102 protein-coding genes and 2 pseudogenes (2 of these 104 cut by a window edge) are annotated in these 114,915 nt (G+C 72.7%); 47 read left to right on the top strand and 57 right to left on the bottom strand.

Translation table 11 applies throughout. From position 1 onward, the window contains the following. Both J3R08_RS15870 and J3R08_RS15865 read right to left on the bottom strand, forming a co-directional pair. Positions 1-185, bottom strand: partial view of a hypothetical protein gene (locus J3R08_RS15870; RefSeq protein WP_123111931.1) — the 5' portion only. The gene continues 67 nt to the left of window position 1, outside the view; only the first 185 of its 252 coding nucleotides appear in the window; its start codon is at positions 183-185; its stop codon lies off the left edge, out of view. Continuing rightward, positions 182-469 carry a DivIVA domain-containing protein gene (locus J3R08_RS15865; protein ID WP_209961790.1) on the bottom strand — a complete coding sequence of 96 codons (288 nt, stop codon included), beginning with the start codon at positions 467-469 and terminating at the stop codon, positions 182-184. The genes J3R08_RS15870 and J3R08_RS15865 overlap by 4 nt, the downstream gene beginning before the upstream one ends. A 472-nt stretch (positions 470-941) precedes the next feature. Here J3R08_RS15865 and J3R08_RS15860 point away from each other — a divergent pair, with 472 nt between their 5' ends. Then, positions 942-1,823 carry a helix-turn-helix transcriptional regulator gene (locus tag J3R08_RS15860; RefSeq protein WP_209961788.1) on the top strand — a complete coding sequence of 294 codons (882 nt, stop codon included), beginning with the start codon at positions 942-944 and terminating at the stop codon, positions 1,821-1,823. Continuing rightward, complete coding sequence (locus J3R08_RS15855; protein ID WP_209961786.1) at positions 1,816-2,010, top strand: DUF397 domain-containing protein; 195 nt, start codon at positions 1,816-1,818, stop codon at positions 2,008-2,010. The genes J3R08_RS15860 and J3R08_RS15855 overlap by 8 nt, the downstream gene beginning before the upstream one ends. 77 nt (positions 2,011-2,087) lie before the next feature. Here J3R08_RS15855 and J3R08_RS32860 read toward each other — a convergent pair. From J3R08_RS32860 to J3R08_RS15825, 7 genes and pseudogenes are all read right to left on the bottom strand, one after another. Continuing rightward, a pseudogene (locus J3R08_RS32860) lies at positions 2,088-3,350 on the bottom strand (IS256 family transposase). Between the two features lie 68 nt (positions 3,351-3,418). Then, positions 3,419-3,862, bottom strand: a pseudogene (locus J3R08_RS32080) (transposase); the annotation flags it as partial. 15 nt (positions 3,863-3,877) lie between these two features. Then, positions 3,878-4,483 (bottom strand): helix-turn-helix domain-containing protein, encoded by a 606-nt coding sequence (locus J3R08_RS32075; RefSeq protein WP_280841776.1) that lies wholly within the window; start codon positions 4,481-4,483, stop codon positions 3,878-3,880. Positions 4,484-4,698: 215 nt separating this feature from the next. Beyond that, on the bottom strand, positions 4,699-9,654 hold the full coding sequence (locus tag J3R08_RS15840; RefSeq protein ID WP_209961784.1) for a class I SAM-dependent DNA methyltransferase: 4,956 nt from the start codon (positions 9,652-9,654) through the stop codon (positions 4,699-4,701). Next, on the bottom strand, positions 9,651-12,452 hold the full coding sequence (locus J3R08_RS15835) for a helicase-related protein (RefSeq protein WP_209961781.1): 2,802 nt from the start codon (positions 12,450-12,452) through the stop codon (positions 9,651-9,653). The genes J3R08_RS15840 and J3R08_RS15835 overlap by 4 nt, the downstream gene beginning before the upstream one ends. A gap of 13 nt (positions 12,453-12,465) precedes the next feature. Then, positions 12,466-13,533 (bottom strand): serine/threonine-protein kinase, encoded by a 1,068-nt coding sequence (locus tag J3R08_RS15830; protein WP_209961779.1) that lies wholly within the window; start codon positions 13,531-13,533, stop codon positions 12,466-12,468. 93 nt (positions 13,534-13,626) lie between these two features. After that, positions 13,627-15,558 carry an N-6 DNA methylase gene (locus J3R08_RS15825; protein WP_209961777.1) on the bottom strand — a complete coding sequence of 644 codons (1,932 nt, stop codon included), beginning with the start codon at positions 15,556-15,558 and terminating at the stop codon, positions 13,627-13,629. A 99-nt stretch (positions 15,559-15,657) separates the two neighbouring features. Here J3R08_RS15825 and J3R08_RS15820 point away from each other — a divergent pair, with 99 nt between their 5' ends. The 3 genes from J3R08_RS15820 to J3R08_RS15810 all read left to right on the top strand — a co-directional run bounded on the left by J3R08_RS15820 (position 15,658) and on the right by J3R08_RS15810 (position 18,543). After that, the gene (locus J3R08_RS15820) at positions 15,658-16,230 is read left to right on the top strand and encodes a DUF4352 domain-containing protein (RefSeq protein ID WP_209961775.1); all 573 of its coding nucleotides are present in this window, start codon (positions 15,658-15,660) and stop codon (positions 16,228-16,230) included. 97 nt (positions 16,231-16,327) lie between these two features. After that, complete coding sequence (locus tag J3R08_RS15815) at positions 16,328-18,013, top strand: DUF6119 family protein (protein WP_209961773.1); 1,686 nt, start codon at positions 16,328-16,330, stop codon at positions 18,011-18,013. A 98-nt stretch (positions 18,014-18,111) separates the two neighbouring features. Then, entirely contained in the window at positions 18,112-18,543 is a 432-nt protein-coding gene (locus J3R08_RS15810) for a hypothetical protein (protein ID WP_209961771.1), read from the top strand. On the opposite strand, the gene J3R08_RS15805 is transcribed toward J3R08_RS15810, so the two are convergent. Beyond that, entirely contained in the window at positions 18,485-18,952 is a 468-nt protein-coding gene (locus J3R08_RS15805; protein ID WP_280841775.1) for a hypothetical protein, read from the bottom strand. The two genes, J3R08_RS15810 and J3R08_RS15805, sit on opposite strands and share 59 nt — an antisense overlap. A gap of 79 nt (positions 18,953-19,031) precedes the next feature. On the opposite strand from J3R08_RS15805, the gene J3R08_RS15800 reads away from it, so the two are divergent. Both J3R08_RS15800 and J3R08_RS15795 read left to right on the top strand, forming a co-directional pair. Beyond that, positions 19,032-19,763 carry a class I SAM-dependent methyltransferase gene (locus J3R08_RS15800; protein ID WP_209961770.1) on the top strand — a complete coding sequence of 244 codons (732 nt, stop codon included), beginning with the start codon at positions 19,032-19,034 and terminating at the stop codon, positions 19,761-19,763. Positions 19,764-19,785: 22 nt separating this feature from the next. Next, a complete protein-coding gene (locus J3R08_RS15795; RefSeq protein WP_209961768.1) occupies positions 19,786-20,682 on the top strand; it encodes an arginase family protein in 897 nt (298 codons plus the stop codon). On the opposite strand, the gene J3R08_RS15790 is transcribed toward J3R08_RS15795, so the two are convergent. Next, the gene (locus J3R08_RS15790) at positions 20,679-21,092 is read right to left on the bottom strand and encodes an NUDIX domain-containing protein (protein ID WP_209961767.1); all 414 of its coding nucleotides are present in this window, start codon (positions 21,090-21,092) and stop codon (positions 20,679-20,681) included. The genes J3R08_RS15795 and J3R08_RS15790 overlap by 4 nt on opposite strands. A 148-nt stretch (positions 21,093-21,240) precedes the next feature. Here J3R08_RS15790 and J3R08_RS15785 point away from each other — a divergent pair, with 148 nt between their 5' ends. Both J3R08_RS15785 and J3R08_RS15780 read left to right on the top strand, forming a co-directional pair. Beyond that, positions 21,241-22,182 (top strand): sugar phosphate isomerase/epimerase, encoded by a 942-nt coding sequence (locus J3R08_RS15785; protein WP_209961765.1) that lies wholly within the window; start codon positions 21,241-21,243, stop codon positions 22,180-22,182. Between the two features lie 73 nt (positions 22,183-22,255). After that, positions 22,256-22,876, top strand: coding sequence for a class I SAM-dependent methyltransferase (locus tag J3R08_RS15780; RefSeq protein ID WP_209961763.1), 621 nt, complete (start codon positions 22,256-22,258; stop codon positions 22,874-22,876). A gap of 23 nt (positions 22,877-22,899) precedes the next feature. Here J3R08_RS15780 and J3R08_RS15775 read toward each other — a convergent pair whose 3' ends face one another. Then, positions 22,900-23,409, bottom strand: a complete 510-nt coding sequence (locus tag J3R08_RS15775) for a pyridoxamine 5'-phosphate oxidase family protein (protein WP_209961761.1) — start codon at positions 23,407-23,409, stop codon at positions 22,900-22,902. Positions 23,410-23,448: 39 nt separating this feature from the next. Beyond that, on the bottom strand, positions 23,449-24,471 hold the full coding sequence (locus J3R08_RS15770) for a LacI family DNA-binding transcriptional regulator (RefSeq protein WP_064446046.1): 1,023 nt from the start codon (positions 24,469-24,471) through the stop codon (positions 23,449-23,451). Positions 24,472-24,575: 104 nt separating this feature from the next. Here J3R08_RS15770 and J3R08_RS15765 point away from each other — a divergent pair, with 104 nt between their 5' ends. From J3R08_RS15765 to J3R08_RS15725, 9 genes are all read left to right on the top strand, one after another. Next, positions 24,576-25,727, top strand: coding sequence for a Gfo/Idh/MocA family protein (locus J3R08_RS15765; RefSeq protein WP_043324235.1), 1,152 nt, complete (start codon positions 24,576-24,578; stop codon positions 25,725-25,727). After that, positions 25,724-26,887, top strand: a complete 1,164-nt coding sequence (locus tag J3R08_RS15760; protein WP_209961759.1) for a dihydrodipicolinate synthase family protein — start codon at positions 25,724-25,726, stop codon at positions 26,885-26,887. The genes J3R08_RS15765 and J3R08_RS15760 overlap by 4 nt, the downstream gene beginning before the upstream one ends. Continuing rightward, positions 26,884-27,723, top strand: a complete 840-nt coding sequence (locus J3R08_RS15755) for a sugar phosphate isomerase/epimerase (protein ID WP_209961757.1) — start codon at positions 26,884-26,886, stop codon at positions 27,721-27,723. Before J3R08_RS15760 ends, J3R08_RS15755 begins: the two co-directional genes overlap by 4 nt. Positions 27,724-27,797: 74 nt before the next feature. Then, positions 27,798-28,964, top strand: a complete 1,167-nt coding sequence (locus J3R08_RS15750) for an SGNH/GDSL hydrolase family protein (RefSeq protein WP_209961755.1) — start codon at positions 27,798-27,800, stop codon at positions 28,962-28,964. Between the two features lie 64 nt (positions 28,965-29,028). Beyond that, positions 29,029-29,613: an RNA polymerase sigma factor gene (locus J3R08_RS15745; protein WP_209961753.1), complete on the top strand. Its 585-nt coding sequence runs from the start codon at positions 29,029-29,031 to the stop codon at positions 29,611-29,613. Continuing rightward, on the top strand, positions 29,610-30,422 hold the full coding sequence (locus J3R08_RS15740) for a zf-HC2 domain-containing protein (RefSeq protein ID WP_209961750.1): 813 nt from the start codon (positions 29,610-29,612) through the stop codon (positions 30,420-30,422). Before J3R08_RS15745 ends, J3R08_RS15740 begins: the two co-directional genes overlap by 4 nt. A 74-nt stretch (positions 30,423-30,496) precedes the next feature. Beyond that, positions 30,497-31,291 (top strand): ABC transporter ATP-binding protein, encoded by a 795-nt coding sequence (locus J3R08_RS15735; RefSeq protein ID WP_209961748.1) that lies wholly within the window; start codon positions 30,497-30,499, stop codon positions 31,289-31,291. Next, a complete protein-coding gene (locus J3R08_RS15730) occupies positions 31,291-32,646 on the top strand; it encodes a hypothetical protein (protein WP_209961746.1) in 1,356 nt (451 codons plus the stop codon). Before J3R08_RS15735 ends, J3R08_RS15730 begins: the two co-directional genes overlap by 1 nt. Further along, positions 32,643-33,257: a hypothetical protein gene (locus J3R08_RS15725; RefSeq protein WP_209961743.1), complete on the top strand. Its 615-nt coding sequence runs from the start codon at positions 32,643-32,645 to the stop codon at positions 33,255-33,257. The genes J3R08_RS15730 and J3R08_RS15725 overlap by 4 nt, the downstream gene beginning before the upstream one ends. A gap of 49 nt (positions 33,258-33,306) precedes the next feature. Here the strand turns inward: J3R08_RS15725 and J3R08_RS15720 are convergent, their stop codons facing one another. Genes J3R08_RS15720 through J3R08_RS15710 form a run of 3 tightly spaced genes read right to left on the bottom strand, consistent with a single transcriptional unit; the run spans position 33,307 to position 36,713 of the window. Then, positions 33,307-35,256 carry a beta-propeller domain-containing protein gene (locus tag J3R08_RS15720; RefSeq protein WP_245254743.1) on the bottom strand — a complete coding sequence of 650 codons (1,950 nt, stop codon included), beginning with the start codon at positions 35,254-35,256 and terminating at the stop codon, positions 33,307-33,309. A gap of 48 nt (positions 35,257-35,304) precedes the next feature. Continuing rightward, on the bottom strand, positions 35,305-35,601 hold the full coding sequence (locus J3R08_RS15715) for a MoaD/ThiS family protein (RefSeq protein ID WP_064446057.1): 297 nt from the start codon (positions 35,599-35,601) through the stop codon (positions 35,305-35,307). After that, positions 35,598-36,713, bottom strand: coding sequence for a sialidase family protein (locus J3R08_RS15710; protein ID WP_043324247.1), 1,116 nt, complete (start codon positions 36,711-36,713; stop codon positions 35,598-35,600). The genes J3R08_RS15715 and J3R08_RS15710 overlap by 4 nt, the downstream gene beginning before the upstream one ends. A gap of 162 nt (positions 36,714-36,875) precedes the next feature. Between J3R08_RS15710 and J3R08_RS15705 the strand changes: the two genes are divergently transcribed. After that, positions 36,876-37,286 carry an MmcQ/YjbR family DNA-binding protein gene (locus tag J3R08_RS15705; RefSeq protein ID WP_064446058.1) on the top strand — a complete coding sequence of 137 codons (411 nt, stop codon included), beginning with the start codon at positions 36,876-36,878 and terminating at the stop codon, positions 37,284-37,286. A gap of 1 nt (position 37,287) precedes the next feature. Here J3R08_RS15705 and J3R08_RS15700 read toward each other — a convergent pair whose 3' ends face one another. After that, a complete protein-coding gene (locus tag J3R08_RS15700; protein WP_064446059.1) occupies positions 37,288-37,824 on the bottom strand; it encodes a GNAT family N-acetyltransferase in 537 nt (178 codons plus the stop codon). A 108-nt stretch (positions 37,825-37,932) separates the two neighbouring features. On the opposite strand from J3R08_RS15700, the gene J3R08_RS15695 reads away from it, so the two are divergent. Then, positions 37,933-38,811: a S9 family peptidase gene (locus tag J3R08_RS15695; RefSeq protein WP_209961741.1), complete on the top strand. Its 879-nt coding sequence runs from the start codon at positions 37,933-37,935 to the stop codon at positions 38,809-38,811. Between the two features lie 67 nt (positions 38,812-38,878). Then, on the top strand, positions 38,879-39,295 hold the full coding sequence (locus J3R08_RS15690; protein WP_069089757.1) for an ASCH domain-containing protein: 417 nt from the start codon (positions 38,879-38,881) through the stop codon (positions 39,293-39,295). Positions 39,296-39,308: 13 nt separating this feature from the next. Here J3R08_RS15690 and J3R08_RS15685 read toward each other — a convergent pair whose 3' ends face one another. Next, the gene (locus J3R08_RS15685) at positions 39,309-40,436 is read right to left on the bottom strand and encodes a CaiB/BaiF CoA-transferase family protein (RefSeq protein WP_209961739.1); all 1,128 of its coding nucleotides are present in this window, start codon (positions 40,434-40,436) and stop codon (positions 39,309-39,311) included. A 111-nt stretch (positions 40,437-40,547) separates the two neighbouring features. Between J3R08_RS15685 and J3R08_RS15680 the strand changes: the two genes are divergently transcribed. Continuing rightward, positions 40,548-41,948: an acyl-CoA synthetase gene (locus J3R08_RS15680; protein ID WP_069089759.1), complete on the top strand. Its 1,401-nt coding sequence runs from the start codon at positions 40,548-40,550 to the stop codon at positions 41,946-41,948. A 9-nt stretch (positions 41,949-41,957) separates the two neighbouring features. Here the strand turns inward: J3R08_RS15680 and J3R08_RS15675 are convergent, their stop codons facing one another. The 3 genes from J3R08_RS15675 to J3R08_RS32730 are packed head-to-tail and all read right to left on the bottom strand — an operon-like array spanning position 41,958 to position 44,668. Beyond that, entirely contained in the window at positions 41,958-43,058 is a 1,101-nt protein-coding gene (locus J3R08_RS15675) for an aromatic acid exporter family protein (protein ID WP_209961737.1), read from the bottom strand. Positions 43,059-43,091: 33 nt separating this feature from the next. Continuing rightward, entirely contained in the window at positions 43,092-43,469 is a 378-nt protein-coding gene (locus J3R08_RS15670) for a sensory rhodopsin transducer (protein ID WP_030502308.1), read from the bottom strand. Further along, complete coding sequence (locus J3R08_RS32730; RefSeq protein WP_030502307.1) at positions 43,466-44,668, bottom strand: D-arabinono-1,4-lactone oxidase; 1,203 nt, start codon at positions 44,666-44,668, stop codon at positions 43,466-43,468. The genes J3R08_RS15670 and J3R08_RS32730 overlap by 4 nt, the downstream gene beginning before the upstream one ends. Positions 44,669-44,720: 52 nt before the next feature. Between J3R08_RS32730 and J3R08_RS15660 the strand changes: the two genes are divergently transcribed. Both J3R08_RS15660 and J3R08_RS15655 read left to right on the top strand, forming a co-directional pair. Beyond that, complete coding sequence (locus J3R08_RS15660) at positions 44,721-46,547, top strand: glycoside hydrolase family 15 protein (RefSeq protein ID WP_197494852.1); 1,827 nt, start codon at positions 44,721-44,723, stop codon at positions 46,545-46,547. A 49-nt stretch (positions 46,548-46,596) separates the two neighbouring features. Further along, positions 46,597-47,334 (top strand): zf-HC2 domain-containing protein, encoded by a 738-nt coding sequence (locus J3R08_RS15655; protein WP_043324265.1) that lies wholly within the window; start codon positions 46,597-46,599, stop codon positions 47,332-47,334. A 28-nt stretch (positions 47,335-47,362) separates the two neighbouring features. On the opposite strand, the gene J3R08_RS15650 is transcribed toward J3R08_RS15655, so the two are convergent. Together J3R08_RS15650 and J3R08_RS15645 are read right to left on the bottom strand one after the other, a co-directional pair. Beyond that, the gene (locus J3R08_RS15650; RefSeq protein WP_043324268.1) at positions 47,363-47,929 is read right to left on the bottom strand and encodes a sigma-70 family RNA polymerase sigma factor; all 567 of its coding nucleotides are present in this window, start codon (positions 47,927-47,929) and stop codon (positions 47,363-47,365) included. 153 nt (positions 47,930-48,082) lie between these two features. Continuing rightward, the gene (locus J3R08_RS15645; RefSeq protein ID WP_209961735.1) at positions 48,083-48,559 is read right to left on the bottom strand and encodes a molybdenum cofactor biosysynthesis protein; all 477 of its coding nucleotides are present in this window, start codon (positions 48,557-48,559) and stop codon (positions 48,083-48,085) included. Positions 48,560-48,650: 91 nt separating this feature from the next. Between J3R08_RS15645 and J3R08_RS15640 the strand changes: the two genes are divergently transcribed. Further along, positions 48,651-49,892 (top strand): hypothetical protein, encoded by a 1,242-nt coding sequence (locus tag J3R08_RS15640; RefSeq protein WP_280841774.1) that lies wholly within the window; start codon positions 48,651-48,653, stop codon positions 49,890-49,892. 181 nt (positions 49,893-50,073) lie between these two features. Here J3R08_RS15640 and J3R08_RS15635 read toward each other — a convergent pair whose 3' ends face one another. The 5 genes from J3R08_RS15635 to J3R08_RS15615 form a co-directional block, all read right to left on the bottom strand. Beyond that, positions 50,074-51,159 (bottom strand): PIN domain-containing protein, encoded by a 1,086-nt coding sequence (locus tag J3R08_RS15635; protein ID WP_043324272.1) that lies wholly within the window; start codon positions 51,157-51,159, stop codon positions 50,074-50,076. 35 nt (positions 51,160-51,194) lie between these two features. After that, a complete protein-coding gene (locus J3R08_RS15630) occupies positions 51,195-51,419 on the bottom strand; it encodes a DUF3040 domain-containing protein (RefSeq protein WP_064446063.1) in 225 nt (74 codons plus the stop codon). 241 nt (positions 51,420-51,660) lie between these two features. Further along, entirely contained in the window at positions 51,661-53,250 is a 1,590-nt protein-coding gene (locus J3R08_RS15625; RefSeq protein ID WP_043324274.1) for a DHA2 family efflux MFS transporter permease subunit, read from the bottom strand. Between the two features lie 312 nt (positions 53,251-53,562). Further along, a complete protein-coding gene (locus J3R08_RS15620) occupies positions 53,563-54,183 on the bottom strand; it encodes a DUF305 domain-containing protein (protein ID WP_043324276.1) in 621 nt (206 codons plus the stop codon). Continuing rightward, entirely contained in the window at positions 54,168-54,917 is a 750-nt protein-coding gene (locus J3R08_RS15615) for a lytic polysaccharide monooxygenase (RefSeq protein WP_043324278.1), read from the bottom strand. The genes J3R08_RS15620 and J3R08_RS15615 overlap by 16 nt, the downstream gene beginning before the upstream one ends. Before the next feature lie 244 nt (positions 54,918-55,161). Between J3R08_RS15615 and J3R08_RS15610 the strand changes: the two genes are divergently transcribed. Beyond that, complete coding sequence (locus tag J3R08_RS15610) at positions 55,162-57,219, top strand: cellulose binding domain-containing protein (RefSeq protein WP_209961733.1); 2,058 nt, start codon at positions 55,162-55,164, stop codon at positions 57,217-57,219. Positions 57,220-57,226: 7 nt separating this feature from the next. Here J3R08_RS15610 and J3R08_RS15605 read toward each other — a convergent pair whose 3' ends face one another. Next, on the bottom strand, positions 57,227-58,075 hold the full coding sequence (locus tag J3R08_RS15605; protein WP_064446065.1) for a phosphatase PAP2 family protein: 849 nt from the start codon (positions 58,073-58,075) through the stop codon (positions 57,227-57,229). Between the two features lie 74 nt (positions 58,076-58,149). Continuing rightward, positions 58,150-59,790 carry an MDR family MFS transporter gene (locus J3R08_RS15600; protein ID WP_064446066.1) on the bottom strand — a complete coding sequence of 547 codons (1,641 nt, stop codon included), beginning with the start codon at positions 59,788-59,790 and terminating at the stop codon, positions 58,150-58,152. 121 nt (positions 59,791-59,911) lie between these two features. Between J3R08_RS15600 and J3R08_RS15595 the strand changes: the two genes are divergently transcribed. From J3R08_RS15595 to J3R08_RS15575, 5 genes are all read left to right on the top strand, one after another. Further along, the gene (locus tag J3R08_RS15595; protein ID WP_064446067.1) at positions 59,912-60,502 is read left to right on the top strand and encodes a TetR/AcrR family transcriptional regulator; all 591 of its coding nucleotides are present in this window, start codon (positions 59,912-59,914) and stop codon (positions 60,500-60,502) included. A 79-nt stretch (positions 60,503-60,581) separates the two neighbouring features. Next, entirely contained in the window at positions 60,582-61,913 is a 1,332-nt protein-coding gene (locus J3R08_RS15590) for a low temperature requirement protein A (protein ID WP_209961731.1), read from the top strand. Between the two features lie 21 nt (positions 61,914-61,934). Next, positions 61,935-62,999, top strand: a complete 1,065-nt coding sequence (locus J3R08_RS15585; protein ID WP_064446069.1) for an SRPBCC domain-containing protein — start codon at positions 61,935-61,937, stop codon at positions 62,997-62,999. Positions 63,000-63,261: 262 nt separating this feature from the next. Continuing rightward, positions 63,262-64,689 carry a non-reducing end alpha-L-arabinofuranosidase family hydrolase gene (locus J3R08_RS15580; protein ID WP_209961729.1) on the top strand — a complete coding sequence of 476 codons (1,428 nt, stop codon included), beginning with the start codon at positions 63,262-63,264 and terminating at the stop codon, positions 64,687-64,689. A 27-nt stretch (positions 64,690-64,716) separates the two neighbouring features. Then, positions 64,717-66,435 carry a cellulose binding domain-containing protein gene (locus J3R08_RS15575; RefSeq protein ID WP_209961727.1) on the top strand — a complete coding sequence of 573 codons (1,719 nt, stop codon included), beginning with the start codon at positions 64,717-64,719 and terminating at the stop codon, positions 66,433-66,435. Positions 66,436-66,496: 61 nt separating this feature from the next. Here J3R08_RS15575 and J3R08_RS15570 read toward each other — a convergent pair whose 3' ends face one another. Further along, positions 66,497-68,062 (bottom strand): polysaccharide lyase family 1 protein, encoded by a 1,566-nt coding sequence (locus J3R08_RS15570; protein WP_043324294.1) that lies wholly within the window; start codon positions 68,060-68,062, stop codon positions 66,497-66,499. Between the two features lie 330 nt (positions 68,063-68,392). On the opposite strand from J3R08_RS15570, the gene J3R08_RS15565 reads away from it, so the two are divergent. Next, complete coding sequence (locus tag J3R08_RS15565; protein ID WP_209961725.1) at positions 68,393-69,604, top strand: hypothetical protein; 1,212 nt, start codon at positions 68,393-68,395, stop codon at positions 69,602-69,604. Here J3R08_RS15565 and J3R08_RS15560 read toward each other — a convergent pair. Further along, positions 69,542-70,504 (bottom strand): DMT family transporter, encoded by a 963-nt coding sequence (locus J3R08_RS15560; RefSeq protein ID WP_209961723.1) that lies wholly within the window; start codon positions 70,502-70,504, stop codon positions 69,542-69,544. The two genes, J3R08_RS15565 and J3R08_RS15560, sit on opposite strands and share 63 nt — an antisense overlap. Before the next feature lie 40 nt (positions 70,505-70,544). On the opposite strand from J3R08_RS15560, the gene J3R08_RS15555 reads away from it, so the two are divergent. Continuing rightward, positions 70,545-71,936 (top strand): PLP-dependent aminotransferase family protein, encoded by a 1,392-nt coding sequence (locus tag J3R08_RS15555; RefSeq protein WP_209961721.1) that lies wholly within the window; start codon positions 70,545-70,547, stop codon positions 71,934-71,936. 125 nt (positions 71,937-72,061) lie between these two features. Here J3R08_RS15555 and J3R08_RS15550 read toward each other — a convergent pair whose 3' ends face one another. From J3R08_RS15550 to J3R08_RS15520, 7 genes are all read right to left on the bottom strand, one after another. Then, positions 72,062-76,348: a discoidin domain-containing protein gene (locus J3R08_RS15550; protein WP_209961719.1), complete on the bottom strand. Its 4,287-nt coding sequence runs from the start codon at positions 76,346-76,348 to the stop codon at positions 72,062-72,064. Positions 76,349-76,440: 92 nt separating this feature from the next. Next, positions 76,441-79,311, bottom strand: a complete 2,871-nt coding sequence (locus J3R08_RS15545) for a discoidin domain-containing protein (RefSeq protein WP_209961716.1) — start codon at positions 79,309-79,311, stop codon at positions 76,441-76,443. A gap of 154 nt (positions 79,312-79,465) precedes the next feature. Next, on the bottom strand, positions 79,466-81,091 hold the full coding sequence (locus J3R08_RS15540; protein ID WP_209964235.1) for a glycoside hydrolase family 13 protein: 1,626 nt from the start codon (positions 81,089-81,091) through the stop codon (positions 79,466-79,468). A gap of 84 nt (positions 81,092-81,175) precedes the next feature. Further along, complete coding sequence (locus J3R08_RS15535) at positions 81,176-82,063, bottom strand: carbohydrate ABC transporter permease (RefSeq protein ID WP_187694398.1); 888 nt, start codon at positions 82,061-82,063, stop codon at positions 81,176-81,178. 3 nt (positions 82,064-82,066) lie between these two features. After that, positions 82,067-83,026, bottom strand: coding sequence for a carbohydrate ABC transporter permease (locus tag J3R08_RS15530; protein WP_209961714.1), 960 nt, complete (start codon positions 83,024-83,026; stop codon positions 82,067-82,069). A 60-nt stretch (positions 83,027-83,086) separates the two neighbouring features. Beyond that, on the bottom strand, positions 83,087-84,463 hold the full coding sequence (locus J3R08_RS15525; protein ID WP_043324313.1) for an ABC transporter substrate-binding protein: 1,377 nt from the start codon (positions 84,461-84,463) through the stop codon (positions 83,087-83,089). A gap of 377 nt (positions 84,464-84,840) precedes the next feature. Continuing rightward, the gene (locus tag J3R08_RS15520; RefSeq protein WP_166456037.1) at positions 84,841-85,842 is read right to left on the bottom strand and encodes a LacI family DNA-binding transcriptional regulator; all 1,002 of its coding nucleotides are present in this window, start codon (positions 85,840-85,842) and stop codon (positions 84,841-84,843) included. Positions 85,843-86,041: 199 nt separating this feature from the next. Here J3R08_RS15520 and J3R08_RS15515 point away from each other — a divergent pair, with 199 nt between their 5' ends. Then, positions 86,042-88,036: a glycosyl hydrolase family 28-related protein gene (locus J3R08_RS15515; protein ID WP_209961712.1), complete on the top strand. Its 1,995-nt coding sequence runs from the start codon at positions 86,042-86,044 to the stop codon at positions 88,034-88,036. A gap of 56 nt (positions 88,037-88,092) precedes the next feature. On the opposite strand, the gene J3R08_RS15510 is transcribed toward J3R08_RS15515, so the two are convergent. The 4 genes from J3R08_RS15510 to J3R08_RS15495 all read right to left on the bottom strand — a co-directional run bounded on the left by J3R08_RS15510 (position 88,093) and on the right by J3R08_RS15495 (position 91,625). Next, positions 88,093-88,902, bottom strand: a complete 810-nt coding sequence (locus J3R08_RS15510) for a SigB/SigF/SigG family RNA polymerase sigma factor (RefSeq protein ID WP_113973657.1) — start codon at positions 88,900-88,902, stop codon at positions 88,093-88,095. Between the two features lie 142 nt (positions 88,903-89,044). Further along, positions 89,045-89,608 (bottom strand): GerMN domain-containing protein, encoded by a 564-nt coding sequence (locus tag J3R08_RS15505; RefSeq protein WP_064446082.1) that lies wholly within the window; start codon positions 89,606-89,608, stop codon positions 89,045-89,047. Next, positions 89,605-90,954 (bottom strand): HAMP domain-containing sensor histidine kinase, encoded by a 1,350-nt coding sequence (locus tag J3R08_RS15500; RefSeq protein ID WP_043324322.1) that lies wholly within the window; start codon positions 90,952-90,954, stop codon positions 89,605-89,607. Before J3R08_RS15500 ends, J3R08_RS15505 begins: the two co-directional genes overlap by 4 nt. Further along, positions 90,951-91,625 (bottom strand): response regulator transcription factor, encoded by a 675-nt coding sequence (locus tag J3R08_RS15495; RefSeq protein ID WP_043324324.1) that lies wholly within the window; start codon positions 91,623-91,625, stop codon positions 90,951-90,953. Before J3R08_RS15495 ends, J3R08_RS15500 begins: the two co-directional genes overlap by 4 nt. A gap of 150 nt (positions 91,626-91,775) precedes the next feature. Between J3R08_RS15495 and J3R08_RS15490 the strand changes: the two genes are divergently transcribed. From J3R08_RS15490 to J3R08_RS15470, 5 genes are all read left to right on the top strand, one after another. Continuing rightward, the gene (locus J3R08_RS15490) at positions 91,776-92,141 is read left to right on the top strand and encodes an STAS domain-containing protein (protein ID WP_043324327.1); all 366 of its coding nucleotides are present in this window, start codon (positions 91,776-91,778) and stop codon (positions 92,139-92,141) included. 9 nt (positions 92,142-92,150) lie between these two features. Continuing rightward, the gene (locus J3R08_RS15485; protein ID WP_030504078.1) at positions 92,151-92,462 is read left to right on the top strand and encodes a hypothetical protein; all 312 of its coding nucleotides are present in this window, start codon (positions 92,151-92,153) and stop codon (positions 92,460-92,462) included. Beyond that, positions 92,459-93,025: an STAS domain-containing protein gene (locus tag J3R08_RS15480; protein ID WP_064446083.1), complete on the top strand. Its 567-nt coding sequence runs from the start codon at positions 92,459-92,461 to the stop codon at positions 93,023-93,025. Before J3R08_RS15485 ends, J3R08_RS15480 begins: the two co-directional genes overlap by 4 nt. Then, positions 93,019-93,309: a BON domain-containing protein gene (locus tag J3R08_RS15475; RefSeq protein WP_043324334.1), complete on the top strand. Its 291-nt coding sequence runs from the start codon at positions 93,019-93,021 to the stop codon at positions 93,307-93,309. The genes J3R08_RS15480 and J3R08_RS15475 overlap by 7 nt, the downstream gene beginning before the upstream one ends. A gap of 138 nt (positions 93,310-93,447) precedes the next feature. Then, positions 93,448-94,899 carry a cellulase family glycosylhydrolase gene (locus tag J3R08_RS15470; RefSeq protein WP_209964233.1) on the top strand — a complete coding sequence of 484 codons (1,452 nt, stop codon included), beginning with the start codon at positions 93,448-93,450 and terminating at the stop codon, positions 94,897-94,899. A 43-nt stretch (positions 94,900-94,942) separates the two neighbouring features. Here the strand turns inward: J3R08_RS15470 and J3R08_RS15465 are convergent, their stop codons facing one another. Continuing rightward, a complete protein-coding gene (locus tag J3R08_RS15465; RefSeq protein WP_043324341.1) occupies positions 94,943-95,833 on the bottom strand; it encodes a diiron oxygenase in 891 nt (296 codons plus the stop codon). Positions 95,834-95,881: 48 nt separating this feature from the next. On the opposite strand from J3R08_RS15465, the gene J3R08_RS15460 reads away from it, so the two are divergent. From J3R08_RS15460 to J3R08_RS15445, 4 genes are all read left to right on the top strand, one after another. Continuing rightward, positions 95,882-96,598 carry a TetR family transcriptional regulator gene (locus tag J3R08_RS15460; RefSeq protein WP_030504073.1) on the top strand — a complete coding sequence of 239 codons (717 nt, stop codon included), beginning with the start codon at positions 95,882-95,884 and terminating at the stop codon, positions 96,596-96,598. Beyond that, positions 96,595-96,864 (top strand): DUF4873 domain-containing protein, encoded by a 270-nt coding sequence (locus tag J3R08_RS15455; protein ID WP_043324346.1) that lies wholly within the window; start codon positions 96,595-96,597, stop codon positions 96,862-96,864. The genes J3R08_RS15460 and J3R08_RS15455 overlap by 4 nt, the downstream gene beginning before the upstream one ends. Positions 96,865-96,880: 16 nt before the next feature. Further along, positions 96,881-97,519, top strand: coding sequence for a YdcF family protein (locus tag J3R08_RS15450; RefSeq protein WP_209961711.1), 639 nt, complete (start codon positions 96,881-96,883; stop codon positions 97,517-97,519). 90 nt (positions 97,520-97,609) lie between these two features. Continuing rightward, entirely contained in the window at positions 97,610-98,365 is a 756-nt protein-coding gene (locus tag J3R08_RS15445) for a glycosyltransferase family 2 protein (protein WP_280841752.1), read from the top strand. Here J3R08_RS15445 and J3R08_RS15440 read toward each other — a convergent pair. The 4 genes from J3R08_RS15440 to J3R08_RS15425 form a co-directional block, all read right to left on the bottom strand. Next, positions 98,325-99,101, bottom strand: a complete 777-nt coding sequence (locus J3R08_RS15440; protein WP_043324351.1) for an SDR family oxidoreductase — start codon at positions 99,099-99,101, stop codon at positions 98,325-98,327. The genes J3R08_RS15445 and J3R08_RS15440 overlap by 41 nt on opposite strands. Before the next feature lie 4 nt (positions 99,102-99,105). After that, a complete protein-coding gene (locus J3R08_RS15435; protein WP_043324353.1) occupies positions 99,106-99,228 on the bottom strand; it encodes a ribosomal protein bL36 in 123 nt (40 codons plus the stop codon). Positions 99,229-99,380: 152 nt separating this feature from the next. Further along, positions 99,381-100,745: a PHB depolymerase family esterase gene (locus J3R08_RS15430; RefSeq protein ID WP_043324356.1), complete on the bottom strand. Its 1,365-nt coding sequence runs from the start codon at positions 100,743-100,745 to the stop codon at positions 99,381-99,383. A gap of 128 nt (positions 100,746-100,873) precedes the next feature. Beyond that, positions 100,874-101,959, bottom strand: coding sequence for a DUF4037 domain-containing protein (locus J3R08_RS15425; RefSeq protein WP_209961709.1), 1,086 nt, complete (start codon positions 101,957-101,959; stop codon positions 100,874-100,876). A 99-nt stretch (positions 101,960-102,058) separates the two neighbouring features. On the opposite strand from J3R08_RS15425, the gene J3R08_RS15420 reads away from it, so the two are divergent. Further along, positions 102,059-102,982 (top strand): 5'-3' exonuclease, encoded by a 924-nt coding sequence (locus tag J3R08_RS15420; RefSeq protein WP_064446090.1) that lies wholly within the window; start codon positions 102,059-102,061, stop codon positions 102,980-102,982. 8 nt (positions 102,983-102,990) lie between these two features. Here the strand turns inward: J3R08_RS15420 and J3R08_RS15415 are convergent, their stop codons facing one another. Next, positions 102,991-103,878 (bottom strand): MHYT domain-containing protein, encoded by an 888-nt coding sequence (locus J3R08_RS15415; protein WP_043324362.1) that lies wholly within the window; start codon positions 103,876-103,878, stop codon positions 102,991-102,993. 166 nt (positions 103,879-104,044) lie between these two features. Beyond that, complete coding sequence (locus tag J3R08_RS15410) at positions 104,045-106,825, bottom strand: RNA helicase (RefSeq protein ID WP_043324364.1); 2,781 nt, start codon at positions 106,823-106,825, stop codon at positions 104,045-104,047. 86 nt (positions 106,826-106,911) lie between these two features. Here J3R08_RS15410 and J3R08_RS15405 point away from each other — a divergent pair, with 86 nt between their 5' ends. Further along, positions 106,912-107,676: an HAD family hydrolase gene (locus J3R08_RS15405; protein WP_043330167.1), complete on the top strand. Its 765-nt coding sequence runs from the start codon at positions 106,912-106,914 to the stop codon at positions 107,674-107,676. 57 nt (positions 107,677-107,733) lie between these two features. Continuing rightward, entirely contained in the window at positions 107,734-108,690 is a 957-nt protein-coding gene (locus J3R08_RS15400) for a DMT family transporter (protein ID WP_064446093.1), read from the top strand. On the opposite strand, the gene J3R08_RS15395 is transcribed toward J3R08_RS15400, so the two are convergent. The 3 genes from J3R08_RS15395 to J3R08_RS15385 form a co-directional block, all read right to left on the bottom strand. Beyond that, positions 108,653-109,579 carry a diacylglycerol kinase gene (locus tag J3R08_RS15395; RefSeq protein ID WP_069089787.1) on the bottom strand — a complete coding sequence of 309 codons (927 nt, stop codon included), beginning with the start codon at positions 109,577-109,579 and terminating at the stop codon, positions 108,653-108,655. The two genes, J3R08_RS15400 and J3R08_RS15395, sit on opposite strands and share 38 nt — an antisense overlap. A 106-nt stretch (positions 109,580-109,685) precedes the next feature. After that, complete coding sequence (locus tag J3R08_RS15390; RefSeq protein WP_176722893.1) at positions 109,686-110,336, bottom strand: fasciclin domain-containing protein; 651 nt, start codon at positions 110,334-110,336, stop codon at positions 109,686-109,688. Positions 110,337-110,447: 111 nt separating this feature from the next. Next, entirely contained in the window at positions 110,448-111,146 is a 699-nt protein-coding gene (locus tag J3R08_RS15385; protein ID WP_064446096.1) for a hypothetical protein, read from the bottom strand. A 183-nt stretch (positions 111,147-111,329) separates the two neighbouring features. On the opposite strand from J3R08_RS15385, the gene J3R08_RS15380 reads away from it, so the two are divergent. Next, positions 111,330-112,214, top strand: coding sequence for an ABC transporter substrate-binding protein (locus tag J3R08_RS15380; protein WP_069089789.1), 885 nt, complete (start codon positions 111,330-111,332; stop codon positions 112,212-112,214). A 242-nt stretch (positions 112,215-112,456) separates the two neighbouring features. Here J3R08_RS15380 and tatC read toward each other — a convergent pair whose 3' ends face one another. From tatC to J3R08_RS15360, 4 genes are all read right to left on the bottom strand, one after another. Further along, positions 112,457-113,410: a twin-arginine translocase subunit TatC gene (gene tatC / locus J3R08_RS15375; RefSeq protein WP_043324366.1), complete on the bottom strand. Its 954-nt coding sequence runs from the start codon at positions 113,408-113,410 to the stop codon at positions 112,457-112,459. 21 nt (positions 113,411-113,431) lie between these two features. Continuing rightward, entirely contained in the window at positions 113,432-113,746 is a 315-nt protein-coding gene (gene tatA / locus J3R08_RS15370; RefSeq protein WP_043324368.1) for a Sec-independent protein translocase subunit TatA, read from the bottom strand. Between the two features lie 216 nt (positions 113,747-113,962). Then, positions 113,963-114,211 carry a hypothetical protein gene (locus J3R08_RS15365; protein ID WP_043324371.1) on the bottom strand — a complete coding sequence of 83 codons (249 nt, stop codon included), beginning with the start codon at positions 114,209-114,211 and terminating at the stop codon, positions 113,963-113,965. A gap of 10 nt (positions 114,212-114,221) precedes the next feature. Then, positions 114,222-114,915 carry the 3' portion of a YafY family protein gene (locus J3R08_RS15360; protein ID WP_043324373.1) on the bottom strand. It continues 314 nt past the right edge of the window, so only the last 694 of its 1,008 coding nucleotides appear in the window; its start codon lies off the right edge, out of view; the stop codon is at positions 114,222-114,224.

Raw genomic sequence — 114,915 nt, 5'->3', positions numbered from 1 at the left:
GGCATCCGCAGATCACAGAAGACCCGGTGCCGCAGGAACTGCTCGTCCTCCTCGGAGACGGTCATCTCCCCCGGGTCCATCATCGGCAGCACGGTGATCCACCGGCCGACGACCCGGGCCAGGCGCTGCGCGGCCGGCAGGTCGGCGGCGACAACGGGCAGGTGGATCACGTACCGTCCGCTCACCGCCGACCACCCTCGGCCTGCTCGGACTGCCACCGACGCAGCGCCACCTTGATCCGCAGCGTCTCCCGCCGGCTCTGCGCCAGCGCGTCGTAGACGGCAGCCATGTCGACGGCGACCCGGTCGAGGAAGGCGTACACCTCATCGGGGTTGAGGCCGCGGCGCCCGAGCCGGGCGGGCGGGAAGCGGCGCTCACGCACCTGCCACGGCAGCAGACTGGGGTACGCGCGGGAGCGGTACGTCGTTCCGGCGACCTCGGGGAACGGCCTCTGCTTGCGGACGCTCATCGGTGCCTGCCTTCCTGGTCGTGGATGGGTGGGTCCACCCGCCCTCCCCGCACGGGCGGACCACCCCGCCGCAGCTTCGCTCAGCGGTACGGCATTCGGGCTGGCCGGTGTTGGGTGGTCTGGGGAGCACGGCGGCCGATTCGGGGGTACCTCGGCCGCCGCACTGGCCATCCTGGGACAGTTCCCAGTGAATGAGCAACATTTGCGGCAACGATTTCCCCGGTCTGCGCCGATTTTCTTTTCCGGAGCCACGAGACGTTCCACGGGAAGGCCCGGCAGTGTTGCGCAATGGAAGAGGCAGCCGCCGTGGGAATTGCGCGATGATGGCTGTTGTCGGGGGTGTCTTGTATGGTCAGACGCGTGAGTCGCTTCGTCAGCACGAAGCGCAAGGCAAGCACTTCTCAGGTAACCGTTCCACGTTTCACCGATGGCGTCCGGATGTAACAAAACGCAACACGGAAAGGGGTGGCCGATGGCCGACGACATGGGCTCGACAGTCCCCAGGCGACAGCTCGGGCGAGCGCTACGCGACCTGCGCACCGAAGCCCGCATGACCCTCGACGGCGCGGCCGAGGCCATGCAGTGCAGCCGGCAGAAGATGTGGCGCATCGAAACCGGCCTCGGCCCCACCCGCGCCGTCGACGCCAAGGCCATGTGCGAGCTGTACTCCGCCACCCCCGAGCTGACCACCGCCCTCGTCGCCCTGGCCAACGAAACCAAAGCCAAGGGCTGGTGGCACTCCTACGACCTGGCGATCCCGGACTGGTTCGAGATGTACGTCGGGCTGGAATCGGCAGCTTCGAGGTTGCGCGGCTACGACGAGTCCCTGGTGCCTGGCCTGTTACAGGTGCCCGCCTACACGCAGGGCGTTTACCAGAACCGCCGAAACATGAGCGAGGCGGAGTTCGATCAGGTGCTTGCAGTCCGACGGCAGCGTAAGGCGCTCCTGACCCGCAAGCTGCCGGCGGCACCGACGCTGCACTCCGTCCTCTACGAGGCGGTGCTGCTTCGCAACGTCGGCGGGCGATCGGCGATGGCCGAGCAACTCACTCATCTTCTGGAGCTCGCGGAGTTCCCCAACGTCTCGATCCGGGTGCTGCCGCTGGCCGCTGGCGCCCCGTATGGCGCGATGGCAGGCACGTTCATGATGTTGGACTTTCCCCTGCGCAACCGGGTCGTACCGGATCCCTCAGTCGTGTACTGCGAGTCGTTGACGGGAGCCCTCTACCTTGACCGGCCCGCCGAGATTGCAGCCTACGAAAGAGTCTGGTCTAGCCTCGATGTGATGGCCCTCGACGAGGGACAATCCAAGCAACTGATCAACAAGATCGTTGGGGAGATCCAAAATGGCTAACCTGAACGGCGCCCGGTGGCGCAAGAGCACCCGCAGCGGCGACAACAACGGCGCCTGCATCGAGGTCGCCGACAACCTCCCCGGCGTCGTCGCCGTCCGCGACAGCAAGAACCCCGCCGGGTCCGCTCTCACCTTCTCCCCCACCCCCTGGACCGCCTTCGTCCGGTCCATTAAGTCCACGCACTGATGGAGTCCGACGAACAGTCCGTCGTGCCGGGGAGTGTGTCGATTTCCGTGTTTGGGCCTGTGGTGTGATCGAGATCGTTAGATGGCGATCCGGTCGCCGTAGGCGAGGATCAGGGCGTTGAGGGCCTTGGCCCAACCGTAGACCCGGCCGGTGATGCTCCCGCCTCCCTTGCGTTTCTGTTGGACGACGAGGTAGAGGACCTTCATCGCGGCCTGCTCGGTCGGGAAGTGCCCGCGCCGGCGGGCGGCTTGGCGGAACCGGGCGTTGAGGGACTCGATGATGTTGGTGGTGTAGAGGACCTTGCGGACCTCGTGGTCGTAGTCCAGGAAAGGCACGAACTGGGGCCACGACTGGCGCCAGAGCCGGATCACGGCGGGGTACTGGTCGCCGAACTGCGTGGCGAACTCCTCGAACCGGGCCTCGGCGGCGGCGACGGTAGGGGCGGTGTAGATGTCGCGCAGGGCGGGGGTGATCTTCTGCCAGTCTTTCCGGTTCGTGTAGCGCAGACTGGCGCGGACGAGGTGGACGACGCACTGCTGGTGCACGGCTTGGGGCCAGACCTGCTCGATGGCGTCGGTCATGCCCTTGAGGCCGTCGGAGCAGACCATGAACACGTCGGCGACGCCGCGGTTGCGCAGTTCGGTGAGGTAGCCGGCCCACTGCTTGGCGCCCTCCCCGCCGATCCCGGCCCACATACCGAGCACGTCGCGTTCTCCGTCGAGGCTGATCCCGACCACGACGTAGACGGGCCGGTTCGCGACCTGCCCCTGGCGGATCTTCATACCAGGGCGTCGATGAACACCACCGGATACACCCTGTCGAGCGGCCGCTGCCGCCAGGCTTCCATCTCCTCCAGCACGCTGTCGGTGACCCGGCTGATCAATTCCCGGGACACGTCCGCGTCATACACGTCCGCGAGATGCGCGGAGATCTCCCCGGTCGTCAGGCCCTTGGCATACAGCGACGCCGATCGCCTCGTTGAACCCGTCCAACCTGCGGACGTGCTTCGGCACGATCCGCGGCGTGAACGACCCGGCCCGGTCCCGAGGAACCTGGATCCGCACCGGCCCGACCTCGGTTTGCACCGTCTTCGCTCCGTGCCTGTTGCGAATGTTGCTCCGCCGACCCGATTCCTCGTCGACACCTGCGTCGTCAAGATGGGCATCCAGTTCGGCGTCGAGCGCTGATTCCAGGACCGTGCGGGTGATCCCCGCGAGGAGCCCACCCGGGCCGACCAACGAGACTCCGTCGGCCTTGGCCCGCTCGACCAGCTGCTGCGCGAACTCCACCTCAGCCGCCGTCGGTTCAGGAAGCTGAACCGCCTTCTTCTTGTCTGCCATGACGTGGTCCTTCCCGGACAGGAGCAACGTCCTGTCCAACGGACCACACCCAGGTCAAACACGGAAATCTACGCAGTCCCGGACTTGGTCGCGTATCCCGTTTTCGGGCGGGTCCGCTGTTTGTGCCAGCGGATGTAGTCACCGATCGCAGTGTCCTGCTCGGCGTGGGTGTGGTGGTCGGTGCCGTTGAGGGCGAAGTAGCGCAAAGCGGCGAAATCGACTTCGATCCAGTTCAGCCAGGAGCTGTAGGTCGGCTGGAAGACCAGCTCAACGTCGTTGGCCTGGCACCAGGCCCGGACGGTGGGGTGCTTGTGCGGGGAGAAGTTGTCCAGGATCAGGTGCAGCGTCTGTCCTGGCCAGCGGCGCCGCAGGCTCTTGAGGAAGTCGAGGAACTCGCTCGATCGTTTCCGGTTCCGGATCCGGTAGTGGATTCTTCCGGTGGCCAGGTCGAGGCTGGCGATCATATGCCGGACACCGTGGTCACGGTGGTAAGTCGCCCGGAGTCGGACCGGTTTGCCCTGCGGTGTTCAGGCTTTGCCCGGCCGGGGCTGCAGGTTCAGCGGCCCGAACTCGTCGACGCAGATGACCCGGCCGCCGGCCGGTGGATGGTCGTAGAGGTCGAGGACCCGACGCATCTTGGCGGTGAAGTCCGGGTCGTTGCTGGCCTTCCACGTCTTCGACGTCTGCCAGGTGACGCCGCGTTCGTGCAGGATCCGCCGGACGGTCTCGATGCTGACCGTGTCCACCTGGCCGGTGGCGATCAGGTAGGCACGCAGCTTGGACAGCGACCAGGTCGAGAACGGCTGGCCGAGGAAGCGGGGGTCACACCGGGCGATCACGCAGATCCAGTCGCGGGTCTGCTCATTGATCTTGTTCGGTGTGCCCCCTCTCCATTTTGGGTCCAGCGCGTCGAACCCCCGCTCGTTGAACGCGTGGATCACGTCGCGGACGTAGTCCTCGGTGGCCTTGATCAGGTACGCGATGTCGGGCGCCGGCTGGCCCTGGCCAGACATCAGAACGACGATCGCCCGACGCAGCTTGACCGGGTTCTTCGCGGTCCGCGTCATCTTCTGCAGCCGCTGGCCTTCGGCCATCGACAGCGCCCGCACGAACACTTCCGGGCGTCGTCCCACCCGGCATCACCTCCCACACCACCAACAGCAAGAGGGACAGCCTGCCCGAAACGGCCTCCGAACCGACGGATTACACGGCCAACGTTCAAAGACGAGGCACTAGAACGTAGCCGCCACCCATTTCCAGCACGACCTCTAGAACGGCCCTATTCGCCACAGAGGGTTTGCTCAATGGACTGCCCCACTCCTTCGGTCAAGGCTCCGGTTAGCCGAGATCAGCTCATTTGCGCACCCCGTGAGGGAGGCCAGGAGGGCTGCCGGCCCGTGTCCATAGCGTCCTGAAGCCGCTTGGTGAACACAGCATGTGCCTGCCGATACTCACTAACTCTATCCGCCTTGTAAAATGGCGCATTGTAGCCGTCTGGAGCTGGGCTTCGCTTGGAATCATCCAAATGCGCTACCAATTGTTGGTGATGCCCCTTCTCCTGGCCATGGCCAAAGGCATACGGGTCAGCCGCGATCTTCCGCCCGGCGGCGTCAAACCACATTTGCTCTTCGCGCTCGGTCAGGATTGGGTACCGTGAACGCAGGATCGCGATCAACTCGTCAATCCCAATGCCCAGCCAAACCGCGACTAACGCATCGATTTCGACCAGGGCAGCACGACGCTCTCGTTCCGTTCGAAGCGGCGTCCCCGGCTCCCACACCTCTCTTACATCCCCCAGAGACTTCAACCCTTCCCAATTGACGGCCCACCCTTCACGTCGGAAGTCCGTATGGAATAGCTCTCTCCACAGGCCGTCATACGCGCTCGTTAGACAGTTGAGCCGGAGCGTTCGCAACAACAAACTCTTAGCGAGCGGATTGTCGGCCGGCGGCGGGGCAGGCATCGTACGCACCTCGCTCGGTTGCAAATCGGCTCGGCCGGTGATTCGGAGCAGATAGTCGAACGGCAACGACGCGAATGCGCCGGCAGCTAATGCCGTTTCCATGTTGGTGCGCAGGGCCATACTATGTACAGCGTGAACGTGCGAAGGCCCTGGTGGTATCAGGCTGGCAAACAGCGAGCGCTCGATGTCGAATGCAATCATCCGGCGCCAAGCGAGACGATAGTACGCGGTGTAGCTACGGCCATTCCATGCATCCTGACCACCTCCCGCGTGAGCTCCTGCACCGGAGATGACATAGTTAGTTCGGGGTATAAAGTCGGACCTCAGTTCGGTCAAGTCGGCCGGGTCCCAGTCGCTCCTTGCCCGGCAAGGAACTCGTGGCACCTTTGCGAACGGCGTAGCAACACCGAAATGCGGTCCCTGCAAGACGAGATCATCAAGTCGGACGGGAACCGTCTGTCGCCACCGGATCAACCCGTCCTTCTTTGCGTTTGCCTCGTCGAATCCTCGGCTGATGTGGGGAGCAGACTCCGATATCCGGCGACCGGACGACGATAGCGCACTGATGGCCCGCTCTTCTTCGACTGTAACCGGCTGAAGTAGTGCGGTTTGCGTTACGGGATCCGTACCCTGGCTGCCGCGCAGCCGCTGCCATACTGCGAGGGTCGTCTCGTCCACTTCAATCACACGTGACCGGTGCGGTCGGTTATCCCACGCCCCCTGGTGCCGTTGTCCGGGCACCGGTCCGTCTCCAGAATGATCGAGCGACATTGGCAGCACTGACGCGGCGTAGAGTCGGCTTAGATGGCGGAATTTGATTGGCCCTGGCTCCCCATAAATGTGCAAGCCGAATTCGGTGCTGCGGGTAGCATCTGCGAAGGCCCAGTTAGCGGCGTTGACGAAGCCCGCATGCACCCTCAAGTGACGGTAGGCAGCCTGCCGAAGCGATCCTTCTTTGGTACCGCCAAAGTGCGTGTCGGGGTGAACCAAACCCGCCGTTCCGCCTTCGGCCAGGTGGGACCAGACGCGGCAAATCATCGCTCGATACAGGTTTGGCTGAGTGCCGGCGAGCAAGGGGTAGACGGCAACGTGACCAAGGGCGGTGACGACGCCGAGGTTCTCTGTCAACTCGGCAACGAAGTCCTGCCGGGCCGATGAGTATCGCTCGAAGAGGGCCGCCTTGCGGTCGCGCCAGACCTCGACTGGCGCCCGCTCAACCAGTCGAAACCACGGATCGTGCTCGGCTAGGACAGCGTCTTCTGACCAACGCGGCCGTACCCATGGGGGGTTGCCGACCTGGAGGTCGAAGCCGCCCCTGGCGAACGCCTGGGCAAACGTCAACTCCCAGTGGAAGAAGCCCTGCTGTTCCGCGATCCGCTCGGCAGTCAGCAGCCAAGGGAAGCGGTCAGCCAGCAGCCACGGCGAGTCGACCCCGATCACGCCGTCGAGCTTCTGCTCGAAGTCGCTCATCTCGGCCAGGCTGTCGAGCTTGCGGCCGTAGAAGCGTTCGGTGTTCTCGTCCACGTCGCTGCGCCCGACCAGCGCCTCCGCGAACGTCAGCCAGTCGTCCAGGTTGGTCAGCGGCACCTGCTTGCGGAGCTGTTCGGCAACGGTCATCCGGCGGCTACCGGTCGCCTTGGTCGGCAGGGTCATCTGCCGTGGCTCCACGTTGCCGAAGATGTCCGGCGTCTCGTAGACCACCTGCTCCTCGTACGCCGGAACGTCCTTGACGTGCGACACCTGGACGGGCGCGGCCGGGTACGCCGCCGGGTCCGAGCCGTCGAGCAGGCCGACCTTGTCGAGCGGCCAGAACCACAGCGCGCACCACACGTCCATCAGCGCCTTGAGCCGCCAGTACGGCGTGCCGGGCGCGGTCAGGTCGGCGAGGATCTTCTCCCGGGGCACCGCCCCGGTCACCGGCGGCAGGTCGTCGGCGCCCCAAACGGTGATGTCACGGCGGATCTCCCGCTCGGAGATGGCGAGCCGCTGCTGCACCAGCCCCCACAGGAACTCGACCCTCCGGGCCAGCGCCTGCAACCGTTTGACCTGCGAGTTCTTTCCCTTGGCGGACGGCACGCGCTTCATCGCCGTACGCCAGGCTTTGAGCTTGGCGGTCTCGGCCGGCGCCAGCTCGCGGGCCTCCTTCTCCCCCGCGACCGCACCCCAGCCGTCGGCGGGGAGCAGGAAGTGGTGGATGGCGCCCTCGTCGATCGGTCCGTCCCGGAACGGCTTCTCCGCCGGGGCGGTGGTGAGCCAGGACTTGTCGGCGAGCTGCTTCGGTTCGTAGGCCTTGCGTCCGCAGCCGATGAGCGAGTTGCCGCGTTGCAGGTGCAGACCGAACCAGGGCGCCTGGAGGCCGGCGTGCATGACGTTCAGCCAGAGTGAGACTTCGGCCAGCTCGACGGCGGTGCGGTTGAGGTCGACGCCGTAGCTGTTGTGCAGCGCGATGTACGCCTTCACCCGCTGGAGTTCGAGGTGGTACTGCTCCGGGTCCAGGTCGACCTTCAGCTCGCGGGCGCGGCGGCGCAGGTATTCGGCGGCGACCTGGTTGATCGCCTCGTTGAGGAACGCGCCGGAGCCGAGCGCCGGCTCGCAGATCGTCCAGTCCAGCAGCTCCCGCGCCGGCGTGACCGTGCCGTCCTGGTCGAGGCGGTACTTCAGGGCGAGCTGGACGGTGACCTCGGTCAGCGACTGCGGGGTGTAGTAGGAGGCGCTGGTCTGCCGGTCCCGGCCGGCGAGACGGTAGACGAATGCGCCGGGGGCGTAGCTGACCCGGCTCCGTACGCCCGTGTACGGGTCCTCCTTGTAGACGAAGACGTTGTCGTCGTACTCGTCGGCCTTGGAGGCGGGGATCATCCACGAGCCGTCCTTCGGGTCGCCGTTCTTGGCGACCTCGTAGAGCTGCTCGGTGGCGACGAAACCGGTGTAGGACATCAGGCCCTCGTACACGGCACCGAGCTGGTTGATGCCGAGCTGGGCGTACGAGATGAAGCCACCCCGGCGCCTCTTCGCGCCCTTGGTGAGCATCAGCCGACGCAGCACCTGGTAGAGGACCTTGTTACGTAGCCGCGTGTCGATGGTCGCCGCGTCCGGGTCGTCCTCGTCGTCGCTGTCCGGCGCAAGGAGTCGGCCGATGAGCTTGGTCTTCTCCGGCAGGAACAGGTCCGACTTCATCGGCTCGAAGCGCAGGCCCTCGCCCTCGCTGGCCTTGTCGTCGACCTCTGCACCGGCACGCGGCCGGTGGCCGTCGTTGACCATACGGAACAGCAGGTCGAGCGACTCGTACAGGTGGAAGCCGCCCTCGGCCGAGGGGGCGAGCTTGCGGGAGACGAGGTCGCCAATGCGGGCCAGGCTGTAGCCCTCGACGTACTCGCGGTCGTTGACCGGCAGGACGCCCAGTTCGGGCCGGGCTTCGGCGTAGAGCAGGAACAGGATCCGGTAGAGGTAGCGCAACGCCTCCCGCCCGAGTGCCCTGGCCAGTTCGTCGAGCTCCATCACGTCCTGCGGCTGGTAGCCGGCCTGCCGGATGCGGTCGAGCACCTCGTTGGCGATGAGTTCGACGGAGACCTTGAGACCTTCGCGGAGTTCACCGGAGACGCCGACAGCGTGCTGGCGGGAGCCGGCGACCAGGTCGGCGAGGGGTTCGGTGCCGCCCTCGGCGGGCGGGCGCAGCGAGTCGGCGCCGAACAGCGCGGCGACGACGTCGTACTCCCGGTCATCGTTGCGGGCGTAGGCGGTGTCCAGGCTGACGGCCAGGTAGCGGCCCTCACCCCAGGCGGTGCGGTCGGCGAGGGTCACCACGCCGCCGCTGAGGATCAGGACGTACCGGGGTTTCGGGTCGTCGGCGGCGAAGAGCCACGACGCGAGCTTCGCACCGGTGTCAATCGTCTCGGTGCCGCTCAGGGTGACCGGGGCGAGCAGGCGGCCGGCGTCGTCCGGGTCCTGCGCGGCCTCGGCGTCGACGGCCCAGCCGCAGTCGAGCGCGACGATGCCGTGCGCGGAGGTGAGTTCCGCGTGCGCGACAGTGATCTGATGCTCCTGGCCGGCGCGCTCGACGGTGATGGTCTGCGGCTGCGGCTCGAAGCCGAGCGCTTTCAGCAGCTCCTGATGCAGCTTGCGCAGCCGCTCGGGGTCGAAGAAGTCGTCGTCGGCCAGCTCCGTCTTCGCGTCGAAGTAGGGGCGGCGCAGGCCCCGCAGCCCGGTGCGCGGCGTCTGGTCGCCCGCCTTCTCCCGCTCGGCCCACTGCTTGAGCAGGCCACCCTTCAGGGTGGTGGGCAGGATCTCGGCGAGGTAGTGGGCGGAAAGGTACTCGCCGCGGTTGGTCAGCGCTTCGAAGCTCATGCGGCACTCTCCGGGGACGGGACGAGGACGGCGAGGACCCGCAGCAACGGATCACCAGCGGTTTCCAGACGGTCGAGCAGATCGTGCTGCTCGGCGACGGTGTTCCGCGCCCGCTCACGGCGCTTCGCACGGTGCGAGGCGGGCAGTTCGTCGAAGATGCTGGCCTGCTCGAAGGTCTGCAGCCGCCGCCGGTAGTGCTCCAACGGTTCGGCGTTCGCCGCGTCCCACTCGGCGCGTTCGGCCTCAAGGTGCCGGCGGGCTGCCGCGACGGCCTGCGGTAGGAGCTGGCGGAACGGGTCGAGCGCCAGTGCCTCTGCGCGGTTGACCATGGACGGGCCGACGTTGGCCTCGCGCAGCACCTCGTCCATCGGCCGGATCTCCGGCGCAGCGGGCAGGCCGGAGACGGCCATCCACTGCACCACTGTGGGCTGGCCGAGGCGGTTGGCGTAGACGCCCTGGATCAGGTAGGTCGGCGCGGTCACGTCGGCGGTGAGCACCGGGGCCTGCTGGCGGCCGAGCCGGATGAGCACCTTGTCGACGAGCCAGTCGACCATCGGGTGGACGTCGCTGAGGAAGGCGATCTCCGGCCACATCGGGGTCTTGCTCTGCCGGGCCTGGTCGAGCTTGCGCTGGGCGAGTGTGCGGTCGAAGGTGACCTTCAGCCGCAGGTCCTCGCCCTCACGGTGGGCGCGCAGGTAGGAGCGGGGCAGGTCGGTGAGCCGGTGCACCAGGTCGTCGGGGGCGAGGAACGTGAGCAACTCGTCCTCCCGGCGCAGGTCGATGTGGTCCTCGGGCCGGTCCTCGTAGATCTCCCGCAGCGCCGCGTCGACGAAGTCCTCGGTGGAGTCGAAGAGCTTCGGTACCCGGGCCACGGCAACGTCCGTCATGACGGGGGCGGTGCCGACGTCGCCGAAGAGGTCGGCCATCACGTCGATCTCGGCGTGGGCGGCCTCGTAGGACTCGTCGACGCTCTTGCCGGCCAGCAGGTCGCGGACCAGCCGGTCCTCCTCGGCCTTGGCGTCGTAGAGACCAGTTGCGGCTTCGACGCTGCCCAGGCTGCGATGGGCCACCGCTTCCCGGTCGAGCAGCTTCTCGGAGACCGTCCGGTCGTCCTTGGCGTCGTCCCGCTCCGAGGTGAGGATGAGCGCCCGGAACTGCGGCTGGTGCTTCTGCCCGTACCTGTCGATGCGGCCGTTGCGCTGCTCGATCCGGATCAGGCTCCACGGGATGTCGTAGTGGATCAGGTGGTGGCACTGCTGGTGCAGGTTGACGCCCTCGGAGGCGACATCGCCGGTGAACAGCAGCCGCACGTCGCTGCCGGCCAGTTCGAACTCCTGGAGGATGCGCTGTTCGTCCTGGTCGGCGACGCCGCCGTGCAGCACCCGCACCGCGTTCGGCTTGAGGCCGAGCATGCCCGGGACCGTCTCGGCCAGCCACTTGATGGTGGGAACGCGCTCGGAGAACACCACCGCCCTGGTGTCGCTGCCCCTGCCCACGCCGATCTTCTTCAACTCCTCCACGAGTTTTGCGAGTTTGCTGGAGTCTTGGTCAGTCATCGCCGAGGTCAGCTCCGCGAGCCGGTCCAGCGCCGCGCGCTCGGCGCCGGTGGCCTTCTTGCGCCGGTTGGTCACCGTCTCGTGCAGCGCCCGGTGCGAGGAGAGGAAAGACTTCAACAACGTGTACGGGAAGAGCCGGTGCTGCCCGGTGACCGCCTCGTCGCTCCACTTGCCGGCCAGCCACACGTCGGTCAGCTCGTCGAAGATCTGCTCCTCGATCGGGCCTGCCGTGCAGTACACCGCCCGGGACGGGCCCCGGTCGGCCCAGCGGTCGCCGATCTGGTCCCGCACCTCCGGGCTGATCTTGGTACGACGGAGGTAGAGGTGGGCGATGTCCTTCGCCTCGTACTGCTTCTCGTTCGCGATCGCGGCCGGGTCGAGCAGCGAGATGAGCTGCGCGAACGACTCCTTGTCACCGTTGTGCGGAGTGGCGCTGGCGAGCAGCAGGGCATCTGTCTTCGCGGCGAGCCGCCGGGCCAGCTCGTTGCGCTTGGTGCCCTTGTTGATGAGGTTGTGCGACTCGTCGATGACTACGACGTCCCAGGTGGTGGCGTCGAGGTGGTGGCCGAACTGGCCGGCGTCCTTGAGGGTGTCGACGGAGATGATGGCGCGCTTGAAGTAGGTGAACGGATTCCGCCCGGCCGGGATCTCCTGCTGGATGCGCTGGATTCCGGTCGAGTCGAGCCGCACCAGGGGAATCGCGAAGCGGGTCCACAACTCGCGCTGGAACTGTTCCAGCACCTGCTGCGGTGACACCACCAGGATCCGGTCACCTCGGCCCCGGCGGATCAACTCGGCGAGGATCAGCCCGATCTCCAGGGTCTTGCCGAGGCCGACCACGTCGGCGAGCAGGATGCGCGGTCGCAGGCCCGAAAGCGCCAGCTCGACCGGGCGCTGCTGGTAGGTGAGCGGATCGAGCAGGAACCGGTCGGCGAGGGCGAGGCCGCGTTCGGTGCGCGGCAGTGGCGTACGTCGCAGCACGGCCTCCAGGAACAGCCGGCTCTGCCGGAACCGCGACGAGGTGTCCACGACGAGTTCCGTCTGCTCGGGATCCAGCGGTGTGATGTCCTCGAGGCCGGTGAAGAATGTCGCCTCGACGTCCTGGACGAATTCCGACACTCCGACCGCCTTGATCATGGTGCCGTCGGCGGTGCCGGTCTTGACGCCTCGGACGAGCCACTCCTCGTCCCGGACGACGATGCGGGAGCCCGGGGCGAAGGTGGCGTCCTGGGAGGTGGTCATCGGTGGAGCCTTCCTACAGGGTCGAGCGTCGGGCGTACTGGCGGCGGATCTTCTCGACCAGCCATGTGACGTCGGGGCCGGAATCCTTCTGGCGCTCCGGGTCGACCACGGTGGGCTTCGGGTCCGGCACCGGCACTGTGTCGTCCTCGGGCTCGGCCGAGGTGTCCTCCGGGTCCCGCTGGGGATCCTGCAGATCCACTGGGACGAGCAGTTCGGTGTCCCCGTCATAGGTCAGGCCGGCGACCTCCTGGCGCAGGCCGGACGCCGTCTTGCCGCTGCTCGCTGTGGCGACGGCGAGCAAGCGGGCGCCAGCGTCGTCCAACCCGGGCCGGGCGTCCGGGTCGTGGGCCAGCATCGCGCCGAGCAACGGCGTCAGCTCCGCGGGCACGCCCGACAGGTCGGGCAGGTCGCTGGGTTCGGTGATGCGCAGCAGCAGGTTCCACGAGTTGGTCGGCGGGTAGAGGCCGTGGCCGGTCAGGGCGAACACCAGCGTCGCCGCCAGCCCGTAGACGTCCACCGCCGCGGTCAGCTCCCGCTCACCGCGTACCTGCTCCGGCGACATGTAGGCGGGCGTGCCGACCAGGGCGCCCGGCTCGGTCAGATAGTCGCTGCGATCGATCAGGATCGCCAGCCCGAAGTCGATGAGCTTCGGACCGTCGGGACCGAGGATGATGTTCTGCGGCTTGAGATCGCGGTGGAGCAGGCCGGCCTGATGCACCTTGCCCAACCCGTCGGCGAGCATCGCCCCCACCATGGCGGCAAGCGGCAACGGAAGAGGTCCGCGGGCGTCGACGTGCTGCCGCAGCGTCGCGCCGGGCACGTACTCCACCGCCAGCCACGCCGGGTCGCCGTAGGGGTCGGCGTTCTCCAGGCGGGCGATCCGCGTGCCGAACACCAGCTTGAGACTGTCGACCTCGGCGGCGAATCGGTCCCGGATCGTCGGCTCCTCGATCAGGTGCTTCCGGATCACCTTGAGCGCGACACGGTCGGCGGTCGGGGACACGGCGAAGAACACCTCACCCATCCCGCCCGAGCCCAGCGGCTTGACCAACTCGAAGCCGCCGATGGTGCCCAGCGTCATCCCGCCCCCTCACGATGACACCCAACCGAACTGCCACCCGTCGGGTCGGAGCCCGGCGGACGCACGACCGTACAACGTTGTTCGATCAAGGAGCTAGTGCCCCTTCGGCGATTTCCGCTGGTACGGACGTCGTGCCGCCGGTACGAGCCCGCCCTGAGCCAGTCCGTCCGCAGTCAACTGGGCCAGTTCCGCGCCCAGTGAGGCGGCCTGTCGGATTGCCGACTCGAACGCGTGCAGCCGCCGGAACGCCTCCCCGTAAGCCTCTTGTTCCTCCCGCGACACCCGCCGCACCTGCGCCCGCCGCACGTCGAAGCGCAGCGACCCCGACAAGCTCGACGCCTGCCGCTCGTTCGTCGACGTACGAAGTTGGCCCGCAAGGAACCATGAATCCAACGCGGCGGGATTGGGCCGCAACAGATACAGGTTGCGCCCCAACAGCGCGCCCTCCGTTGACACCACCAGCGCGGTGAGCTGCCGCGCGATCATCGGCACCACCACGTCCCCGGCGGCCAGGGCGATCTCCTGCCCGAGCCGCCCGTCGTCGCGGCCCGAGGGTTCGCCGCCGCCGAGCACGTCCGGCACGGTCAGCACTGGCCTCCCGTCACCGGCCGGCCCACCGTCTTCGCCGGAGGCAGCGCCTCGGATTGGCCCCAGAAGCTGCAACGCGCTGGCCCGGACCAGCTCGCCGACCGTGAGAAACTCCCCCTGCCCCTCGTCGACTGCGGGCGTGACCTCCGGCATCAGCGTGGGCAGGTCGGCGACGACGGCGGCGAGGCGCTCCCGTGTGCGTACCAGATGTTCGCCTGTCGCCTCGCCCGCGACGGCGGGCTGGCGACGCGCGGGGGTGAGGTCGATCTCCTCGTCGAGCAGTTCGATGACCGGGACGGCCCGGGCGTAGCCGGGCTCGTCGATCTCGCCGTCGTTGGCGAAGAACCGCCAGGTGTCGAGGATCCGAGTGTGGTCGCCGGTGGCGGCGTCGATGAGCAGCGTCCGCGCCGGTGGGGGCGCGTCGGCCGGTGGGCGGCGCAGCACCCACAGGTGCAGGGGTACGCCGTGCGGCGCGGCTGCCCCCGGTGGCAGCGCGATGACAGCGCGCAGCGCGCCGCGGCGCAGCAGTTCGGCGCGGATGCGGCGGCCGGGGCGACGGCCGGCCACGGCGGGCGGCATGAGGAGTACGGCGTGGCCGCCGGGCCGCAGGTGGGCCAGCGCGTGCTGGACCCAGGCCAGCTCCGGTTCGGTACGTGGGGTCGTGCCGACGATCCAGCGGGGGTCGTGGCCGAGTTCCTCGTCGCCCCAGTTGCTGGCGCCGAAGGGTGGGTGGCAGACGACCGCGTCGAACGTGCGTCCGGAGTAGTCGTCGGCGCGCAGCGAGTCGCCGGTGCTCACCTCGCCCGATACGTCGCGCAGCGCCAGCCACAGCCCGGCCAGCCGGGCGAGGTCGGGATCGAGTTCCTGTCCGTACGCGGAGGTGCAGCCGGCGCGGACGGCGGCCCGCAGGGTGGCGCCGGTGCCGGCAGCGGGGTCGAGGACGGAGCCGCCGGCTACGGCGGCGAGCCCGGCCATCAGGTCGGCGATGTCGTCGGGGGTGGCGTGCGGGCGGGCCGGGCCGGGGGCGGAGAAGCACTGCCAGAGCGCGTCGAAAGCGCCTTGTGGGCCGAGTTCGTCGGCGAGCGCATCGATGTCCGGTGCCAGCGCCTTCAGCTGCGGGTCTGCGGGACGGGCAGGGCGTTGGCCGCGTTGCCGGGTGAGAAGCCGGGCGCCGACGGCGGCGAGCCCGGCGGCCGGTGAGGTGCCGGCTGCGGCGAGGTGTCGCCAGAGCCGGTCGGCGGTGGTGAGTGCCGGGAGTTTGCCCTGGGCGTGCAGCCAGCGCTCGACCTGGGCGAGGTCGAACTCGGGACTGGTGGCGCTGCCGCCGACTGGCTCGGGGAAGTCCCCGTGTCGTTTGCGCCAGTTGCTGACGGCGGCCCGGCCGACACCGGCGAGCCGGGCGATCTCCGCTGCGGTGATTGTCGGTGTCTCCTGCACGTTCGGAGTGTGTCACACCTGTCAAGCATCGTGCTTGTTGACAGCGTTCACAGATGATGCTCTTATTGACGCCGCCACGTTCACAGCAGGAGGAAAACGATGCGCAAGACCACCACGCTCGCCCTGATCGCCGGCGCCCTCGTCGCCCTGGGCTGCGGTGCCGGCACCACCGACGACACCACCGGCAGCAAGGCGGAGACCGGCACCGAGGCGACCGCCGGCGACACCGACGGCGGCAAGGCCGACACGGGCAAGAGCGACGACAAGCCGAAGAACGCGAAGATCGGCCAGCCGGCCCGTGACGGCAAGTTCGAGTTCACCGTCAAGTCCGCCAAGTGCGGCGTCAGCAAGGTCGGCTCGTCGGCGTTCGGTGCCAAGGCGCAGGGCCAGTTCTGCCTGGTCACGCTCTACGTGAAGAACATCGGCAAGGAATCGCAGATGTTCGACGGCAGCAGCCAGAAGGCGTACGCCGCCAACGGCACCGAGTACTCCGCCGACGGCTCGGCCGCCATCTACGCCAACAAGAACGCCGAGACGTTCCTCAACGACATCAACCCCGGCAACCAGGTCACCGGCGTGGTCGTCTTCGACATCCCGAAGAACGTCAAGCTCGCCAAGCTCGAGCTGCACGACTCGCCGTTCTCCGGCGGCGTCACCGTCTCCCTGAGCTGAGCTGGCCTGCGCCGGCCGGGGCGGGATCCGCGAACCCCGCCCCGGCGCTATCCCACCGCACCACCGCCAGCCCGATTCTCTACGCGAGGAGATCGACATGCGCAGTGCGAACAACCCGGACGACGGCCGCGACCGCCAGTCGCCGCCCGGCACCTACCCGACGACTGTCTACCGGCTCACCGTTCCGGCCACCGACGACGGCCTATGCGCCGCGCTCAACCTGGGCTACCTGCGGCGGCACGGCTTCGAGCCCACCCCGCACCGGGTCCTCGACGCACCGGCGCTGCTGGTGCACGGCAGCGCGCCCCGCGACCGGGCCGAGTGGTGCGGCGTCCTGTCCGGCCTGGTCGGGGCGGACGTGACCATCGGCTACAGCAGCGGCGGCGGCGCCCTGCTGCTGGCGGTGGACGACCGGGCATACGCCCTGACCTTCGGCACCCTGGGCCGGTTCATGATCGAGCCGGAGAAGGTGGACCCGACGTTCGGCGTCTCCTTCGCCGTGCGGACGCTTCAGCCCGCTGACATCCGCCAGGTTCGCCGCCGGGTGGTGGGTGCCAGCGGCCGGGTGGACCGCAGCATGGTTCCGGGTGGCCAGCCCATCTGGAGGTACGGCATCGACAAGTGGGGAGAGATCGTCGGCCAGGTGTGCGGCCGCGTCAACAACCCGAACCTGACCGCGTGCCAGGGTGCGCGCGCTGCGGTGAGGGTCGAAGGCAGCGACGCGCTGCGCATCCCTCTCGGCGTCTCCCCCGAGCGGCTGCTCGCCGATCTGCGGGAGATCGACCGGGTGTGCCGGCAGGAGTCGCCGCTCGCCGACCTGGAGTTCATCGAGCAGATCCGGCCTCTGCGCTCCAACGACCCCCGGCAAGCGGCGCTGACCGAGGTTCTCGACCGGCGGCTGGGCCTGCCCGACCCTCCGGATCTCGGCGTGGCGGTGCCGGGCAGCCTGGTGGCCGACGTCGAGCACGTCGGTTCGTACCGGGTTCGCGTGCCCCGGTCCGGGCGACGCCCGATCCTGACCACGGACCTGGACCTGTCGACCGTCCTGTCGCACACCGTCCACGCCCTCGACGGTGACCGGTGGACCGGGCTGCGCAATGGCACGCTGACGCTCTACGCCGACGCCGCCGGTACCGAGGAGATGGCATCGACGCCGGTGTCCCGGTGGATCACCGCCGAGGTCGCCGTCGGCGGCAGCCACATGCTGCTGCACGAGGGGCAGTGGTACGAGATCGGCGACCGCCACCGCGAGTTCCTGCGCCAGGAGGTGACCCGCATCCTGAACCGGCCGGCCAGCGTCGTGTTGCCGCCGTGGACAGAGGAGCTGGCGAACGAGGACTGCTACAACCGCGAGGCCGCCGAGAAGCACCCGGGCCTGGTGCTGCTGGACAAGAAGCTCCTCCGCACCCGGCAGCATCCCCGGGGGATCGAGGCGTGCGACCTGCTCGGGCCGAACGGTGAGCTGATCCACGTCAAGCGGGCATCGGGCAGCTCGCCGCTCAGTCACCTCTTCGCGCAGGGCGTCACGTCGTTCGACGCGTTGCGCTACGACAACCAGGCGCGTAACCGGTTCCGCGACCTGGTGCGCGCGCAGCCGGGCGGGCCGGACCTGCCCGAGGACTTCCGCCCGCGCACGATGGTCTATGCCATCGCCCTGAGTGCCGGCCGCACCGTCACCGTGGACTCGCTGTTCACGTTCGCGCAGGTAGCGCTCTACCAGGCGGTGAAGACGCTGCGCACGGAGGGCGTCGACGTCGAGGTCGTTGCCATCCCACCCGCCTGACCGGCACCGCTTCCGGATCCGACCGCCCGGCGCTCCGCGCACCCGCCGGGCCGGTCACCCCTGCCTGCCGCCGCGCCATCGACCACCCAGGAGGAACGATGCGACCCGACGAGTTCCGCCACGCCCTGAGCCTGCTCCCCGCTGCCCTGCACGAGCGCGCGCTTCCGCTTCGCCGGTGCGTCGTCCACATCGCCTGCCCGCCGTGCCGGCGCGTCGGCGACGCGGTCACGCTCGCGCTCGCCGCGGCTCACTACGGCCGGCTCGCCTCGGCCGGGCAACTCCTCGACAACGCCGTCCGGCTCGCCGAGGAACATGGCACCATCCGTCCCCCGCAACCCGATCCGTCACCCGGCCACGGCCTGCCCGTCCGGTGGACGGCGAGGCCCACGCCAGTCGTCGCCGCGACCGGCACCAGGCGGGGGCGCCGCACGGGTGGCAGCGGGTACGCGACCGGACGGTGGACCCGCCAGGTCACCAGTCGCGGGCCCAGTCCGGCGGCGGTACGACGGCGAGCTGCGGCTCCCCGCTGATCGGTTCGAGCGCGTGCACCATCCGCAGGTCCCCGTCGGCGGCGGCGTCGGAGTCGGTCAGCACCCGGCCGCTGCTGCCGTCGGTGCTGACCAGCAGCCACCGGTCGGGGTGGATGCCGCCGTCGTCGACGAGCGCCCGTACGCCGAACTCGCGGGCGAGGGTGACCGCGAGTTCACGCTCGCCGTGGTCGGTGGCGGCGGCCAGTTCGGTATCGCCGGTGAGGATCCAGCCGAATCCCTCGTCCGCGTCGGGCGGCGTCAGCATCGCCACCGGGCGCGGATCGTCCACGGCGCGGTCCTCGACCCGACCGACGTACACGCTCTCCGGCGCGACGCCGTACTCCGTCAGCAGGAACCGGCGGAGGGCGTCCGCCGGCAGCTCGGCCTCGAAGTGGATCCGATATCGCACCCCTGCCCCTCTCCGAAGCCGAGCCCGATCCGTCACAGTGTCTTGCCTCGGCGGCCCGCCGGGGAGTTGGCTGTCGAGTATGGCCCGCATTGCGTACCACGACGCTGACGCCGAGGCGTTCGCCGAGACCCGGCACCTCACCGACGACGGTCTCACGGCCTGGCGGGCCGCCGTCGCCCGGCATCTCACCCCGCGCTCCGGGATGCGACTGCTCGACCTGGGTGCCGGGACGGGTAGCTGGGCACGCGCGTTCATCGACTGGTTTCCCGGCGTCGAGGTGGTCGCCGTCGAGCCGTCGGCGGCGATGCGCGCCCGCTGTGTGTTCGCGCCGCTCGTCGCAGGCGACGCCGGGCACCTCCCTCTGGCCGGCGGCAGTGTCGACGGCGCCTGGCTGTCCACGGTCATCCACCACGTGCCCGACCTGGCCGCGACGGCACGCGAGCTGCGCCGGGTGCTGCGTCCCGGCGCCCCGGTGCTCATCCGGTCCGCGTTCGCCGGTAGGCACGAGGCGATCACGCTGTTCGACTACTTCCCGGAGGCGGTCCGCGTGCTGGACACGTACCCGAGCATCGCCGACGTCGGGGCCGCCTTCGCCGCCGCCGGCTTCGCCACCGCGGCGGTCGAGGCGGTCCCGCAGGTCACCGCACCCTCGCTGCGGGAGGCGGCGGCCGGCCTGCGCCGGGAGGCGCACACGCCGCTTCAGCTCATCACCGATGCGGAGTACGCCGCCGGCATCCAGCGGCTACGCGAGGCAGCAAGGACGGTCGACGGTCCGGTCGTCGACGCCCTCGATCTGCTCGTGCTGCGCTGAAACACGCGGTTAGGGTGGAGCGATGGATCATCGTCAGTGGACGGTCGTCGGCGCGCCGTCGAGCGCCGGCGCGCACACCCCGGGTGTCGAGCGCGCCCCGGCCGCCCTGCGCGCCGCCGGCCTGCTCGACCTGCTGCGCGACGGGGCGGACGCCGAGGACTGCGGTGACGTGCCGGGCTTCCGGTGGCGGCCCGATCCGGCGTACCCGAGGGGGCAGAACGCGGGCGCGGTGGCCGCCGTCGCGTCGGCGGTGGCCGACCGGGTCGCGGGCGCGCTGGGCCGGGGCCGCGTGCCGCTGGTGCTCGGCGGCGACTGCACCGTGACTGTCGGCCTGGTCGCCGGGTGCGCGCGGGCCGGGCTGTCGCCCGCGCTGGTGTACGTGGACGGCGGCCCGGATCTCTACACGCCGGAGACCCGCGCGAACGGCAACCTGGATGCGATGGGGCTGGCCCACATGCTGGGCCTGCCGGGGACACTGCCCGAGGTGGCGGGCGTCGGGCCGGTGGCACCGCTGCTGTCCCCGCAGCGGGTGGTGGTGTACGGGGACTCGCTGCCCCGGGGTGACCACGAGCGGGATCTGGTGGCGGAACTGGGGCTGGCGTACGTGCCCGCCGACGAGGTGCACGCCGACGCGCGGGCGGCGGCGCGCCGGGCCCGGGCGGTGGCCGAGGGCGCGGCCGAGACGTTCGTGGTGCACTTCGACGTGGACGTGCTGCGTTTCGTGGACGCGCCGCTGGCGGACGTGCCGGAGCCGTCCGGGCTGAGCCTGGGCGAGGCGGCGGCGACGCTGGCGGAGCTGGTGGCGAGCCCGAAGTTCGCCGGGTTGTCGGTCACCGAGATCAACCCGCACCATCTGCCGGACGACGAGCTGCTCCCCCGGTTCGCCGGCGTGCTGGCCGGGGCGCTGACCGGGCGTTAGGCGGTCTCCGCGAGGTGCAGCGGCAGCACCTTCGCCGCGCTCACCGCCAGGTCGCGGTCGAGCACCTCGTCGCGGGGCACGAAGACCATCGCCTGTCCCTCGCCGAGCACCACGTCCTCCTGGCGCGCGTCGGTGGTGCCACGGAAGACGTACACGGTGACCGTGTGGGCAAAGCCGTCCTCGTGCGGGCGGGGACCGCTCCACAGCAGGTGCAGCTCCCCGGCGGTCAGCCCGGTCTCCTCCAGTAGCTCGCGCCGGGCGGCCTGCTCCGGTGTCTCGCCGGGTTCGATGCCGCCACCGGGCAGGCTCCACTGGTACGGAGACACCGGCGCGTTGCCGTCGCGGTGCTGCATGAGGATCGCGCCGGTCCGGTCGACGAGCAGGACGAGGGCGACGTCGTATGCGGCCACTCCCCGAGCCTGCCACGCGGCACCGGCGACACGCAGCCCCCCACTTTCTGCAGCATCGACCGAAAGTTCGATTCAGAGCACCAAAAGCCATAGACATATCGACATAGCTTTTGTAGCGTCAGCGCACAGGCGACGAAGGAGTGCGACCATGTGCTACGGACATGACGGACACGCCGCGCTGCAACAGTCACTTGACCGGCGTGGCCTGCTGCGCGGCTCCCTGGCGGCGCTCGCCGGGATCGGGCTCGCCACCGGGCTCGGCGCGACGGCCGCCCAGGCCGGCGGACACCACCACGGCCGGCGCCCGGTGCCGAAGGAGTTGATCAGCCTCCAGCTCTGGACGGTCCGCGACGCGCTCAACGGCTCCCCCGGCTACGACGCGACGCTGGCGCACCTGGCCCGCATCGGCTACCCCCGGGTCGAGCTGGCGCTCGGCTACTTCGGCCGTACCGCCCGGGAGTTGCGCCGCTTCCTGGACGGCATCGGCATCAAGGCCAGCTCCAGCCACGACGGCATCGCCGCCGACGCCGCCGCGCTGGACCAGAAGATCGCGAACGCCCGTACGCTGGGCCAGCGGTTCATGGTGGTGCCGTACCTGAACTCCGACCGCGAGGACGACTGGAAGCGCTGGGCGGAGCAGATGAACGTCGAGGCCGCCGCGGCGCGCAAGGCGGGCCTGCGGTACGGCTACCACAACCACGCGCACGAGTTCACCATCGACTTCGGCAACGGCCGGCGGCCGTGGGACGTGCTGACCGAGGAACTCGACCCGCGACTGGTGCACCTGGAGATCGACATCTACTGGGCGGTCACCGGCGGCATCACCTCCGGCGAGGGCGTCGCCGACCCGGAGGGCTTCACGCTCGACGTGATCCGCTCGGCGCCGCAGCGGGTCCTGCAGTACCACGTCAAGGACCGCGACCCGGCCACCGGCGACATGGCCGACCTGGGCACCGGGATGATCGACTTCGCCCGGATCTTCCGTGGGCACCAGGTGCTGGAGTACATCGTGGAGAACGACACGCCGGACGTGACGCCGCAACGGACCGCTGAGGTCGGCTACCGCTACCTGCGCCGCCTGCGGTTCTGACCCCCGGCGGGGCACGGACGGCCGCCGGGCGTGACACGCTCGGGGGTGGCCGCGCCGACCGAGGGGGTACGCGATGACCGACGAGCCGGACGACGTCCACTACGACCGCCTCTACCGGGACACCGAACGGCCGCCGTGGGAGATCGGCGGTCCGCAGCCGGCGCTCGCCGCGGTCCTCGACACCGGGGTACGCGGGCCGCGCGTGCTCGACGTCGGCTGCGGCACCGGGGAGTTGGCGCTCGCGCTGGCCCGCCGCGGCCTCGACGTGACAGGCGTCGACATCTCGCCGGTGGCGATCGGCCAGGCCCGGTCCAAGGCCGCCGCGGCGGGACTGCCGGCGCGTTTCGAGGTGTGCGACGCCACGGCGATCCCGGTGCCGCCGGTGCCGTACGACTCGGTGTTCGACTCCGGGCTGCTGCACTCGCTGGACCGGCGGGGCGCCGCCGTACGCGACTACCTGGCGCTGCTGCCGCGCCTGACCGCGCCCGGCGGGGCGGTGTTCGTGCTGGCGGTGTCGCCGGAGGCGGGCCAGGGCTGGGGTCTGGACGCCGACGCCCTGCGCGCGGCGTTCCCGGAGCCACTGTGGTCACCTGTCACGGTGGAGCGGATCGACGTGCTGGCCCGGGTCGAGGGCGCGGACCTGCGGCTGGCCGGCAATCTGCTGCGCGCCACCCGCTCCCCCGTCGGTCCGTAGCGGGACCGGTCCGGCGGGCGGAGTCAGCGGTGCCAGTGCTGACGTGGGGCGTAGCCCTCGCGGCGCAGCCAGTGTTCGGTGTAGACGATCCGGTCGGCCTCGATCACGACGAGCGGGTCCTCGGGCGGCTCGGCCAGTGACCGGCCGCGCTCGGCGTGTTCGCTCTCCCAGCGGAACGCGGCCCAGTGGTGGGCCCGGTCCGGATGCTCCGGGCCGAGCACCCGGGCGGTGCCGAACACCTGCGCGCCGCGGCTGCTGGCCAGGCCGACCAGCGGCGCGAAGACGCCTACCGACACGCGCGGGTCGGCGGCGATGTTGCGCATCTTCGGCGAGCGCGGCGCGGCGGTGAACATCAGCGTGAAGCCCAGCGGGTAGTAGCGCACCGGCGTGGCCAGCGGGCCGTCCGGCCCGACTGTGGCGAGCACGCACATGTTCTGCGACGACAGCAGGTTGAGGATGCGTTCGGCGAGGCGGTCCCGGTCCAGCTTCCTCGTCGGCGCCGGCCCGGTCAGCCAGGGGTTCGTCAGCGGCACGGGGCGTCCTCGATCATGACGGCACCCTACCGGCCGGGTTCAGGCGCGGGCCGGCGCGGTGCTGGCCCGCAGCACCACCTCTGCGGGCAGGCGGGTGATCCGCCGGCGGCGGCCCGGGTTCTCGGTGAGCGCCAGCTCCATCGCCTTCTCGCCGAGCTGGCGCAGCGGCAGCGCCACTGTGGTCAGCGGTGGGGTGAGGTCGCGGACGATCGGGATGTCGTCGAAGCCGGCCACCGAGATGTCGCCGGGCACGGACAGCCCGTGGTCGCGCAGCGCCGCGTACGCGCCGACGGCCATCACGTCGGTGAGCGCGAACACGCAGGTGGCGTCGAGGCCACGGCCGAGCAGCTCGGTCATCGCCTGGTAGCCGCCGTCACGGGTGAACTCCGCCTCGGCCACCGCCGCCGGGGACAGCGTCACGCCGGCGGCGGCCAGCTCGTCGCGGAACCCGCCGAACCGGTCGGCGACGGTGGTGAGCTCGGACGGGCCGGAGAGCACGGCGAAGCGGCGGTGCCCGAGGCCGAGCAGCGCGCGGGCCAGCGCGGCGGCCCCGGCCCGGTTCTCCGGCAGGACGCTGTCGACCTTCAGGTTGCGGTGCCGGCTGACCACGGCGACCCGGCCGCCGCCGTCGAGGTAGGGCGTCAGCTCGGCGGCCAGCGCGCGATCCCAGCGCGGGTCCTCGAAGCCGGAGCCGATGAGCAGGATGGCCGGGGCGCGTTCGGCGCGCAGCATCGACACGTACGCGATCTCGCGTTCCGGGTCGCGGAACGTGCTGGCGAGCATGACCAGCAGGTCGTTGTCGGCGGCGACCCGCATGACGCCGCCGGCGACGGCGGCGAAGTAGGGGTCGGTGACGTCGTGGCAGATCACGCCGACGCTGCGGTGCGACGCGCCGGCCAGCGCGCGGGCGTGGGCGTTCGGGGTGTACGCGAGCCGCGCGGCGGCGGCCAGGACGCGGTCGTGCAGGTGCGGGGTGACCCGCCGCCCGTTGAGCGCCCGGGAGGCGGTGGCCAGTGAGACGTCGGCCGCTCTGGCCACGTCTTCCAGCGTCACGTGCGGCATCGATGAGTCTCCCTGCGGAACGTCTTGACCCGGTGTTCCGGCGTGGCTACGGTAGCACCCTGAAAGCGCTTACTGAAAGCGCATTCACCGCTGGGAGGGGCACAGTGGAGCGCACACCCGTCGGGATCATCCTCAACGGCGTCACCGGGCGGATGGGCTACCGGCAGCACCTCGTCCGGTCCCTGCTGGCCATCCGCGACCAGGGCGGCGTGCCCGCGCGCGACGGCAGCCGGATCTGGCCCGAGCTGACGCTCGTGGGCCGCGACGCGGGCCGCCTGGCCGAGATCGCCGAGCGGCACGGGCTGTCGGCGTACACGACCGACCTGGACGCGGCGCTCGCCGACGACGCCCACCAGATCTACTTCGACGCCCAGGTGACCGCCGCGCGGGAGAAGGCGATCCGGGCGGCGATCGAGGCCGGTAAGCACGTCTACACCGAGAAGCCGCTCGCCGAGGACTTCCTCGCCTCGCTGGAGCTGGCCCGGCTCGCCGCCGCGAAGGGCGTCCGCAACGGTGTCGTACAGGACAAGCTGTTCCTGCCCGGCCTGCGCAAGCTCAAGCGGCTGGTCGACGGCGGTTTCTTCGGCCGGATCCTGTCGGTGCGCGGCGAGTTCGGCTACTGGGTGTTCGAAGGCGACTGGCAGGCCGCGCAACGTCCGAGCTGGAACTACCGCGCCGAGGACGGCGGCGGCATCACGCTGGACATGTTCCCGCACTGGCACTACGTGCTGGAGCAGATCATCGCCCCGGTCACCGCCGTCACCGCCGTCACCGCCACGCACATCCCCGAGCGCGTCGACGAGAACGGCGGCCACTACCGCGCCACCGCCGACGACGCCGCGTACGGCATCTTCGAACTGGCCGGCGGCATCGTCGCGCAGATCAACTCCTCCTGGGCGGTGCGCGTGCACCGGGACGAGCTGGTCGAGTTCCAGGTCGACGGCACGCACGGCAGCGCTGTCGCCGGGCTGCGCGACTGCCGTATCCAGCACCGGGGCACCACCCCGATGCCGGTGTGGAACCCGGACCTGCCGGTCACCGAGCCGTTCCGCGCGCAGTGGCAGACAGTGCCGGACAACGGCGAGCACGACAACGCGTTCAAGGTGCAGTGGGAGGCGTTCCTGCGGCACGTCGTCGACGACGAGCCGTTCCCGTGGGACTTCCTGGCCGGCGCGCGCGGCGTGCAACTGGCCGAGGCCGGGCTGCGCTCGGCCCGCGAGGGGCGGCGGGTGCAGATCGAGGAGATCCCGCGGTGAGCACGCGCATCACGCTGCCGGCGCCGGACGGCGGCACCGAGCGGCTCACGCTGCGGGAACCGGCCGCCTGGCAGCGGCCGTCCGCGCAGCCGGCCAGCCGGATCGCGTACGCGGCCGCGCACGTCGTCGCCGACCCGTACGCCGACAACTCCCCCGGCCGCCCGGCGGGCCTGGACTGGGACGCGACGCTCGCGGTGCGGCGCGACCTGTGGTCCTGGGGGCTCGGTGTGGCCGAGGCGATGGACACCGCGCAGCGCGGGATGGGGCTGGACTGGACGGCCACCCGCGAGCTGATCCGGCGCAGCGCCGCCGAGGCCGCCTCCTGCGGCGGGCGGATCGTCGCTGGGGTGGGCACCGACCAGCTCACCGGCGTCCCGCGCACGCTCGACGAGGTCGTCGCCGCGTACGCCGAGCAGCTCGCGGTCGTGCAGGGGTACGGCGCCACGCCGGTGCTGATGGCCAGCCGGCACCTCGCCGCGCTCGCCACCGGCCCGGAGGACTACCTGCGCGTCTACGAGCGGGTGCTGCGGGAGGCCGGCGCGCCGGTGGTGCTGCACTGGCTCGGCGACATGTTCGACCCGGCGCTGTCCGGCTACTGGGGCTCGACCGACCTGGACGAGGCCGCCGCCACGTTCGCCGCGCTGGTGCACGCCCACGCCGACCTGGTCGACGGCGTGAAGGTGTCGCTGCTCGACGCCGGGCGGGAGGTGCGGCTGCGGGAACTGCTGCCGCCGACGGTGAAGGTATACACCGGCGACGACTACCACTACCCGGAGCTGATCGAGGGCGACGGGAAGCTGTTCAGCCACGCGCTGCTCGGCGCGTTCGCGGCGATCGCTCCGGCCGCGTCGGCCGCGCTGGCCCGGCTCGACGCGGACGACAGGGCCGGGTTCCGGGCGATCCTCGACCCGACGGTGCCGCTGTCCCGGCACCTGTTCGCCCCGCCGACGCCGTACTACAAGACCGGCATCGCGTTCCTGTCCTGGCTCAACGGCCGGCAGCCCGGCTTCACCATGGTCGGCGGCCTGCACGGCGGGCGCGGCGTCCCGCACCTGGTCGAGGCGTTCCGGCTGGCCGACGCCGCCGGGCTGCTGCTCGACCCCGAGCTGGCGGCACAGCGGATGCGCGCGTACCTGGACGTGGCGGGCGTGCCCGGATGAGCGCCGATCCCCGGCTGGCCCGGCTGTCGCTCAACCAGCGCACCACGCACCGCTGGTCGGTGGCGCAGGCGGTCGACGGCTGTGTCCGCGCCGGCATCCCGGCGATCGGGCTGTGGCGCGAGCCGGTGGCCGAGATCGGCGTACCGGCCGCGGCGCGGCTCGTCACCGACGCCGGGCTGCGGGTGTCGTCGCTGTGCCGGGGCGGGTTCCTCACCGCCGCCGACGACGCCGGACGGGCCGCGGCCCTGGCGGACAACCGGCGCGCGATCGACGAGGCCGCCGCGCTGCGCGCCGCCTGCCTGGTGCTCGTCGTCGGCGGGCTGCCGCCCGGCTCCCGTGACCTCGCGGGCGCCCGGCAGCGGGTCGCCGACGCGCTGGCCGAGCTGGCCCCGTACGCGGCTGCGCGCGGGGTACGCCTCGCGCTGGAGCCACTGCACCCGATGTACTGCGCCGACCGGGCCGTGCTGTCCACGCTCGGGCAGGCCCTCGATGTGGCCGAGGCGTTCCCGGCCGAGCAGGTCGGCGTCGTGGTGGACACGTTCCACGTCTGGTGGGATCCGGACGTGTGGCGGCAGATCGCCCGCGCCGGGACGCGGATCGCGAGCTTCCAGATCTGCGACTTCCTCACCCCGCTCCCGGCCGACGTGCTGCTGGGGCGCGGCATGATGGGCGACGGGCACATCGACTTCCCGCCGCTGCGCCGTGCGGTGGAGGCCGCCGGATACTCGGGCGACGTCGAGGTGGAGATCTTCAACGCCGAGGTGTGGGCCACCGACCCGGACCAGGTGCTCGCCACCATGACCGCCCGGTACGTGGATCTCGTGCTCACCGACTGACTCAGTGTCACGAGTCCGGCCTGTCGGATAAATCAGGTGGCCGGCCCCCCGGATCCGGGGGCAGGATCGGGATCATGGCATCCCCGCACCTCACCACTCCGATCACCTCCGACCTGCTGCGCGGCGCGCTCGACCTGGAACAGACCGCCGACGGGGTGCTGCCGCACCGGCTGCCCGCGTGGGCCCGGGCGCAGAACATCGACCCGCAGCTGACGACGGCGGAGGCGATGCCCTCGGGCGTACGGCTGGTGTTCCGCACCCGCGCCACGACCGTCGAGCTGGACGTGCTGCCGATGAAGATGGTCTACCGGGGCACCGGGCCACGTCCGGACGGCCGCTACGACCTGGTCGTGGACGGCCGCCTCGCCGGTCAGGCCACCGCCGGTGGCGGCAAGGTGCTCACCATCGACCTGGCCACCGGCACGTCCGGCATCGAGCCCGGGCCGGTCGGCACGGTGCGCTTCACCGACCTGCCCGCCACCGACAAGGAGGTGGTGATCTGGCTGCCGCAGCGGGAGATCACCGAGCTGGTGGCGCTGCGCACGGACGCGCCGGTCGAGCCGGCCGACACGGGTGACCGCCGGGTGTGGCTGCACCACGGCAGCTCGATCAGCCACGGCTCGGACGCGGAGAGCCCCACCGGCACCTGGCCGGCGGTGGCCGCCACGCTGGCCGGCGTGGAGCTGGTCAACCTGGGGTTCAGCGGCAGCGCGCTGCTCGATCCGTTCACCGCCCGCGCGATGCGCGACACCCCGGCCGACCTGATCAGCGTCAAGATCGGCATCAACGTGGTGAACGCCGACCTGATGCGGCTGCGCGCGTTCGGCCCGGCCGTGCACGGCTTCCTGGACACCATCCGGGAGGGGCACCCGCACACGCCGCTGCTTGTCGTGTCGTCGATCCTGTGCCCGATCCAGGAGGACACGCCCGGCCCGGGCGCTGTCGAGTTCGTCGACGGGAAGGTGCGGTTCCGGGCCACCGGCGACCCGGCCGAGGTGGCATCCGGCCGGCTCACGCTGCGCGTCATCCGCGCCGAGCTGGCCCGGATCGTGGCGTTCCGGGCCGGCGCGGACCCGAACCTGCATTACCTCGACGGGCTGGAGCTGTACGGCGAGGCCGACTACGCGGAGCTGCCGCTGCCCGACGAGCTGCACCCCGACCCGGCCGCCGACCGCCGCATCGGCGAGCGGTTCGCCGCGCTGGCGTTCGGACCGAAGGGACCGTTCGCCGCCGCGCAGTGACGGACACCCGCCCACGGCGCGGTGTGACCCAGGTCACGCCGCGCCGTGATCCGTCGGAGGGGCCGTGAACGACCATCTAGGCGTGGGAGGAAGCAAACAGGACGAGGAGCGGCTGCTGCGGCGGGTCGCGCGCGGCGACCTCGGCGCGTTCGACGAGCTGTACCGGCGTACGTCGCCGTGGCTCGCGATCCGGCTACGGCGGCGCTGCGCGGACGACGGCATCGTCGCCGAGGTCCTCCAGGACACGTACCTCACCGTGTGGCGGGCCGCCGGCTCGTTCTCCGGCATCCGGCGCTCCGGTGGATCGGACGCGCCGGGCGGTTCGGCCGCCGGCTGGATCTGGACCATCGCGGCCCGGCGCCTGGTCGACGCGCTGCGCCGCCGCGCCCGCGTCCAGGAGGTGCCCACCGACGTGCTTCCGGTACGCAGCGCGCCGGCCGCCGAGGACGAGGCGCTCGCCGGGTCGTTCGGCTCGGAGGTAGGAGCCGCGCTGGACGCGCTGGCCCCGGAACTGCGGGCGGTGCTCGCCGCGATGGTCCTGGACGGACTGACCGTCCGGGAGACATCGGTCCTGCTGGGGGTGCCGGAGGGCACCGTGAAGAGCCGGGCGCGGCGTGCCCGCAACGCGCTACGGGAGGCACTGGCATGACCGCTCACGTTCCCCCGCCGGCACTGGTCGCGTACGCGGCGGGCAGCCCCGACGACGCCGCCGCCTGGACGATCGAGGTGCACCTGGAGGGCTGCGCCGAGTGCCGCGACCGGCTCGGCGAGCTGGCCGCGCCGCCGCTGCGGGCGCTGCTCGGCGACGCCCGGGAGGCGATCCTGGCACAGGCCCGCACCGGGCCGCGACCGGTGCCCCGGCGACCGCTGCGACGGTGGTGGCTGCGCTGGACCGACTGGTCGCTGCTGGCCTGGGCGGCGATGACGTGCACGGCGATCCTCGCCGCGGTGCTGCTGGACCGCAACTACCCCGAGCAGCCCTCGACGGTGCTGCTGCTCGCGCCGGTCGCGCCGCTGGCCGGGCTCGCGGTGGCCTGGTCCCGACGCGCCAATCCGAACTGGGAGGTGGTCGCCGGCACCGCCCGCGCCGGGCTGGAACTGCTGCTGCGCCGTACCCTCGCGGTTCTGCTCCTGGTCGCGCCCGTGCTCGCGGTGGCCGGGCTGGCGGTCGGCCGCAACCCCGCGCTGTGGCTGCTGCCCTGCCTGACGTTCACCGCGGCGACGCTGCTGCTCGGCAGCCGCGTCGGGGTGCCGCTGGCCGCCGCGCTCCTCGGGGGCGGCTGGCTCGCAGCGGTCGCGGCCATGTCGTTCACCGGCGCCGCCGACGCGGCCCGCGCCGCCGCCACGACCGAGGCCCTGCTCCGGCCCGCGACCATGCCCGCCTGGGCGGCGGCCGCCGTCGTGCTCACCGTGCTGACCACGCTGCGCGCCGAACACCTGCGGCGGCCCGCCGGCTGACGCCGGCCCCCCGGAACCACGCCACGGCGCCCCGCCGGCGCCGCGGACGACCCTGCCCCGAGAAGGAGACGACATTGGTACGCGCAGTGAGCGCCGACGAGGTGGCGCCGACCCGGCACGCCTGGCGGATCGAGGCGGTGGGACTGTCGGTGAAGGCCGGACGGCACCTGGCCGTCGACAACCTCGGCCTGACGCTCGGCACCGGTGTGCACGGGCTGCTCGGCCCCAACGGCGCCGGCAAGAGCACCCTGATGCGCGCGCTCGCCACAGTGGTCAAACCGCACGGCGGCACGCTGCGGCTGCTCGGCGCGGACGCCGCCACAACCCGTGAGCTGCGGCCGATGCGCCGCCGGCTCGGCTACCTGCCGCAGCAGTTCGGCTACTACCCCCGGTTCACCGTCCGGGAGTACGTCGAGTACGTGGCCTGGCTGCGGGAGATGCCGGCCTCGGCGGTGCCGGGCGCGACCCAGCGGGCCATCGACCGGGTACGCCTCACCGACCGGGCCGACGCCAAGCTCAAGTCGCTGTCCGGCGGCATGCTGCGCCGGGCCGGCATCGCCCAGGCGATCGTGAACGAACCGGACCTGCTGCTGCTCGACGAACCGACAGTCGGCCTGGACCCGGAACAGCGGGTCGAGTTCCGTGAGCTGATCCGCGAACTCGGCGCGGACGCCTGCGTGCTGGTCTCCACCCACCTGGTGGAGGACGTGGTCGCGGCCTGCTCCGACGTCATCCTGATGGACCAGGGCACCCGCGTGTTCCAGGGCCTGCCCGCCGACCTGATCCGCCACGGCGAGACCGGCGGCGTCGGCGACAGCGCCGCCGAGCGCGGCTACTCGTACCTCCTCAAGCAGCACCGGAGCGCCTGATGATCCGACAGGTACGCGTCGAACTGCGCCGCTCCAACGCGCCGACCATGGCGGTCCTGCTCCTGATCATCGGGATCCTCGGCGCCGCCAGCATGTACAGCTTCTGGCAGGGACAGTGGCTGCGGTTGGGCTACGTCCACTCCTCCGGCATGTTCCTCCTGATGCCCCTGTCGCTGGCCGGTGGCGCGGTACTGGGCCGCCGGGACCGGCGTACCCGCGCCGACGAGCTGATGAACAGCACCGGCCGGCCCCGCTGGCAGCGCGCGCTGCCCGCGATGACCGCGCTCGGCGTCGCCGTCGCGGCCGCGCACCTGCTCGTGCTCGCCGGCGCCGGCGCGGTGGTCGCCTTCGACGGCGCCTACCTCGGCGTACGCGGACTCGCCGGGCCCCTGACCGACGTGCTGGTGCTGGTGGGCGCGGCCTGGGTGGGGGTGGCCGTCGGCCGGCTGTGGTCCTCGCCGCTGCTGCCGCCGCTGCTGGCCGCCGCCGGCCTGGTCGCGCAGGAGGGCACCGCCATGCTCGGCGGTCCGGGCAGCACCAGCCGGCTGTCGAACGCCTCCCTGATGATCTCCTGGCCGCCGGACACGCCGTGGGAGACGCTGTCCGACCGGCTGCTGCTCAGCCGCCTCGCGCTGGGCGTCGGGCTGGTCCTCGCCGGGCTGCTGCTGGCGGCGGGCCGGTCGTGGCCGGTCCGGGCCGGGGCGCTCGCGAGCCTCGCCGGGGGCGTGGCGGGTCTCCTGCTGATCGGCGTGCCCGGCCCGACCGGGATCTGGCAGCTCGATCCGGACGCACGCCGCTTCGTCTGCGCCGACGGCACGCCGCAGGTGTGCGTCACCGCCGTCAACGCGCACCTGCTGCCCGAGATCACTCCCGAGGCCCGCCGAGGGCTCAAGGCGCTGGCAAAGCTGCCGGACGCGCCGGCCCGCGCGGTGGAAGTGCGGCTGGACACCGTCGGCAGCAACGACAGCGAGCAGTGGCACCGGCCCAAGCCGGCACCCGGCACCGTGCAGTTCCTCCTGGAGGTCGACCCGGACACCGGCCGGGCCGCCGACGTGGCAGAGCGCATCGCCCTGGGCGGCGGCACCATGTGGTACGGCTGCGGGCGCAGCGGCGACGACATCGCCCCGGCGATCGCCGCGGCCTGGCTGCTCGACGCCGAGACGGTGCGGCTGTGGGACTCCTGGACCGGATACCGGTACGCCGACGAGAAGCAGGAGGAGATCCGGGACGGGGTGCGGCAGCTGCGCGCGCTGCCCGAGCCGGAGCAGCTGCGGCGCATCACCGCGCTGCGGGACGCCGCCGCGCGCTGCGAGCCGGACCTGATGCCGGCGCTCACCGGACGGGCCGCGCCGTGACCCGCTGGCTGCCGCTGTACGTGCGGTCCCGCCGGCTACCCGCCGCCCTGGCCGGATCCGCTATCGCCGTCGCCGTGATGGCCGTCGCCTGGTCCGGCTTCACCGAACGCCCCGAGGTGCCCGCCGGCCTCGCCGTGCTCACCACCGCGCTGGCGGTGGCGCCGCTCGGGCCGACGCTCGCAGGCACCGATCCGGCGCTGGAGCGCACCGCCGCGTGGCAGTGGGCGCCGCGCCGGGCCGGGCACCTGCTCGGGTACGGCGTGGTGGTGGTCGGTCTGCTGGCCGCCGCCCGCGTTCTCGGCGCCGACTTCGGGCCGCTGGACGTGCTGGCCCGCAACACGGCCGGGCTGATCGGGCTGGTCGGCCTCGGCGCGGCGCTGGCCGGCGCCCGGGCCGCCTGGCAGGCGCCGACCGCCTGGGCCGCCATGGCGTCCTTCATGGCCGCGCCGGGCGGGCCGGAATGGCGGCAGGCGGCGCTGTGGATGGCGCAGGAGCCGGGCAACCGGATCGCCGCGGTCACCGCCACGACGTTCCTCCTCGGCGGCGTCGTCGCGTACGCGCTGCGGGTGGGCCCACAGGTGGCGGCGGCCGAGGCGGCGCTGGAACAGTGACGTGCCGGGCCTCGTCGCACGCCTACCGCGCGGCGAGGCCCGGCCGCTGTCAGGTCAGCGGCACCCAGGCCAGGCTGGTCATGCCAGCCAGGGCGGTCGCCTTGAGACCGGCGTCGGAGAGCGTCCAGAGCACACCGTCGATCATCAGTGAGCGGCGGATCGGCGTCCGCTCGCCGCCGTCGGCCAGGCTCCCCGGATGGTCCACCGCGCCGGCCACTGTGAATCCCTTGTCGCCGACCCGCAGCGCCAGCACGCCGCCGGACGGCGGGCGCTTCGTGCCGTCGGGCCCATCGGTGTCCACGCCCGACTGCATCACCGGGATCACCACCAGCCGCTCCGGCGGCCAGTAGAGGAACGCGTGCGGGTCGTGCTCCGCCTCCGACCAGCCACGGGCGACGTGGTGCTGGGCGATCCGGGTGGGCCGGGCCGGGTCGGCGACGTCGAACAGCGACACCTGGGTGCCGGTCACCTGACCCTGGCCGGTCGCGTCCTGGCCGACGCCGATCAGGCGGCCGTCGCCGGCCGGGTGCAGGTACGCCGAGTACCCGTTGATCTTCAGCTCGCCGGTCACCCGGGGCGCGGCCGGGTCGCGCAGGTCCACGCCGTACAGCGGGTCGGTCTGCCGGAACGTGACCACGTATCCGGTGCCGCCGACGAACCGCACCGCGAAGATCCGCTCGCCCTTGCCGAGGCCGGTGACCGCGCCGACCCGCTTGAGCGTGGGACCGTCGGCGCGCAGCACGTAGACGCCGGACTGGGAGGACCTCTCCCGCCTCCACGTGTCGCCGGTGGTGGTGGCGACCCGCAGGTGACCGTCCCACTCGGACAGCGCGTACTGGTTGATCAGCCAGCCGGGCACCGACCCGGCGGCGACGAAGCGCGGCGTGCCCGCGGCGGTGTCGAACTGATAGATCTCGGTGCTGACGTCGCGCGCCTCCGGTGACGCGGCGCGCCACGTCCGCCAGCGCTGGTCGGCGGCGACGTAGAGGCGTCGACCGTTGCTGTACACGGTGTCGCCGTCCGCGAACACGGTGACCGGGTCACCGGCGCCGAGCGCGGGCGCGCCCAGGTCGAAGCTGAGCACGGTGAGCGTCGAGGCGGCGGAGAAGCCGGCCGGCCGGCTCACCCGGTCGCAGCCGACCCGACCGCTGCCGACAGTGCGGACGCTGTCGCGGACCTCGTACCGGGGCAGCCAGTCGTCGAGCGTGGCCTTGTCGATTACCCCGCGGTTCGCGGCGATCCGCTGCGCGTCGGTACGCTCCCCCGGCTGCTGCGGAAACTCGAGCCGGTGACCGGAACTGATCACGATGCGGGCGGTCGCGCCGACCTGCCGTGCGTCGACCATCCGGCCGTCGATCCGGTACTCGCCGACGACGCGCGGCGCTGCGGCGAGGTCGACCAGGACCAGCCGGGTCTGCCCGACCACGCCGGGTGCGGGACGCCGACCGGGCACCGTGGACTCGGGGACCCTTCCGGCGCGCAGCAGCACGAGCGCGCGGTCCCCGTGCAGCAGCAGGCTGCCCTCCTGCCCGGAGAACCGGTCGGCGGCCGGATCGAGCGCCAGCCGGCCGGTCTGCCGGCGGGTCGCCGGGTCGACGACCGTCAGCACGCCCCGGCCGTACGTGACGATACGTCGGCCGTCGGTCTTGACCAGGTCCGGCTCGTCCACGCCGGCCTCGTGCACGTTCGTCCCGGAGAAGTCCGGAGCGGACGCCGGCCCGGCCGCCTTCTGGGCACCGCTGTCGGCCCCGGCCTCCGCGCCGAACCGGAGCAGGTCGCGGCCCGGCCCGAGACCCCACGGTCCCACCGCCGCCCGAGCGGCCGCCCGGATCTGCCGTAGCGCCTCGTCGCAGGAGTCGAACGCGACGAGCCGGAACCCACCGGCCGGAACGGGCCGGCCGGTGGGCGGCGGATCGGCCGAGGGTGACGCGGTGCAGCCACCGAGGGCCAGCGCGGCGGCCAGCGTCCATCCGATCGTCCGGAATCTGCGAAAGGTCATGGGCCGTCAGACGTGGCCGCGGCGAGCACGGTTCCCGGCCGAACGCGCTCAGCCGCCGGCCATCGCGCCGAGCACGATGAACGGCTCCTTGCCCTTGACGACCTCCTCGGGCAGCGGATCGTCCGGCGACTCGTTCGACAGGTCCAGCTCACAGGCGTAGAAGCGGACGAACGGCCGGCGCTTCCCGCTGTGCCGGTCGCGGATCGTGCCGAGCAGCATCGGGTACGCGGCCTCCAGCGCGTCGAGCACCTCCCGCTGGGTCGGCGGCCCGGCCACCTCGACGCGTACCTCGCCGGTGACGTGCGCCAGGTTCTTCAGGTGCGCCGGCAGCACCACCCGGATCACGGCAGCACCTGGACCTCGACCGAGAGCACGGCCGGCAGGTCGCGCACGATCGGCGCCCAGGTGTCGCCGCCGTCGGCCGAGTGATAGACCTGACCGCCGGTGGTGCCGAAGTAGATCCCGCAGGGGTCGAGCGTGTCGACGGCCATCGCGTCGCGCAGCACGTTGACGTAGCAGTGCGACTGCGGCAGCCCTTCGGTCAGCGGCTCCCAGTGTTCACCGCCGGTACGGCTGCGGTAGACGCGCAGCTTGCCCTCCGGCGGGTAGTGCAGCGAGTCGCTGGTGATCGGCACCACGTAGACCGTCTCCGGCTCGTGCGCGTGCACCGCGATCGGGAAGCCGAAGTCCGTCGGCAGGTCGCCGCTGATCTCCCGCCAGTTGCCGCCGGCGTCGTCGGTGCGCATGACGTCCCAGTGCTTCTGCATGAACAGCGTGTCCGGCCGGGACGGGTGCTGGGCGAGGCGGTGCACGCAGTGCCCCACCTCGGAGTCGGTGTCGGGGATCTCGCCGGAACGAAGTCCCTTGTTGATCGGCAGCCAGCTCGCGCCGCCGTCGTCGCTGCGGAACGCGCCCGCCGCCGAGATCGCGACGTAGATCCGGTCCCGGTCGGCCGCGTCGAGGATGATCGTGTGCAGGCACATCCCGCCCGCGCCGGGCTGCCAGGACGGGCCGGTCGGGTGCTGCCGCAGCGCGGTCAGCTCGGACCACTTCTGGCCGCCGTCGGTGGACAGGTAGAGCGCGGCGTCCTCACCGCCCGCGTACACGGTGTCGGGGTCGTGGCGGGACGGCTCCAGGTGCCAGATCCGCTTGAACTCCCACGGGCGCGGGGTGCCGTCGTACCAGAGGTGCTGCCCGACCTCGCCGCTGTAGGCGAAGTCGTTGCCGACTGTCGTCCAGTTCCGGCCGCCGTCGTCCGAACGCTGGATCAGCTGCCCGAACCAGCCGCCGGACTGGGACGCGTAGAGCCGGTCCGGTTCGACGGGTGAACCTGTGAGGTGGTAGATCTCCCATCCGCCGAAGTGAGGTCCGTCGACCGTCCAGTCGTCGCGCTTGCCGTCCGACGTCAGAATGAACGCGCCCTTGCGCGTGCCGACAAGTACCCGTACGCCGCTCATGTCTCGTCCTCCATCCAGGTGTCTTCCCTGCACTGACCGCGGGCTTCGCCGAAACTCATCGTCGTGGTACTCCCAGGCTTGACATTTCTCCGCCGGACGCGCGGCGGCCGGGCGCCACGCCGGTACGGCGGGAATGTCGGGGGCTGCGGCTAGCGTGCGGGCATGACCGGTCCCGGAGACGTTCCGCCCGAGCACCTCGACCGCCTGCGCCCGGTCTGCCTCGGCCTGCCCGACGCCTACGAGGAGCCGGCCTGGGTGGGTGTGCGGTGGCGCGTGCGCGGCCGCACGTTCGCCCACGTGCTCACCGTCGACCCCGGCCACCAGGCCGCGTACGCGCGGGCGGCGGCGACCGACGAGCCGGTGTGCGTGATGACGTTCCGCTCCCCCGGCGACGAGATCGCCGGGCTGCTCGCGGCCGGGCCGCACTTCTTCAAGCCGGACTGGGCCGCCGACGTGGTCGGCCTGCGGCTCGACGCGGACACGGACTGGACCGAGGTCGCCGAGCTGCTCATCGAGAGCTACTGCGTGCTGGCCCCGAAGAAGCTCGTGGCGCTGGTCGACCGGCCCGGTTGAGTCAGCCGAGCTTCTTGCGCAGCGTCTCGAACGCCAGGTCCGGCCGCAGCGGCACGCCGAAGCGCTCGTCGCCGTACGGGAACGGGCTCAGCTCGCCGGTGCGGACGTAGCCGCGCCGCTCGTACCAGGCGATCAGGTCGTCGCGCTGGACGATCACGGTCATCCGCATCTCACCGGCGTGCCACTGCTGCGTCGCGTACCGCTCGGCCTCGGCCAGTAGCTCCCGGCCCAGGCCGCCGCCCTGCCGGCCGGGGGCCACCGCGAACATCCCGAAGTAGACGTGGTCGTCGCGGCGTTCCAGCTGGCAGCAGGCGAGCAGGTCACCGTCCTGCTCGGCGACCAGCACCACGCCGTCCGGGGCGGTGACCGCCGAGGCGACCATGTCTGGGTCGGTGCGCTGCCCGGCCAGCAGGTCCGCCTCGTGGGTCCAGCCCTGCCGGCTGCGCTCACCCCGGTACGCCGACTCGATCAGGTCGACGAGGGCGGCCACGTCGCCGGGGCGGGCGACCCGGACGGTACGGGATGCGGGGCTGGTCATGGCGGTTCTCCACGGTCGCGGCTGCGTACCTGGTCAGCGTACGCACGCGGGCGTTGCGGGCGGCGGCCGGGACCACGGGGCGGGACGGCTGGTGGTTCACTGCCCGGCATGGAGACGACGATCGGCACGGCGGGCCTGCCCGCGGTCCTCGACCTGCCGGCCGCGCCGGTACGGGGAGGCCTGGTGGTGCTGCACGGCTCGCACGCCGGGCAGCGTTCCCACTTCCTGTACGCGCACCTGGCCCGGCTGCTGCCCAGGGCCGGGATCGCGGTGCTGCGCTACGACCGCCGCCCCCGCGTCGACGGGCACGACGTGCCGCTGGCCGACCAGGCCGAGGACGCGGTCGCCGCGCTCACCGAGCTGCGCCGGCACGTCGGGGCGGTCCCGGTCGGGTTGTGGGGGTTCAGCCAGGGCGCGTGGGCGGCGGCGCTGACCGCCACCCGGCACCCGGTCGACTTCCTGGTCCTGGTCGGGTGCAGCGGGGTGAGCCCCGCGAGGCAGATGCGCTACGGCACCGCTGAGCAGTTGCGCCGGCACGGGTACGGGCCGGCCGACGTGGTGGAGCTGACCCGGCTGCGCGCGCTCGCCGAGGACTACCTGCGCGGCGACGTGCCACGCGCGGTGGCGCAGGCGGAGCTGGACGTCGCCGTGCGCCACCCCTGGTTCCCACTGGCGTCCCTGCCCGAGGAACTGCCCGCCACGCCCGGCACGTGGACCGACATGGACTACGACCCGGAGCCGGTGCTGACGCGGCTGACCTGCCCGGTGCTGCTCTGCTGGGGCGAGACGGACGCCTGGATCCCGATCGAGGACAGCCTCGCGGTGTGGCGGCGGGCGGCCCGCGACGCCGAGCTGACGGTGGCCCGGCTGGCGGGCTGCGACCACGCGCCCACGCTCGGCGAGGGTGAGGACCTGGACAGTGTCAGCCCGCAGTACGAGCGGGTGCTGTTGGGCTGGCTGGACCGCCTGCTGCCGCCGGCCGGCTGAGCGGGCTGCCGGTTCCGCCTCCAATTCTCCGCGCGCCGCGCCGCCGCCGACGGCTAGCCTGCCGGGCATGGATGCCGCGCTGCCCACCTTCGAGTTCGCCTTCCCCGGCCCGCTGCGCGACCAGCTCGTCGCCGCCGTGCTCGACGGGAGCAAGACCACCACTACCGCGCTGGTCCAGGACTACGAGATCGACGGCGAGCCGCTGCCGGCCGTCGGTACCCGCTCGGCGGTGATCGACTCCGACCGCCGGCCCGTGGCGGTGATCGAGCTGGTCGAGGTCCGCGTCGCCCGCCTCGGCGACGTCGATCTCGACCACGCGCGGGACGAGGGCGAGGGCTACGAGTCGGTCGCCGCCTGGCGGGCCGGCCACGAGCGGTTCTGGCACGGCGAGGACTACCGCGGCTGGCTCGGCGACCCCACGTTCACCGTCGACGACGACACCATGGCCGTGCTGGAACGCTTCCGCCTGGTCGAGACGCTCTGACCGCGCGCCCGGCTCAGGGGGCGGCGAGCCAGGCGCGCAGCTGGTCGCCGTGCTCGTCCAGCTCCGGGGGCGGCAGCTCGTAGCGCGGCGGGGTGCCGGACAGGCCGATCGGGTTGCGGATCCCCGGCACGCCGCCGGTCGTCACCACCGGCTCCAGGCCCAGCCCCTGCGCCAGCGCCACCCCCTCGGCCACCGAGTTGATCGGGCTGCACGGCACGCCCGCCGCGCGCAGCTCGCCGAACCACTCCGCGCTGCCGCGCCGGGACAGCGCCGCCACCAGCAGCGGCCGCAGCTCGTCGCGGTGCGCGACGCGGTCGGCGTTGCGCCGGAACCGCGCGTCGCCGGCCAGTTCCGGCACGCCCAGCACCCGGCAGAGGGTACGGAACTGCGCGTCGTTGCCGGCGATCACCACCAGTTCGCCGTCGGCGGTGGGCAGCGGCTCGTACGGCACGATGCTCGGATGCGCGTTGCCCATCCGGTGCGGCTGCGCGGCCCCGGCCACGTGCGCGCTGGTGTGGTTGACCAGCCCGGACAGCGCCGAGGAGAGCAGGTCCACCGTGACGTGCTGCCCGCGCCCGGTCGACTCGCGGTGCCGCAGCGCGGCCAGGATCCCGACCGCCGCGTGCAGCCCGGCGATCACGTCGAACACCGCGACACCGGCCTTGTAGGGCGGGCCGTCCGCGTCCCCGGTGAGGCTCATCAACCCGGCGGCGGCCTGCACCATCAGGTCGTACCCGGGCAGGTCGGCGCCCCCGGCAGCGCCGAAACCGCTGATCGAGGCGTACACCAGGCGGGCGTTGCGGGCGGTGACCGTGTCGTGGTCGAGGCCGAAGCGGCGCAGCGCGCCCGGACGGAAGTTCTGGATCAGCACGTCCGCCCGGTCGGCCAGCCGGTGCGCCAGCGTCAGGTCGCCGGGGTCGGTCAGGTCGAGCACCAGTGAGCGCTTGTTGCGGTTGACCGCCAGGTAGTAGGTGGAGACGTCGTCACGGACCGGGGGCCGCCAGCCACGTGTGTCGTCGCCGCCCGGCGACTCCACCTTGACCACGTCCGCGCCGAGGTCCGCCAGGAGCATCGTCGCGTACGGCCCGGCGAGGATCCGGGAGAAGTCGGCGACCAGCACCCCGTGCAACGGACCCGACATGCCGACCCCTCTCTCGCCGCCGACCACGATGACACATTCCTGACGGCCCACCCGGCCGGGGTGGGCCGTCCGGCTACGGTCACGTCAGGGACGTACCGGAAAGGGGTGCCCGTGCCGCTGCTCAGCCGGCTCGCCGAAGCCACCGACGAGCGCCCGGGCGCGATCCGGGTGCAGGACCGCTCGCTGTCCTGGGTGGAGCTGCGCCGGGCGGCCACCGCGGTCGCCGACGACCTGCGCGGCGCGGCCCGGGTGGCGGTGCCCGCGACGGCGAGCCTGGAGACGGTGGTCGGCGTGGTCGGCGGGCTGCTCGCCGGTGCGGCGGTGGTGCCGGTGCCGCCCGACGCCGGACCGATGGAACGCGACCACATCCTGCGTGACTCCGGCGCGGAGGTGCTGCTGGCGGCGCCGGGCACACGGAAAGCCCATTCGCCGCCGCTCGTGCCGCTGGACCTGGCTCGGCGCTCGGACACCAGCCATCCCGAGCCCGACCCGGCGGCGACCGCGCTGATCCTCTACACCAGCGGCACCACCGGCGCGCCCAAGGGCGCGATGCTGTCCCGCCGCGCGGTCGCCGCCTGCCTGGACGGGCTCGCCGACGCCTGGGCGTGGACGCCGGACGACGTGCTGGTCCACGGGCTGCCGCTGTTCCACGTGCACGGGCTGGTGCTGGGCGTGCTCGGCCCGCTGCGCGTCGGCAGCCGCCTGCGCCACGTCGGCCGTCCCCACCCCGAGCGGTACGCGGCGGCGGGCGGCTCGCTGTACTTCGGCGTACCCACGATCTGGTCGCGGATCGCGGCGCAACCCGCGGCGGCGCGGGCGCTGCGCGGCGCCCGGCTGCTCGTGTCCGGCAGCGCGGCGCTGCCCGATCCGGTCTTCGCGGCGCTGGCCGGGCTGACCGGGCACCGGCCGCTGGAGCGGTACGGCATGACCGAGACGCTCGTGACGGTGAGCGCCCGCGCGGACGGTCCCCGGCGGCCCGGCACGGTGGGTGTGCCGCTGCCCGGCGTGCACACGCGGGTGCGGGACGAGCACGGCGACCCGCTGCCGGCGGACGGCGCGGCCATGGGTGAGCTGCAGGTACGCGGCGGCACGCTGTTCGACGGTTACCTGAACCGGCCGGACGCCGACGCAGCCGGTCGCACCGCCGACGGCTGGTTCCGCACCGGCGACGTCGCCACGGTCGACCCGGACGGCGTCCACCGCATCGTCGGCCGGGCCGCCACCGACCTGATCAAAAGCGGCGGGTACCGGATCGGGGCCGGCGAGGTGGAGGACGCGCTGCTGGCCCACCCGGGTGTGCGGGAGGCGGCGGTGGTCGGCACGCCCCACCCCGACCTGGGGCAGCAGGTGACCGCGTACGTGGTCGGCGACGGCGTGGCCGAGGCCGAGCTGATCGACTTCGTGGCGCGGCACCTGTCCGCGCACAAGCGCCCCCGGCAGGTACGGCTGGTCGGCGCGCTGCCCCGCAACGCGATGGGCAAGGTGCAGAAGACCCTGCTGACCGAGGCGTGAGCGGCCCTCTCAGCGGGCCGCTGCCGCGCGGCGGACCTGACGGCGGGCCTCGTCCGCCGGCACGCCTGTGGCACGCAGCAGGTCGTTGGCGACGGTCCGCAACTGCGAGACCACGATGGTGCCGGAGAAGCCGATCTCCTGCCGGCACGCCTCGCCCGCGTCGCGGACCGCGCGCAGCACCCGCTCCCGGGCGGCGACCGGCTCCTCGGCGGCCAGGAACGCCCGGTGCAGCAGCCGGATCGCCTCGCTGAAGTGCTCCAGCGCGGCGGGCAGGTGCGGCGGCACCGGCTCCCGGTCCCGTAACGCGGTGCCGATGCGGCGCACCATGCCCCGGCTGTTGCGGAACGCCCGGTCCAGGTGCTCGGCGCCGTGCCGATACGCGGCCAGGGCGCGTCGTCGCCGCCAGCGCACCGGGGAGAACCGGACCACCTCGTCGGCGGCGCCGACCATCTCGTCGATCCGGTCCAGTTCCGTCTCGGCGGCGCGCATCCGGGCCAGCACCTCGTCGGCCGCGCACACGTCGGCGTGTGCAAGCGCCTCCGCCGACGCGGTCATCTGACTGGCGAACGTGTCGAGCGCCGGGTCTGCCACGCGGCGGACCGCGCGCAGCGGGTTCAGCGGCGCGATCACCAGCACCACGAGCAGGCCGACGGCGCCGCCGACGAGCGCGTTGAGGGTCCGGGGCAGCTCCAGGTCGGGCGACACCGGGGTCAGCGTGGCGACCAGCACCGCCGTACCGCCGGCCTGGGTGACGAGCGCGCCGGTACCGCGTACGAGCACCGCCGCGGAGACCGCCAGGAACACGATCACGCCGGTCTGCCACGGCCCGGTGCCGAACAGATGCACCAGCAGGTCACCGACGACGATGCCGAGGACCACCCCGACCACCAGCTCCACGGTCCGCCGGGTGCGGTTGCCGAGCGAGGCGGCGATGACGCTGACCGCCGCGGCCGGCGCGAACGTCGGGTCGGGGTTGCCGAGCACCTCGCGGGCCACCGTCCAGGCCAGCGTGGCCGCGAGGCCGGCCTGGACCGCCACGATGAAGTACGTGCCCAGTCGCCGGCGGCTGGACCGCCCGGCGTCGCGTACCCGGTCGACGGCATCCCGCATGCGGCCGGGTACCCGCGGTCGCCCGCCCGAACCTCACCCGGGGTACGCCATCGTGCCGGTCAGCGCCACCACGCCGGGCAGCCGGGTGTCCTGGCGCAGGAACTGCACCACCACCGGGACCGGGGAACGCAGCACGCAGCCGTACGGGCGGTCCAGTCGCACCGCCTCCGGGTCGATCAGGTCGTTCACCCGTACGTGCCGGATCCGGCGGGCGCCGACCAGTAGCCGGTACGGTCCGACCGGTTCGACGTCCTGGTAGTAGAAGTCCAGCTCCAGCTCGGCGTCCTCGTCGGCGGCGTTGAGCACGCAGAGCTGGTCGAAGGCGGTGAACGCCGGTTCCGGGCCGTGCGCGGGGAACGGCACGTGCCCGCCCGGCACCACCCAGACCCGGGCGCCGACCGGCGCGCTCACGACTCCTCCAGCAGCCGGGCCAGGTCCGGGGTGAGGAACACCCCGTCCGGGTCGAGCCGGCGGCGCACCGCCTGGAAGTCGTCCCAGCGGGGATAGAGGGGACGCAGCTCCCGCGCGCCGAGCCAGTGCTTCTTGCCCCAGTGCGGGCGTCCGCCGTAGTGCCGGAACACCGCCTCCATGTCCCGGAAGTACTCGTCGTACGGCAGCGAGGTGTTCTGCAGGCAGGCGATCGTGGTGGTGGGGCGGCCGTAGGCGTTGCTGAGCCAGATGTCGTCGGCGGCGATGGTGCGGACCAGGACCCGCCAGGCGGCCACCCGGCGGTGCCGGTCGCGCACCCGGCGGCGCACCTCGGCGAAGCAGGCCGGGAACGCCTCCGACGGCAGCATGTACTCGATCTCCTCGAAGCGCAGCTCCCGGTGCCGGGGAATGGTGCGGTGGGTGGGCCCGACCTGGCTCTGCCGCGGCTCGCCGTCCGGCAGCCGGGGCTGTGCCCGGTCCGGCGCGGCGTCCGTGTCGGTGCGGTTGATCACCCGGATCTGCGTCTGGTCGCTGCGCGGGTACCAGTAGAAGTCCATGTTGCGGTTGGTGTGCTGCAGCACGGCGAGGTGGTCCAGGGTCCAGTCCAGGTGCGCGCACCAGGAGCGGCGGTGCAGTTGGTAGGTCGGCTGCACGTCGAGCGTGACCTGGGTGACCACGCCGAGCGCGCCGAGGGAGAGGCGCACCGCCGGCAGCAGCTCCGGGTTGCGCCGCGCGTCGACGTCCAGCACGTCGCCGGTGCCGGTGACCAGGCGCACGCCGGTGACCTGGGTGCTCAGGTTCCCAAATCCGATGCCGGTGCCGTGGGTGCCGGTGGCGGTCGCCCCAGCGATCGACTGGTAGTCGACGTCGCCCAGGTTGTCCATGGCCAGCCCGGCGTCGTAGAGCCCTTCGCCCAGCGCCCGCAGCTTCGTGCCGGCCCACGCGGTCGCGACCCGCCCGTCGTCGGAGATCACCCCGGCCATCCGGTCCAGGCTCAGCAGGATCCCGTCGGTACGCACCAGCGGGCTGGACGAGTGCCCCGAGCCGACCGGCCGGACGGTCGCGCGCGTGGCCCGGGCACGGCGCACCAGGTCGCACACCTCGGCCTCGTCGGCCGGCTCGGCCCGGTCCGCCGGTGTAAAGCGGAGACTGCCGGACCAGTTCACGAACTCGCGTGTCACAGCGGCCCCTCCCCGGCCCGCTTACCCGTGCCCGCGCCGGGTAGTCACCGCCGTGTCCGAGCCGCCGCTGTCGTTCCCGCCGATCGACGCGTACGCGTTCCTGTCCGACACGCACACCACGGCGCTCGTCGCACCGGACGGGGCGGTCGAGTGGTTCTGCGTACCGGACGCGGCGGGCGACGCGGTCGCGGCCCGGCTGCTCGACCGGGACACCGGCGGCCGGTTCACGCTCACCGTCGCCGGCTGCCCGGCGCCGCGGCGCCGCTACCGGCCGGACACGCTGGTGCTGGAGAACGACTGGGCCGCCCCGTCCGGCGCGGCGGCCGGCGAGGACCTGCTCGCGGTCCGGCCCGGCGCCGCCGACCGGCCGATCCACGCCGAGCGGGCGCTGGTGCGCCGGCTGCGAATCACCGACGGTGTGCTGCGGGTCCGCGCCGAGCTGACGCCCCGGCCCGGGTACGGGGCACGCCCGGTGCGCTGGCGGCGCGACGGTAACGGCTGGCACGCCGACGGCACGCCGCTGCGGCTGCGCACCGACCTGCCGGTCACCGTCGAGGACGGCACGCTCGTCGCCGAGGCGGAGCTGCGCGCCGGGCAGGACGCGACGCTGCTTCTCGGGTACGCCGACCCGGTGCCCGCCCTCGCCGACGCCGAGGAGCTGACCGAGCGGACCGCCGACAGCTGGCGGGCGTGGTCGGCGCGCGGCGACTACACGGGCTTCGCGGCCGGCGCGGTCCGGCACAGCGCCCTGGTGCTGCGCGGCCTGTCCTACGACGAGACCGGCGCGCTGCTGGCCGCCCCGACCACATCGCTGCCCGAGGAGATCGGCGGGGTCCGCAACTGGGACTACCGCTTCACCTGGCACCGGGACGCGGCGCTGCTGCTGCTCGCGCTGTTCCGCCTGGGCCACGCCGAGGAGGGCCGCCGCTATCTGCGGTTCCTGCTCGGCATCTGCGCGCGGCAGCATCCGCTCGCGCCGCTCGTCGGCATCCACGGCCACGCCACCGAGGAGCGTGAGCTGCCGCACCTGTCCGGCTACGCCGGCTCGGCGCCGGTGCGGGTCGGCAACGAGGCGGCGAACCAGATCCAGTTCGACACGTACGGGCACATCCTCGACGCGGCGCTTGCCTACCAGCTGCTCACCGGCGAGCTGACCGGCCCGCAGTGGGCGCTGCTGCGGCGGCACGTCGAGACCATGGCGGAGCGCTGGCGGGAACCGGACCACGGGGTGTGGGAGATCCGCGGCCCGTGCCGGCACTACGTCTACTCGAAGGTGATGACCTGGGTCTGCCTGGACCGGGGCATCCGCCTCGCCGGGCTGCTCGGCGACGGCGCCGCGCCGGTGGACCGGTGGCGCCGGGAACGTGACGCGCTGCACGCCGAGGTGCTCGACCGCGGGTACGACGAGCGCGCCGGCAGTTTCGTCATGGCGTACGGCGGGACCGAGCCGGACGCCTCGCTGCTGCGGATGCCGCTCGTCGGGTTCCTGCCCGGCGACGACGCCCGGGTGGTCGCCACCGTCGAACGGATCCGCGCCGACCTCGCCGTCGCGCCCGACCTGATCCGGCGCTACCGGGCCGACGACGGGCTGCCCGGCACCGAGGGGGCGTTCCTGCTCTGCTCCTTCGAGCTGGTCTCGGCGCTGGTACTGGCCGGCCGGCACGGCGAGGCGCGGGACATCTTCGACCGGCTGGCCGGCCGGGCCGGGCCGCTCGGCCTGCATCCGGAGGAACGCGCGCCCGACGGCACGGCGCTGGGCAACTTCCCGCAAGCGTTCACCCATCTGGCACTGATCGAGGCTGCGCTGAACCTGGACTCGGCGGGCGACCGGGACGCGCTGCACGCGTGGGCGGAACGGTCAGCGGCCGCGGCGGCGTGACCGGCACCCCGCCGGGAACCAGCGCGCCGGTCCGGACGACTATCCCTGTATGGCGTGTGAGCAGTGGCGGGAAATCCTGTCGGCACAGCTGGACGGTGAGGCGTCCCGCTCGGAGATCGAGGCGGCCGAGGCGCACCTGACCGGCTGCGCCGGCTGCCGGGGCTGGTTCGACTCGGCCGCGGCGGTCACCCGGCGGGCCCGTACGCAGCTCGCCCCGCGCGTACCCGACCTGGTCGACGCGGTGCTCGCCGCCGCGCCGCCGCCCCGGCCGAGCCGCCGCCAGCGGATCGCGCTCGGACTGCGCGGGGCGCTCGGGTTGCTCGGCGCGGTGCAGCTCGTGCTCGGCCTGGCCCAGATCGGCCGGGAGGCGGTCGTCGCGCACGCCCACACCTCCGGCCAGCACCTGTGGCACGAGTCGGCGGCGTGGAACGTAGCAGTCGGCGCCGGGTTCCTCTACGTGGCGGCACGCCGGACCACGCCGTCCGGCCTGCTGCCGATGCTCAGCGCGTTCGTCGCCACGCTGGTGCTGCTGTCGGTGAACGACCTGATCACCGGTCAGGTCGCGATGACCCGGCTGGTCAGCCACGGCTTCCTGCTGGTCGGCTGGGCCGTGATGCTGGTGCTGTCCCGGCCGGGCTGGCGCCCCGGCGACACGCCGCCCGGGCGGGGCCGGTCGAGCGGATCGCGGTGGGCGCTGCGCACCGAGGAACCGGCCGCGCCGGCGCCGCTGCGGCTGGTGCAGCCGGGCCCGTACCCCGCACAGGCCCGCAACCGGCGCGCGGCCTGAACCGCCGGACGGCCGGGGCCCGCGGGTGTCAGCGGGCCCGGCGGTCACGGACGTCGCCGGACCAGGCGGCGGCCAGGTCCTCCCGGGCGCGGGCGACCCGGGACCGGATCGTGCCGACCGGGCAGCCGCACACCTCGGCGGCCTCGGCGTAGGACAGGCCCAGCACCTGGGTGGCCACGAACGCCTCCCGGCGGTCCGGGGCGAGCGCCGCGATGAGCCCGCGCAACACCACCCCGTCGTCCCCGCCGCGGGTCACCGCCCCGGCCGCCTCGGCGGCGGCCTGCCAGTCCGCCAGCGCGGCCGTCCGGGGCCGCGCGGTCGCCGCCCGCACGTGGTCCACCGCGACCCGGCGGGCGATGGTGAAGACCCAGGTACGCGCCGACGACCGGCCCGCGAAGCCGGGCAGGCTGCGCAGCGCGCGCAGGAACGTCTCCTGGGCCAGGTCGTCGGCCTCGGCCGGACCGGCCAGGTGGGCGAGGAACCGCCACACCGGCGCCTGGAGGGCACGGACGAACGCGGCAGCGGCCAGCCGGTCACCACGGGCGGCGCTCCGGGCCCACCCGGTCACCTGCTCGTCGTCGGCGTCCGGGCTCATCCTCGGCCGGCCCGCGGGCCCGACATCGTCATGCCCGACGGTACGGATCCGCTGCCCGCTCGGTTCATCCCTGGCGTCCCTCCTGCCACCGGGCCTGACTGTCGGCGACCTCCGGTTGGTCGGCCGGCGGGCGGGAAAAGTTCCCGAACCGGGTCAGTCGTCGTCGACGGAGATGGTGACCGGCCCGACCCGCAGGACGCCGTCGGTGAGCGGCGCGCAGCGCACGCCGCCCCGGCGGCGCATCGCCTTCCAGGTGCCGGGCGCGACCACCACGTCGAGCCAGGCGCACGGCGGCGCGGCCCGGTGCACCCGCAGGCGGACCGGACCGTCGCCGGAGTCGAGCGTGAGCACCCGGCCGACCAGCTCGTCCACCGGGATGCCGTCGGTCAGCACGTTACGTCGCAACTGGGTGAGGTCCGCCCCGGGCGGCAGCGACTCCCGCGCGATCAGCGTGACGCTCGCCTGGCGGTGCGCCGGGCGGCCGAAGTAGCGGTCACCGACGATGCCGAGACCGGCGCGCACCTCCACCCGCTCGACCAGTTCACCCGGCGGCGCGGGGGCGGGCCCGTCCGCGGGGCGGCCCACGTACCGGTGCACGGGCGAGGCCAGCAACTGGACGATCCGCGGCATGCCCCGAAGTGTAATCGCGGGCATACCACCGCCAAACCGGACGATAGCCGCGCTCACGTATCCGCGGCTTACGCAGGGCGTTGTACCAGGTGTGACGGCGAGGCGACCCGACGCGATCGGGGCTCATCCCCGACGGCGGCTGTCCTGGGCGCGGCGCGAGAACGAGCGCCGGCGCCAGGCGTACGAGACGGCGGCGCGGGCCTGGCGGCGGCGCGCGGAGCACCTCGACCGGCTGCGGATCGAGGCGGCCGGCTTCCACGGGTGCGTCCTGACGGGCACCCCGCTACCGGTGCCACTGGACGACGGTGAGGTCGTCTACCGCATCCTGCCCACCGTCGACCTCGTCGAGGCCACAGCCCGGCACCTACCCGGACTGCCGGTGCCGGACGGCACGCTCGCCGGATGTCTCGACCCGGCCGAGGGCCCGCTACCGGCCGGGCTGCGCGTGATCGCCAGCGGCGCCGCCGTGGTGACCGACCGGCGGGTCGCCTTCACCGGGCCCGGCGTCGGCCGGGAGTGGCCCCTGCGGACTCTGCGCGGACTCGGGCACCACCCCGGCCGTCCGGTCACCCTGCTGCACGGCACGGACGGCGGCGCACCGGCGGGTCTGCGCGTGCCGGCGCCGGGCGCGGCGAACGCCCGGTTCTACCTCACCCTGGCCCACGCCGACGCCACCGGTACGCGCACCGTGGTGGTGGAGGACGTCGAGGCGCTGTGGTCCGCCCACCGGGCCGCCCGGCCCCGCCCACCCCGGCCACTCGGGCCGTGGGACGCCCCCGCCGAACGGGCGCTCCCCCAGCGGCTGGCCGCGGCGGGCGTCGCAGCGATGGCCGTACTGCTGGGCGTCACCTCCGCCGGCACCTGGACCGCGACCGCCGGGCAGACCGACCCGGCAGCCCGAACCGCGACCCACCCGGCGACCGCACCCCCACCGGCCGTTTCGTCAGTGCCGCCCGTGGCGACCCCGGTCAACCCGTCGTCTCCCCCTGCGTCCCGGCCGCCCCGGCCCGCGCCGCGACCTCCGGCCGCCGGTTCGGGTGATCGGGTCCCCACCACCGCGCCACCTGCCGCCGGATCCCCGTCGACGCGCGTGAGCGGCCGTACGCCCGTGATCGTCGAATCGTCCGGCCCACCCGCCGCCGGTCCGGCGACGCCGGCGCCGAGCGTGAGCCCGACGGCTGATCCGGTTCCGACCGGCGAGCCCGATCCGACAGCGGAGCCGAGCCCGTCCGCCGCATCCGCCGAGCCGAGCGTCCTGGACCTGGTGGGCCTGCACCTCGGCCTGGCCGTCGGTTCCGGCGCAACAGCCCAGCAAGACGCAACCCTCCCCTGACCCCGCCCCACGCTCGCCGCTCTCCCACTTCCCCGCCGTCCCGCCCTCGCGGTCACCCCGCCTCACCCTCGCCGTCGATCTTGCACTTCGCGCCCCGCAGATGCCGGATTAATCCCGCTTTAGGCGGGCCGCAAGTGCAAGATCGCGGGAACGAAGGGCGAGGGGCGGGTGGGGTGGGGGGTCAGGGGGTGTGGGGGGTCAGGAGGTAGTCGCCGTCTTCTGGGCTCCAGCGCAGCTCGACCGCGCCGCCCGTCGCGGCCGCCTTGCAGAACTGCAGGAAGCTGCGATATCCGAGCTTCTTCTCGCTGAAGTCGGGCCGGGCGCGCCGGAGCTGGTCCTTCAGCCCGGACAGCGCCACCGCGCCGCCCTCGCCGGCCAGGTCCACCACCACTGATCGCAGCAGCCCGAACGCGACGTCGCGGTCGCCCTGTTCCGGAAGCGACACCTCCGGGTCGCCCTTCGCCGGCCCCGCCGCCAGCTCCACCACGTTGCGCGCGGCGAGGTGGCGCAGCAGCTCGCCGAAGGTACGGAAGCCGTAGTCGGACTCGCTGAACGTCGGGTCCTTGCGCAGCAGCGCGCGCTTGAGCGCGGACGCGGTCACGTCACCGCTGGAGCTGCCCTGCATGCCGGCCACCGTCTGTACGAGCTGGACGGCGAGCGTGTCGACGTCCCGGGCCCGCCCCTCCTCGGCCGCAGCGGCTTCCGGCGCGACCTCCGCCACCGGTTCCGCCACCGGCCCGGGCGGCGCCGTCCGGGCCGGACGCGACCGGCGGGCGGACGGCGGCGGCACGTCGACGCCTTCGAGGCGGTCGTAGTAGAGGAACTCGTCGCAGGCCGGCGGCAGCAACGCCGAGGTGGACTTCTCCACCCCCACACCGATCACCCGCTTGTTGAGTTCGCGCAGCTTGTGGACCAGCGGAGTGAAGTCGCTGTCGCCCGTGCAGATCACGAACGTGGAGATGTAGCCGCGTTCGAACGCCAGCTCGACCGCGTCCACCGCCATCTTGATGTCCGCGGCGTTCTTGCGGGAGGCGCCCATCCGCTGCGGGATCTCGATCAGCTCGACGTGCGACCGGGTGAGCATCCGCCGGTCCTCGTCGAAGTACGACCAGTCCGCGTACGCCCGGCGCACCACCACCCGCCCCCGCTCGGCGAGCGCGTCGGCGATCGGCCGGAAGTCGAACGCACCACCACCGTGGTGGTCGCGTACGCCCAGGGCCAGGTTCTCGTAGTCGAGGAACAGCGCGATCCGGTCTTCGTGATCCACACTGGCAGCCTAGCCCGGCCGGACCGCCGCGCCGGTCAGCGCCGCTCGTCGCGGTAGACGGTCTCGCGGCGGGCCAGCCGCTGGATCGCGTAGCTGCTGACCAGGAGCAGCAGCGCCAGCACCACCTCGACGCCGGCCACGGTGCCGCTGGCGACGGTGAGCCCGAGCAGCAGCAGGATGAGCCCGACGACGGCGAGCAGGCCCGCCAGCAGCATGCGGTTACGCCGTCGCGCCGACCGCTGCGCGTCGTCTGCGCTCACGCTGCCCGCCTCTCCCCGCCGGCCCCCTGTGCCGATCGTAGGCGCTCGTCACGGCCCCGGTGGCGGGTTGGCCCCCCCGGCACGGTCCCGGCGGCGAAAGCCACGCCGACACGGCCGGGCGGGCCGACAGCGCGAGGACACCGGCGGGTGGCCGACAACGCGCCCACCCGGCACGGCGGGCGGCACCGCACCGATGTGGCGCGGGGCCGGACGCTCAGGCGTCCGGCCCCGGTCACGGCGGTCAGTGGATCGGCAGCGCCATCGGCTGCTTGTCCTCGCCCGTCTCGCCGTCGAGCAGGTGCGACGGCTCACGCCGGCGCGGCAGGAAGGCGGCCGGGACGAAGGTGAGCAGCACCAGCCCGAACGCGACCCAGAACGTGGTCGAGAAGGCGCCCGCGGCGTAGTCGAGCCCCCGCTCGATGAGCGACGGCGGCACCGGGAACTGCTGGATCAGCTCGGGCCGCTGCTGTGCGGCGATGGCGAGCTGGGATTCGGTCAGCGGGGCGCCGGTGCCCGGGTCAGTCACGCCGGGGATGGGCCGCGAGCCGTTCAGCTCGCTGGTGAGGATGACCGACATGATCGCGGCGCCGATCGATCCGCCGATCTGCTGGAGGATGTTGACCAGCGTGGAGCCGCGCGCCACCTCGGCGGCGCTGAGCGTCTTCAGCGCCGAGGTCATGATCGGCATCATCGTGCCGCCCATGCCGAGGCCCATCACGAACAACGAGCCGCAGAGCAGCCAGTACGAGGTGTCGGTGCCGAGCTGCGTGAAGGTGAAGAACCCGGCCGCGATGAGCACCAGCGCGAAGGGCACCGTCCGGCCGACCGGCACCCGGTCGGCGAGCGTGCCCGCGATCGGCATGGTCAGCATGGCGCCGATGCCCTGCGGCGCGATCAGCAGGCCCGCGGCGAGCGTCGTCTCACCCCGCACCTGCAGGAAGTAGCTCGGGAACAGCAGGCCCGCGCCCATGAACGCGATGATGAACACGAACATGGTGATCGAGGCGATGGTGAGGTTGCGGTTGCGGAACAGCCGCAGGTCGAGCAACGGATGGCGGGGCCGGAACGAGTAGGCCACGAAGGCGACCACGAGCGCGCCGCCGGCCAGCATCGGCAGCCAGACCTTGGTGTCGGCGATCGTGCCGGTCTCGGGCAGCGTGGAGATGCCGTACAGGAACAGGGCCAGACCCGGCGACAGCATCAGCATGCCGAGGAAGTCGAACGCCTGGGACGGCTCGGCGTTGTCCTTCGGCAGCGCGAGCTGGGCGTAGATCAGCGCCACCACGCCGATCGGCAGGTTGATCAGGAAGATCCAGTGCCAGCTGGCGACGTCGATCAGCCAGCCGCCGAGGATCGGGCCGGTGATCGGGCCGAGCAGCATCGGGATGCCGAGCACTGCCATCAGGCGGCCGATGCGGTGCGGGCCGGCGGCCCGGGTCATGATCGTCATGCCGAGCGGCATGAGCATGCCGCCGCCGAGGCCCTGGACCACACGCCAGGCGATCAGCTCGCCGATCGAGTCGGCGGTGGCGCAGAGCCCGGAGCCGATGGTGAACAGCGCCAGCGCCACCATGTAGAGGCGTTTCGTGCCGAACCGGTCGGCGGCCCAGCCGCTGAGCGGGATCACCGTGGCCAGCGCGAGCGTGTAGCCCGTCATGGTCCACGCGACGCGCGCGTACGAGGCGTCGAACTCGCTCTGGAACGTCGGGAGCGCCACGCTGACGACTGTCACGTCGAGGATCGACATGATCGCGCCGAGCACGACGACGCCGGCCACCTTGAGCACCGCGGCGTCGAGCTTTGTCGACGTCGCGACGGGTTGCTGGGTCACTAACGGTCTCCTGGATCCGGTTCGGCTGCCGAAGGCGGTGGGGGTCGCCACGCACCGTCCGGGCGCGGGCGGAACGCGCGGCGGGGCGACGTCCGGCGGGAAGCCTAACCACGACCGGCGACAGACCGGGGCGGATTTTGCCGACGGACGAGGCGTCCCGGGCCTGCGCACGGCCGCACGGCGGGCCGGCGGCTCACGGAAAAGGGCGGTTGCGCGCCGATTCGTGAACCTCGGCGGGCCGGTGGGCGCGACGTCGACGTGACGAAGGTCATGGCGCGTCCGGGCAGCTCCGGGGCGTGCGGGCGCGCCGTTTCAGCCCATCCGGCCCATCAGTTCGATCTCCGCGGTCCGGGAGCGCTCGATCCGGCGGGCCAGCTCGCGTACCCGCTCGCTGGTGCCGGCGGCGACCTGGGCGCGGGCCAGGTCGGCCGCGGTGCGCTGGTGCCGGCTCAGCACGTCGACCAGCACGCGGTCGGCGTCGGCGGGCGCGGCGGCGCGCAGCCGGGCCAGTCCGGCGGCAGCGTCGCTGTGCCCGGAGTGGTCGTGCCGGGCGGCCGCGGCGGCGGCCGACGGCCCGGCGTCGCGCAGCCATTCGCGCATGGTGGCCAGTTCGTCGGTCTCGGTGGCCCGCACGGCGGCGATCAGCGTGCGGATCCGCGTATCGGTGGCGCGGTCGAGACCGAGCCGCACGATCTCCAGCGTCTGCTCGGTGTGGGCCACCATCATGGCCAGGAACAGCGCGTCGATCCCGCTGACCGTGGTGTCCGGGGCCGAGGCCGTGGCGGACGGGACCGGCGGGGACGGATCGGCCGCGGGCGGGCCGCCGCAACCGGCCAGGGTCAGCATCACGCCGAGCAGGGCCGCGGACGCGCGGCGGAGCCGGGGACCGGCCGGCTCCGCCGCGCGGGTACGCGGGCTCAGATCTGCTGCCACAGCGCCGGCACGTTCGGCGGCTCCCAGCCGGCGATGGCGGTGTGCGCCTGGCGGCAGCGGTAGCTGCGGCCGTCGTAGGTGACCGTGTCACCGACCTGGTACGCCCGTCCGGCCGTCCACGTGCCGCCCGGCGCCGGCGTGCTGGTCCGGGTGGGCGTGGGCGAGGGCGCGGGGGTGGTCGGCGCCGCCGTCGGCGTGGGCGACGGGGTCGGGTTGCCGCCACCGCCGCCGATCTGCAGGTCGACGCAGGAGTAGAAGGCGTTGGCGGTGTCGGAGATGTTCCAGATGGCGAGCAGTTTCTGCCGGCCGGAGAAGCCGCCGAGGTTGACCGTGTGCGACACGGTCGCGCCGGGCTGACGGCCACCGCCGTCGACCACGGCGACCCGGGTGCCACCGATCCAGTACTCCCAGTTGGCGGTGGCGTGGCGGGCGGTGTTGACCCAGGTGAACGTGACGGTGCTGCCGACCGAGGTGGCCGGCCAGTTGCGGCTGTCGTCGTTGAGGACCGCGAACTGGGCGATGCCGGCGTGGCAGCTGCGCAGGCCCTTGGGGCCCTCGACGCTCTGCGGCTCGTACTTGATCTGGCCGCAGTCGGGCACCCGGTTCTGCGCGCACAGCGCCTGGCGGCTGGGCGGTGAGGAGACGTAGCCGTGGGCCTGCGCGGGCGCGGCGAGCGCCAGCGTGCCGGTCACGGCGCCTGCGGTGAGCAGCGGGAGGGTGATTCTTCGACGCATGGTGGCAACTCCTTCGGGGGGAACGGAAGGTGCCCCGAACATAAATTAAACATTGTTAACAGTAAAGACTCCTGTCTATAAATTAAGCCCTGCACTCCCCGACGCCGGGCGTATGATCCTCGTCGATGGCTCGCCGCGCGGAGCCGATCGTCGTTCCTGGGCATCCCGCCGCCGCCAGGCGTCCGGGAGGACGACGCAGACCGGGCATCGCCTCGTCGTCCCACTCCCCGGAGGACACCCCCGCATGAGGAGAACCACCGCGTTCGCGGCCAGCCTGCTCCTGCTCGCCACCGCGCTCAGCACCGTCGGCGGACCGGTCGCCGCCGCCGACCCCACCGACCCGGTCACCGTCACCGTGAACACCCGCGCCGGGCTGGCCACGGTCCCGGAGACCGCGCTCGGCGTCAACCACGCCATCTGGGACTCGCAGCTCGGCAGCGCCGAGACGTCCGACCTGCTCAAGGCCGCGGGTGTGAAGATGCTGCGCTACCCCGGCGGCTCGTACGCCGACATCTACCACTGGGAGACGCACACCGCGCCCGGCGGCTACGTCGCGCCGAACACCGACTTCGACACGTTCATGGCCGGCGCCCGCCGCGTCGGCGCCCAGCCGATGATCATCGCGAACTACGGCACCGGCACGCCCGCCGAGGCCGCCGCCTGGGTCCGGTACGCCAACGTCACAAAGGGCTACGGCGCCAAGTGGTGGACCGTCGGGAACGAGAACTACGGCAACGGCCACTACGGCTCGGCCTGGGAGGCCGACGACCACCCGGACAAGAGCGCCGCCCAGTACGCGCGGCTGGTGGTCGAGTACGCCGACGCGATGAAGGCGGTCGACCCGAGCATCAAGGTCGGCGCGGTGCTCACCATGCCCGGCAACTGGCCGGACGGGATCACCGCCGGCTCCGACCCGGGCCCGTGGAACCAGACCGTGCTCTCCCTCGCCGGCCCGAAGATCGACTTCGTGGACGTGCACTGGTACCCGGGCGGCAACGCCGCCGACTCGCTGGCCCGGACCAACCACCTGCCCGACGCGGCCTGGCTGCTGCGCCAGCAGATCGCCAGGTACGCCGGCCCCGGCGCGGACCGGATCGGGATCAGCTTCACCGAGCTTAACGTGGACGCCGGCCGCACCACCGCGCCCGGCGCGCTGTTCCTGGCCGACGCCTACAGCGGCCTGCTGGAGCAGGGCGTCTTCACGGTGCAGTGGTGGAACGTGCACAACGGCATCGGCGCCGTCTCCGAGGTGGCCGGGCAGACCGACTACGGCGACTTCGGGATGCTGTCCAGCGGCAATTGCACCAGCGACGGTGAGGTGTGTCAGCCGGCGTTCAACACCCCGTTCGCGCCGTACCACGCGCTGTCCATGATGAACCTGTTCGCCCGGCCCGGTGACCAGCTCGTCCGCGCCGGGACCGACGAGCCGCTGGTCGCCGCGCACGCGGTCCGGCGGCCGGACGGCAGCGTCGCGGTCCTGCTGCTGAACAAGGACCCGGACAACGCCCACCCGGTGGCGCTCGACTACGCCGGTTTCACCCCGGCCGACGAGGCCCCGACAGTGCACACGCTCGCCAACGGCGCGACCGGGATCAGCACCGGCCGCTCGGGCAGCGCCACCGTGCGCACGCTGCCGCCGTACTCGCTGACCACGCTCGTGCTGCGACCGGCCGGCAGCTCGGCCGGGCGGCCCGGCGCCCCGGGCCGGCCGACGGCGGGCGCGGTGACCGACCGTGCGGCGACCATCTCCTGGCCGGCGGCCACGCCGGGCGCGTCCCCGATCGCCAAGTACGAGGTGCACCGGCAGTACGGCGCGGTGAGCGAGCAGCTCGGCGAGACCGCCGGCACGTCGCTCACGGTCGGCAACCTCGAACCGGGCGCCCGCTACACGGTCAACGTGCTCGCCCGGGACACCGCCGGGCGGGTCTCCTGGTCGTCCCCGCCGCTGACCTTCGCCACCGGCAGCCCCGCCGAGAGCTCCTGCGCGGTGCGGTTCAACGACGACAACGACTGGGGCAACGGGTACGTGGCGAACGTCGAGGTGATCAACACCGGCGCGAAGGCCATCGACGGCTGGACGCTGACCTGGACCTGGCCGACCGACTGGCAGCAGGTGAGCAGCGGGTGGAGCGCCACCTGGGACCAGCAGGGCCGCAACGTCCGGGTGACGCCCACCGCCGACAACCGGCGGCTCGCCGCCGACGGCGGGAGCACGACCGTCGGGTTCGTCGGCGCGTACAGCGGGCCGAACGTGCCGCCGGGCGCGTTCCGCCTCAACGGGACGGTCTGCACGCTGCGCTGACCGGCCCTCAGCCCCGCCCGGGAGGGCGCAGCCGCGCGTCGGCCGCCGCCGGGACCCGCGGGTTCCGGTGGTGGCCGGCGCGGCGCGGCGCCGGCACCACGTGCGGGCGCACCGGTCCGGCTGCCTCGACGAGCGCGGGCCGGTCCGGCGCGGGCCGGGGCAGCACGGCCAGGATCGCCACGAGCAGCGCGACCGAGACGAGCCCGTCGAGCCAGTAGTGGTTGCCGGTGACCACCACCACGAGCGCTGTCGCCAGGGGGTGGAGCAGCCAGAGCCAGCGGAGGCGTCCGGTGGTGACCGCCATCAGCGCCAGCGCGATCGCCAGCGCCCAGCCCACGTGCAACGACGGCATGGCCGCGTACTGGTTGCTGAGCTGGTCGGTGTCGGGCGGTCCGTAGACGCTCGGGCCGAACCGGGTGCCGGTGTCGACCAGACCGGTGAGCTCGGTCAGCCGGGGCGGCGCCAGCGGGACACACACGTGCAGCACCAGCGCCACCGCGGTCAGCGCCGCCAGGGCGCGCCGCAGCCGCAGGTAGTGGGCCGGGCGGCGCAGCCAGAGCCAGACCAGGCAGAGCACGGTGGCCGGGAAGTGGACGAAGGCGTAGTAGCTGTTCGCCAGCCGCATCAGGATCTCGTGCGACAGCAGCGGCCCCTGCACCGCCGCCTCGGCGGGCAGGCGCAGCAGCCGCTCCAGCCGCCAGATCCACTCGCCGTTGGCGAGCGCCACCTCGGCGTGGTCGGCCACCACCTGCCGGCCCGCCTTGTAGGCGAGGAAGAGCACGGCGACGAGCGCCAGCTCACGCGCGGCCCGCCGCCATGCGGCCAGGCGCGGCGGCGCGGCCCGCGTGATGTCCACGACTCCTCCTTCGGTGCCTCCCGGCACGGATCAGGGCCGCCGCCGGGGTCGGCGACGGCCCTGGGGGTACGGGCTCAGCGGCGGGCGCGTTCCTCCCGCCCGGCCGAGTCCACGCTCACCTCGTCGAAGGCGGGCGCGCCGTCGACGGCGTCCGCTCCCACCGCCACCGACCGGCCGGTGTCCGGCAGGTCGAGGCTGGAACGCAGGGTGACCGGGCGCAGCAGCAGCGCCGCCACGATACCCACCACCGCGATGGCGGCCGAGATCAGGAAGATGTGCCCCGTTGCGTCCCCGTACGCGGCCCGCACGATCTGCCGGACCGGCTCGGGCAGCGCGTCGAGGTTGAGCGTGCTGCCGCCGCCTCCGCCGGTGGTGGGGATGCCGGCCGCGGCGAGGTCGTGAGTGATCCGGTCGCTGACGCGGCGAGCGAGCACCGCGCCGAGCACCGACACGCCGATGGTGCCGCCGAGCGAGCGGAAGAACGCGACGCTGGCGCTGGCCGCGCCGATGTCCTTGAGAGCCACCGTGTTCTGCACCGCGAGCACCAGGTTCTGCATGGTCATGCCGACGCCGACGCCGACGATGAACATGGCGAGGCCGACGAAGACCAGCGACGTCTCGTGGTCGATGGTGCCGAGCATGGCGAACCCGACGACCAGCACGACCGCGCCGAACACGATGTACGGTTTGATCTTCCCGGTCGCTGTGATCATCCGGCCGGCCACGATCGAGGAGATCAACACGCCGACCATCATCGGGATGGTGAGCAGGCCGGCCTCGGTCGGGCTGTAGCCGCGGCCGATCTGGAAGTACTGGCCGAGGAAGACCGCGCCGCCGAACATCGCCATGCCGACCGCGAGGCTGCCCAGGATCGCCAGGGCGGTGGTGCGCTCGCGGACGATGTGCAGCGGCACCACCGGCTCGGCGGCCCGCGCCTCCACCCAGACCGCGAGCGCGAGCAGCAGCACCGCGCCGCCGACCATGGCCCCGGTCTGCCAGGAGGCCCAGGCGAACGAGTCGTCGACGAACGAGATCCAGATCAGCAGCACGCTGACGCCGGCGGCGATGAGCGTGGCGCCCAGATAGTCGATCTTGACGTTCTTCCGGCGCACGGTGGGCAGGTTCAGGGTGACCTGGAGCAGGAACAGCGCGACCACCGCGACCGGTACGCCGACGAAGAAGCACCAGCGCCAGCCGAGCCAGGAGGTGTCCACGATCAGGCCGCCCAGCAGCGGGCCGCCGACGGTGGCCAGCGCCATGACGCCGCCCAGGTAGCCGTTGTAGCGGCCCCGCTCACGCGGCGGGATCATGGCCGCGATGGCGACCTGGACCAGCGCCTGGAGACCGCCGACGCCGATGCCCTGGAACGCGCGGGCGGCGATGAGCTGCCCGGCGCTCTGCGCGAAGCCGGCCGCGATCGACCCGACCAGGAACACCACGATGGCGATCTGGATCAGCAGCTTCTTGTTGAACAGGTCGGCCAGCTTGCCCCAGATCGGGGTGGTCGCGGTCGCGGTGAGCAGGGTGGCGGTGACCACCCAGGTGTACTGCGTCTGCGATCCGTTCAGCGCTCCGATGATCTTCGGCAGGGCCGTCGAGACCACGGTGCTGCTCAGCATGGCCACGAAGAGCACGAGCAGCAGACCGCTGAGCGCCTCCAGCGTCTTCCGCTTGCTCATCGGGGCGGCCTCAGCCGTCACGGTGGGTGCGCTCATGCGCGCGTCCTCCAGATGTGTCGATGCGGGTTGGCCGCTTCGTTGCCTCAAGCAATCAACACTAAACCTTGCCCGTCGGGCAACTTTGCCCATTGAGAAATGGGTCACCTAGGCTTGTCGCATGGAGGAGTGCACCGGGCTGCGCGAGCGGAAGAAGGCGGCCACGCGGCAGGCGCTGCACGAGGCGGCGCTGTCGCTCGCCGTCGAGCACGGCCCCGACCGGATCACCGTCGAGGCGATCGCCGACGCCGCGAACGTCTCCCGGCGCACGTTCTCCAACTACTTCAGCGGCAAGGAGGAGGCCCTCTTCCACGGCGACACGCTGCGGCTGCGCCGGCTCCTCGCGCTGGTCGCGCAACAACCGGCGCAGCTGCCACCGTGGGCCGCGCTGACCCGGGCCGCCCTGGCCCAGGCCGAGGACGGTTACGACGACCCGGCCGAGCCCTGGCTCGACCGGCGCCGGCGACTGCACGGTCACCCGAGCCTGGCCGCCCACCAGGTCACCGCGTACGCGGCGCTGGAGCGGGAGATGGCCGCGGAGCTGGCCCGCCGGCTGACCGGACCGGACGCGGCGCTGCGGGCCCGGATCATCGCCGCGACGTTCCTCGCGTCCCTGCGGATCGCCGCCCACGAGTGGCTGGAGCGCCCCGGGCGCCCGTTGCGCGACGTGCTGCGCGACGTGCTCGCCCTCGCCGCCCCCACGGCGGGCTGAGCGCGCCGCTCCCCATCGGACCGGTGGAATGGCCGGCGAAAGCAGCACCCGGCCTGACCTGGGCTGACACACTCGCCCGGTGGGTGGCGACCGGTGGCGCAAAGGGCTCGGGCCGGCGACCGGCGTCGCCCCCGCCACCCGGGTCGACCGATTCGAGATCTTCTTCGACCTCGTCTTCGTGGTGTCCTTCTTCATCATCACGCGGGCCACCGCCGCCAACGTGACCCCCGGGGAACTGCTGCACGCGCTGCTGGTGCTCGCCGTGCTGTGGTGGTGCTGGGTGGTGCACAGCGCGGTGGCCGCCCGGCTGCGCCTCGGCGAGGGCTTCGTGCCGATCCTCATGGTGGTCGGCATGATCGCGCTGTTCACGTTCGCGCTCGCGCTGCCGCAGACGTTCGGCGACCTGGACAAGGGCAGCGCCGGGCCGATCCTGGTCACGATCAGCTACGTGGTGATCCGGGCCGTGCACACCGCGCTGTACTGGTACGCCACGCGCGACGACCCGCCGGCCCGCCGCAAGCTGCGGCTGTTCCTGCCCGAGGCGCTGGTCACCGCCACCCTGCTGCTGGTGGCGGCGCTGCTGCCGCCGCGCGTGTCCCCGGAGGTCGGCCCGTGGCTGCGCGACGGACTGTGGATCGCGGTGGTCGTCATCCAGTACAGCAGTGGCCTGCTGGCCGGCACCGACGGCTGGAAGATCACCTCGGCCGAGCACTGGACCGAGCGGTACGACCTGATCCTGATCATCGCGCTCGGCGAGTCGGTCATCTCGGTCGGCGTGGGCGGCAACCTGCTCGGCCAGCCGGTGACCTGGCCGGCGATCCCGGCGGCGATCTTCGGCATCCTGTTCACCGCCGCGCTCTGGTGGGCGCACTTCGACATGATCGGCCCGGCCGCCCGGATCGCGCTGCACGCCGCCCAGGGTTACGCGCGGGTGGCGCTTGCCCGCGACGCGTACGCCTACCTCTACCTGCCCATGATCGCCGGGGTGATCCTGTTCGCGATCGGCGCCGAGGAACTGGTCCGCATCGTCACCGACCCGGCCGGCGGCCCGATGGAGCGCGGCCACGGCCCGGCGGTGCCGCTGCTCTTCGGTGGCGTGCTCGTCTACTTCGCCGCGAACATGGCGTTCCAGTGGCGCGCGCTGCGGACGCTGTCCTGGACCCGGGTCGGCGCCGTGGTCCTGCTCGCCGTGGCGCTGCCGGTCGGGCGGCACCTGCCGGCGCTCGGCGCGCTGGGTCTGCTCACCGCGATCTGCGTGGCGCTCGTGGCGGCCGAGCTGGTGATCTTCGCCGATTCCCGGATCGCGTTGCGCCGGCTCATGCACGAGGAGAAGTCGAGCGCCGAGGAGAGCGAGGCCGCCTGGCGGGCCCGCTGGCACGACGGCGGCGACAGCGCCCCGCACCGACCTTGACACAGGCCCTAGAGTCTCCGCGTGATCGAGATCGTCACCGAGGTCGACCTGTTCCACCCGCCCGCCCGGACCTGGCGGGCGTTGACGGAACGCGCGCTGCTGGCCAAGTGGTTCACCGACAGCGCGCCCGGGTCCGACCGGTGGATCCTCGCCACCGCCGCGCTGCCGGGCTACGACACTGACACCGAGGTCGAGACCGTCGAGCTGCGCGCGCCGCACCGGCTGGTCGTCCGCTGCCGGGAGGCCGACCGGGCCACCCGCCTGGCCTGCGACCTGGCCCCCACCGCACACGGCACCCGGCTGTCCGTACGCGAGGTGCTCGAAGAGGGCGACTGGGACGCCGACGCCCGCGCCGAGCAGCACGAGCAGGCGGTCACCGGACGGCTGCCGGCCATTCTGGACTGGCTGGCGTTCCAGAACGTGGACCTGCGCCGGGCCGAGGGCGGGCTGACCGCCGAACTGCCTGTGGTCCGGCTGCTCGGCGACGAACCCCGCCGGCCCGGACGGCGCCGGGCGCTGCTCGCGGCGGGCGCGGTCACGCTGCTGGCCGCGGCAGCCGGAGCAACGGTATGGACCACCGGCGACGAGCCGCCCGCCCCGGCCGCGCCGGCCCCCACGACGTCACTCGTCATGCCGTCCACCGCGACGCCCTCCGCGCGCCCCACGACCGCGCGGCCCACGCCCAGCGCCAGCCGCCGCAGCGAGTCACCCTCGCCGACGCCGTCACCCACCCCCAGCCGTACGCCGAGCGCGACGCCCTCGACCGTGGCGGCGACGCCGCTGAGCGCCACCTACGAGACGGTGAACGACCGGATCTTCGGATACCGGGGCGAGGTGGTGCTGCGCAATCCCGGTCCGTCACCGCGTCCGGGCTGGACGGTCACCGTGACGCTGCACGAGGGCGCCACTGTGGGCAGTGTCAGCGGAGCCGAGGCCACCCAGGACGGCACAGTGGTCACCTTCACCGGGGGCGCGTTGCCAGGCGGCGAGTCCGCCACCATCCGCTTCGACGTACGCGACCCGGACCCCCAGCACGACGCCCCCGTCGCGTGCACCGCCGACAACACCCCCTGCACCCCCGCCTGACGCCCCCACCCTTCTCCCCCTCCCCCTTCCACCCCGTTGATCATGAAGTTGGGCCGCGGATTTGTCCGCATTAAGCAGGGTCAAGTTCATGATCGTCGCGTCCGGGGCGGGCGGGTGGGGGCCGCGCTGATTCGGTGGGTGCGGAAATGGGTTGTTGAGCGCATGGGAGCGCTCCCGTAACATCCCTGACGCGGCTGTTAACGCTCACAAAACAATCGCCACCGCCAATGCCAGAGCCGCCGCCCCCGCAGGAGGTCAATTCATGTCCAGATCCAGGTCAGTCAATGCCATATTGGCGTCGGCCGGCGCCGCGCTGCTCGCGTCGGCGTCGGTCGCCGTGGCGCAGTTGCCCGCCGGGGCCGCCGCCGCGGGCTGCTCCGTGAACTACGCGATCTCGTCGCAGTGGCAGGGCGGCTTCGGCGCCAACGTCACCATCACGAACCTCGGCGACCCGGTGTCGAGCTGGACGCTGACGTGGTCGTTCGGCGCCGGGCAGACGGTGACCCAGTCGTGGAACACGAGCCTGACCCAGAGCGGGTCCGCGGTCACCGCGCGCAACGTCGACTACAACGGGTCGATCCCGACGAACGGCAACACGTCGTTCGGCTTCAACGGCTCCTGGACCAGCAGCAACCCGGTGCCGACCAGCTTCGCGCTCAACGGCGTGACCTGCACCGGCGGCACCACGCCGACCGGCGGCCCGACCGGCTCACCCACCACCGCGCCACCCACCACGGCACCGCCGACCACGGCGCCGCCCACGACGCCGCCCCCGGGCAACACCTGCAGTCTCCCGTCGTCGTACCGGTGGTCCTCGACCGGCGCGCTGGCGCAGCCGCGGTCGGGCTGGGTGTCGTTGAAGGACTTCACGGTGGTGCCCTACAACGGGCAGCACCTGGTCTACGCGACGACGCACGACACCGGGTCGTCGTGGGGGTCGATGAACTTCGGTCTGTTCTCGAACTGGTCGCAGATGGCGTCGGCCAGCCAGAACGCGATGTCGTCGGGGACCGTGGCGCCGACGTTGTTCTACTTCGCGCCGCGCAACATCTGGGTCCTGGCGTACCAGTGGGGACCGACCGCGTTCTCCTACCGCACCTCCAACGACCCCACCAACCCGAACGGGTGGTCGTCGGCGCAGCCGCTGTTCACCGGCAGCATCTCCGGCTCCGGCACCGGCCCGATCGACCAGACGCTGATCGCCGACGACCAGAACATGTACCTGTTCTTCGCCGGTGACAACGGCAAGATCTACCGCTCCAGCATGCCGATCGGGAACTTCCCCGGCAGCTTCGGGTCGAACTACACCACGATCATGTCCGACAGCACGAACAACCTGTTCGAGGCCGTGCAGGTCTACAAGCTGCAGGGTCAGACCCGCTACCTGATGATCGTCGAGGCGATCGGCTCGCAGGGCCGCTACTTCCGCTCGTTCACCGCCACCAGCCTGAACGGCTCCTGGACCCCGCAGGCCGCCACCGAGTCCAACCCGTTCGCCGGCAAGGCCAACAGCGGCGCCACCTGGACCAACGACATCAGCCACGGTGAACTCATCCGCACCACCGCGGACCAGACCTTCACCGTCGACCCCTGCAACCTCCAACTGCTCTACCAGGGCCGCTCCCCCAACTCCGGCGGCGACTACGGCCTCCTGCCCTACCGCCCCGGACTGCTCACCCTCCAGCGCTGAGCCGGACCGTCCAGGAAGGAAGGTCGCATGAGAAGGCACAGAACGACCCGTACCGCGGTGTTGTCGGCCGGCGCGGTCCTGCTGGCGTCCACCGCGATGGCCGCGGCGCTGCCGGCCGGAGCGGCAGCCGCCGGATGCGCGGTCACCTACGCCGTGTCGTCGCAGTGGCAGGGCGGCTTCGGCGCGAACGTGACGGTCACCAACCTCGGTGACCCGGTCAACGGCTGGACGCTCACCTGGTCCTACGCCGCCGGCCAGACCGTCACCCAGGCGTGGAACGCCACAGTCACCCAGAGCGGAGCGGCGGTGACCGCCCGCAACGTCGACTACAACGGGTCCATCCCCACGAACGGCAGCACGTCGTTCGGGTTCAACGGGGCCTGGACCAGCAGCAACCCCGCGCCGACGAGCTTCGCGCTCAACGGGGTGACCTGCACCGGCGGCACGACGCCCACGTCGCCGTCCACGTCACCGACGAGTTCGCCGACCACCTCGCCCAGCACCCCGCCGCCGACCGGGGCGGCGGACATCACCGTCAACACCGCCAGCCGCTACCAGACGATCGACGGGTTCGGCGCCGCCGTGTCGATCTGGGGCGGCGCCTGGTCGACGGCCGAGACGCAGACGCTCGTCGGGCTCGGCCCCAACCAGCTCGGCCTGTCCATCGTGCGTACCGGCATCTCGCCGGTGTCCGGCGAGTGGGGCACCCAGGTCAGCGCGCTGCGCACGGCGAAGTCGTACGGGTCGAACGTGAAGATCATGGCGTCGCCGTGGACCGCCCCGGCGGCCTGGAAGACGAACAACAGCCGGATCAACGGTGGCAAGCTGCGCACCGACTACTACGACGACTACGCCAACCACCTCAACAGCTACGTCCAGTACATGCGCAACCAGGGTGTGACGATCGACGTCACGTCCGTGCAGAACGAGCCGGACTGGCACCCTGACTACGACTCGATGGACTGGAGCGGCACCGAACTCCAGACCTTCGTGCGGGAGCAGGGCGCCAAGGTGCAGAACACCAAGCTGATGGTCGCCGAGGCGGTGAACCTGAACTACGGCTACACCGACCCGACGCTCAACGACGCGGCCGCCCGCAACAACATCGGCTACATCGGCGGGCACCTCTACGGCACCGAGGCGTCCGGCCGGCTGAAGCCGTACACGCTGGCGCAGCAGTACAACAAGCCGGTGTGGATGACCGAGTGGAACCTGCACGAGGCCGACGGCGGCGGCTCCAACATCTGGGGCAACCCGGCCAACGCCGCCGCCTGGAACGAGACGCTCGACGACATCATGCGCACCGTGCACAAGTCGATGGAGTCGAACTGGAGCGCGTACGTCTGGTGGTACGGCAAGCGCTACTACTCGTTCATCGGTGACGGCGAGTCCGCGTACGGCACCGTGGCGGGCGCGCCGCTCAAGCGCGGGTACGCGTTCTCGCAGTACGCGAAGTACGTGCGTCCCGGCTACCAGCGGGTCGCCCTGACCAAGAGTTCCAAGGCGTCGCCGCTGGAGGTGACGGCCTATTCCGGCGACGGGAAGGTCACGCTGGTGATCCTCAACCGGTCCACCAGCGCGGTGAACAACGCGATCATCCAGGCGCCGCAGAACGTCAGCCGGGCGGAGTACGTGGCCACGTCGCAGAACGCGAGCGCGGCGAGCCAGCCGGTCGGCGTGAACGGCAACCAGGTCACCGTGAACGTCGGCGCGCGGAGCATCTCCACCGTCGTGCTCACCCTCTGACCGGGGACACGCAACAAGGGCGGGGGCGGCCGGATCGGCCGCCCCCGCTCGTGTGTGACTGCTAGCTGGCGTACGTCTCGAACTCGCCGACTCTCGGCGTACCGTTGGAGCTGTTGATCTTGAAGTTGATCTTCTTCAGCGAGGTCGCGCCGAAGGTGATCTGGCCGGCCCCGTTGCCGGAGGCCAGCACCGCGCCGGTGTCGTTGTTGACGAGCTGCCAGGACCCGATCGAGCCCGAGGTGCCGGACGGCTCGCGGATGACCACGCGGGAGACGGTGGTGGCCGAGCCCCACTTGATCGAGACGGTGCCGGTCGACCCGGACGGCGACCAGTAGGTGCTCAGGTTGCCGTCGCGCACGTTGCCGTAGCTGGTGCCGTCGGCCTTGCTGGACCCGTCCGCGCCGGCGCCGGAGACGAGGCTCAGGTTGGTCCCGCCGGACGGCGGCGGGGTGGTCGTCCCGGGCGGCGGCGTGGTCGGTGCGGGCGTGGTCGGCCCCGGCGTCGTCGGCGCCGGGGACTGCGGCGTGCAGTTGCCGTCGGACACCCGCAGGCCGGTGTTCGCGCCCGCCGTCTGCCGCACGATGTCCGGCACACAGCTCGCCGCGTCGAGCCGGTACGAGTACGGGACGCTGATTGTGGTCGTCGACGTCACGTTCGGCCCCGCCGGGTAGTTGTCGGTCCCGGGCGAGGACCAGGTCACGTTGTCGAAGATGTTGCCGCCGACCTGCCAGGTACCGCGCTCGCTGGTGTAGAACGTGCCGAGCACGTCCTTGGAGTTGCGGAAGTAGTTGTTGTCCACCTTGGCCCGTGCGCCGGCCCGGGAGTTGATGCCCGACTCGTGCAGCCCGTTGTAGTGGTTGTTGAACATGTGGGCGATCCCGCCGCGCAGCAGCGGCGTACGGGAGTCGATGTTCTCGTACAGGTTGTGCTCGAACGTGATGTAGCCGTTGCCGCGGTCGCTCTCACTCGATCCGATGAGGCCACCGCGGCCGGAGTTGCGCAGGATGCTGTACGACAGCGTCACGTACTGGGTGTCGTCCTTCATGTCGAACAGGCCGTCGTAGCCCTCCGACTCCCCGCCGGACGCCTCCAGCGTCACGTGGTCGACCCAGACGTTACGGACGCTGCTCTCCATGCCGATCGCGTCACCACCGTTGGAGGTGGGCGAGCCGGACTTCTTGACGTTGCGCACCGTCACGTTGCGGATGATGATGTTGCGGGAGTCGCGGATGTGGATGCCGAGCTGGTCGAAGACGGCGCCGCTGCCCACCCCGATGATCGTGACGTTGCTGATCTGCTTCAGCTCGATCACGCCGTCGGCGGTGTTGCAGCTCGATCCGGAGACCTTGCTGGTGTTGCCGTGGTTGATGGTCCCGGTCACCTCGATGATGATCGGGGTGCTGCTGCTGGCCCGGCCGCAGAGCGCGGCGTGGATGGCGGTGCCGGTGGTGGCGCGTACGGTCTGCCCGCCCGCGCCGCCGGTCGTGCCGCCGTTCTGGGTGGCGTAGCCGGTGGCGCTGCCGGCCGCCGCCGACGCCTGCGGGGACGGCAGCGCCACGGCGACGGCGATACCGACGACCGCCGTGGCCAGTGCCGCGTGGAGTCGCAGCGCGACTGGTCTTCTCATGTCGCCTCATTCCTTTTTCGAGCACGCGGGAATTGCCGCCGAGCCGCGGCAGCAACCGAATGGGAATAGTGCGGAGCCGCGACGCGATCAGGCGCGTCGCCGGCGGATGTCGTTCATCTGCGATGCCCGGGCCGCAAACGAAACATCGATGTAACGCGATCGTATGAAAGCGCTTTCGCTCAGGGCAAGAGGTAGCGTTTGCAGGTTTTTTGCACTGCTCAGGGCGGCCGGACGCCGGGGACGCCACCTTGACGGGCGGCGAGATCGATGGTTGCCTGCACCTCACCCACGCATCGACATCTGTCTAACTCCGCCCCCACGAGGAGCGCCATGTCCCGATCCCGCAGGACCCGCACCCCGGCGGTCGTCGCCGGCGCGGTCGCCGCCGTCCTGGCCGCCTCCCCGGCCCCCGCCGCGCCCCTGGCGGCACCGGCCACCGGCAACACCTGGAGCGCCGACCTGGCCGGAATCGACTCCGACGACGTCAACGTCCGCTGGACCGGCACGGAACTGCGCCTCGCCGACCCGGCGTACCGGCCCGCGGCCCGGCGCGGCATCGCGGCCGAGGGCACGCTGCTCGTCGCGCCGCATTCACTCGCCGCACCGGCCAACCGGGTCCGGGCCGACGTCGTCGCAGTCCCCGCCCGCGACGGCGCCGTCGAGGTGGCGGCGCGCGGCTGGCGATCGGGCGCGTGGACCGAATGGCGGGCCGTGACCGGCGCCGCCGTCTTCGACCAGCCGGTCACCCGGGTGCAGATCCGGGTGGTCCTCACCGCCGACCGGCCGTCCGCCGCGCCCAGCCTGCGCACGGTCCGGCTCACCGCCGACTCGGTCGCCGCCGTCACGGCCGCCACGCCCGGCCTCACCTACCGGGTGTACGCCACCCGCGAGGGCCTGGTCGGCGGCACCACCGCCAACGGGCACGTGATCGTCTCCCGGGACCACTTCGTCGCGCTGCCCTCGTTCCGCGGACTCGCGCCGAAGAACACCGGCGACTACACCGTGCGGGTCTGCACCACCACCCGCAGCCGCTGCGAGTACGCGCCGGTCTGGGACGTCGGACCGTGGAACACCAAGGACGACTACTGGAACCCCGGCAGCACCCGGGAGATGTGGAAGGACCTGCCGCAGGGCCGGCCCGAGGCGCAGGCGGCGTACCAGAGCGGCTACAACGGCGGGCGGGACCAGTTCGGACGGGTGGTGGGCAGCCCGGCCGGCATCGACCTCGCCGACGGCACGTTCTGGGACGGCCTGCTGCTGACCGACAACGCCTGGGTCGACGTCGCCTACCTCTGGACCGGCACCGGCACGCGCGGTCGCATCGGCAGCGGGCCGCTCAACATCCGCTCCGGTCCCAGCACGAGCAACCCGGTCGTCGGGCTGGCCGCCACGTACGCCGACGTGCCGATCGAGTGCTCGGTCAGCGGCCAGTCGGTGAGCGGCCCGTACCGGACCACCACCCAGTGGAACCGCCTCGCGTCAGGACACTTCGTCAGCCACGCGTACGTCTCCAGCGTGACCGGCACCATCGCGCCCTGCTGAGGGCGACCGGCCCGGGGCGCGCGACGGTGTCGCGCCGCCCCGGGTGCGCTGGATGAGCACGACACAGGCGAGCACCGCGCCCGCCACCACGAGCGCGCCGGGCGTGACCGCCTCGCCGAGCAGCAGTGCCGACCAGATCAGCGTGAGCACCGGCTGGACGAGCTGGATCTGGCCGACCTTGGCGATCCCGCCCCGGGCCAGCCCGGCGTACCAGGCGAAGAAGCCGAGGAACATCGACACCACTGTGAGGTAGCCGAACCCGGCCCAGGCGGCGATGCCGCCGTGCGGCGGGTGGACGAAAGCGGCAACCGCCGTGACCGGCACGGTGACCGGGAGCGACAGCAGCAACGCCCAGCAGATCGTGCGGGCGCCGCCGAGTTCGCGGGCCAGCCGGCCGCCCTCGGCGTACCCGAGTCCGCAGAGCACCACGGCGGCGAGCAGGTACAGGTCGGCGGGCGCCAGCGTCCCGCGGATCGAGCCGCCGGCGGCGAGGAACGCGAGCACCAGCGCCAGTCCGGCGATGCTGGCGATCCAGAACAGCGGCGGCGGCCGTTCCCCGGACCGCAGCACCGCGAACACCGCCGTCATGGCGGGCAGCACGGTGACCACCACCGCGCCGTGCGCCGATGTCTGCGTGGTGAGCGCCAGCGAGGTGAACAGCGGGAAGCCGACCACGACGCCGAGCGCGACGATCGACAGCCGTCGCCACTGGTCCCGGGTGGGGCGTGGGGCGCCGGTGAGCCGCAGGTAGGCCCACGCGAGCAGCGCCGCGCCGACGGCCCGTCCGAACGCGACGAACCAGGGGTCGAGTGTGTGCACCGCGACGCGGGTGGCCGGCAGCGACATGCTGAAGGCCAGCACGCCCAGCGCGCCGAGGGCGACCCCGCCGCCCGCTCCCACCGTTACCGTCGTTGGTGCAGTAGCGCTACTCTGTGCCGTCATGAATGATGGTAGCGCTATCGAGCGTGTCGTCCGGCATCTGGGTGCGCTGGCGGCGGACGCCGTCCCCGGCACGCGACTGCCGTCGGTACGGGAGCTGACCGCCCACCATCACGTCTCCCCCGTCACCGTCGCCGAGGCGACCCGGCGGCTCGTCGCGGACGGCCTGATCGAGACACGGCCGGGACGTGGCGCGTACGTGTCGAACCGGCGCGCCGACCCACCACGGCCGGACCTGTCGTGGCAGACAGTCGCGCTCGGCTCACGGCGCGACGGCGAGGAGGAGATGCAGGCGCTGCTGGCGCTACCGCCGTCGGGCGCGATTCCGCTGACCGGCGGCTACCTGGACCCGGACCTCCAGCCGGCCGCCGCGCTCGGCGCGGCGCTCGCCCGCGCCGCCCGGCAACCGGCGGCGTGGCAGCGCGGCCCGGTCGAGGGACGCGCCGACCTGCGCGCCTGGTTCGCCCGAGCGGCCGGCGGGGGCCTGCGCGCCGAGGACATGGTGATCTGCCCGGGCGGGCAGGCCGCGCTCTCCACCACGCTGCGGGCGCTCACCACACCCGGCGACACGCTGCTCGTCGAATCCCCCACCTACCTGGGCGCGCTCGCCGCCGCGCGCGCCGCCGGACTGCGGGTGGTGCCGGTGCCCGCCGACACCGACGGGGTACGCCCCGACCAGCTCGCCGCCGCGTTCGCCCACACCGGTGCCCGCCTGTTCTACTGCCAGCCGCTGCACGCCAACCCGCACGGCGCGACGCTCTCCCCCGCACGGCGCGCCCAGGTCGCCGAGGCGGTACGCGAGGCCGGGGCGTTCCTGGTCGAGGACGACTACGCCCGCGACCTCACCATCGACGGCGAGGCACCGCCGCCGCTGGCCGCCGACGACCCCGACGGACACGTCGTCTACCTGCGCTCACTGACCAAACCGGCAGCGCCCGGCCTGCGCATCGCCGCGCTCGGCGCGCGCGGACCAGCCGGAGCCCGGCTGCGCGCCGCCCGCCTGCTCGACGACCTGTTCGTCGCCGGGCCGCTGCAACAAGCGGCGCTGGAGTTCCTGACCGCGCCCGCGTGGGACCGGCACCGCCGCAGCCTGCGCGTGCACCTGCGGGCCCGCCGGGAGGCGCTGCTAGCCGCACTGAACCGCCACCTGCCGCAGCTGGCGCCGCGCGACGTCCCGCGCGGCGGCCTGCACCTGTGGGTACGCCTGCCCGACAACACCGACGACGTAACGGTGACCACGGCTGCCGCGGCAGCGGGGGTGACCGTCTTCCCCGGCCGCCCCTGGTACGCCGCCGAACCCCCCGCCCCGCACCTGCGCCTCACGTACGCCGCCGCCCCACCCGAGCAGATGGACGAGGCGATCCGCCGCCTCTCCACCGCCCTCCCCCACTGACCGCGCAGCCCTACACCCCCCGTCGATCTTGGACTTGTGGTGCCACAGCTCGTCGGCTTCGCCCCACTATCAGAGGCGCCACAACTCCAAGATCGACGCGCCGCCCTCGCCGCCGGGCCGCGAGGTTAGTTGCGGGTGATGGTGAAGGTTGTTGTGGTGTTCTTGATGTCCTGGGCGTTGTCGGTCAGGCGGAGATTGGTGAACGTGGCCGCGCCGACCGCGGGGCCCTGACCTGCCTCGGGCATCTCGTTGACCCAGATGCCGAAGCCGGACTTCGCGTCGAACGCGTCACCGCTGCGCCGCGCGCCGGAGATCGACACGTTCGTCAGCACCGTGTCGGTGATCGGGTTCTCCGGCTGGCTGCCGTTGTACTTGGTCTGGAACATGATCCCCGAGTACGTCGGATCGACGATGTCCACGTCGCTCACCCGGATGCCACGGAACTCCTTGGACGCGGAGAACAACCACATCGCCGGGAACGTCTGCGCGCCCCAGAAGTGCCCGCCGGAACGGATCAGCGAGATGTTCTCGAACCGGGTGGGCGGGCTGGCGCCGAACCCGACGAACGGATAACCGAAGTCCAGCGAGCTGATCGTGATGCCCGAGTACGTGAGCTGGTCGGCGATGTACAGGTTGCGGAAGACGTTGTCGTAGCCGCCGTACACCGCCAGCCCTGCTGCCCGCCAGGTCAGCGTGGCGGTCAGGTTCTCGAACACGTTGCCGTGGTTGCCGCCGGAGCCGCCGGAGTCGGTGGCGGAGAACAACGCGAACGCGTCGTCGCCGTTGGAGCGACCCTCCGAGTTGGTGACCAGGTTGTTCGTGCTGCCGTTGGTCATGTTCACCGCGTCGGCGAAGGTGTTGCGGAACCGGCTGTCCCGGATGGTCAGCCCGTCCACACTCACCCCCCAGTACGCGCACACGGTGTGCTCCACCCAGACGCTGTCCAGCGTCAGGTCGTCCACGTCCTTCAGTTCGCCCCACACCTTGCCGGGACCGTCGATCCGGTTGGTGTAGTTGCCGAAGAACGCCAGGTGGGCGAAGGTCGAGCCGCTGGCCGAGGACTCGACCCGGAAACCGGCGTCGGTGTTCTGCTGGTTGCGCGGCGTCTGGAAGCGGGTGTACCACATGCCGGCGCCGACGACCTGCACCGCCTTGCCGTACACCTGGAACTTCTGCGCCGTCTCGTACGTGCCGGCGGGCAGGTAGACGCCGACCAGCGTGCCGGTGGTGTCCATCCGTACCGCGTCGAGCGCGTTCTGCACGTCGGCGTGGCTGAACCCGGTCGGCACCTTGTAGCGGGCCGGGTCGGGGTTGGCGCGCGGCGACACCAGTTCGGTGTTGACGAAGTCGATCGCGTACGTGGTGCTGTTCGCCGGGTCCTTCTGGAGCCGGATCCGGCTGCCCGCCGGGACCGTGGCGTCGAGCAGCACGTTCGCCTCGTCGTACAGGTGCCGGGGCGCGCCCGCGCTCGGCGAGTCGCTGGGACCGGCCTCGGCGCCGTAGAGCCAGATGTGCTTCGAGGTGAGGCTCATCGGCTTGTGCAGCACACCGTTGACGTAGACGTTGATGGTCGAGTCGATCCCGCCGCCGCCCGGCGCGTCCGGGATGGAGTAGCGGGCCACCAGGGCGTTCGCGGCCGAGCGGGTGGTCCACTCGACGTACGCGCCGGTGGTGTTGAGCGTGACCGCGCGGCGCCCGGACGCCTCCCCGGCGAGGTCGCCGATGGTGCGGTTCGGGCCGATCACCTGCGCGCCGCCTCCGGTCGTGCCGTCCTCGGCCTCGTACGCGTCGTACGGCAGGTTCGCCCCGCGGCCGACGAACAGCGCCCGGTCGCTGGTGTTGTTCTGCCGCTTCACCGGCAGCTCGTTGCCGTCGTCGGCGAGCACCACCCGCACCGTGTACCGGCCGTTGGCGGCGGTCCACGTGCCGAGCGACACCGGTCCGGCGGTGGCACCGGCCGCGATCGTGCCGCTGTACGAGCCGGTGAGCGTGCGGACCACCGCGCCGGACTGGTCGCGCACTGTCAGGTTGATGCCGTGCGCGCCGCTCGCCGACGCGATGGTGCCCTGGTTGCGCAGCGTCACCGCGAAGGAGACGGTGGCGCCGGCGCTCGGCGTGCCGGGTGACCAGGTGACGGCGGAGGCGACCAGGTCGGAGCTGGCGACCGGGCTGACGGTCAGCGGGGTCGGGCTGGTGTAGGAGTTGTTCGCCTCGTTCTGCTCGATCACCGCGTTCGACTCGTCGACCTTCGCGGTGAGCGGGTAGCTGCCGGCGTCGCGTACGCCGATGCTCGCCGAGACAGTGCTCGACGCGCCCGCGGCGAGCGCGCCGACGGCGGCGGTGCCGACCTTCGTCGTACCCAGGTAGAGGTTGACGTCGGTGGCGGCGGAGGCCGCGGTGCCGGCGTTGCGCACGGTGGCGGACAGCGTGATCGCGTCGGTCTCCACCGGCGCGGACGGCGAGGCGGTGACCGCCGTGACGGTGAGGTCCGGGTTCGGCGCCGGGACGCCGATGACCTGAAGTTCGGCGACCTGGCCGTTGGCGGAGCCGGAGTTCGCGGTGAACTGGAGCCGGACGTCGGCTGCAGTCGCGGAGACCGGGACGGTCACCGTGTTGGCGCTGTTCGGGTTGAAGGAGTACGTGGCGGAGCCGACCAGGCTGGTGAACCCGGACGCGGACTGCTCCCGCCCGAGCACCTGGAACGTCTGGGTGCGCGCGCCCCACGCCGGGTCCGGGTTGAGCTTCACCACGACGGCGCTGATCGCGGCGTTGGCGCCGAGCGCGACGGTGAGCGTGCTCGGGTACGCGCCGGGCGCGCCCTCCCAGTACGTGGTGACGTCGTTGTCGACGGCGTTGGCGGCGGCGAACACGTGCACCATCGACGACGCGGTGGCGGGCTTGCCGACCGCCAGGTTCGTGCCGCCGGTGCTGCTGCCGGTACGGGTGACGGTGTTGCTGTTCGCCGACACGTTCCCGGCGGCGTCGCGGGCCCGCACGTGGTACGAGACGGTCGCGCTGTCCGGCTGGCTGTCGGTGTAGGTGAGCGTGGAGCCGCTGACCGTGGTGCGCAGCGAGCCGTTGGCGTACACCTCGTAGCCGGTGACGCCCACGTTGTCCGTGGACGCGGTCCAGGTCAGCCGGATCTGCCCGCTCGCCGGCTGGGTGTAGGCCAGGTTGCCGGGCGCGGTGGGCGCGACCGTGTCCCCGGTGTTGCCGGTGCGGGTGACCGTGTTGCTGTTCGCCGACACGTTTCCGGCCGCGTCCCGCGCCCGCACGTAGTAGGAGACGGTGGTCCCGGCGGGCTGGGTGTCGGTGTACGTCAGCGTGCTGCCGCCGACGGTGGTGCGCAGCACGCCGTTTGCGTACACGTCGTAGCCGGTGACGCCGACGTTGTCGCTCGACGCGGTCCAGGTCAGCCGCACCTGGTCGGTGGCCGGCTCGGTGAACGCGAGGTTGCCGGGCGCGCTCGGCGCCTGGGTGTCGCCGGTGACCGGGCCGTAGACCTCCAGCTCGCCGAGCTGCCCGGCGGGCCAGGCGCTGTTCGCGGTGAACAGCAGCCGCACGTACCGGGTGGACGCGGTGGGCACGGTGACCGTCACGGTGTTGCCGCCGCCCGGGTCGAACGCGTACGACGCGGACCCGACGAGCGTGCCGAACGCAGAACCGTTCGTGCTGCCCTGCACGGTGATCGTCTGGGTGCGTGCGCCCCAACCGGTCGGCAGCCGCAGCACCAGCCGGTTGACGCTGGTGGCGGCGCCCAGGTCGGCCTGGATCCACTGCGGGAACGCGTTGTTCGGGCTCTCCCAGTAGGTGCCGGCGTTGCCGTCGTTGGCGTTGCCCGCGCCGTACACGTCGGCGTGACCGCTCTCGGTCATGGTCCGGCCGAGCGCCAGGTTGGTCGAGGAGGTGGCCGCGCCGTACACCTCAAGTTCGGCGAGCTGCGCGGCGGTCCAGCCGGTGTTCGCGGTGATGAGGACCCGCAGGTAGCGGGCGTTCGTGGCGGTGAAGCCGAGCGTCACGGTGTTGGCGGCGGCCGGGCTGAACGTCCGGGCGGCGGACGCGACGACAGTGGTGAAGCCGCTGCCGTCGGCGCTGGCCTGCACGGACAGCGTCTGGGTGCGCGCCTCCCAGGCGGCAGGGAGCTTCAGCACGACCTGGTCGACGGCGCGGCTGGTGCCGAGGTCGACCTGCGCCCACTGGGGCAGCGCGCCGCTGCTCTCCCAGTAGCTGCCCTGGTTGCCGTCGGTCAGGTTGGCCGCGACGTAGGGGCCGTTGACGCTGCTGGCGGTGGCGGTGCGCCCGGCGGCGAGGTTCGGGCCGCCGGCGGCGAGGGCCGGCGGGGCGGGGGCCGCGGTGACGACCAGGCCGACCGCGGCGAGCACCGCGACGATTCCGGTACGGAGTCTGGACATGGTGGACGGACACCTTCTTCCCGGGGGAGGTGGAGAGGCGTTCGGGGGTGGGGGTGCGGTGGCGCGGCGGGGATGGTCCCCGCCGCGCCGGGTCAGGAGGCGTACACCTCGAACTCGGACAGCTGGCCGGCCGGCCAGCCGGTGTTGCCGGTGAACGTCAGCCGCACGAAGCGGCGGTCACCGGCGGGCAGCGCGATCGACACGCTGTTGCCGCCCGCCGGGTCGAACGTGTAGCCCGCCGCCGCCTTGAGCGTCGCGAACGACGAGCCGTCGGTGGAGCCGAGCACCGCCACGGTCTGGGTACGGGTCTGCCAGGCCGCCGACGGGGGCAGTTTCAGCACCACCCGGGCGACCGGCCGGGCGCTGCCCAGGTCGACCGTCACCGACTGGGGGAAGGCGTTGTTGGCGCTCTCCCAGTAGGAGTTCGCGTTGCCGTCGACGGTGTTGGCGGCGCCGTACACGTCGGCGTGGCTGGTCTCCGCGACCGGCCGGCCCGCCGCCAGGTTGCCGGTCGGTGGCGCGGTGGTGGGCGGCGCAGTCGTGGTGGGCGGCGGTGTGGTGGTGCCGCCGCCGTACACCTCCAGTTCGGCGAGCTGGCCCGCCGGCCAGCCGGTGTTGCCGGTGACGGTGACCCGGACGAACCGCCGGTCGCCGGACGGCAGCGCGATCGACACGGTGTTGCCGACGGCCGGGTCGAAGACGCGGCCCGCCGACGCGGCCAGCGTGGTGTACGAGGAGCCGTCGGTGGAGCCGAGCACGGACAGCGTCTGGGTACGCCGTTCCCAGCCGGGCGGGAGCTTCAGCACCACCCGGTCGACGGTGCGGGACGTGCCGAGGTCGACGGTGAGCGACTGCGGGAACGCGTTGTTGGCGCTCTCCCAGTAGCTGGCCGGGTTGCCGTCGACGGCGTTGCCGGCGGCGTACGTCTGGGTGGTGCTGGTGGCGGTGGCCGGGCGGCCCAGGGCCAGGTTCCCGCCGGCCGGCGGCGGTGTGGTCGGCGGCGCGGTGGTCGGCGGGGCCGTCGTCGGCGCTGCCGTGGTCGGCGCCGGGCTGGTGGGCGGCGGGCTGGACGGTCCGTTGCCCCACTGCGGCTGCGGCCACGGCCCGCAGTACGGGGTGGGCGTGTACCAGCCGGAGTTGCCGGCGCCCTGGGTGATCTGGAAGCCGCTGCCGACGCAGTTGTGGATCGGGTTGGACTGGGCGATGCCGGTGGCCCGCACGTTGGTGAACCGGACCTGGCTGGGCGCCTGCACCTGGAGCGCGTACGTGCCAGCACCGTCGATGCGCACGTTGTCGAACGAGATGCCGCTGGTCTGCCCCTCGATCCAGTGCAACGCCGCGTACGAGCTGTCCAGGATGTCGGTGTCGGTGACGTTGATCGCGGCGCCCTGGATCGGCTCGTTGAGCGCGGAGAACCAGATCGCGCCCACGCCGAACTGCCAGTTGTAGTCGGAGTTGCCGTTGCGGATCAGCGTGTTGCGGGCCACCGTGATCGTGCCGGCCACGGCGGTCGGCCCGGTGACCCCCGGATAGCGGTTCGCCACGTGGATGCCGCCGCCGTTGGTGACCGAGTCGGCGGTGACGTTGTCGGCGATGGTGATGTCCCGCCCGCCGTACGTGACCAGGTGGTTGGCCAGGATCGTCACGCCGATGGTGTTGCGGGTGAAGGAGTTGCCCACGTTCGGCACGCTCTGCGCCCACATGGCCAGCGCGTCGTCACCGGTGTTGCGGACGAACGTGTTCGTCACCGTCGAGTTGGTGACGCCCCAGTGGAAGTTCACCCCGTCGGCCGTCTGGTCGAGGATGCGGCTGTTGCGGATGGTGAAGTTGTCCATCGGCCCGTCCATCCAGGCGCCGACCTTGGTGTGCTGCAACCACAGGTTGTCCACCACCGAGTTGCTCATCGCGCCGCCGATGGCGTTGACCTGGTCCTCGTCGACACGTTCCCGGATGTCGCCGATGATGGCGAAGTCCCGCAGCGTGACGTTGCGGCTGGGCCCGCCGGCCTCGTGCGGGCGGATCTCGCCGGAGTAGCCGCCGCCCGGCACGTACTTGCCGTAGATGCCGGCGGCACGTTTGCGGTCGGTGGGGTGCCGGCCGCCGAGCACCGAGTACCAGGGCCCGGCGCCGCGCAGCGTCACGCCGTCGACCACCACGTGGTCCCAGAGCGTGAACGTGCCGGCCGGGATCCACACCGCCCGGCCCTGCGCCTTGCCGGCGTCCACCGCCGCCTGGAACTTCGCCGTCGAGTCGGTGGCGCCGGTCGGGTCGGCGCCGAAGTCGGTCACCACGTCCAGCACGCCGGACGGCTTGGTGATCTGCGCCCCGACCAGCTCGAAGTCGGCCAGGTCGATGGTGAACGTGGGTGACTGGGCGGTCGAGGACACCTGGAGGCGGATCTTCGTGCCGGCCGGGTACGTGGTGCCGAACATGGTGCGGGTCTCGTCGTAGAAGTGGTGCGGGTTGGTGTCGCCCGGGTTGTTGTTGAACGGGTAGCCGCCGTAGTACCAGCCGTACCGGGAGGTGACCGGCACCGCCTTGACCAGGCTGCCGTTGGCGCGCAGGTCGATGGTGGCGTCGCGGCCGGTGCCGGCGGCGTTGTCCGGCAGGCTGTACCGGAACGTGACCGCGTTGGCGGGGGCGGTGAGCGTGAACTCGACGTACTCGCCGACGGCGTCGAGCGTGACCGCCTCCCGGCCGGACGCCTCGGACGGCAGCGTGCCGTAGCGCCGGTCGGGGCCGATCTTCGTGCCGTTGTGGGTGGCCTGTTCGGCTTCCTGCTCGCGGAACGGCACGGTGGCGCCGCGTCCGGTGATGTCGAACGGGGACAGTCCGGCGGCGTACGCCGGGGTGGCGGTCGTGGTGAGCGCCACGACGACGAGTGTCGAGGCGGCGAGCGCGGCGGCGGCCAGGGCGGCCACGCCGGTGCTGCGGTGGCGGTGCGCGGTGCGGTGCTCGGCCATGCGGGGTGTGCTCCCTTTCGTCGGTGGCCAGATCCCCCCGTGCGGCGTTGCCTCTCCTTCCTCCTCCCCAGGTGTGCGGCGTCTGTGGCGGCCGGGACGGGCCGCCGGGTGGTTCGGCGGCGCCGGCGGCGGGACGGGGCCGCCGGCGCCGCGGTCAGGCCGATCGGGTACGCAGCCAGACCGCGGTGTCCGGTGGCAGCCGGTCGTCGTCGAGTGGGCCGCTGGCGAGCAGCAGCTCGTCGTGCGCGGGCAGCGGCACGGCGGCGTCGCCGAGGTTGACCACGCAGGTGAAGCCGGGCTCGCGGGCGAACGCGAGCACGCCGTGCGGTGCGGGCAGCCACGCCAGGGTGCCGTCGCCGAGCGCGGGTTCGGTGCGGCGCAGCGCCAGCGCGGCCCGGTACAGCTCCAGCATCGAGTGCGGGTCACCGGTCTGGGCGCGGACCGTGCGGTCCTTCCAGTCGGCCGGCTGCGGCAGCCACGGCGCGGCTGCGGCGCCGTCCGGGCTGAACCCGAACGGCGGGGTGTCGCCCTGCCAGGGCAGCGGCACCCGGCAGCCGTCGCGGCCGGGGTCGACCCGCCCGGACCGCTCCCACATCGGGTCCTGCCGCAGCTCGTACGGGATGTCTTCGACCTCCCACAGGCCCAGCTCCTCGCCCTGGTAGACGTAGGCGGCGCCGGGCAGCGCGAGGCACAGCAGCGCGGCGGCGCGGGCCCGGCGGGTGCCCAGTTCCAGGTCGGTGGGGATGCCCTCGCGCTTGGCGGCGAAGCTGAACCGGGTGTCGGCGCGGCCGTACCGGGTGACGTGCCGGGTGACGTCGTGGTTGGACAGCACCCAGGTGGCGGGCGCGCCGACCGGGGCGTGCGCGGCCAGCGTGCCGTCGATGCTCTCCCGCAGCGCGGTGGCGTCCCAGGCGCAACCGAGGAAGTCGAAGTTGAACGCGGTGTGCAGCTCGTCCGGGCGCAGGTAGTTCGCGAACCGCTGCCGGTCGGGCAGCCACACCTCGCCGACCAGTGCCCGCCCGCCCGGGTACGAGTCGGCGATGCGCCGCCAGGCGCGGTACACGTCGTGCACGCCGTCCTGGTCGCGGAACGGGTGCGGCCGGTCCGGGTGGACCTCCGGCAGCGTGCCGTCCTTGACGAGCAGCCCGGCCGAGTCGATGCGGATGCCGTCCACGCCCCGCTCGAACCAGAACCGCAGGATGTCCTCGAACTCGGCGCGGACCCGGGGGTGGTCCCAGTTGAAGTCGGGTTGCTGCGGGGCGAACAGGTGCAGGTACCAGTCGCCGGGGGTGCCGTCCGGGTCGGTGGTGCGGGTCCAGGTCGGCCCGCCGAACTCGCCGGTCCAGTCGGTGGGCGGCAGGTCACCGCCCGGTCCCCGGCCGGGGCGGAACCAGAACAGGTCCCGTTCGGGCGTGCCCGGCCCGCCCGCGAGCGCGGCCCGGAACCACTGGTGCGCGTCGGAGCAGTGGTTGGGCACCACGTCGACGATGCTGCGGATGCCGAGCGCGTGCGCCTCGGCGATCAGCGCCTCCACCTCGGCGAGCGTGCCGAAGACCGGGTCGATGTCGCGGTAGTCGGACACGTCGTAGCCGGCGTCGGCCATCGGCGACGGGTACCAGGGGCTGAACCAGATGGCGTCGACGCCGAGCGCGGCGAGGTGATCCAGGCGGGACCGGATGCCGGCGACGTCGCCGATCCCGTCGCCGTTGCCATCGGCGAAACTGCGCGGGTAGACCTGGTAGATCACCGCGGAGCGCCACCACGGGCTGTTGTCGGCCATGGACACGGGCACCTGCTTTCTGCGGGGTCGGTACTGCGGCGGCGGGCTGGGCGGCCGGCTTGCGGCGGGCCGCGGTTCGGCCGGTCAGCCCTTGAGGCCGCCGGTGGTCAGGCCGGACATGATGTTGCGCTGGAAGATCAGGAACAGCACGACGGTGGGGATGGCGGCGATCACCGACGCGGCGATGACCACGTTCATCGGGGTGCCGCCGGCGAAGGCGTAGATGCCGACGCTGACGGTCCGCGTCTCCGGCGACGGCATGACCAGCTTCGGCCAGAGGAAGTCCTTCCAGACCGCCGTCACCGCGAAGATCGCCACCACGCCGAGGATCGGGCGGGACATCGGCAGGACGATGGACCAGAGCGTGCGCAGCGGGGTGGCGCCGTCCATCACGGCGGCGGCCATCAGGTCCTCCGGGATCGAGTCGAAGAACCGTTTCAGCAGGAAGATGTTGAACGCGTTCGCCACCAGCGGCAGCCAGATCGCGAACGGCGAGTCGAGCAGGTTGACGTGCACGATCGGCAGGTCGATCACCGTCACGTACTGCGGGACGATCAGCACCATCGCCGGGATCATCAGCGTCGCCAGCATCATGCCGAGGATCAACCCGCCCAGCACCGGACGCAGCTTCGACAGCGCGTACGCGGCGGCGGTGTCGAACACGAGCTGGAACACCACCGCGCCGGTGGCGTAGTAGAACGTGTTGAACAGCAGCTTCGCCAGATCCAGGTTGGTCCAGGCGTCGACGTAGTTACCCGGCTGCGGGTCGCGGGGGAACAGCGTCGGCGGGGTCTGGGCGATCTCCTGGCCGGACTTCAGCGCGCCGGTGACCATCCAGTACAGCGGGCCGAGGAACACCAGCGTGAACCCGGCCACGACCACGGAGAGCACGGCCCAGTAGAGGACGCGGCCGCGACCGCGGCGCAGCTGGGCGTGGGAGATGAGGGTACGGGTGGTGCTGTCGGCGGCCATGTCCTAGTCCTGTCTCGCGGTCAGTCGCAGGTAGACGGCGGAGAACCCGGCCAGCACCACCAGCATGATCACGCCGAGCGCGGCGGCGCCGTTGAGGTCGTTCTGGAAGAACCCGTGCTGGTAGATCAGGTACGCCACCGAGGTCGCCGAGTCCTGCGTACCGGCGCCGTTGGCGAGGATCAGCGGCTCGATGAACAGCTGCATGGTGGCGACGATCTGGAGCATCGCCAGCAGCGCCAGGATCAGCCGGGTCTGCGGGACCGTCACGTGCACGATGCGCCGCCACACCCCGGCGCCGTCGATCTCGGCGGCCTCGTACAGCTCGCCGGGGATGTTCTGCAGCGCGGCCAGGTAGATCAGCACGGCGCCGCCCATGTTCATCCAGGTCGACGCGATCACCATGGCCGGCATCGTCATGGTGGGCGACTGCATCCACTCCGACGTGGGCAGTCCCAGCGCGGTGAGGACCGCGTTGAACAGCCCCGCCTCGCTCGGGTCGTAGGCGTAGAACTTGAACAGGAACAGCGCGGACGCCGGCGGCAGCATCACCGGCAGGTAGACGAGCACCCGCAGGTAGCCCTTGGCGTGGCGCAGCTCGTTGAGCAGGATCGCCACGAAGAACGGCACGGCGTAGCCGAGCACCAGCGCCAGGCCGGTGAAGACGAACGTGTTCTTCCAGGCGGTCCAGAAGCTCGGATCGGCGATGATCCGGCTGTAGTTGTCCCAGCCGACCCAGGTGGTCTCGCCGCGGCGGGTGCGCTGGAAGCTCATCACGACGCCGCGGACCATCGGGTACCAGGAGAAGACGGCGAAGCAGACGACAGCGCCGATGAGGAACGTGTGCCCGGTGAGGTTGTCCCGGACCTTGCGGCCGAGACCGGCGCGGCGTCCGGCGGTACGCGACGACGGCGGCGCGACGGGGCCGGGACGGCGGGTGGCGCCGGGGGCGGTGGTGAGCGCCAAGGCGACTCCTGCGGTGCTCGGGGAGGTGGGGCCGGTGCGCCGGCCCCACCTCCGGTCGGGTCAGCTGTCGGCGGCCAGCAGCTGGTTGACCTTGTCCTCGGCGGTCTTGAGCAGCGCGTCGATGTTCGCGTTCGGGTTGGTCAGCACACCGGACATCGCCGCGTCGAGCACCGCGTAGATCGCCTGCGCGTTGCGCGGCTCACCCTTGATCGGCACCGGGTTGGCCTCGAAGACCGCGAAGTTCGTGGTGTCCACGTTCGCGTTCGCCTTGCGCAGCTCCAGTTCCTGCTTCTGCGCGTCGCTGCCGTTCGTGAACAGCAGCGGCTGGGGCAGGCCGACCGGGTAGTTCTGCGGCTTGGCGCGCACGTAGTCGAACTGGCCCTTACCCGGGGTGAGCTTCTGGTAGGCGAGCCACTTCAGGCCGGCCTTGACCTGCTCGGGGCTCAGGCCCTTCTTGAAGAAGTAGCCCTCGCCGCCGCCCAGCGTGGCCTTGGCCGGGCCGTCCTGGCCGGGCAGCGGGCCCATCGCCCAGTCCTGGTACTTGCCCTGGAACTGGCTGACGATCGCCTGGGTCGCGTCCGGCGCGCCGATGAACATGCCGACCTTGCCGGCGCCGGCGTTGGTGAGCAGGTCACCCCACTGGAGCAGCTGCCGGGCACCCATGCTGTTGTCGCCGTAGCGCATGTCCTTGAGGTTCTGCAGGACCTGCTTGCCCATCGCGTTGTTGAAGTCGGCCTTCTTGCCGTCGGCGCTGAGCACCTGCCCGCCCTGCGAGTAGAGCAGCGACGTGAAGTGCCAGCCGCCGGTGTTGCCCGCGCTGTACTCGGCGTACCCGGCGATGCCGTCGCCGAGCGCGGAGATCTTCTTGGCCGCGGCCCGCACCTCCGGCCAGGTCTTCGGCGGGTTGTTCACGTCGAGCCCGGCCCGCTGGAACAGCGCCTTGTTGTAGATCAGGCCCATCGAGTAGTTCTTCACCGGTACGGCGTAGAGCTTGCCGCCGTCGGTGAAGACCTCCTTGAGCGCCGGGTCGACGCTGTCCCAGGTGGGGATGGTGTCCTTCGTGGCGTACTGGCCGATGTCCATCGCCTGGCCGGAGTCCAGCACCTGCTGCAGGTCGGTCATGTAGCCGTAGAACACGTCGGTGACGGTGCCGCCGGCCAGGCGGGCGGTGAAGTCCGGCGGGTTGTTGCACTGCTCGCCGACGCTGACGCTCTTGACGACGATGTCCGGGTTCTGCCGCTGGAACTCGGCGACGTCGTCGTTCCAGTTCTTCAGCAGCTCCTTCTGCGCGCCGACCGGCTGGCAGTCGACGGTGATGGTGACCTTGCCGCCGGCGTCGCCGCTGTCGTCGCTCTTGGTGGAGCACGCCGCAAGGCTGAGCCCGAGGCCGGTCGCGAGCGCGAGCGCCGCGACCTTCCGATACTGCGGTACGGACATCTGTCCATCCCTTCGGGAACGGGTGTATCCATGGCCTTCACTGATGTGCGGTGACCGCGCGGCTGCCTCTGGTGGTGGAACGGCAGCCGGCACGCGCCCTGCCTCCGGAAACCGCGCCCCGGGTCAGGTGTGAGTGGAGTCACTGTAGCGACGCGAACCGAACCCAGCAAGATGCCGACTGACAAACGCAAGAACTCGACTTGGCCTCGGAAGGACGCGGCTCCAGTCGGCCGTGTCGTCGATCTTGGAGTTGTGGCGCCTCAGATACCGGCATCAGTGCCGCATTCCGGGCACCACAACTCCAAGATCGACGGATGCGGCGGGGTGGGGTGAGGCGGCGTGGGGGAGCGGCGTGGGGGGCGGCGTGGGCCCCGGGGTCAGCGGCGGGGGGCGGGGGCGGTGGAGCCGCGTACCACCAGCTCGGGCTCGAACAGCAGCTCGTCGTGCAGCACCCCGGCGCCCTCGATCTGGGTCACCAGCAGGTCCACGGCGGCCTGGCCCATGGTCTCGATCGGCTGGCGCACCGTGGTCAGCGGCGGGTCGGTGCAGGTCATGAACGCCGAGTCGTCGAAGCCGACCACCGAGACGTCGGCCGGCACCGCGCAGCCCAAACGCCGGGCGGCCCGGATGGTGCCCAGCGCGAGCACGTCGCTGGCGCAGACGATGCCGGTCGCGCCGCGCTCGATCAGCTTCGTGGCGGCGACCCGCGCGCCCTCCATGGAGAAGCTCGACCGCTCCACCATGGACCGGTCCTCGCCCCACCCGGCGGCCCGGACCATGGCGTCGAGCTTGCGGCGCGAGGGCACGTGGTCGGCCGGGCCGAGCACCATGCCGATCCGGTCGTGGCCGAGCGAGCGCAGGTGTCCGTACGCCTGCTCGACGGCGACCGCGTCGTCTGTGGACACGCGCGGGAAACCCAGCTCCTCGACGCCGGCGTTCACCAGCACCACCGGCAGACCCCGGTCGGTGAGGCGCCGGTAGTGCTCGTGCGAGGCGTCGGCGAGCGCGTACGAGCCGCCGGCGAAGATGACGCCGCTGACCTGGTGGTCGAGCAACATCTCCACGTACCCGGACTCCGGTACGCCGCCGATGGTGCGGGCGCACAACGCCGGGGTGAAGCCGCGCTGCGCGAGCGAGCCGGTGACCACCTCGGCCAGCGCCGGGAAGATCGGGTTCTGCAACTCCGGCAGCACCAGGCCGACCAGGCGGGCGCGCTCGCCGCGCAGCTTGCTCGGGCGCTCGTAGCCGAGCACGTCGAGGGCGGTCAGCACGGCGGTCCGGGTCGCCTCGGACACGCCGCCGCGGCCGTTGAGCACCCGGCTCACCGTCGCCTCGCTGACGCCCGCCTTGCGAGCCACCTCGGTCAGGCGCTTCGTCACGGCGGCAATCGTACGTCGGATTCTTGCAAGAAATGAACAGCCGGACGGGTCGGTTCTTGCCAAGACGGGCGACAACAGGTCCGAAAGATACGAGCAGATTGATGCTTGAAAGGCAACAGAACACCGGAATAACATGAGGGCCCTTGTCGATGGCCTGCGCCGCCGAGGCCACCCGTCCCCCGAGAAAGTGGGTGCTCCGATGTCGCGGAGCGTGCCGAGGATCCTCGCGGCGGCGCTCGCCGCCGCCCTGCTCGTACCGCCCGGCGCCGCCACGGCCGGCCCGCCGCGCGGACCGGCCCCCGTGGTGACGCGCGCCGGGCTGGACCCCGCGCTCGTCGCCGGTCGCGGTGCGACGGTGGACTACGTCGAGCAGGAGGCGGAACACGGCCGGACCACCGGCACCGTGATCGGGCCGGACCGGTCGGCGTACACACTCGCCGGTGAGGCGTCCGGCCGCCGCGCCGTGCGCCTGCTGCCCGGCCAGCACGTCGAACTCACGCTCCCCCGGCCCACGAACGCGCTGACCGTGCGCTACAGCATCCCGGACGCGCCGGGCGGCGGCGGGATCACCGCGCCGCTGCGGGTGTCCGTCGGGCACGCGCCCGCCCGCACCATGACGCTGACCTCGCAGTACGCCTGGCTCTACAACCAGTACCCGTTCACCAACGACCCCGGCGCCGACCTGCTGCACCCGGACTGGTGGATCACCGAGTGCTCCTGCGTGCCGGCGGCCACCACGCCCGCGCCGGTGATCAGCAAGCCGTTCCGGCCGCACCACTTCTACGACGATCAGCGGCTGCTGCTCGGCCGTACCCATCGGGCCGGTGAGGTGGTCCGGCTGACCGCGCCGCGCGGCACCGCCGCCGCGTGGACGGTGATCGACCTGGTGGACGCGCACCTGGTCGCGCCGCCGCGCGTGGTCCCCCGCGCGGTGAACGCGCTGTCCTTCGGCGCCGACCCGACCGGCCGGCGGGAGTCCGCAGACGCCCTCGACCGGGCCGTCGCGTACGCCCGGCGGGTGGACCGCCCGCTCTACCTGCCGGCCGGCACCTACCAGGTCAACCGGCACATCGTCGTGGACGACGTGACGATCGCCGGTGCGGGCAGCTGGTACACGATCGTGCGGGGACGCGAGGTCACGCTGGACACGCCCGCGCCCGACGGCTCCCGGCACACGGGCGTCGGCTTCTACGGCCGCGACGCCGCCGACGGCGGCAGCAGCGACGTGCACCTGTCCGGCTTCGCGATCGAGGGCGACGTACGCGAGCGGATCGACACCGACCAGGTGAACGCCATCGGCGGGGCGCTCAACCACAGCACGATCGACGGCCTCTATCTGCACCACACGAAGGTCGGCATGTGGTTCGACGGGCCGATGACCGGGCTGCGGGTCACCAACACCGTGATCGCCGACCAGATCGCCGACGGGCTGAACTTCCACACCGGCGTCACCCGCTCCTCGGTGACGAACTCGGTGGTCCGCAACAGCGGCGACGACGCCCTCGCCATGTGGTCGGAGGGCACGGCGAACGCGTCGAACACGTTCGCGTACAACACGGTGCAGTCGCCGGTGCTCGCCAACGGCATCGCGCTGTACGGCGGCGCGGACCTGACCGTCGCGCACAACCTGGTCGCCGACCCGGTACGCGAGGGCAGCGCGATCCAGGTGGGCTCCCGCTTCGGGGCGGAGCCGTTCACCGGCCGCCTGCGGATCACCGGCAACACCACGGTGCGGGCCGGCACGTACGACCTGAACTGGAACATCGGCCTCGGCGCGATCTGGTTCTACGCGCTGGACCGCAGCATCGACGCGGACATCCTGGTCAGCGGCGACGCGTACCTGGACAGCACCTACAACGCGATCATGCTGGTCAGCGACTGGCCGGTGAAGGACATCGTCCGTATCGACAACGTCCGCTTCCGGGACATCCGGGTCGACGGCGCCGGGACGTCGGTGGTCAGCGCGCGTACGGCGGGCGGGGCGAGCTTCGCGAACGTCGACGCCCGCAACGTGGGCGCGGTCGGCGTGAACAACTGCGGGTCGTTCCACTTCACCCCGGCCGGGTCGGAGTTCGCCCTGACCGACCTCGGCGGCAACGACGGCGGCTGGCTGGCCCCGTGGCTGCTGCCGAACACCATCACCTGCGACGACCGTCCGCCGCTGGTGCCGCCGCCACCGCCGTCGCGCTGGTGACACACGACGCGACCCCCGCCGTCACGGGCCGGCGGGGGTCGCGGTACGTGTGTGGCTCAGGCCTCGGTGAGCTGGCCGCGCAGCTTGGTCAGGGCGCGGGCGAGCAGCCGGGACACGTGCATCTGGGAGACACCGACCCGGGCCGCGATCTCGCTCTGGGTCAGGTTGCCGTAGAAGCGCAGCGTGAGGATCTTCTGCTCCCGCTCGTCGAGCGTGGCCAGCGCCGGGCCGAGGGAGGCGCGCAGCTCGGCCAGCTCGTACTCGTTGTCCTCGGCGCCGAGGGTGTCGCCCAGCTCGGTGGCGCTGTCGCCGTCGCCGATCGGGGTGGACAGCGACACCGCGTTGTAGGCGCGGGCGCCTTCCAGGCCTTCGAGCACCTCTTCCTCGGTGACGTCGAGGTGGGTGGCGATGTCGGCGACGGTCGGTGCCCGGTTGAGCGTCTGGGTCAGCGTGCTGTTCGCCTCGGAGATGCGCAGCCGCAGCTCCTGCAGGCGGCGCGGAACCCGGATGTTCCAGGTGCGGTCGCGGAAGTGCCGCTTGATCTCGCCGAGGATCGTCGGGATGGCGAAGCCGGCGAAGTCGACGCCGCGCGAGGCGTCGAACCGGTCCACCGCCTTGATCAGGCCCAGCGCCGCGGTCTGCGCGAGGTCGCCGGCCGGCTCGCCGCGCCCGCTGTAGCGGGCGGCCAGGTGGTTCGCCAGCGGCAGCCACGCCTCGATGACCTGGTTGCGCAGGGCGGCCCGCTGCGGGTGGCCGGCGGGCAGCGCGGCGAGCGCCGCGATCAGCTCGCTGGCACGGGACTCCTCACCGGTCTGCGGCGCGCGCTGCACCTCGGTCGCGGTCGATGCCATGGTCATCGTGGTCATGCTGCCCTTCCTGTCCTCGGAGAACGGGTGGCCTCCCACACCGGTCGTGCCAGCCACACTAGACCAAAGGCCATGGCCAAATCAACCGAACGGACGATGGAGATTTAGCGTCATATCCGGACATAGAGGCGGGCAACGGCGATCAGCGTGGCATCAACGGGCGGTAGTCGGCAGCGGTGAGCGGCAGCACCGAGAGGCTTCCGTCCGCGCGCGGCACCTCCAGCGGCTGCCCGCCGCGGCGGAACGCGACGCTGTACACGTCCGGTCGCTGCGTGAGGCTGCACACGATCTGCCCGAAGGCCAGCACCTCGTCGTTGCGGCCGGTCTCCTCCCCGGCCTGGCGCACGTCGACTGTCGCCACGGTGCCGGCCAGCGTGGCCCCGGCCACCGCCACCGTGCCCGGCAGCGCCGTGGACAGCCCCTGGCGGCGCTCCCCCGGACCGGGACCGGCCAGCAGGTGCTGAAGGTGCGTGTCCACCCCGGGCAGCCCGTCCACCCGGCGGTTGACCACGACCAGGCCGTCGTCCCGGACGAAGCAGAACGGCTCGTCCACCCGCCCGTCCCCGTCGGCGGTCGAGGACACCGCAGGCGTCGGGAAGGCCCCGGGCGGCGTCTGCACGAGCCGGGGCTCGTCGTCCACCGGCACCCCGCAGCCGGCGAGCAGCGCCACGGCGAGCAGGGCGGGCGCGAGCCGCCGCCGGCTCACCGGAGCGCTCCGGGCAGCTCGACCCGGAAACGGGCGCCGGGCGCGCGGTCCAGCACCCGCGCCGACCCGCCGTGCGCGTCGGCGTGCTGCGCCACCAGGGCGAGGCCGAGTCCGGTGCCGTCGGTGCCGGCGCGGTCGTGCGCCGCCCGGCCCCGCACGAACCGGTCGAAGATGATCTCCCGGTCGCCCGGCGGCACGCCCGGTCCGTCGTCGTCGACCTCCAGCACGCCCACGCCGTCGCCCCCGCCCAGGCGTACGGCGACCGGGCCGCCGCCGTAGCGCTCGGCGTTCTCCACCAGGTTCAGCAGCGTCTGCGCGAACCGGCGCCGGTCGACCCACCACTCGTGCGGGACGTCGCCTGCCACCTGCACCAGGCTCTCCGGCAGCGATCGTTCCCGGCAGGCGGCCCGGGCCAGCTCCACCACGTCGACCGTCTCGCGGTGCGCCGGCTGCTCGGTGCGGGCCAGCTGGATCAGGTCGTCGACGAGGCGCTGGAACCGGGTCACCTCGTCGGCCACCAGGCCGGCGGCGGTGGCGGTGCGTTCGTCCTGGTGCTCGCGGCGGCGGTGCAGCACGCTCGCCGCCGCGGCCAGCGTCTGCAACGGCGAGCGCAGCTCGTGGCTCACGTCGGCGGCGAAGCGCCGGTCCCGCTCGATGCGGTGCACCAGCTTGTCGACCATCTCGTTGAACGAGCTGGACAGGCGGGTGAGGTCGGGGTCGGTGGTCGGATCGAGCCGGGTGGCGAAGTCCCCGCCCGCGATCCGCTCCGCCGCGTCGGCGACCGCTGTCAGTGGCCGCAGGCTGTGCCGGGTGGCGTACCAGCCGAGCGCCGCGCCCGCCCCGGCCACCATGATCGCCACGGCGATCAGCGCCAGGCCCACCACCTGGAACGTCTCCTCGACCTCCCGCAGCGAGGTCAGCTCGTAGTAGCCGAGCGCGCCGGGCAGCGGCACGCCGACCAGCAGCGCGGGCTGCCCGTCGAGGCGGATCCGCTGCACCGCGGGCTTGCCGTCGGCGACCATGCGCTGCAACTCCACCGGCACGGAGCTGGCGCCCACGTCGGCGGTGCGGGCGTACCAGCCGTCGGGCAGGTGCAGCAGCGGGCGGCGGGCGCTGCCGGTGTCGAGCGAGCGCAGCACCGCCACCACGTCCGGCGTGCCGGTGTCCAGGCCGGAGCGGACCACCGCCGCGTCGTAGTAGGCGGCCCGCACCGCGGTGCGCTCCCGCTCGTCGAGCAGCGAGCGCCGGGTCAGGTCGTACGAGAAGAGGGCCATCAGCGCGGACAGCAGCAACGCGCCGACGGCGAACGCCGCGGTGACGCGGGCGCGCAGTCCGGGACGGGTCATCGCTGCAGCTTGTAGCCGAGGCCGCGGAGGGTGACCAGGTGGCGGGGGTTCGCCGGGTCCGACTCGATCTTCTGCCGCAGCCGGCCGACGTGCACGTCGACGAGCCGCTCGTCGCCGGTCTCGTAGCCCCAGACCCGGCTGAGCAACTGCTGGCGGGACAGCACGCGGCCGGCGTGCTCGGCCAGCTCGCAGAGCAGCCGGAACTCGGTGCGGGTGACCGGGACCGGCCGTCCGGAGCGGCGCACCTCGCCGGCCTCGGCGCTGATCTCCAGCTCGCCGAAGAACTGGGCGGGGGCGGGCCCGGACACGGTGCGGACCCGCCGGCGCAGCGCCCGCAGCCGGGCCGACAGCTCCTTGATCGCGACCGGCTTCACCACGTAGTCGTCGGCGCCGGCCTCCAGCGCGGCGACGATGTCGTGGGTGTCGTCGCGGGCGCTGATCACCACGACCGGCACGTCGTCGTCGCGGCGCAGCTGGCGGATGCAGTCGAACCCGTTCATGCCGGGCAGCATCAGGTCGACGAGCACGTAGTCGGACGGCTTCTCCCGCTGCCGTCGCAGCCCGTCCTCCGCGGTCGGGGCGCCGTACGCCTCGTAGCCCTCCTCCTCCAGGGCGAGCTGCAGCGCGAGCCGGATGCGGTCGTCGTCCTCGATCACCAGTACGGCCGTCATATGGGCATCATGACCGGCCGGGCACGGGTAGCCCAACCGCGTGGGCCGTTCGTGGTTTTTGTCATCGAACCGTCATACAACCGTCCGGGGACCTCCAAGATCGCTGCGCAGAGTGGGGATCGACACTGAACCCGCCACGGAAGCGACCTGATGCCCGCTACCCTGCCGTCCCCGCCGGAGTCCGCCGTGCCGCACGTGCGGGTGGACATCACCGACGAACTGGACCTCGCCGGGCTGCCCGAGGTCGCGCACGTGCTGGACCGCATCCTCGCGCTGCGCCCCCGCGAGCTGACGATCGACCTCGCCGGGTGCCGGCATGTGGACGCCGCCGCGGTCGCGCTGCTGCTGGACGTGCACCGGCGGCTGGCGCGGCAGGACGGCGTGCTCACGCTGAGCAACCCGCACCCACGGATCCGGCGCATCCTGCAGACCTCCGGGCTGGGCGCCGTACCCGTCGTCGACACGCCCCGTCCGGCCGCGCGCGGCCGGGCCCGGGTCGCGTCCGCACCCCGCTGAGGAGGGGCCGTGACCGGAAGCACGCTCGTCGGAGCACTCGTGGTGGGTCTCGCCGTCGGTGGCGTGGGCCGGCTCGTCGTGCCGGGACGCAAGGCCGTCCCGGTCTGGCTGACGCTGGCGCTCGGCGTGGCCGCCGCGCTGCTCGGCGCGATCGTGGTCGGGCTGGTGGACCGCCGCCCCGACGCCTCGCCGCTGCTGTCCCTGGTGACGCAGACCGCGTTCGCGGCCGTGGCGGTCGTGCTGGCGGTGGTGACGGCGGGCGGCACGGGCGCGGACCGGCAGGCGCCCGATCCGGGCGCCCGGCGGAAGGAGGAGGTGTGACAGTCGTCCCCGCGGACCACCTGATGATGCTCATCTGCGACGGCTGCGGCGACAGCGTCACCGGCGCGGGCGCGACGCTGCCCGACGCCGAGGTGGTGTGGACGCTCGTGTTCGAGCACGACTGGGTCGGCTCGCCCTTCGCGTCCGGCCCGCACCACTGCCCCCGGTGCAGCGTCCGGGCCACGGTCGCCGAGGACGGCCTGGGCACCGAGGACCTGGAGCAGGTGGCCGGCACCCCGGCCGCCGCCGACGTCGATCCCGCCGAGGCGGTACGCCGGGCGCTCGCGGAACGCTCCGTGCGCGGCGACCGCGAACTGGTCGACCTGTCCGCGCTCGAGGTGATCGACTCGGCCGGGCTCGGCCTGCTGGTGCGCGCGCACCAGGACGCCCGGCGCGACGGACGGCGGCTGTGCCTGCTGTCGCCGTCGCGCTTCGTGCTCACCGTGCTGCACACGATGCGGCTCGACGGCGTCTTCACAGTCGTCGACGGCCGCGCCCCGGCGCCGGGGCCCGCGTCCCGGCGCGCAGTAATGACCGAACAGAAGGAGCCCTCCCCGTGGTGATGCCCTGGCCGTACCCCGAGTTCCCGTACACCGGCCGTGAGCCGGAGCCCGACGACGCGGACACCCGGCTCGCCTCGCTCGTCGCCCAGCGGCTCAGCGCCGACTGGACCACCCGGCGGCAGCAGATCACCGTCACGGTGCAGAACCGGGTGGTGATCCTCGCTGGCCTGGTGGCCGATCCGGAAACCCGCCTGGTCGCCGCCGAGCTGGCCTGGGACGTGCCGGGCGTGTTCGACGTCTGCAACGCGCTGCGGCTCTACGGTGGGCGGCGCGGCGGCCGCTGAGCCACCGGCTGTTGCACGGATCGACATCCGCCTCTACGCTCGCCCTGGGAGCGCTCCCCCAGGCCGCCGCGTCGGGCTTTCCGGGCAGGTTCACGACGGGCACCGTCCGATCACCATCAAGCGATGGGACCTTCCCGTATGTTCTCGATTCCCCGCCCGTCCCGGCGGCACCTGCTCGTCGGCGGCGCGGTCGGCGCGCTCGCCCTGGCCGCGACGGCCGTCCTGCCGTCGCCGAACGCGATGGCCGCGACCGGCTGTGCCGTCACCTACACCACCAACTCGTGGCCCGGGGGCTTCACCGCCACCGTCGCGGTGACGAACCTCGGCGACCCGGTGAGCAACTGGACGCTGGGCTTCACCTTCCCCGACGGGGGCCAGCGCGTGGTGCAGGGCTGGTCGGCCACCTGGCAGCAGAGCGGCTCCTCGGTCACCGCGCGCAGCGCGGACTACAACGGCGCGCTCGGCACCGGCGCGAGCACCACTGTGGGCTTCAACGGCTCCTGGACCGGGTCGAACCCGAGCCCCACCTCGTTCACGCTCAACGGCACGGTCTGCACCGGCGGCACCGGCACGCCCCCGCCGAGCACCCCGCCGCCCAGCACGCCCCCGCCGCCGACCACTCCCCCGCCCACGACGCCGCCGCCGACCGGCACCACCCCGGTCGCGATCAACGGCCAGCTCCAGGTCTGCGGGGTCAACCTCTGCAACCAGTACGGGCGGCCGATCCAGCTGCGCGGCATGAGCACCCACGGCCTGCAGTGGTTCGCCAACTGCTACACCGACACCTCGCTCGACGTGCTGGCCGACGAGTGGCAGTCGGACCTGCTGCGCATCTCGATGTACGTGCAGGAGCAGGGCTACGAGACCAACCCGGCCGGCTTCACCGCCCAGGTGAACACGCTCGTGGACAAGGCAGAGGCCCGCGGCATGTACGCGCTCATCGACTTCCACACGCTGACCCCCGGTGACCCGATGTACAACCTGGACCGGGCCAAGACGTTCTTCGCCAACGCGTCCGCGCGCAACGCGGCCAAGAAGAACGTGATCTACGAGATCACCAACGAGCCCAACGGGGTCAGCTGGTCCACCATCCGCAACTACGCCGAGCAGGTCATCCCGGTGATCCGGGCCAACGACCCGGACGCGGTGATCATCGTCGGCACCCGCGGCTGGTCCTCGCTGGGCGTGTCCGACGGCAGCAACTCCGACGAGATCGTGAACAACCCGGTGCGGGCGCAGAACATCATGTACACGTTCCACTTCTACGCCGCCTCGCACCAGGACAACTACCGCAACGAGGTGCAGCGGGCCGCCTCCCGGCTGCCGCTGTTCGTCACCGAGTTCGGCACCGTCACCTACACCGGCGACGGCGCCGTCGACGTCGCCAGCAGCAACGCCTGGCTCGACCTGCTCGACCGGCTGAAGATCAGCTACGCCAACTGGACGTTCTCCGACGCCCCCGAGGGTTCGGCCGCGCTGCGGCCGGGCACGTGCGCGTCCGGCTCGTTCAGCGGGACGTCGGTGCTGACGCAGTCCGGCGCGTACATGCGCGACCGGATCCGCACCCCCGACAACTTCCCGACCTCCTGACCGGGCGGCCGGCGGCGATCCTTCCCCTTCGGGTCGCCGCCGGTCAGCCCTCGATCAACCCGGCCCGGCGCCACAGCAGCCGGCCCGGCCCAGCCACCAGACCCAGCTCGGTCAGATGCTCGGCGATCCGCTGCGCCGACCAGCGCAGCGTGGCCCGCCAGTGCGGGTTGGCCCGCGCCGCGGCGTGACCGGCCGCCGGGTCGATCCCGACCGACGCGTACGCCCGCGGGTGCACCAGCCGCCGCGTGATCGAGTACGCGGCCCGCCCGATCACCAGCCGCGCGTACGTGAGCGCGACCGGCCCGGCCGCCTCCACCTGCCGGGCCAGCTCGTCGCGGGCGAAGCGCACGTGCCGGGCCTCCTCCACCACGTGGATGCGCGACACCATCCGGATCAGCGGCTGCAACGACTCGTCGGCCATGATCTCGCGCTGGAACGAGTCGAGGATCTCCTCGGCGATCAGGATGGCCGCGTACATCTGCGGGCCGGTGGCGGTGGCCTTGAGCCAGCGCCCGAGCAGGTGGTCGACGGGCTCGGCGCGGTAGACGGGCGCGCCGGTGGCCTCGATGAGCCGGCCGAACATGATGGAGTGCCGGCACTCGTCGGCGACCTCGGTCAGCGCGTACTGGGCGTGCCGGCTGGTCGGATCCGCGTCGTAGTAGTGCCGGATCAGCATCTGCATGAGGATCGTCTCGAACCAGATCCCGGCGCTGGCGGCGCTGGCCACCTCGTGCTTGGTCAGCTCGACCCGCTGCTCCTCGGTCAGCCCGTCCCACAGTGGCGTGCCGTAGAGGCTGCTGCGCGACGGCGGCAGCCAGTACGCGCCGGGCACTGGCGGCGCCGACCAGTCGACGTCCACCAGGGGGTCGTAGCTGGTACGCACGGAGGCGGTGAGGAGGCGGGCGGCTACCGCCTCGCGCGGGAATCCGGCCATGACCCCTCCATATTGACGTAACTTCCAGTAACTGTTACGAGTGGTAGCATGCGACGCACCACCACCGATGTCAATGGCCCCGACCCCTCGCCGGAGCCGTCCCCGCCACGGTCCGGAGGGCGGCGTGACCGCTGGGCGGAGCACCGCGAACAGCGCCGCCAGGAACTGATCGCCGCCGCCGTGCAGGCGCTGCTGCGGCACGGCCCGAACGTCGACATGGACCAGGTGGCGGCCACCGCCGGGGTCAGCAAACCGGTGCTCTACCGCTACTTCGCCGACAAGGCGCAGCTCTGGCTCGCGGTCAGCGAGGTGGTCGCGGCGCGCGTGGTGGCCGCCGTCGCGCCCGCCGTGGAGCAGGTCCGCGAGGAGCGGGCGCTGGTCGAGGCGACGATCGACGCGTACCTGAGCGTGGTGGAGTTCGAGCCCTCGCTCTACCGGTTCCTGGTGCACGAGTCCGGCCACCCCGGCATCCAGCAGGTGGTCGCCGGCACCAGCCGGCAGGTGGCCACCGGGCTGGCCCGGGTCATCGGCGACCGGCTGCGCGCGCTCGGTCTCGACGCCGGGCCGGCCGAGCCGTGGGCGTACGGGCTGGTCGGGTTCGTGCAGGCGGTCGGCGACTGGTGGACCACGCACGGGCAGCCGATCCACCGGTCCGCGCTCACCGAGTACCTGACCACGCTGCTGTGGAGCGGCATCGAGGGGGTCCGCCGGGGCGCGGACCTGCCGCCGGAGCTGACCCGCGCGCACGAACGGATCGACAGGTGACCTGGCAGGGCACGGCCGAGATCGCCGGCACCCCGGTACGGCTGCACGCCGGCGGCCGGTTCGAGCCGGTCGACGGCCGCTACCACTGGGCCGGGCGGGTCGAGCCGGAGCCGCGCCTGGTGCGGCTGCTGCGCTCCGGCCGCCGCGACGTGGAGATCCGCATCGGCGAGCGCGTCACCCGGGCCCGGCTCACCGAGGTGGACCCGTGGGGCGGGGTCCGCATCACCGGCGTCGGCACGCCGCCCTGGCCCCCCGAGGAGGAGTGACACGTACGGTGAGGGGATGACGCCGACCGCCACCGTGCTGCTGGTCTTCGGGCGTGGCGTGGTGGCCGGCGACGACGGCTACCGGCTCACCGCCGAGAGCGTCGCGCGCACCGAGGCCGCGGTGGCGTACGTCCGCGCGCACGCCGACGAGTTCCGCCGCGCGCCCGGCGCCCGGGTCGTGTTCACCGGCGGCTGGCCGCACGGCCCGGCCGGGGCGCCCGGTCCGCCGCCCGGATTCCGGGAGGGCGAGCTGATGCGGGCGCTGGCGCGCGAGGCCGGCCTCGACGCGTACGCCCGGTCGGCGGCCGAGACCCGGTCCCGCACCACGCTGCAGAACCTGGCGCACACCGTGCAGGACGGGCTGCTCGGCGCGGCCGAGTTCACCGCGCGGCGCCCGCTCGGGCTGGTCACGCACCCGTGGCACCTGCCCCGCGTCCGGCTGCTCGCCGCGCGCGTGCTCGGCCTGACCGGCCCGGCGCTGGCCGACGTGCCGGTGACCGCGCCCGAACCGGTGCCGGCCCGGCACGAGCGGGCCGTCCGGGCGCTCAGCCGGCTCGGCTATCTCGGTGTGCGTACCCCGGAGGCGTCGCTGCGCCGCGAGCGCGCGCTGAGCCGCGCGGCCGACCGGATCGGACGCCTCACGCCCCGGCGGTGATTCGCGGTCGCGGGCCCGGGGTACGACGCTCCTCGATCGACCCGGCGGACCGTGCCGGCGGGCGAGTCCACCCCGGGAGGTCCAGTGATCGTGCTCGTGCCCGTGTACCGGCCGGGTGACCGGCTTCCGCCGCTGGTCACCGACCTGCGGGCCGCGCTGCCCGGGGCGCGGGTGCTGGTTGTGGACGACGGCAGCGGCCCGGCCGCAGCCGGGGTACTGCGCGCGGCCCGCGACCGGGGCGCCGAGGTGCTGCGCCGCCGGGTCAACCGGGGCAAGGGCGTGGTGCTGCGCACCGGTTTCCGGTACGCCGCCACGCGCCACCCGGGACACGATGTGACCTGTGTGGACGCCGACGGTCAGCACCGCGTGGAGGACGTGTGCCGGGTGGCCGGGCGGATGCGCGCCACCGGCGCGATGACACTCGGCGTGCGCCGCTTCGACGGCGAGGTGCCGGCCCGCAGCCGGTTCGGCAACGCCGCGACCCGGGTCGCGTTCCGGCTGGCGACCGGGCGGGACGTGCGGGACACCCAGACCGGGCTGCGGGCGTACCCGGCCGGGCTGCTGGACTGGCTGGTCACCGTCCCCGGCGACCGCTTCGAGTACGAGATGGACGTGCTGCTGCGTGCGGTGGGCGCCGGGCTGCCGGTCGAGCAGGTGGACATCGCCACCCGCTACCACGCGGGCAACGCGGGTTCGCACTTCTCCGCGCTCGCCGACTCGGTGCGCATCTACCGTCCGCTGGTCGGCTTCGCCGCGGCCCGGCTGACCGGCGGTGCCCACCCGGAGCGCATTTCGGACACCGCCGTCACGACGTCGCGTCCCACACCTGCGACTCGAACTCCCTGAGCTGCTCGCGCAGCGACGGCGGGCACGTGGTGCGGTACGGGTGACCGTCGTCGGCGGGCACCGCGCGGACCATCTCGTCGATCATCTCCTGGGGGTCGCGCTGGTGGCCCAGGTAGTCGCCGAAGTCAGGGCGCGGCAGCAGCGCGGTGGACTCGTCCCACCACTGGGACATGGTCTCCACGCCGGTGTCGTTGTAGCCGGTCCGGTACGGGCCGGGGTTGATCACCGCAACGCGGACGCCGCGCGGTTCCAGCTCGCCCTTCATGGCCCAGGCGAGCGCCTCGATCGCGTGTTTGGTGGCGGCGTAGACGCCGATGAACGGCCGGGTTCGTACGCCGACCGCCGAGGACACCCAGACCACCTTGCCGGCGCCCCGGGCCAGCATCGGCGGCACGAGGTCCTGTGCCAGGTGCAGGTGGCCGAAGACGTTCACGTCGAACGAGCGGCGGACCCGCTCCATCGGGATCTCCACCACCGCGCCGGCCTCCTGCAGGCCCGCGTTGAGCACCAGGATGTCGACACGGTGGCGGGCGGCCGCGGCCCGGTCGGCCGGGTCGGTGACGTCCAGCTTGATCGCGTCCAGCGCGACGCCGGCCCGTTCGGCCTCGGCGCGCAGCTCGCGGACCTGCGGCCAGATCTGTGCCGCGGCGATCACGTGGTGGCCGGCGCGGGCCAGCCCGAGCGCCGTGCCCCGGCCGAGCCCGCTGCCGGCCCCGGTGATCAGGATGTCCGCCACCGGCTCAGCCCTGCCGGGCCTTCTGCCGCCGGTCGGACTTGTTCAGCACGAACAGCTTGCCCCGGCGCCGGACCACTATCGAGTCGGCCTTGCGCTTGAGTGCGCGCAGGGAGCTTCGGACCTTCATATCCGCTCCTTCGGTTCCCGCCGGTGTCCGTCCGGGACGGGTACCCGCCGCGGCGGTGCTCATGCCCGGTCCCGCGTGATCGCCACCGCTTCGCCGAGGTGGCGGCATCACCGTGTCCGGGATGCCGCCACCTCGGCGTACTGGCGTGCGGATCAGGCGGCCGTGCAGGGGCTTCCGTTGAGCGTGAACGAGCCGGGTTTACCGGCGTTGCCGGTGTGGGTGGCCTGGAAGCCGATGTCCACCGAGCCGCCCGGTGCGATCACCGGGTTGTAGGAGACGTTGCGGGCAGTCACCGCGCCGCTGGTGGGGCTGTACGTGGCGTTCCAGCCGCCGGTGATCGTCTGGCCGCCCGGCAGCGTGAACGCGAGGCTCCAGCCGTTTATCGCCGTGGTGGACGTGTTGGTGATCGTCACCGAGGCGGTGAGGCCGTTGTTCCAGGCGTTCACCACGTACCCGACCCGGCAGGCCCCCGACGGCGGCGGCGTCGTGGGCGGCGGCGCCGTGGTGGGCGGGGGCGTCGTCGGCGGGGGCGTGGTGGGTGGCGGCGTGGTGGGGACGGCCGTGGTGGGCGGCGGGCTGGTCGGGGGCACGGTGTCCAGGCCGAAGAAGCGGATCGCCTGGGCCGCGTCCACCGGCAGGTTGTGCGTGACGCCCTGCATGCTGATCGCCTCGACGGTCGCGGTGCCGCCGGTGCCGCCGTAGCGGGTCCGGGTGTAGCCGGACTGCGGGCTGTCCGTGTAGTCGGGCGTCTGGCTCAGCCCGTGCACGTTCGTCCACTGGTCGATCTGCTCGCCGAAGTTCGGGTAGCGCAGCGTCTCGTCGTTGGTGCCGTGCCAGATCTGCATCCGCGGACGCGGGCCGGTGTAGCCCGGGTAGGCGTTGCGCACCAGGTCGCCCCACTGCTGCGGGGTCTTCAGCACCTGGCCGTTGGCGCACTCGCTGTTCCACTCCGACCCGTTCGTGGTGGCGAAGCAGCCGAACGGCACCCCGGCGAAGGCCGCCCCGGCGCGGAACACGTCCGGGTAGTCGCCGAGCAGCACGTTCGTCATCATCGCGCCGGACGAGGTGCCGGTGGTGAAGATCCGCTGCGAGTCGACCGGGTAGCGCTGCCGCACGTAGTCCACCATGGACTTGATGCCCACCGGGTCGCTGCCGCCGTCGCGGCGCAGCGCCTGCGGTGAGGACACGTCGAAGCACTTGCTGCTGCGGGTCACCGACGGGTAGACGACGATGTAGCCGTACCGGTCGGCCAGCGACGCGAACTGGGTGCCGGAGTACATGGCCGGGCCGCTGCCGGTGCAGTAGTGGTTCACCACGAGCAGGCCGGGACGGGCCGCGACGGTGTCCGGGACGTACAGGTACATGCGCAGGTTGCTCGGGTTGGTGCCGAAGTTCGTCACCTCGGTCAGCGCGGCGGCCGAGGCCGGCCCGGGGACGGCGAGCGCCGCTCCGACGGCGAGCCCGGCGGCGGCGAGCGCCGCGCCGAGCAGCCGGAGTCTGCTCATTCTGGACAGCATGCTGTTCTCCTCGGTGGTGGGAACGCCGCACGGAGCGGCGTCCTCGCCGGCGAGGCGCCTGCGACGGGCGGCCCGGACCCTCGGAGACGAGATAGACAGTCGCGGATCGATGCGACTCGAATCGGAGTCTAGGCCGCGCCCGGCGGACGGACAACCGCCGCGGCCACCCGGCGGGCGCGGTCCGGGTGGGTGAGCACGTCCACGCTGTCGACGTACTGGTCCACCGCGCCGATCGGCGGCCGGTCGCGCAGCCGCGGGTCGGTGATCGCGGCGCGGAGCGCCTCGACGAAGCGGCCCGCGTCGAGCACCAGGAACGGCCGGCCGTGGAAGGGCCGGGCGGCCGGATCCACAGCCGGCGCCAGCGCGACGTCGTTGGTCCAGCCGGCCACCGTCTCCAGCGCCCGGACCAGGCCCGGCTCGCGGACCGCCCACTCGCCCGGACCGAGCGCGGCGGCGAGCCCGTCCACCACCGGCGCCGCGCCCGGCAGCGTCGCGAACACCGTGCCGAGCCATTTCGCGTACGGGGGCCAGCGGCGGCGCAGCAGCAGCCCGAGGCGCATCAGGTCCCGGGCCAGCCCGGCGGCCACCACCCGGCTGCCCAGCTCGTCGCCGACCTCGGCGCACCGGCCCGCCAGGTGCTCGGCCTGCGCGACCCGCTGCCACCCGGACGCCAGCACGTGCCGCCACACGTCGTCCGGATACCAGGCCAGCGCGGCGCGGGCGGCGGTGAGAGCCCCGTCGAGCCCGTCGTGGAACACCGCTCCCCCGGTCAGCTCCGCCAGCCGCTGCGTCGGCGTCGCCAGCCAGTCCGCCACCGACATGCCGGCGCGCGGGTCGGCGCCCAGCCGGTCCCGCAGCCACGCGCCCAGCTCGTCCACGCTCACGCCGTGCCGGTCGCCGTCGGCGTGCACCGTGCCGAGCCGTACCGCCGGGCCGCCGGCGTACCGGGTCGGCCAGCCGAGGAACCGCGCCGGCAGGTCCGCGTCCAGCGCCGCCCGTACCGGCGCCACGTCGTGCGCGCTGTCCACGAAGACCTGGGTACGCGGACCCCAGTCGTGGTCGGTGGAGCGGGGCGTGTCGAGGCCGAGCAGCTCGGAGCCGCCGTCGAGCAGACCGGCGGAGTACCGCAGGCCGGGCAGCCGCCGCGCCAGCAGCGGACCCACCACCTCGTCGTGGAACCGGCGGGCCAGGGTCAGGCCGGGTACGAAGCTCACCCCGCCAGTCTGCGCATCCGGGGACCCGCGCGCGCCCGGGTTTCCGGTCCCGCGGTCGCCTCCCCCATCTCGTCAGAGGGCTGTGGAAGGCTTGTCGCCGTGGCACACCGACAGCCGATCCTCCTGATCGACTCCCCCAGCCTCTACTTCCGCGCCTACTTCGGCATTCCCGAGTCGGCCGCGAAGACCAGCGACGGCCAGCCCGTGAACGCCGTGCGCGGCTTCCTCGACATGCTCGCCCAGCTGGTCCGCACCCGCCGTCCCGACCGGATGATCTGCGCGATGGACCACGACTGGCGGCCGGCGTGGCGGGTGGAGCTGCTGCCGTCGTACAAGGCGCACCGGGTCGCGCCCGAGGGCGGCGAGGTCGTGCCGGACACGCTGTCCCCGCAGGTGCCGATGATCCTGGAGGTCCTCGACGCGCTCGGCATCCCGGTTGTGGGCGCCACCGGCTACGAGGCCGACGACGTGCTCGGCACGCTCTCGGTGACCCAGCCCGGCCCGGTCGAGGTGGTCTCCGGCGACCGCGACCTGTTCCAGCTCGTCGACGACGCGCGCCCGGTGCGGCTGCTCTACGTCGGGCGGGGCGTGGCCAAGCTGGACGACTGCGACGACGCGGCGGTGCGGGCCCGCTACGGCGTGCCCGCCGACCGGTACGCCGACTTCGCGGCGCTGCGCGGCGACCCCAGCGACGGCCTGCCCGGCGTGGCCGGGGTGGGTGAGAAGACCGCCGCCCGGCTGATCGACCGCTACGGCGGGCTCGACGGCATCCTGGCCGCGCTCGACGACCCCGGCTCCGGCTTCGCCCCGGGGCTGCGGGCCAAGCTCGACGCCGCCCGCGACTACCTGGCGGTGGCGCCGAAGGTGGTCCGGGTCGCCACCGACGTGCCGCTGCCCGAGCTGGACCCGACGCTGCCGACGTCGCCCGCCGACCCGGAGCGGCTGCTGGAGCTGGCGCAGCGCTGGAACCTGGCCGGGTCCTGCCGCCGCCTGGTCGACGCGCTGGCGGGCGACCGATCGTGATCAGTTGATCACGAAGGGCGGTCGGTGCTCCGGCGGCTCGGGAACTGGGCGCCGGGCTGCGCCAGCGTCGACCGGGCACGCAGGCCCACCGGGTCCGGCGCTGGCTCGGCGGCGACCGTCCGCGGCGCGTCACCGAGCCGCGAGCTGACGTACGCGGCCCCGGCCCGGTCGTCGTCCGACGGCGCGGCGAGCAGCGCGTAGACGAGCCCGACCACGCCGAAGACCACTGCCAGCACGATCGGCACCAGCAGTCCGCTCACCTCGGTGCCGGAGGCCGGGCCGCGGCTCTCGTGCAGGTGCACCGACAGCGCGCTCATGCCGGTGAAGTGCATGCCGTTGACAGCGATGCCCATGACCAGCGCCGAGGCGGCGATGGCGAGCCCGCGCCGGACGGTCATCGCCAGCCAGAGCGCGACGGTGGCGGCCACGATCGCGATGACCACCGACAGCGTCACCCGCAGCGGGTCGTAGCCGAACGAGCCGTCCAGGCGCATCGCGGCCATGCCGGTGTAGTGCATGGCGGCCACCCCGGCGCCGGTGAAGAACCCGCCGGCCAGCAGACGCGGCGCGGCGAGCCGGCCGGTGCCCACGATCCACAGCCCGATGCCGACCGACGCCACCGCGATCGCGGTGCTGGCGGCCGTCAGCGGCACGTCGTAGCGGATCCGGGTGCCGGAGACGGCGAACCCGAGCATCGCCATGAAGTGCATGGCCCAGATCGCGGTGCCACCCAGCGCCCACGCGGCGAGCAGGCCCCACCAGGCGCGCTGGCCGCCGCTGGTGGCGGTCCGGATCCGCCCGGCGCAGACCAGTCCGAGCGCCGAGCCGAGCACTGACAACGCGTAGCTGAGCGCGGGTGTGATCCACCCGTACTCGAAGTGATTGATCTCGCCCACGACGCCCTTTCCTCACCATCGACGCAGCGCGACCCACGGCGCCCCGGGGCAATGATGGGATAGGCCCTGACCAGGGCATGCATCGACCCCCCGACAATTCGCGGGGTGTCAGCGCGGTGACGCAGCGATGCGTCGGTTTCCGGAGATCGGTGACCGAAAGTGACCGTTAGGCGGAGGCGTGGTAGGCCAGCACGCCCCGGTTGACCGCCGCGATGGCCTGCCGTGCGGTGCCGCGCAGCTCGGCCGAAGCGCCACCCGAGTCGGCGATCTGCCCGAGCAGGTCGACCACCTGTCGCGCCCACCTGACGAAGTCGCCGGCCGGCATCTCCCCGTCGATCTGGTGCCCGCTGGCGAGCACCTTGGCCAGCGCCTCGCCGCGCGCCCACCGGTAGATCGGCCAGGCGAACCCGAGATCCGGCTCGCGGGTCACCGCCAGGCCGCGCGCCGCCTCGTCGGCCTCGATGTCGCCCCACAGCTTGAGCGTCTCGTCGACCGCGTCGGCGACCCCACCACGCGGCAACGACGCCCGCTCGTCGACGTCCCGCCGGGCCTCGAAGACCACCACCGACACGGCGGCGGCCAGCTCCGCCGGGGACAGGCCGTCCCACACCCGGCGGCGCAGGCACTCGGCCACCAGCAGGTCCGCCTCGGTCCAGATCCGGGCCAGCATCCGGCCGGCGTCGGTGACCTCACCGTCGGCGGCCAGGTAGCCGCGCGCGGTGAGCAACGCCACGATCCGGTCGAAGGTACGGGCCAGCGAGCCGGTCCGCCCGGACACCCGCTGGCGCAGCTCCTCGGTGTCGCGTTCCAGCCGGCGCCGCCGCTCCGCCCAGCGGGCGTGCTCCTCCCGGTCCGGGCAGGCGTGACACGGGTGCGCGCGCAGCTCGACGCGGAGCTGGCTGAGGCGGTGGTCCTCCCCCGCCGCCTGACGGGACCGGCCACCCCGCCGGCCGCCGTGCCGGTCCAGGCCGGTGCCGCTGACCGCCGCCGCCAGGTCCCGCCGGGCCGCGGGCGAACGGTGGTTGAAGTGCTTCGGCACCCGGATGCGGGTCAGCACCTCCGCCGGGGTGGTGAAGTCACCGGGGGTGACCCGGCCGGCCCAGCGGTCCTGGGTGAGCACCAGCGGCCGGGGCTCGCCGAACCCGCCGGTGGCCGGGTCCAGCACCACCGCCAGGCCGGCCCGCCGCCCGGACGGCACCCGGATCACGTCACCGACCCGCAGCCGCTCCAGCGAGGCGACAGCCGCCGCCTTGCGCTGGCTCTGCCCCTGCCGGGCGATGGCGCGTTCCCGGTCGGCGATCGCCACCCGCAGCGCGAAGTACTCGTCGAAGTCGCCGTGGTGGCAGGCGGCCTCCGCGCCGTACGCCTCGATGGTCTCGGTGTTGCGCTGCACCTGCCGGGCCAGGCCGACCACCGACCGGTCGGCCTGGAACTGCGCGAACGAGGACTCCAGCAGCTCGCGGGCCGGCGCCGCGCCGACGCTGCCGACCAGGTTGACGGCCATGTTGTACGACGGCCGGAAGCTGGAGCGCAGCGGGTAGGTGCGGGTGGAGGCGAGCCCGGCCACGTGCCGGGGGTCGGTCTCCGGCGACCAGACCACCACGGCGTGGCCCTCGACGTCGATGCCCCGGCGGCCGGCCCGGCCGGTGAGCTGGGTGTACTCGCCCGGGGTGAGGTCGACGTGCGCCTCGCCGTTGAACTTGACCAGGCGTTCCAGCACCACGCAGCGTGCCGGCATGTTGATGCCCAGCGCCAGCGTCTCGGTGGCGAAGACGGCCTTGACCAGCCCGCGGACGAACAGCTCCTCGACGACCTCCTTGAACGCGGGGAGCATGCCGGCGTGGTGGGCGGCCAGCCCGCGCTCCAGCCCGTCGAGCCACTCCCAGTAGCCGAGCACGGACAGGTCCTCGCCGGGGATGGCGGTGACCCGGGACTCGACCACCCGGCGGATCTCGGCGCGTTCCTCCGGGGAGGTCAGGCGCAGCCCGGCGGCCAGGCACTGCTGCACTGCGGCGTCGCAGCCGGCCCGGCTGAAGATGAACAGGATCGCCGGCAGCAGCCCCTCCCGGTCGAGCCGGTCGACGATGTCCGGGCGCATCGGGCCGCGCCAACGCGGGCCGCGCCGGCCGCCACCGGGGCCGGCGCTGCGGCCCTCGCCCAGCTCCAGCCGGCGCATCGTGTCCCGGGTGTAGCGCAGCAGCTCCGGGTGCACGTCGTGCTTGCGGGCCGCGTCGGCGTCGTGGAACAGGTCGAACATCCGCTTGCCGACGAGCATGTGCTGCCACAGCGGCACCGGGCGGTGCTCGGAGACCACCACGGCGGTCTCCCCGCGTACGGTGACCAGCCAGTCGGCGAACTCCTCGGCGTTGGAGACGGTGGCCGACAGCGACACCAGCGTGACCGACTCGGGCAGGTGGATGATCACCTCTTCCCAGACCCCGCCACGGAACCGGTCGGCCAGGTAGTGGACCTCGTCCATCACCACGTACGCCAGGCCCTCCAGGGTGGCCGAGCCGGCGTAGAGCATGTTGCGCAGCACCTCGGTGGTCATCACCACCACCGGCGCGTCGCCGTTTATCGCGTTGTCGCCGGTGAGCAGGCCGACCTGCTCGGCACCGTAGCGGTCCACCAGGTCGTGGTACTTCTGGTTGGACAGCGCCTTGATCGGCGTGGTGTAGAAGCACTTGCGCCGGGCCGCAGGCGCGTCGCCGCCGGGCCGGCCGCGCAGCGCCAGGTGCACCGCGAACTCGCCCACCACGGTCTTGCCGGCGCCGGTGGGCGCGCAGACCAGCACGCCGCTGCCCCGCTCCAGCGCCTCGCACGCCTCGCGCTGGAAGTCGTCGAGATCGAACCCGAGATCCAGGGAGAATTCGTCCAGGGCCGGGAAGGCGGAGGCCTGCGCGGCCCGGCGGCGCGCCGCGGCGTACCGCTCGGCGGGGCTCGACATGGATCCAAGATTAATCGGTACGGCCGACGAGTACCGGTCAAGGCCATCCGGCAGGACGGTCGGAGCGGGTCGGTAGGGTGCACGACGTGCCGGACCGTACCGAACTGCCCCATGCCGCCAGCGGCGCCGACGACGTCGTGGGCCCGCGCCCGTCCCGCCGGCCCGTGGAGGCGGTGCTCTTCGACTTCCACGGCACGCTCGCCCAGGTGGAGGAGCCGCTGACCTGGGTGCTCGCCGCGGCGTCCGCCTGCGGCGTCGAGCTGGACCGGATCCGGGCCACGTCGCTGGCCGACCGGCTGCTCACCGCCGGGCGCGCGGGTGGCCCGCTGCCGGCCCGGGTGCCGCCCCGGCTGGCCGAGCTGTGGGCCGACCGCGATCTCTACCCGCAGGCCCACCGGGGCGCGTACACCGGGCTGGCCGAGACGGTGGACACCGGCATCGACGGGTTCGCCGACGCGCTCTACGAGCGGGTGCTGGTGCCCGAGGGCTGGGTGCCGTACCCGGACACCGAGCCGGTGCTCGGCGCGCTGCGCTCCGCCGGGGTGAAGGTGGCGGTGGTCAGCAACATCGGCTTCGACCTGCGACCGCTGTTCGCCGCCTGGGATCTCGACGGGCTGGTCGACGCGTACGCGCTGTCGTACGAGGTGGGGCGCTGCAAGCCGGACCCGGGCATCTTCCTGCGCGCCTGCGGGATGCTCGGCGTCGACCCGGAGCGCACGCTCATGGTGGGCGACACCCCGGCCGACGCGGGCGCGGTCGCGGCCGGGTGCGGGGTGCTGGTGCTGCCGTGCGCCGACGCCGGCCGCCCGAACGGGCTCGGCGCGGTGCTCGACCTGGCCGGGGTCGGCTGAGCGCACACCCCGCCAGCGGCGCGAACCCGTCCCGGCGCACCGGCTACGGTCAGGGGCATGACCGGTGTCCACCCCTTGCCGCCGCGTGCGCCGGGCCGGCTCGGCGGCGTCGCGCTGGTGCTCGGCGGGGCGCTGTCGGTGCAGTTCGGCTCCGCGCTGGCGGCGCTGCTCTTCCCGCGTACCGGGGTGGCCGGGGCGGTGACGCTGCGGCTGACCATCGGCGCGCTGGTGATGCTCGTGGTGTGCCGCCCCCGGGTGCGCGGGTACGGGCGCCGGGACTGGGCCGCAGTGGTCGCGTTCGGGCTGGCCCTGGCCGGCATGAACTCGATCTTCTACCAGGCGATCGAGCGGATCCCGCTCGGTCCGGCGGTGACGCTGGAGGTGCTCGGCCCGCTGGCGCTGTCGGTGTTCGGCGCGCGCCGGGCGGCGGCCTGGTTCTGGGCCGCGCTGGCGCTGGGCGGGGTGGCGCTGCTCGGGCAGGGCGGGTTCGACCGGCTCGACCCGGTCGGCGCGGCGCTGGCGCTGACGGCGGGCGCGATGTGGGCCGCCTACATCGTCTGCTCGGCGCGGATCGGCGCGCGGTTCCCCGGCGCGGACGGGTTGGCCCTCTCGCTGACCGTCGCGGCGCTGCTGACGCTGCCGTTCGGGCTGGCCGACGGCGGCGGTCGCCTCGCCGACCCGGTGGTGCTGGGGCTCGGTACCGGGCTGGCGCTGCTCGCCTCCGTGCTGCCGTACAGCCTGGAGCTGGCGGCGCTGCGGCGGCTGCCCACCGCGACGTTCGCGGTCATGATGAGCCTCGGCCCGGCGATCGCCGCGGTGGCCGGCTGGCTGGTGCTCGGCCAGGCGCTGCACCCGGTCGAGGTGCTCGCGATCGGGCTGGTGGTCGCCGCGAGCGCCGGCGCGGTCCGCGCCGCCGCCCCGTCCACCGCGCCGCCGCCCGTTCCCGGCCCACCGGACGCCGAGGGCGTGGCGGCGGTCAGCGCAGCAGCCGCAGCGCCGCCGGCACGGCCGTGACGGTCACCGGCAGGTCGAGGGAGCGTTCCCCGTCGGCGTACGAGGTGATGCCCTCGGCGGCCAGCTCCACCGTCCGCGCCCGGTAGACGCGCGCCAGCGGGTGCGTGACATGGGTGCCCCGGTAGATCTGCGGCTTGACCCGCATCAGCGTGCGCCTGTCGAACCGCCCGCCCACCACCACGTCCAGCAGGCCGTCGTGCGGGTCGGCGTCCGGGCAGATCCGCATGCCGCCGCCGTAGCTGGCCGTGTTTCCCACCGCGACCAGCACCGCGTCGACCTCCTGCGCCACCCCGTCGAGAACCAGCCGGTAGCGGCGTGGCCGCAGCCGGGCCAGCTCGACCACTATCGCCAGGTCGTACCGGCGCGGGCCGCGCGGCCAGCGCATCCGGTTGGCGCGTTCGTTGACGATCGCGTCGAAGCCCGCCGCGAGCACCGCGCCGAACCAGCGGTCGGCCTCGCCGCGCCGGGACAGCCGCGCCAGGTCCACCGACCGGGCACGGCCGGCGGCGAGCGCGTCGGCGATCACCTCGACCGCGGCCACCGGGTCGGCCGGGAAGCCGGTGTCCACCGCGAAGTCGTTGCCGGTGCCCGCCGGTACCGGCCCGAACGGCACATCGGTGCCGGCGACCGCCTGCAACGCGCGGTGCATCGTGCCGTCGCCGCCCACCGCGACGAGCGCCCCGGCGCCGCCGGCGACCGCGGCGTGGCACGCCGCCTCCGCCTCCTCGGGGGTACGCGCGCGCAGCAGCTCGACCGGGCGGCCCGCTCCGGCGAGGCGCTCCAGGATCCCGGGCAGCAGACCGCGGTGCCGCCCCCGGCCGGCGGTCGGGTTGGCGAGCACGGCGACGGGGCCGGGCGGGACACGATCGTGCGCGGTCACGGCGAGCACCGTACGGCACGGCTCGCGCGGCCCACCAGAGCCAGGTCAGCCGCGAACGGGCGGCACACGCCGACGGCGCCCGGCAGGGGGTGCCGGGCGCCGTGGCGGGGGTGGTTCAGGGAAGGTCGATCGGGCGCAGCACCCGGTCCACCGCGTGCGCGATCTGCTTGTTGCCCTTGTTGATGTCGTACCGCACCACCTTGGCGTTGCGGTCGCTGGTGTCGGCGTCGACCAGGCGCACCTCGCGGCCGTACCAGCAGCGCTTCACGTCCACCTCGACGGTGGCGCCGAGCGCGGTGGTCAGGTCCGCGCCGTCCGCCTTCAGCGCCGCCTTCCGGTCGATCGTCGCGCCCGGCACGACGTGGTAGAGCAGGACGTCCTCCACCGTGTCCACGCCGAGGCCGGCGACCGCGTCGAACGCGGCCTTCTCCCCGGGCAGCTTCTTCGCGGCGGTGATGTCCCGGACCAGCTCGCGGAACGCGTAGTCGTTCGGCACGAACGCGGTCAGCGCGACGGTACCGTCGGTGAGCACCTTCACCGGCGAGTCCGGCTTGGCCTGCAGCACCGTCAGGACCGCCTTGGTGAGCACGTCGAAGTCCCGCGAGTTGCGGTCGAAGCCGCTCTTGTCCGCGGTGAGCACGGCGGCCAGCGACCGCGTGCCCGGCTGCTTGGCGCCGGCCCGGGCGGGCACGGCGACGGCGGTGGTGGCCACCGCCGCCGCGGTGGCGCCCACGGCCAGCCGGGCGGCGAGACGAGCGATGTTCATCGGGGAGCCTTTCGTCGAAGCGACCAGGTCCGTGACTGTCGTCACGACCAATGCTTCGCCCGCACCGTCCCCGGTGGATGCAGCCGGATCGATGGTGTTTTCGCGGCCGCCTCAGCGCACCACCAGCCGCTTGCTCACCGACGGCACGCCGTCGCCCTTGACCTTCAGCGACCAGTCCCCCGCCGCGCCGAGCGTCACCACCGTCTCGGCGGTGCCGTTGGCCTCCGCCTTCATCTCCGCGACCCGCTTGCCGTCGGGGTTGAGCACGTACAGCGTCCGGGCCCCGGCGGTCTTGTTCGTCACCTTGAACGCCAGCTTCTCGCCCGGCTCGGCGATCAGGGCGTCCACCCCGGTCATCGCGTCGTCGGTCAGCTCGATCGTCACCGACCGGTCGTAGGCCACCTCGGCTGCGGCGCTGGCCAGGTTGCCGTCGTCGGACACGGTGATCTTCGTACGCACGCCGTCGCCCTGCCGGCCGGGCTTGCAGGCCACCTCGTACGTGCCGGTCTGCAGCGAGGCCCGCAGGTCGCCGGTACGGCCCGCCGGCACGTCCGCCACCTCGGCGATCACCTTGGTGAAGGCGTCGCCCTCGCGGCCGTAGACGTAGACCCCGGTGGCCTGCTGACCCCGGTTGGTCACGGTGAACGTGACGGTGCCCGGGGTGAACAGCGTGGTGGTGACCTCACAACTGGTGTCGGTGGCGGTCACCGGCACCTGCTGGCCCTTCGGCGCGGGCTCGTCGTCACCGCAGGCGGTGAGCGCGGTGGCCGCGCAGAGGACGGTCAGGACGGCGGCGGTACGGCTCTTCATCGGGTTCTCCGGAGCGCAGGTCAGACGGACTGACCGGAACGGGGCGCCGACGCACCCCGGCACACCGCCCGGGGGGCTCGGCGGAGTCAGCAGAGTCTAAGCGCGTACGGCGTCGCGGCAAGGCCCGAGGGCGGCCCGATGTGCCGCGCACCGGGCGGTCCGCGGGACCGGCATGATGGCGGCATGCGGCTGGTCTCCCTGCTTCCCTCCGCCACCGAGATCGTGTACGCGCTGGGTCTCGGCGACGACCTGGTCGGCGTCACGTTCGAGTGCGAGGTGCCCCCGTCGTACCGGGCGGGCACCACTGTGGTCGTCGGCGGCCGGGACACCCGGGGCATGAGTCCCGGCGACATCGACGCCTACGTCAAGGCGCAGGTCGCGGCCGGGGCCGACCTGTACACGCTGCACGCCGGGGCGCTGGCCGGGCTGGACCCGGACCTGATCCTCACCCAGGACCTGTGCCGGGTCTGCGCGCTGCCCTCGGGCCGGGTCGCCGACGCGGTGGACCACCTCGGGTGCCGGGCGGAGGTGCTGTCGCTGGACCCGTACACCCTGGACGACGTGCTGGAGTCGATCCGCGCGGTGGGCGCGGCGGCCCGGGTGCCGGACCGCGCCGAGGCGCTTGTCGACGGCCTGCGCGGCCGGCTCGCGGCGGTCCGCGCGGCGGTGGCCGGCCGGCCCCGGCCCCGGGTCGCGGTGGTCGAATGGGTGGACCCGCCGTTCGGCGCCGGGCACTGGATTCCCGACCTGGTCGACGTGGCCGGCGGCGAGCCGGTGGGCACCCATCGCGGCGCCCGGTCCGGCCCGACCACCTGGGACGCCCTGCGGGCCGCCCGCCCCGACGTGGTGCTGGTCGCGCCGTGCGGCTTCCGTCTCGACGGCGCGGCCGAGCAGGCCGCCGGCGTGGCCGGGCACTTCCCCGGCGCGCAGGTGTGGGCGCTGGACGCGGACGGCCTGATCGTGCGCGCCGGCCCGCGCCTGGTCGACGGCGCCGAGACCATAGCCGCCATCCTCCACCCCGACGCGCTCCCCGCCGCCGCTCCCAACGCAGCCCGCCGCATCACCTGACCCCCCGGCCCCGGCCCGGCCCCGGCCCCGGCCCCGGCGATCTTGCACTTCCTGCCCGGGCAAAGTGCGGAAACCGGTCATCCGAGGGGCAGCAAGTCCATGATCAACGTGAGGGCGGGCCGTCGCGCGGGCATCGAGTTCAAGGTCGGCGGAGGGCACTCGGCGCGGCGGCGAGGGGCGGCTGCGGAAACGCGGACGCCGCCCCCGTGCGATGGGGACGGCGTCCGGGTGAGCGGGGTCGGTCAGGTCATGTCGTCGTAGCGGCGTTCGATCGGCTTCGGGGCGACGACGGGCTCGGGCGCCCCGATCGGCTCGGACGCCTCGATCCGGCCCCCGGCGGGCACCGGCTCGGTCGACAGGTCCAGCGGTGACACCTCGTCGTCGGCGATGCCGGCGTAGACCTCACGCCCGCGACCGCGCCGCTTGTCGTTGATGAACGCCACCCCCACCGCGGCGAAGTAGAGCGCGCAGAGGCAGATCGCCAGCGCGGTCATGCCGAACGGGTCGGGCGTCGGCGTGACTACGGCGGAGAACGCGAAGAACACGAACACCGCCACCCGCCACCAGCTGAGCAGCCGCTTGGCGCTGGCCAGGCCGACGAAGTTGAGCATCAGCACGATCAGCGGGAACTCGAACGCCACCCCGAACAGCAGGATCAGGTTCGTGACGAACCCGACGTAGCGGGTGATGTCGAGAGTGGTGGTCACGTCGCCGCCGCCGGAGACGTTGAGCAGGAACTCCAGGCCCTTGGACGTGACGAAGTACGCCAGCACCGCGCCGGCCGCGAACAGCGGGGCCGCCAGCGCGGTGAAGAAGTACGCGTACCGCCGCTCGTGCCGGTGCAGGCCGGGCGCGATGAACGCCCAGAGCTGGTAGAGCCAGATCGGCGCGGCGATGATCAGGCCGACCCAGAGGGCCACCTTCATCTGCAGCAGGAACAGGTCGGCGGGACCGAGCTGGACGAAGTTGCAGTTGCCGTCGATCAACCGCGCCTTGGGCAGGTCGCAGTAGGGCTTCTGCAGGATGTGCAGCACCGGCCCGGACAGCCAGACGCCGAAGCCGAAGCCGACCAGGATCGCCAGCGACGCGCGGAACAGCCGGTTGCGCAGCTCACGGATGTGCTCCATGAGCGTCATCGAGCCGTCGGCGGCCCGCGCGAAGTTGCTCGGGCCGCGCTTCTTCAACCCGAAGGCCACGGTGGTTGGGGCCCTCTCGGATCAGTTCTCGCGGACGCGCTGCACCGGGTCGGCCGGCGGCGCGACCGGCTGCTGCGGCTGCGGCGTGTACGGCTGCTGCTGCGCGTACGGCTGCCCCTGCACCGGCTGCTGCGGCGGGAGCGGCTGGTAGCCGGCCTGCGCGTCCGCCTTCTCGGCGAGGTTACGGTCGTCGTCCTGCAGGCTCTTGGTCTCGGCCTTGATGATCCGCAGGGATCGGCCCAGCGAGCGGGCCGCGTCGGGGAGCCGCTTCGCGCCGAACAGCAGGATCAGCACGACCACGAGTACGGCGATGTGCCACGGCTTGAGGGCACCCATGGGAAGCTCCAGTCGCTCTGTGTCGGTGAGGGTGGGTCGCCGCCCATCGTACGTGCGTCGCAGCGGCTTGCCACCCCGGTGGGCCTGCTGGTGCGGGCCCGATCGGTGAAGTTTCGACCAACCCGAAGTGTCCCGTCAACCGTCCAGGTCCGCGCATTTCTGCGCGCAACCGCCCGGTTACGCGCAAACGACGCTCACCGGGCCGGGGGCCCTCGATCAGTCGCCGCGCTTGGCCTTGATCAACGTCATCCGCTCCTGCGCGACGACGATCCGTTCCTGGAGCGACTCGGCCCGCGCCTGCAGCTGTTCGGCGGCGGTCCGCAGCGACTCCGCCTCGGCCGCCCGGCGCTGCAACGCCAGCGCGGAACGGCGCAGCCCGGACAGGCGGCTCACCACCGGACGGACCGCCAGCGCCAGGACGACAAGCGCGAACAGCACGACTCCGAGCACGATCCACTTCACCACGGCGGTCAGCCTATCGGGTGACGCCGGCGGCCGCCGGGTCGGCGGTGCCGGCCGGGGTCGCGTACGCGTCGAGCGCGGCCACGGCCTGGGCGCGTACCTGCTCGGCCAGCTCGGCCGGGGCGACCACCGTCACCTCCGGGCCCAGCCCGAGCACGAACCGCCGGGCCCACCCGAGGTCGGTGACGCGCAGCGACACCAGCCACTGCTCGCCGTCGGCCTCGACGCGCTCGCACGGATAGTATTCGGTGATCCACCGCTCGCCCCGGCCGATCCGCAGCGTGATCAGCGGCAGGTCGGCCGACGGGCGGAACACGCCGTCACTGAGGTCGTGCGGGCGGGCCTGCGGCGGCACGACCGCCTGCTCCGGCAGCTCGGCCACCGCGTCGATCCGGTCGGCCCGGAACAGCCGCACCGCCTCGGCACGGCGGCACCACGCCTCCACGTACGCCCGGCCGCCGACCATCAGCATCCGCAGCGGGTCGATGGTGCGCTCGGTGGTCTCGTCCCGCGCCGCGGTGTAGTAGGTGATCCGCAGCGCCCGGCCGCGCTCGACGGCGGCGCGCAGCTCGCGTACCCGGGCGCTGTCGCCGGGCAGGCGGACCTCCACCGGCGCGCCGGCCAGGTCACCGGCGGCGTTCTCGATCTTGGCGAGCGCCCGCTCGACCGCCTCCCGGTTGGCCACCCCGGGCGTCTCGGCGATCATC

The sequence above is a fragment of the Micromonospora sp. HB375 genome (assembly GCF_017872985.1).
GTDB lineage: Bacteria > Actinomycetota > Actinomycetes > Mycobacteriales > Micromonosporaceae > Micromonospora > Micromonospora chalcea.
Note: the sequence above shows the minus strand (reverse complement) of the source record. Positions and strands in the feature narration are given on the sequence as shown.

Bases quoted from the DNA above. Each gene is read 5' to 3' on its own strand.
- J3R08_RS15570 (WP_043324294.1), bottom strand. From the start codon at position 68,062: ATGAGAAGACCAGTCGCGCTGCGACTCCACGCGGCACTGGCCACGGCG.
- J3R08_RS15390 (WP_176722893.1), bottom strand. From the start codon at position 110,336: ATGAACATCGCTCGTCTCGCCGCCCGGCTGGCCGTGGGCGCCACCGCG.
- J3R08_RS15430 (WP_043324356.1), bottom strand. From the start codon at position 100,745: ATGCTGTCCAGAATGAGCAGACTCCGGCTGCTCGGCGCGGCGCTCGCC.
- J3R08_RS15770 (WP_064446046.1), bottom strand. From the start codon at position 24,471: ATGCCGCACGTGACGCTGGAAGACGTGGCCAGAGCGGCCGACGTCTCA.
- J3R08_RS15555 (WP_209961721.1), top strand. From the start codon at position 70,545: ATGAATGATGGTAGCGCTATCGAGCGTGTCGTCCGGCATCTGGGTGCG.
- J3R08_RS15840 (WP_209961784.1), bottom strand. From the start codon at position 9,654: ATGAGCTTCGAAGCGCTGACCAACCGCGGCGAGTACCTTTCCGCCCAC.
- J3R08_RS15545 (WP_209961716.1), bottom strand. From the start codon at position 79,311: ATGGCCGAGCACCGCACCGCGCACCGCCACCGCAGCACCGGCGTGGCC.
- J3R08_RS15470 (WP_209964233.1), top strand. From the start codon at position 93,448: ATGTTCTCGATTCCCCGCCCGTCCCGGCGGCACCTGCTCGTCGGCGGC.
- J3R08_RS15490 (WP_043324327.1), top strand. From the start codon at position 91,776: ATGCCCGCTACCCTGCCGTCCCCGCCGGAGTCCGCCGTGCCGCACGTG.
- J3R08_RS15435 (WP_043324353.1), bottom strand. From the start codon at position 99,228: ATGAAGGTCCGAAGCTCCCTGCGCGCACTCAAGCGCAAGGCCGACTCG.
- J3R08_RS15610 (WP_209961733.1), top strand. From the start codon at position 55,162: ATGAGGAGAACCACCGCGTTCGCGGCCAGCCTGCTCCTGCTCGCCACC.
- J3R08_RS15600 (WP_064446066.1), bottom strand. From the start codon at position 59,790: ATGAGCGCACCCACCGTGACGGCTGAGGCCGCCCCGATGAGCAAGCGG.
- J3R08_RS15795 (WP_209961768.1), top strand. From the start codon at position 19,786: ATGGATCATCGTCAGTGGACGGTCGTCGGCGCGCCGTCGAGCGCCGGC.
- J3R08_RS15815 (WP_209961773.1), top strand. From the start codon at position 16,328: ATGCGCAGTGCGAACAACCCGGACGACGGCCGCGACCGCCAGTCGCCG.
- J3R08_RS15710 (WP_043324247.1), bottom strand. From the start codon at position 36,713: ATGAGCGGCGTACGGGTACTTGTCGGCACGCGCAAGGGCGCGTTCATT.
- J3R08_RS15495 (WP_043324324.1), bottom strand. From the start codon at position 91,625: ATGACGGCCGTACTGGTGATCGAGGACGACGACCGCATCCGGCTCGCG.
- J3R08_RS15515 (WP_209961712.1), top strand. From the start codon at position 86,042: ATGTCGCGGAGCGTGCCGAGGATCCTCGCGGCGGCGCTCGCCGCCGCC.
- J3R08_RS15690 (WP_069089757.1), top strand. From the start codon at position 38,879: ATGGATGCCGCGCTGCCCACCTTCGAGTTCGCCTTCCCCGGCCCGCTG.
- J3R08_RS15385 (WP_064446096.1), bottom strand. From the start codon at position 111,146: ATGAAGAGCCGTACCGCCGCCGTCCTGACCGTCCTCTGCGCGGCCACC.
- J3R08_RS15785 (WP_209961765.1), top strand. From the start codon at position 21,241: ATGTGCTACGGACATGACGGACACGCCGCGCTGCAACAGTCACTTGAC.
- J3R08_RS15750 (WP_209961755.1), top strand. From the start codon at position 27,798: ATGGCATCCCCGCACCTCACCACTCCGATCACCTCCGACCTGCTGCGC.
- J3R08_RS15655 (WP_043324265.1), top strand. From the start codon at position 46,597: ATGGCGTGTGAGCAGTGGCGGGAAATCCTGTCGGCACAGCTGGACGGT.
- J3R08_RS15720 (WP_245254743.1), bottom strand. From the start codon at position 35,256: ATGACCTTTCGCAGATTCCGGACGATCGGATGGACGCTGGCCGCCGCG.
- J3R08_RS15465 (WP_043324341.1), bottom strand. From the start codon at position 95,833: ATGGCCGGATTCCCGCGCGAGGCGGTAGCCGCCCGCCTCCTCACCGCC.
- J3R08_RS15740 (WP_209961750.1), top strand. From the start codon at position 29,610: ATGACCGCTCACGTTCCCCCGCCGGCACTGGTCGCGTACGCGGCGGGC.
- J3R08_RS15860 (WP_209961788.1), top strand. From the start codon at position 942: ATGGCCGACGACATGGGCTCGACAGTCCCCAGGCGACAGCTCGGGCGA.
- J3R08_RS15855 (WP_209961786.1), top strand. From the start codon at position 1,816: ATGGCTAACCTGAACGGCGCCCGGTGGCGCAAGAGCACCCGCAGCGGC.
- J3R08_RS15410 (WP_043324364.1), bottom strand. From the start codon at position 106,825: ATGTCGAGCCCCGCCGAGCGGTACGCCGCGGCGCGCCGCCGGGCCGCG.
- J3R08_RS15510 (WP_113973657.1), bottom strand. From the start codon at position 88,902: ATGACCACGATGACCATGGCATCGACCGCGACCGAGGTGCAGCGCGCG.
- J3R08_RS15865 (WP_209961790.1), bottom strand. From the start codon at position 469: ATGAGCGTCCGCAAGCAGAGGCCGTTCCCCGAGGTCGCCGGAACGACG.
- J3R08_RS15835 (WP_209961781.1), bottom strand. From the start codon at position 12,452: ATGACCACCTCCCAGGACGCCACCTTCGCCCCGGGCTCCCGCATCGTC.
- J3R08_RS15565 (WP_209961725.1), top strand. From the start codon at position 68,393: ATGTCCCGATCCCGCAGGACCCGCACCCCGGCGGTCGTCGCCGGCGCG.
- J3R08_RS15525 (WP_043324313.1), bottom strand. From the start codon at position 84,463: ATGTCCGTACCGCAGTATCGGAAGGTCGCGGCGCTCGCGCTCGCGACC.
- J3R08_RS15580 (WP_209961729.1), top strand. From the start codon at position 63,262: ATGTCCAGATCCAGGTCAGTCAATGCCATATTGGCGTCGGCCGGCGCC.
- J3R08_RS15450 (WP_209961711.1), top strand. From the start codon at position 96,881: ATGACGCCGACCGCCACCGTGCTGCTGGTCTTCGGGCGTGGCGTGGTG.
- J3R08_RS15800 (WP_209961770.1), top strand. From the start codon at position 19,032: ATGGCCCGCATTGCGTACCACGACGCTGACGCCGAGGCGTTCGCCGAG.
- J3R08_RS15685 (WP_209961739.1), bottom strand. From the start codon at position 40,436: ATGTCGGGTCCGTTGCACGGGGTGCTGGTCGCCGACTTCTCCCGGATC.
- J3R08_RS15460 (WP_030504073.1), top strand. From the start codon at position 95,882: ATGCGACGCACCACCACCGATGTCAATGGCCCCGACCCCTCGCCGGAG.
- J3R08_RS15540 (WP_209964235.1), bottom strand. From the start codon at position 81,091: ATGGCCGACAACAGCCCGTGGTGGCGCTCCGCGGTGATCTACCAGGTC.
- J3R08_RS15830 (WP_209961779.1), bottom strand. From the start codon at position 13,533: ATGACGCTGGGCACCATCGGCGGCTTCGAGTTGGTCAAGCCGCTGGGC.
- J3R08_RS15550 (WP_209961719.1), bottom strand. From the start codon at position 76,348: ATGTCCAGACTCCGTACCGGAATCGTCGCGGTGCTCGCCGCGGTCGGC.
- J3R08_RS15730 (WP_209961746.1), top strand. From the start codon at position 31,291: ATGATCCGACAGGTACGCGTCGAACTGCGCCGCTCCAACGCGCCGACC.
- tatA (WP_043324368.1), bottom strand. From the start codon at position 113,746: ATGGGTGCCCTCAAGCCGTGGCACATCGCCGTACTCGTGGTCGTGCTG.
- J3R08_RS15700 (WP_064446059.1), bottom strand. From the start codon at position 37,824: ATGACCAGCCCCGCATCCCGTACCGTCCGGGTCGCCCGCCCCGGCGAC.
- J3R08_RS15810 (WP_209961771.1), top strand. From the start codon at position 18,112: ATGCGACCCGACGAGTTCCGCCACGCCCTGAGCCTGCTCCCCGCTGCC.
- J3R08_RS15535 (WP_187694398.1), bottom strand. From the start codon at position 82,063: ATGGCCGCCGACAGCACCACCCGTACCCTCATCTCCCACGCCCAGCTG.
- J3R08_RS15780 (WP_209961763.1), top strand. From the start codon at position 22,256: ATGACCGACGAGCCGGACGACGTCCACTACGACCGCCTCTACCGGGAC.
- J3R08_RS15650 (WP_043324268.1), bottom strand. From the start codon at position 47,929: ATGAGCCCGGACGCCGACGACGAGCAGGTGACCGGGTGGGCCCGGAGC.
- J3R08_RS15400 (WP_064446093.1), top strand. From the start codon at position 107,734: ATGACCGGTGTCCACCCCTTGCCGCCGCGTGCGCCGGGCCGGCTCGGC.
- J3R08_RS15645 (WP_209961735.1), bottom strand. From the start codon at position 48,559: ATGCCGCGGATCGTCCAGTTGCTGGCCTCGCCCGTGCACCGGTACGTG.
- J3R08_RS15615 (WP_043324278.1), bottom strand. From the start codon at position 54,917: ATGCGTCGAAGAATCACCCTCCCGCTGCTCACCGCAGGCGCCGTGACC.
- J3R08_RS15755 (WP_209961757.1), top strand. From the start codon at position 26,884: ATGAGCGCCGATCCCCGGCTGGCCCGGCTGTCGCTCAACCAGCGCACC.
- J3R08_RS15595 (WP_064446067.1), top strand. From the start codon at position 59,912: ATGGAGGAGTGCACCGGGCTGCGCGAGCGGAAGAAGGCGGCCACGCGG.
- J3R08_RS15695 (WP_209961741.1), top strand. From the start codon at position 37,933: ATGGAGACGACGATCGGCACGGCGGGCCTGCCCGCGGTCCTCGACCTG.
- J3R08_RS15675 (WP_209961737.1), bottom strand. From the start codon at position 43,058: ATGCGGGATGCCGTCGACCGGGTACGCGACGCCGGGCGGTCCAGCCGC.
- J3R08_RS15380 (WP_069089789.1), top strand. From the start codon at position 111,330: ATGCGGCTGGTCTCCCTGCTTCCCTCCGCCACCGAGATCGTGTACGCG.
- J3R08_RS15820 (WP_209961775.1), top strand. From the start codon at position 15,658: ATGCGCAAGACCACCACGCTCGCCCTGATCGCCGGCGCCCTCGTCGCC.
- J3R08_RS15705 (WP_064446058.1), top strand. From the start codon at position 36,876: ATGACCGGTCCCGGAGACGTTCCGCCCGAGCACCTCGACCGCCTGCGC.
- J3R08_RS15500 (WP_043324322.1), bottom strand. From the start codon at position 90,954: ATGACCCGTCCCGGACTGCGCGCCCGCGTCACCGCGGCGTTCGCCGTC.
- J3R08_RS15575 (WP_209961727.1), top strand. From the start codon at position 64,717: ATGAGAAGGCACAGAACGACCCGTACCGCGGTGTTGTCGGCCGGCGCG.